Origin of the sequence: Aequitasia blattaphilus (assembly GCF_024721305.1) — a bacterium.
GTDB classification, from domain to species: domain Bacteria; phylum Bacillota; class Clostridia; order Lachnospirales; family Lachnospiraceae; genus Aequitasia; species Aequitasia blattaphila.
Genome location: NZ_JAMXOD010000008.1, coordinates 1 through 115,343 on the forward strand (window position 1 = coordinate 1; position 115,343 = coordinate 115,343).

Below are 115,343 nucleotides of genomic sequence, written 5' to 3' on the forward strand. Positions count from 1 at the left end.
TTTTTCGGTTTGGAAGTAATGCTGACGAATGTTGTAGATGGCTTGATTGGTGAGATTTTTCGCTACGTGAGCCAATTCCCGAAGAGTTTTATAATCTTTTTTGGACAAATGCTTTACTTGTTGCTTAATGGTTAAATATACGGTATCTTCACCTCTTTTCTGTTCTAGATTTCTAAAAGAGTTGATGTGTTTCATGCCTATATTTTATCATAGTTATCATTATCTTACAATACTTTTCGAATGTATGTTCTCGCGAATAATAGGGGGCACTTAGATAGAAAAAATCGCCATTTCATTTTTAAGCGTCTCCATATATTTAGTTTTATGTCATTCATCTCGCCGCCTTAGAGGCGGAAGTATTCTGACACGTTTTTTATAAAAAAAGCTTCGAAACTCAGTATTTAATGGGTCGAAGCATCTTAAGTTTATGAATTTCAACTCTTTGCAGCAAATACAAAAAAAGAATCGATATCTCTTATTCCTAAAAGTATCGACTCTCCTTGTAAATAGGGACTGCGGAGAAAGGGACTTGAACCCTCACACCGTTGCCGGCACTAGAACCTGAATCTAGCGCGTCTGCCATTCCGCCACCTCCGCGTACAAGTGGTATTTTATCACATACCACTTGTAGTTTCAATAAGAAATTACAGAAAATCCTCCTCTTTTCTTGACAAAATAAAAATCCATGCTATGCTAGTTTTATACAATTTAATTGCGCACAACTAATGTGGGGGCGTTTTTATGAATAATATTTATAATTTTAATTACGTATCAATCGAAAATAAACCTGTGGAAATGTCCGAATACAAGGGAAAGGTTTTACTAATTGTTAACACTGCAAGCAAGTGTGGATTTACCCCACAGTATGAAGGTCTGGAGGCTCTTTATGAGAAATACAAAGATCAAGGCCTGGAAATAATCGGTTTTCCAAGCAATCAATTTATGGAGCAAGAGCCCGGTACAAATGAGGAAATATCTGAATTCTGCTCTCTTCGCTACGGTGTAACTTTCCCGCTCTCCCAAAAGGTAGAGGTACGAGATGAAAATGCTGTTCCCCTTTACCAATATCTTACTTCTCAAAAAGACTTTGAAGGAATGGGCAAAGGTATCAAAGCCAAAGCAATGACAGCTATGTTAAAGAAACGGTACAAAGATGGGTACTCAGACAACCAGGTTAAATGGAATTTCACAAAGTTTTTAATTGACCGTAAAGGCGAAGTATATGGCCGTTACGAACCAACCTTTGTACCAGAAGATATGGTTTCCGACATTGAAAAACTATTAGGAGAGGATGCGTAAAGAAATGGCAAAATCAAAAGAGGATGCTTTAAAACTAAAAAACCAGCTTTGTTTTCCCCTCTACGCTGCTGCAAAAGAGGTAGTCAAAAAATACACGCCTTACTTGAATGAGCTTGATTTAACTTATACACAGTATATTGTCATGATGGTTCTTTGGGAACAAAAAGAGATTCAGGTAAAAGCATTGGGCGAGCTTCTCTATCTGGATTCCGGTACATTGACCCCTCTTTTAAAGCGTATGGAAGGAAAAGGGCTCATCTCCAGAAAACGTTCTGAAAAAGATGAGCGCCAGGTCTATGTGCTCCTTGCAAAAGATGGGGAAGCATTAAAGAAAAAGGCACTGGATATTCCATCAAAAATCGGAAGCTGTATTCCTCTTTCTTCAGATGAAGCCGGTACCTTGTACACTCTTTTATATAAATTATTGGATTAGAAAAAGATCTCACATTAACTCGTAAAGAAAGAGTTACTGTGGGATCTTCTTTTTATAAACAATTGATGATTCTTTTTTTATAAGCAAGGAACTCCTCTGTCAGCTCAAAGTCCGGTGCCTCTTTCTCTGTTTTATCAATCACAATTTCTTCCACAATTCTCCCAGGCACCCCGCTCATCAAATAAATACGGTCTGACAACAGTATTGCCTCGTCGATACTGTGGGTAATAAAAAGGGTGGAAAGATTGAGTTTCTTTACCATCTCCAGATACCAATCATACATTTCCTTCTTTGTAAGCTCGTCCAATGCACTAAAGGGTTCATCTAGTAAGATGATTTCTTTCACATTTCTTGAAAATATATAGGTACGAAGAAGTGCTGCTCTTTGCTTCATTCCACCTGAAAGCTGATGGGGATAAAGCTTCTGTGTATTCTCAAGCCCAAATACTGCAAAATACCCCTGGACCCTTTCCCTTGCTTCTTTCTTCTTCATCCCTTTAATCCGTAAAGGAAGAGATACATTATCCTCAATGGTACGATAAGGAAGCAGAAGATCCTTTTGAAGCATGTAGCTTAGTCTTCCCGAAGTCCCTGTAATATCCTCATCTCCTAAAATAATTTTGCCTGTATCTGGTTTTAATAACCCTGCAATTATATTAAACAGAGTTGTTTTCCCTACTCCACTTACCCCCAACAGGCTAACCACTTCATTCTCACTCACATTTATAGAAATGTCTTCTACTACGTTTTTATTTTCATAAGCAATGGTTACATTTTCTACAACAAGTTTTGCCATCTTACTCCAGCCTTCTTAATCTACAAATAGTCATTTGTAAAACCAACATTTTCTTCTAACTCAATCTCTGTTAGACCTTCTTCATTTACCCAGTTATAAAATGCATTCCATCTGTCCGGATCGATTACTCCCCATTCACTTGCATCCGCCTGATACTCTTTGCTCAAATATTCCTGGCTTTTCAAAACTAAGTCTTTATCCAGTTCAGGAGCCGCTTTTAAAAGAATTTCTCCTGCTTCTTCAGGATTTTCGATTGCAAATTCATAACCCTTTTTCAAAGCACCCACAAACCCTTTTGTACTTTCTTCATTTTCCTTCATCCAATTAGTGTTTCCAATAATAACCGGAGTATAGAAATCAAAAACCTCATTAATATCTGCAAAGGCAAAGTAATCTGTGTCGAGCCCTGCAACCTCACATGCGATGCCACCCCATCCGTAATATACCCAGATTGCATCTACCGACTTACTTTCAAGAGCAGATACCTCATCCGTCACTGTACTTGGAATAAGCTCAACTTTACTGAAATCTCCACCGTCTTTTTCCACAACATTTTTAATCGTTGCTTTTTCTAAATCCAAATCCCAGGTTGCATATTTCTTCCCTTCCATTCCCTTCGGAGTATCCATTCCTTCTCCTTTTCTGGAAATAATACCGGATGTGTTATGCTGTACCACCGCTGCAACTGCTTCAATAGGAAGGGCGTCATCCCCCACAAGACCTGGCATCATAGAATCCTGGACAGAAACCCCAAACTGAGCCTTTTCACTTCCAACTAATATTTCTGCTCCATCCTCTGGTGGCTGTACCACCTCCACCTCTAAACCTGCTTCTTCAAAATATCCCTTTTCTAAAGCAACATACAAACCCGTATGGTTGGTATTTGGTGTCCAATCTAAAACAAAAGTAATTTTTTCATTTCCTTTTTCTTCTGTGCTTTCTTTTGTATCTTCTTTTCCACATGCAGTCATTGCTATCAATAACGCTAAAATCAATACTACTGCACTTATTTTTCTCTTAATCATTTCTACTTTTCCTCCCAAGGCATACATTTTTTTTGCAAAACACCTACACACTTGATTAAAATTAGGCTGATTGCAGAAACCCAAAAAATCACTGCAAACATTTTGTCAAAAGAATAGGCCTTTCTAACTTTTGTCATATAAACTCCTAAGCCACTAAAACCGCCCAGCCATTCAGATATTACCGCTCCTACAATTGCATAGGAAATAGCAATTTTAAGGCTGGCGAAAAACTGCCCGATTGAACCGGGAAGTTTCACGAATATGAAAATTTGAATCTTGCTTGCTCCCATCGTTTTCATTAAGCGAATCATATCACTATCTGCCATTCGGAATCCTTCTAAGAGGCTAACTGCAATCGGAAAAAAAGTCACAATTACAATCAAAATTACTTTTGGGGCAATTCCATAGCCAAACCACAAAACCAATAATGGCGCTATGGCAACCGTGGGAATCGTCTGGGTGATGACCATCAGCGGATAAAGGGCATTGTAAATAAACTGAGAGCAGTCCATAAGCACTGCCATAATAAATCCTGCAGCAATTCCAAGAACTAATCCAATAAACGCCTCAAGGATGGTTACTTTTGCATTCTCCATTAATAAGGGAAAATCTCCAACTAAAACCTTTCCGATATCACTGGGCGCCGGAAGCATATATTTCGGTATCAGTCCAAAACTACTTACTCCCTGCCAGATAATTAGCAGCACTAAAATAACCACAAGGGGGATGAGCTTATTCGTGGTGTTTTGTAACTTTCTTTTCAATGGTAAGTACATCTCCTTCTGGTTTATATGTCACCTTTACATAAGCAGCAACTGACGGTGCACCTGCTCGAATCGCGATGTGTTGACACTCTTTTACGATATCCATAAGCTCATCATAATCTCCTTCTATTGCTGTTTCAAAAGGGCCAACATAACAGTTTAATCCTGTGCTTTTAATATAGTCGATTACCTCGTCTACTACACGTATCAGCTCCTCGTCTCCTTGTACATCTGGTAAAACTTGTATTGCTACGCTTGCATTCATCTTCTTCTCCTCCATTTGTTTGAAATACGTCAAAAAACCTTACCGTTACCGGCAAGGTTTCAATACTAAAGTTCTGAATCATTCACTCAAGTCTTCCCTACGTCGGCATTATCCGCATCAGGTTCCTGGGTCGAAATTCGTTCGCATTTCCTCTCAGCCGCCGCGACGGCTCCCCTCTATTCAACTAAAGTAATCCTACAATATATAACTATAATTGTCAATCTTATTCTCTTTGCTGCCATATTTAAACAAAAAACAAGGCAGATATACTTTCTACCTTGTTTTTATACATTTGACTTATTATTGAAAACTAGTGTGCAGATTATTTCAAGTCTTACGATTATACAGTACTCTGAATCAATCGTATTTTTACAATATTAAGCATAGTATCATACCCTACTATCAAACTTCCATTCAATAATAGGCTACATAAGAGTTCTTATTCACTTTCCTTCATCGTAAGAATAAACAAATCGTGAATATCTGCATCTAGTACATCTGCAATTGTTTGTGCCAGCATCAAAGAAGGATTATAACGATTCTTCTCTAACTGCATAATGGTCTGCCTGGACACTCCTGCACGGTTTGCAAGTTCTTGTTGGGTCATTCGTTTTTTCGCCCGCCACACATGTATTTGTGTATCCATATTATACCTTTTTTCTGACATTTTACACCTCGCTCATATTTAAATTCTACCTAAAACCTTCGATTTCAAAGAAACGGATGCTTAAAAGCATATTTGCCCTTTGTATCTACTCTTTTACGACTCATTCAGTATAGCATTTTTTTCTTGGCGTTACAAGAAAACATATCATTTTATTCCGAATAAAATTCAAATTTTTCGGATTACACAAAAAATTATGTCCTTTTGTCAGGGTATAAATGGGTTTTAAACTCAACTACCACACTTTAATCTTGTTCCTTCCTTCCTTTAAATTCACAACTGGTCCTATATTTGTACCTTCCATTCTTGCCTGGTCCAAATAATCACTGTCAAATACAATTGGATTTCCACAGGGGTCTTCATACGCAGCTTCTACTATACGTACCCGTCCAAGATCTTTTGTCTCTAATACTTTTGCATTTAAATCAAGCAAGCCTTTTTCTACATAGATTTCCAAATACGTTCCATCCTCTTCCACTACAATTGAAGCCTTTGGATTCTCTGCACTGATAAACTTTTCTTTTTCCTTATCATAAGACAATGCACCGTTCAAATATCCATTATTATGGATGTACACTGGATCTTTTACCAGTTCATAGACTTCATTATCTCCATTCCCTTCCGAAATGATACGCTCAATATACTCCTCCATAGAAGCTGGACTTCCATTGTAGTCTATTGTTCCACTTAAAGACTGCTCTGTATAAGTCTTGGCACCACCAATAAAAATATTTTGATACCATCTGTCATCTCCTCCGTATACAAAGGTAACACCTGCAACCTCCGTAGAATGTGGACGATGATAAGGAGTCGCGCGATTGAGCACTGGTTCTCTACGCATCGTTCCACAGCACAGATTGTTTATAAAGGCACCACCTTGTGCAATATTATCAAAATTGTAATCAGAGGCAAAAATATTGTTATCCACGATATGGGGACCATGTGTCACTTCAATCATTAAGTCCCGGTCGTTTTCATAAAAAAGATTTTTGCTGATTCTTGTTCCTTGTATCTGCCAATCCAGCCAAGTTCCCAGAGAACAGTTATGAATGTTATTATGATGAATCTGTACGTCTATTGCAGCATGCAATTTGATCCCACCAATTTCATACCCAAAATACTCATGCTTGACTGCAATATTATAAATGTGGTTGTATGCAATTTCACTAAATACACAGCCCATGTGACCAACAATTCCATTTTGTCCGCAATCATAGATCGTATTATTCCTTATTATATGAGATCCTATCTTTTCTTTGCTCCATCCAATCTGACGTGCCTTAAACACGGCTTCCATCTGATATTGATAACCAGGTTTCCTGTGGGTAAACGTACACTCATTATGTCCTGTCGAAGCCTCTTTTCCAATACTGATTCCACTGCATTTTGAGTCATGGATGATATTATTTTCAATAATCCATCCCTTGCTCCAATTTGCCCCAATAAGTCCTGGTTGATCTGCCGTTGGCGGAGTCCATGGCGTAGCTGCCTGAGCCATCTCAAATCCTCTTACTGTGATATAGTCTCGTCCTGTCTCCTCTGGATAGAAACAACTCCTGCGTACATTAATTTCCACGCACTCTTCGTTGGGGTTCGCTCCTTGGAAATTTGCATATATATGAGTATTCTCTTCATCCACTATTGCATGCCACTGATAAATAGAATCTTCGGGATGCAGAAGAGCCTCCTCTCTTTTCATCCACGGTGCTGCAAATCCAGTTTCCCGCTTTTGAGGATTGTCTAATTCTTCTAGTGTTCGAGACTCATAGAATGCCTTTCCATTCATATATACTTCACCTAAATGAAGATGCCACTCATATGGATCAGGAGAAACCATCCAGTCCCCTTCCAGTTTCTCTTTGTATGGGTTGAACTCTCCAAAGAATGTATTTGCAATTGTCGCTTTCCATACATTTCCCTTTGTGTTCTCCCAAGTATCAACAATCTCTGATCCCTTGATAATAACTTTTTCCCCTTCTGCCGCCTCATATATAATACGGTCTGTATTACTTTTTCCACCTTTTTTCGGTCTTACCCATTCCCGGTATGTCCCCTCATGAACCACAATTCTGTCTCCTGCCTCTGCAACGGATGCTGCTTCCTGAATTGTGTGAAATCCCTCTGATTTTTCCTTATTTTGTGATACGTGTAATTCTCTTCCCATTATTCTTTCTCCTTCTTTTTTAGCCTTTTACTGCTCCGGCTGTCATACCTTTAACAAGCTTGTCCTGAGCAAAGATGAAAAGTATGATCATCGGAATCACAGTTAATGTCAGTACCGCCATTACCATAGGTGTATTCATAGAATACTGCCCTTGAAACTCCCATACAGCTAATGGTAAGGTTCGGTTTGCCGAGGACTGGGTTAAAGTGTACGCAAAACTGAATTCGTTCCACATATTCACCCCATTATAAATCGCAAGCGTAGCCAGTCCTGGTTTTGCAAGAGGCAGCATAATTCTAAAAAACATTTGATATCTGCCACATCCATCTATTTGCGCTGCTTCTTCAATTTCAACAGGTATTTCCTTCATAAAACTGGTCAAAATAAATACTGATATAGGTATTGCCGTTGCCACATATGGTCCAATCAAAGCCCAAATAGAATCATAGACCCCCATATTCTTTGACATCTTAAATACCGGTATCAAAGTAATATGAATTGGTATAGACATACACGCTACAATAATTGCATAGATTGGCTTTGCCAGCTTAAACTGAAACCTGGACAAAGGATAAGATGCACATGCTGATATCAGCAATAAGATTGTCAGTGAAACGAATAACACTATTACACTATTAAAGAAAAAACGAAAGAAATTCCCACTAAGAACTGCTTTATAATTATCCAGATAAAAGCTCTTCGGTATAGAAAAAACTCCTTCCGTTAAAAGTTCAAACTTTTCTTTAAATGAGTTCAATACCATAAACACAAAGGGAAGTAAAGCCACAATACTCCATATAATTCCAAGTATCCATGCAACACTCCAGCTTACTTTACTTTTTACTTTGTTCATAATTTAAGCAGCCTCCTTCTTCTTTCCATTTAGGATTCTCATTGTTATCAACGATACAAGGGAAATCAGAATAAACATGCCACCCGCTACCGCTGAGCCATATCCCATGTTAAATTTCACAAAGGATTGCTTGTACATATAGGTTGCCATTAATTCTGTTGATGTACCCGGTCCTCCTCCCGTCATTACGTAAACAAGATCGAAGTATTTTAGCGAGCCAACCATAGAAAGTATTGCTGCACTTTTTATAGACGGTGCCAGCAATGGAAGCGCTACCTGCCAAAAGTACTGTCCTTTTGAGGCTCCATCTATAATTGCCGCCTCATACACTTCCGTTGAAAGGTTGGTATATGCTGCCATGCAGTAAACCATATAAAAGGGTGTGAACTGCCAGGCAATAACTCCTATCACGGTGAATAATGCCGTTTTGGGATTTCCTAGTAAATCTATATTTCCGCCACCAAATAATCCTGAGATGGCACTAAAGATTCCACCATTTGTTGCCAGTGCATAAGAAAACAAGAAACCAATTGCAACCGATGACATCAATAAAGGGATAAACCATAACACCTTAAATACAGTCATTTTCTTCCCGCCAAAATCTATGAAAGTAGCCAAAGCAAGTCCAATCGGTATTTGTATACATATCGATAAAACCATTACAATCAGATTATTCTTAAAAGCAGTCCAAAAGCTGGTATCTTGCGCCAATTTCACCCAATTTTTAAGACCAATCATTGTTTTATCAGCCGATATACCATTCCACTTATAAAGGCTGGTATGAAAGGTATCTATGATGGGATAGAAAATGTACACAATCATAAGAATAGCTATTGGAAGCAAGAAAACAAACGCTGCCATCCTTGTATCTTTTTTTCTTTTCGCTGTCAAAGAGAGTTCCTTTTTACCCATATATTTCTGTCCTCCTTTGATAAAATCTCCCAGGACTATGAATTCCCGGGAGCTTCACTTTATGCTACTCTTTTGACTCGCTTAGATACTCTTCCATTGCTTTCTGGAATTGCTCTGCTGCCTCTTTTGAAGTAATGGTGCCTCCAAACAATTCCTGGCTGCTGTCAAGATGAGCTTGAGCTACAGCAGGTGGAAGATACTGGTCATACCATAATTGTGTTGAAGATGCATTGTTTGCTGATTCCATAATTGACTTGGTAATTGGGTCAGTAAGCTTATCCTCTACACCTTTAACTGGTGGTACTTTCCCACTCTCTACCATAAAATCAACCATTTCATCTTCTGAGAATTTCGTTGCGCATTCAAATGCTGCTGCCAATTTATCATCTTCACAATTGAAGGAAATAAAGTTATCTCCAATTGTTCCTATCATAATGGATGAGTCCACGTCTGAGCCCTCTAATCCTGGGAACGGGAACCAACCAATCTTTTCATAAAACTCTGGGCTGTCCTGCTGAATCAATCCGGTATACCATGAGCCAATCAAATCCATTGCCGCAGTTTCCTGATACAGCATTTGTCTTGCCTGACCATCATCTTCACTAAGAGAGTTTACACCCTCTGGAAAATAACCTTTCTCGGTCCATTCTAATATCTTATCTCCTGCATAAATAAAGCATTCATCTTCAAAGCTTCCACTGCCATCTACTGCTGCTGCAAATGGTTCTAATCCGCCCTTTCTTGCAGCCAGATTCATAAAGTACATAGACCCCGTCCACTTAGGTGCATTTGCAAGAGCAAAAGGTGTGATTCCATTTTCTACAAAGGTGTCACTTACCTTTTCAAGCTCTTCAATTGTTGTTGGCACTTCAAGATTATATTGCTTAAACATGTCCTTATTATAGAAGATTCCGGATAAAGAAACATTCATAAATGGAACTGCATAAATGTCCTCCTTGTAAGTTGCCTGAGCTACCGATGCTTCAAGAAGTCTGTCTGGCAATTCACTGTTGTTAAATAGTTCTGTTATTGGCTGTGCAAATCCAGATTCAATATACTCATTCATAGGACCACCTGACCAGTTAATATACATATCCGGACACTCCCCTGAACTCATTGCAATAACAAGTTTTTCCTTGTAGGTATCATTTTGTACCGGCACACTTGTTACGGTATATTCTGTGTCTGTAGACTCGTGATACATCTCAATTGCCTTATCATAAATTGCTTTGTCTACTTCCTCCGTACCAATATTCCAAAATACAATTTCATTGTCTCCACCTGCAGTCTTATCAGTTGTTTCTTCTTTGCTCTCTCCATTGCTGCTGCATCCAACCACCATAACTGCACTCATTACCGTTACTAAAAGCAAGGCTATCAGACTCTTTGTCTTCTTCTTCATATTGATTCCTCCTCCTGAAATTTAATTGTTAATTTATGTTATCAAACAAAGTTTCATAATTAAACTTAAAAAATTGACCTGTTTCTTTATTTTTTTTACTTTTACCCTTTATTTGAATAAAAAGAAGGGCAGGATACGTTCTCTTCTACATATCCTACCCTCATTCTTCCATCTATCTGCTCTCTATGATTTGAATCAGCTTTTCTACATCCTCTTTTTTTACGAGAAAATGCTCTTCTCCATTTACTTTTACACTGGCGTATTGATCATCATAATCATAATACGTAATCGTTAGATCCTCTGCCTCTTCTACGTTTCTTAAAAAAGTTAACTGCAGCAGCTCTTTTCCATTATCCTTTTTCACTTCCATTTCTTTGACAATAAGAACATCAAATAAATCCGTGTATATCTCTTGGTATTCTTCCTTTTTTAGCTCCTGTTCTTTTCCATCAACAGTAACCATCACTTTATCTACTGTATCTACAGGACATACCCCACTGATTTTTAAAATCAAATCGAAGGGCTTTACATTTAAAATACTTTCAATCACGTCTTTCTTCATTAAATAAATCCTGTCGAAGTCTGTTTCCAAAGCAGTATAATAATCTCCATTCTCATCTGTTTCTCCGATGTGTAAAATCAATTTTCTGTCCGCACTTGCTTGATAAGATGCCCGTTCATTCTCTGGATCAGCTTGGCAAAACTCCAGTGTAAAGCTGGTTTGGGAATTTTCTACACTGTTCTTCTGTGCCGCGGTAGCTTTTTGTCCATTGGAAAAGTCAAGCTCTGCAAAGTTCTGATAAAAAGACAGTGCTGCTTCTGTATCTAATACCGCTTGACTGCCGTAAGGAATCCTTACCTTCCAGTATTCATATGAACTCTCATACTCTTTGGGTTCATATGAAATTTCCAAAATATCTTCTCCCTCACGAACCACCTTTGTCCGCCGAATGCCTTCCGGAATAAAATCCGGATTTTCCTCTTGGATAAGCTCATTTTCCACAGCCTCCTCTTTTTCAGTCTCTTGTTTCAGCTCTGGTACCTCCTCCTTCTGGCATCCTGCAACGATAACCATGGTCATTAGAATAATCCCTATTAGTCCTGTTCTTTTCATGCCTTATCTCCTTTTGTACGAATACTTTCTCTATATTGTCCCGGTGTCTGCCCCATATGTTTTTTAAAGGCCAAAGAAAAGTAATTTGTATCTCTATATCCCACTTCCTGGGCAATTTTCCCAATCTTCATATTGGTTGTAGCAATTAAATACCGCGCACTTTCGATTCGTTTTCTTACAATATATTCATTACATCCTTCATTCGTAATTCGTTTAAACAATCGTGAAAAATAACTGGGACTCACAAAAAACTCTGCCGCAATCCCCGCCACCGATATATCCTCTGTTAAATGCTCATTGATATATCGTTTCACCTTGGTAATCAGCTCACCTGCTTCATCACCTTCTACTCTTAATAGATTTTCTAAAAAAGCTTTTGTAATCTCATAATTTTCTTCTCGCCCTGCATTCAGCAGGGTAACCAGCAGACTATTCAGTTTACTATCTCCATTGTCCCCTGACTCTACAATATAGTTAAAATAAACCATGGAGGCAATTTCAAAGCAACATTTTCTGACGTACTGATCCGAAATATTATAAGAGTTTGTTGCTTTACAAAAAGCATCATAGATTCGCAAAATCGTGTCTGTATTTCCTATGTTTTCATTAATGCCATTAATCAACTCACGATAAACCTCTCGAAACATGTCCAGCTGGCCTTTCCCCTCTGGATGTTTGATAAACATCTTATAATTATCCTGTTCCTTTTCCAATAAGTACATGGCATCATTATAAGAAAGGTAGAAATGTTCAAACCCTTCTACTGTCTCTCCCATTACAACGCGCAATCGGACTTGGCACTCCTCCTGAATAAGCTTCGTAAAGGAATGAACTGTATTTTCCAACTCATCACTTTTTTCTCCTTCAAATAAAACTGCTGCAATTCTCCCCTTCGGATCTTCAAAAGTAATTCCTTGTTGATTTGCATCCAGAAAACCAATCAAGATATTCTTAATTGACAGCACAGACAATGCTTCCACTCGGTTTGCATACGTTGTAGGAATCAGAATTACCCCTCGCATTTTTAAGTTTGAGGCGAAATGATACTCTTGATACATTTCTTTTGCTGCTTCCTTTGCGTCTGCTTTGGATATCAGCCTATGCATCTTATTTTCCAGATCCACTTGATCTTTTGTTCCTGCAATTCTGCGCATATACTGCCTTTCATTCATTGCACTAATTTGATCTTGAATCGTCTGAATCAGAACATCCTCATCCACAGGCTTTAAAAGAAATTCCTGTACTTGCATTCTTAAGCACTGTCTTGCATAATCAAAATCATCATATCCCGTCAAGACAATAATACGTATATCCTTTCGTATCTCTCTGATTTTTTCAATTAAAGTTAATCCATTCATCTCTGCCATTTGTATATCGGTAATCATTATTTCCGGCTTTTCCCGTTCTAAAATTTCCAGTGCTTCTATTCCAGATGCCGCCATAAACACTTCTCCGATTCCCAATTCATCCCAGGGAACAACAGCATGAATCCCTACACGTATAATCTTTTCATCATCAACTATCAGTGCTTTCATCATAAAATTTGCGTTTTCCTTTCCGGTCATACCAATTTGGCAGAAGCACCCTTACCCGAACACCTCTATCCATATTTTTATAATAAGTAAGGCCATATTCTTTCCCATAATACAACTGAATCCTTCTATTTACATTTCGAACGCCGTATCCAAACTCTTGATCAAAGGTATTCACCGCTTCATTAATTTCAATAATCTCCTGCTCTGTCATACCTCTTCCATCATCAAACACATCAATGTAAACCTCTTGATCATTTCCTCCCACCTTAATGATAATCTTCCCTCGCTTGCCATTCATCATTTTAATGCCATGATAAATACCATTTTCCACAAGGGGCTGTAACGTAAGCTTGGGAATAATCGCCTTCTCCACATTCTTGTCCTCTATAATTTCATAGTCCAATATTTCGTCATACCGCATCTTCTGTATATAAAGATAGTTTCGCGTATATTCGATTTCTTCCCCAATGGTAATAATATCTTTTCCCTTGCTTAAACAGATACGATAATAGTTCGCTAAAGCCTTTACTAACTCCGAGATATCCTTATTTCCACTTATCACGGCCTGCCAATGAATACAATCCAGAGTATTGTATAAAAAATGAGGTTGTATCTGAGATTGCAGTGCCTCCATTTGAATCTGATCCATTTGGTACTGCTCTTCCTTAATTTGATCCATCAACTGAATCAACTGATTCATCATGGCGTTGAATCCCTGAGATACCACCCGCATATCCGGATCTGTTTCCAAAACCTCCAGCCTGGTATCTAAGTTCCCACTGGAAACCTCTCCCATGGCTACTACCACATTTCCCCACGGCTCGTAAGCCTTTGTAACCATGGTTTTCGCGATACGTACGCTGAAAATAATAATCAGGCACAGAACTGCCAAAAGCAGAACTACTGTCCAAAGACTATCCTTTAATAGCTCCCACCATTCAATCCGGGTAACGTAATAAAAATCCCACCCCGATAGCTTCTGGTTGATAATCAGTCCTTTTCCAGTTATCGAAGTCTGTCCTTCATCTTTAAACTGGGTTCCAGTCAACTTTGTATTCAGTTCCTCTTCTTTTGTACTGGATATAATGTTTCCATCCTGGTGAACAAATGCGGTATCTACGATGAAATTTTTGCTGCTTCCTGTATTTGCAATCAACTGCGTTAGGTTTGCATCATTAACATTAATGCAAAGTGTACCTAAGCGTTTCCCGATTCTAAGATTCGAAAAAAGGGGGTAATAGATACTTAACGTATACTCCCCCTTCATACTAAATTGCTTTGTAAAAGACATCTGCATGGCGCTATTGCCCATGGGAATAGCGTTCTCCTGATCCTTTTTCATGGCCTCTCTATAATTGACTATCCAATTCGGAATGGCATTGCCCTTAATTAAATGTCCCTTTTCATCCTGCCGCAGTATGCTGATAAAGTTAATATTTCCCCACATATTACACACATTATCCAGCACACTCGTGGCATCATTGTTATATTTATAAATGTCCTCTTCTTCACTTAAATAGTCCTGAACGTGGCGATCTAGAATCACCGACCAAATCAAATTGTTATACTGGTTGAAATTATCCTCTGTATTTACAGCCATTGCTTCCACCTCATTTTTGGCAATCTGAGTGGATTTGTTTGTAATGGACATCACCGTGGAAATTGCCGATACCACCAGAATAATAACGGTTGAAAACAACATTGCCCAAGTGATGAAGCGAATCATTTTTCGGTCAAAAGTCAGCTCTTTCATCCCACGTCCCTTCTTTCTATACGATTTGGTTGAAAATTTCTATCATTCCCGGATAGATTGTTTTAAACTTCTCGTATCTCTCATCATATTTCTTGCTTAACTCTTCATCGGGCTCAATCGTATCAACTACCTTAATCATCTTTTCTGCTGCTTCTTCTACATTTTTATATTCTCCACAGCCTACAGCTGCAAGAATTGCTCCTCCCAGAGCAGGACCTTCTTCGCTTTCCAGCAAATCAATTTTAACATTTAACACATTTGCAATAATCTTCTTCCAGAGAGGACTTTTGGCACCTCCACCTGTGATTTTACTTCTTTCAATTTTAATCCCAAGCTTCTTTGCCACCTCAAAAGAATCCCGCAGCCCAAAAGCCACCCCCTCTAAAACAGCTTGATACATGTCTTCCCGTTTTGTGTCCATAGTCATTCCCGTAAAAGTTCCTCTCGCCTTGGGATTATTATGAGGAGAACGCTCACCCATGAGATACGGTAAGAAAAACACAGAGTTTTCTCCTAAATTTTCAATTTTTTCTTGCTCTCCTTTAAAGTCCTTAGACTGGAGAATTTCTTCCATCCACCACTTATTGCAGGAAGCTGCACTAAGCATACATCCCATTAGGTGATATTTTCCATCTGCATGAGCGAAAGAATGCAGTGCATTATGCTCATCTACCCGAAATTCATCACTGGTAATAAAGATTGTACCAGAGGTTCCAAGGGATAGGTTACACATATTATTTCCAACGGTTCCTGTTCCTACTGCGGATGCCGCATTATCTCCTGCTCCGGCAATAATCTTGACCGCCTCGGTCATTCCTAATTCTTCTGCCACCTCAGGCTTCAATGTTCCAACTACATCATAGCTTTCAAAAAGCGTTGGCAGCTGCTCCTTCGTGATTCCACAAATCGAAATCATTTCCTCAGACCAGCATTTATTTTTCACATCCATCAAAAGCATACCTGATGCATCCGAGTAATCACTGCAAAAGGTTCCAGATAAACGGTATGCAAGGTAATCCTTTGGAAGCATAATCTTCTTAATTCGTGCAAAATTCTCCGGTTCATTTTCCTTAACCCATAGTATTTTCGGTGCAGTAAAACCAGCAAATGCTATGTTGGCTGTATATTCAGATAGTTTTTCTTTGCCTACAACGGTATTTAAGTAATCTGTTTCTTTCCCTGTTCTTCCATCATTCCATAAAATTGCAGGTCGGATTACCTCATCCTTTTCGTCCAGAATGACTAATCCATGCATCTGGCCACCGAAGCTAATTCCACCAATTTGGCTTTTATCAATTCCCTCCGTTAGCTCCTTTAAGCCTTCCATGGATTTTTCATACCAATCCAATGGGTTTTGCTCCGACCATCCCGGATGTGGGAAATTCAGAGGGTATTCCTTTGATACAATCTTCTCGATTTTTCCTTTTGAGTCCATTAATAATAGCTTTACTGCTGATGTTCCTAAATCCACTCCAATGTAATACATGTGTCTTTCCTCCACTTTCTTTATTGATATAATGCTTCATCTTGAAAAAATTTACGTTGTAAAAAGTTAAGAGCCCCTGATAAATCCAGCTCCTCCAGAGACATTTCATTGTATTCAATTTCAAATGCACCGCCCTTTGGATAGTATTTAAACTCAGACAAGCGATTCTTTAACGTATTTTTAAAATAATCGTCTGCATGAGAGTAGTCCCCTTGAAACACTACAACATTCGGATTAAATACAAGAGAAATATTACGTACCAGATACGCAAATGTATTGGCCAGATATTTCACGATTTCTCTTGCCCATTCTTCCCCTTTTTGGGATGCAATAAACAGCTCTTCAAAGGTAATGTCCTCGTTTTTTGACAGCCTTTTTACTTTTTCAATACTCAGCATACGTTCTGCACACCCATAGCTTCCGCATCCACACAGCACTTCATCATGGGGATCAATGACCATATGACCCACCTCTCCAATCAGAGAATCATCGCCACTTAGTACATGGCCTCTTTCAATGAGGCAAGCCGACAATCCCCATGTGGAAAATAGAACCAGAATACGGTTTTGCTCCTCTTCACTTCGAACAAGTTCATACCGTCCTGTCATCTTTCCCGCATTTTCAATTAGAATTTCAACCTTCTCTCCAAATATTTCCCTCATGTGTTTTTTTATCGGGACATTGGTTCCCCATAAAGGTGTTCTGGAACTATATTTTAAATTTCCAGTTTCATAATCAATTGTTCCGGCGGTAGATAAGGATACGCCATACAAATCCGAAAGCTGATATCCCTGCTGTGTAATCAAGCTCAAACTTTTCTCACGAATCAAATCAAAAGCTTCCTGGGGATTGTTCTTTATTGGTGCCTCAATTTTCACCGAGGCTATTTTCTTCAAATTCATAGTACACAAATTGAGGGCAAGAAAATCCGGCCACATTGTAATAGTAAGAAGAAGCTTCTTATATATAAATCCGTATAATTCTGGTTTTTTTCCACCAATCTCTGTTGACTCTCCTTTTCCTTGAGAGACAATCAAATTACGATCAATAAAATACTGAATGGATTTTACCACTGTAGGGCGACTAATTCCTGTTTCCTTTGCAATGTCTGCTGCTGAATAGAGATTCCCATCTTTGATGGCATTTAAAATCAGCATTCGGTTACGTACTTTTAAATCCACTGGAAGTGCCCCTATTCCTTTACTCTTTCTTTTCATCCGATAACCTCTTTCATTTTCGTTATGAAACTTTCTTATATAACTTATATCATATCTCAAAATTATTTTCAATATTTCTTTCAGATTCCTATTGCATTTATTTGATTTTGTGATATAATCCGAGTTATGAAACATACTTTTATAACCATGTAAAAAGAAAGGACGGTCAAAAAATGAAAGAATATTTCAATACTATCCCCCATGTGAAATATGAAGGACCAAAAAGTAAAAACCCTATGGCTTTTAAGTACTATGATGCTGAAAAAGTGATCTTAGGTAAACCAATGAAGGAGCACCTCCCATTTGCTATGGCATGGTGGCATAATCTTTGTGCCGAGGGCACCGATATGTTCGGTTCAGGTACTACAGATAAATCCTTTGATGCTGAAAAAGGAACTATGGAGCATGCAAAAGCTAAGGTGGATGCAGGTTTCGAATTTATGGTTAAGCTTGGTATCTCTTACTTCTGTTTCCACGATGTGGATCTCATCCCTGAAGGTGATACGATTGCAGAAAGCAACAAACGCCTCGATGAAATTGGCGATTATATTAAAGAAAAAATGGATGCTACAGGCATCAAATGCCTGTGGGGTACTGCAAACATGTTTAGCAATCCCCGCTTTATGAATGGAGCAGGAAGCACAAACTCGGCAGATGTATACTGCTACGCTGCTGCTCAAATCAAAAAGGCTTTAGACCTTACCGTAAAGCTTGGCGGAAGAGGCTACGTATTCTGGGGCGGAAGAGAAGGCTACGAAACCCTGTTAAATACTGATGTAAAATTCGAACAGGAAAATATTGCTAACCTTATGCATATGGCTGTTGAATATGGAAGAAGTATTGGATTTGAAGGTGACTTCTTAATCGAGCCAAAACCGAAAGAACCAATGAAGCACCAGTATGATTTCGATGCATCAACTGCTATTGGATTCCTTCGTCAATACGGCTTGGATAAAGACTTTAAAATGAATATCGAAGCAAACCATGCAACACTTGCAGGACATACTTTCCAGCATGAGCTTCGCATCAGCGCTATCAACGGAATGCTTGGAAGCATTGATGCCAACCAGGGTGATATGCTTCTTGGCTGGGATACAGATGAATTCCCATTCGATGTATACGAAGCAACTCTTTGTATGTACGAAGTATTAAAGGCTGGTGGTATCACTGGCGGATTCAACTTTGACTCTAAGACAAGAAGACCAAGTAATTCATATGAGGATATGTTTAACGGATATATTCTTGGAATGGATACATTTGCTCTCGGACTCATTAAGGCTGCTGCTTTAATCGAGGATGGACGCCTGGATGAATTTGTCTCAGATAAATACAAGAGTTTTAACGAAGGCATTGGTAAGAAAATCCGCGAAAAGAAAACTTCTCTTGCAGAGCTAGCTGCATATGCGGAAGAAATGGGTGCACCTGAAAGTCCAGGAAGCGGAAAGCAAGAATACCTGGAAGGCGTTGTAAATAACGTACTGTTTTCCTAAATAATGTTTCAGAAAGAAGTCGGGATAAACCCGGCTTTTTCTGTTCTCCATGCCATCATTATGTTATACTAGACAATAAATGAGAGGGGGAACTGTAGATGGAAATATCGAAACATTTAGCCAATCAGATTGTGGAAGCAACCCACAAGGTTGTTGGAAATCGTATTAATTTAATAAACCATGAAGGGCTGATTATTGCCAGTACTGATACGAAAAGAGTTAGCACTTTTCACGAAGCAGGCTTTCAAGCTATTGAAACCAAAAAATCCGTAATTGTTAACCGTAATTCCTCTTTTAAAGGTACAAAGGAGGGGATAAACTACCCCATATTGTTAAACAAGGAAGCAGTTGGCGCAATTGGTATCTCAGGAAATCCAGATGAGGTCAAGAAATACGGCGTTTTGGTAACAAAGATTACCGAGGTTTTTCTAAAGGAACAGCTCCTGGAGCTTGAAATGAATTCAAAGGAGCGTTTGTATTCTTATGTCATCACCTCCTTAATCCATAATAACATTCGAGAAGGCAAACATTTCTATTCTCTTTTGGAAAAACTATCTTTAGATGTCCAAGCTTCTTACTGTGTTCTTTCCATACAAATATTAGAGGGCAGTTATCTTTCCTCTGTTGAGCATTTTTTTCACCTTCAAGGTATTACCTTATTTACCTATACCTATCCAAATGAACTCATTGTTCTCTTAAGTCAGGAACAGATGAATCATTTTAATCGAAGTTACTTTGATGACTCTTACCGTGGTTATGTTTACTGTGGAGAAGGTACTGCCCAGCCCCTTTTGCAAGCTTCCCGCTCCTATCACCAGGCTCTGGTTGCGCAAAAATATGCAAAGCACAGAGGACTTACTCTTTGTTCCAGCAAAGATATTACGGCTCATTTAATCTATGAGAGTATTCCCCAGGATCTCAAAGAAACTTATATCCACAATATTCTAGGCCACCTGGAAGACCGTGAGTTGGAATTATTAAAAGCATACTTTAGCAACAATCTTTCTCTGGTCGATACAGCGAAAGAATTGAACATCCATAAAAATACACTTCAATACCGTCTGGACAAAATCCGTGAAAAGGCAGGCTTCAATCCAAGGCTTTTTCAAGATGCATACCTTCTGAATTTAGCACTCTCACTGATATAACAACGGGTTGCCTATTTGGCAACCCGTTCCTCTTATTTATGAATTTTTTTCCTTTTCCTGTGAATAATAACACCACACACTAGTATACTGCTGACTAATAGGACACTCCATAATACAATTCTGTTGTGATCTCCTGTGCCTGTTCTGCTCTTTACCGTTTCTGTAGGTGTCGTAGTTGGTTTGCTGGGCTCTTTTGGTGTGTTTGGAGTTTGTGGTTTTTGTGGTTCAGATGGTTTGACTGGATCCTCTGGATCTTTTGGATCTTTTGGATCTTTTGGATCTTTTGGTTCTTCCGGATCTTTTGGTTCTTCCGGATCTTTCGGTTTATAGGTATTTGTAATGGTACCATCTAAGCCTTCTTCTACTTCGTAATGATCTGGTACCACAACCTCCTTAACCGTATATACGCTAGGCGTATGGGTTCCATCCTGGTACATTGGCAAATCGATCCAGGTATACATCCAGTTATTTTCTTCATTTAATTCTTGAAGCCCCTTTGTTGTGATGGTATCCGTGAAAATCTGTCCATCTCGATATAACTGTACTTCTATCTTTGTTGGACGCACACCTGCTGCATTGTTATTGTCCACCCAGTTCTTTGTAACCTTATAAGAAGTGTTGTATAAGCGGCTTCCTGAACCGTGAATATAATGAATTGTCTGGTCTGCATCCGTATTATCGGTATGTCTTACAACCTCTTTACCTTGCTTATTCTCTTTGCTTTCATCATATTCGTAAATCACTTCATAGGCCACAAGGTATGACCCATGGACAGGGGTTAGCCCTAAATTTTTACCATTAAAGCTATAAACAACTTGGATCATACCGGTTCCTGTTTCGTCTGTTACAAATTCATAGGTTGGATTCCCATTTTGATCCTTTAGAACGCCTTTAACTACTGCTCCACTTCCTGTATCATTACCATTTCCATCGTCTTCATATTCATAATAGATAAATCCGGCATCTGGATCGGAAGAACGAGTATAGTGCCACAAGCTTCCATCTATTACGTATTTTGTATTTGCCCTTAAGCCTTTATAGCAAAGGGAATCTACAATAATTTCTTCTTCACTTGGTGATCCTTTTTGAATCACTCCTGGAGTTCTTACGCCGTTTTCTTCTTCTCCTGTATCTGGATTTATCACCTTTGTATCCAAGGCTACCGTATCAATCTCAAGAATCTTGTTCAGAAAAGATATTTCGGTAATTAAATCAGAAAGTAACCCTGTTTCTTCGTCATAACCTCTATAGTATTCGGTAGAAGCCACAAGTACTCCAGCATTATTTGTATCAACTTTTATCAATGCAAAATACGCTATATTGTCATAGGTAATATCTGCTTCTCCTTTATCGACTTCGGAAATTCGATAAATGTAATCACCTGCTGCATTGTATTTCATATCTGGAAAAACAATCTTACCCTCTCCATCATTTGAGGCTATTATTTGATTGCTATCCGGAAAATCGATAATATTAGCAGATGTACCACTGATTAATTCCGCTACAAATTCAAACTCCTTATCTTTTAGACTGCGTCCTTCCAATTCCTTCTTTGCTTCAAAGCCAACCTCTACAAACTCTGGAATTTTAGCATTTTCTACATTCCCCAAATTGACAATAGCGTCACCTTCAAGCTCATCTTTAAGTTCAAACTCATATTTCTCATCCGATAATTGATAGCCAGAAATTGGTGCTGATTCCTGTAAATAGTACTTACCCGCCGGAAGCTGTACAATTTTCAACTTCCCTCCTGTTAACGTTAGAAGTTCGTCACCTCCGCTTCCATCATAAACATAATGATTTATTTCGTTCATGTCTATCAATGTAAAACCTGTAACCTCAGTGGCATCCTCCATATCATCTGTATAGGTATAAAGTTTAAACGCTACTCCTGCCAGCTTTTCCTCGGAATTTCCTTCTTCTGTCTTAACCAGTTCAACCCCTCGGGCACTATTGTTGACCAGCTTATACTCTACTCGGTCACCCGCCACTGTAAATGGAACTCTTTCATTTTGACCACTGTAATATCCACTTGGTGCTTGAATCTCTTTTAAGTAATAGTTGCCATATGGAAGCCCACTAATAATTACACTTCCATCCGCATCATTCGTTGTCACAGCTCCTAAGGTGCCGTTTTCATTGTATACATATTTCCCTGCGTCAAAATCAAATTGCAGAGGTCCATCTCCATTTTCCTTATATACTTCAAAGCTCACATTGGGGATAAATCCCTCTACCGGGCTGTCATCTGTCTTATCCCCAGCCAGGTTTCCATACAATGAGTCGGCTTTGAATATCTGTGCATCACCATTTGCGGCTGTAGCCATAATTGTTCCAGCCCAAAAATTATCCTGCACTGCACTATAAGTCTTCTCGTCCCAGCCACCACTAACCTTATAGCTGTTTTTTACTTTTCCAACGGTTCCCGCTGCTTCCCGATCTACTTTCGTTTTCACAACTGCATTCATGCTATAGATATAGGGTCCAACTAACACTTCATTCTCATATACCTCGTAATAATCGAAAGCATTTCCATATACTGAAACAGCTCTTTCCCACTGTGCCCGAGTGTAGCCCTTCCCATACGCATCCTTCAAAAATTCTTTTGGATTATCTCCAGGATTCCTCTCCAATACATCTTGGGCATTCTCTTTTTCTCGCAGCAGATTTTCCAAAATACTCTTGATTTTTTTCCCTCCGTCAATATCTCCATAACGAAGACCATCCTCTTCCGGTGCACCAAAATTTACAATCAAGCGCTCTCTCTGTTTCGGTTTGTTATCTGGATCCTCTTCCGTTATAATGGTCCAGGTTTTTCCATTTCCTTTTACATAATTCTCTGCATCTGGATCGCTTGGATCAATCCACCTCATGCCATTGTCTTGCTTATCTTCTTTCGTTCCCAACGTAAACACAATCACCCCTGCGGTGTACTGTATATTATCATCCGAACCTCCTTCGTTAAGATAGACCGGTATCGTTATTTGAACGTTGAGTCCTTGTATCGTATAAGATGTCGTATTAAAGGTTTGATATGCATCTAACATTTCTTCAAAAATCAAATCCTTATATTCAACCCCTTCGTTATTAAACTGCTGTTCAGCATAATCCGTTAATTGAACTGTCCAATCTATTATCGCATCTTCTTCGTCAGTATACCCAGTGACCGCCTTTCCTGGTTCTGGTATGGTAATGCCTGAGGGTGGACCTGCGGGATCTCCTGCTCCTTCTGGTGTTTTCAGCTTTTCGAAGGTAGCAACATTCTCTCCTTCTCTGTCAATCCAGACAACATCCCCTACCTCTAAGCCAGCAATTGTTGCTCTGCCCTCTAATGTACCACTAATTTTATTTTTCCCTTCTATCGCATTGTTAAAAACAACCTTGTAGTATAAAGTAACCTCTCCTGTGGTTCCATCTTTCTCTGCTTCCAAGCTTCCATCTGCCATATATACTTTGTCGTGATATAATTTTTTTGGCTTAGAAATATTATCTATTTGAAGATTTGTTCCACCACTTATTGTACATAAAGGAAAGCGAAAATAATCTCCCTCTTTAAACCCTGTCTGCTCCGGATTTCTTTGTGAAAAATTCATCTCTAACGTGATACGCGGGTTTATGTGGTTTGATAACTTCAATGGATCCGACACATCTGCTTCCACATCATTTATCTTGATGACAAGACCGTCTATTTGGAACGACTCCCCACAGTCCTTCGCTTCAAGAACCTCCATACTTGTTTCCTCCTGTGCTTTAACACCATCATAAAATGGTACCGAGCTCAGGAGCATAACCAAACACAAAGAAAGTGTTAGAATTCCTTTTCTCATTTTATTTTTCACCTTTTTCAGCCTCCTCTTTATCTTTATCTTTATCCCTTTAGCTGCCACTCTTCGACTAAAGTTAGGTTTATATTATATATTTCGACCTTTTTCTTCAATCACTTTAGACCAAGATGCATATCTATGGAGTAAGATGCACTATCAGAAACTAAAATGCACAAAACACCTTTTCCTCATTTGTCATATATACCAATAACCATTTACATCTTTGGTACCTATTACATTGCAAAATCCCTCTTGTCTCCTTTATAATAAGGATAAATATACTCAGGAGGAAACAATTATGAAGGTAACAATTGCTATTGATTCTTTAAAAGGAAGCCTCTCTTCTATTGAAGCCGGAAATGCGATAAAAGAAGGAATTCTTCGTTCAAAACCTGAAGCATCTGTTGTGGTAAAACCTTTAGCTGATGGCGGAGAAGGAACGGTGGACGCCATTATTGAAGGACTTGGTGCCACAAAAGTAGAGTTGGAAGTAACCGGACCACTAGGAGCACCTTTAACTGCCTATTATGGCTTCTTAGAAGAAAGTCAGACTGCCATACTGGAGATGGCTTCTGCTGCCGGAATTACTCTTCTGAAAAAGGAAGAACTAAATCCATTTCAAACCACCACATATGGAGTTGGGGAAATCATTTTAGATGGGCTGAAAAGAGGAGCAAAAAAATTTATTATCGGAATTGGGGGAAGCGCCACAAACGATGGCGGAACCGGCATGCTGAGAGCTTTAGGATTCCAATTCCTTGATTCAGACAACAATCCTATAAGTGACGGTGCCAAGGACTTAGGAAGAATCGAAAAAATCCTCCCTCCCTCTGACACTTCCTTTCTCCATAATGTGGAATTTAAGATTGCATGCGATGTAAATAACCCCCTATGTGGCAAGAATGGAGCCACCTATGTATTCGGACCACAAAAGGGTTTGGAAGAAGCAGACTTAAATTCTGTGGATCAGGATATGAATCACTACGCCCAGATTGCTGCGAAAACAATCGGGCAAGATTATGCAAGAGATGCCGGTAGTGGTGCAGCAGGCGGTTTAGGGTTCGCGTTCCGCAGTTTTTTATATGGAAACTTAACACCTGGAATTGATTTGATTTTAAATCTGGTAGACTTGGAAAAAGAGATAATAGACTCGGATATTGTAGTAACAGGAGAAGGACGCTTAGATTTCCAGACCTCAATGGGCAAGGCTCCAATTGGGGTTGCAAAGCTTGGAAAACAACACGGAGCAACCGTCCTTGCCTTTGCCGGAAGTGTTACGGCAGATGCAAAAGAATGTAATAAGAAAGGTATCGATGCTTTCTTTCCCATTTTGAGAGGTGTATCAACCTTGGAAGAAGCAATGGATTCTGAAAATGCGCGGAACAATATGGCAGATACAGTGGAACAGGTTTTTCGCTTACTGTAAAAACGACTATAATAATTAACAAATGGTATAACCTCTCTGCTTGGCGAGCTTCCTAATTGAAACGCCTCAAGGCAAGTGGTTATACCATCTTTCTAATGGACTTATAAATCTATTTTCTTATAAATATTGGTCGCTACAAGAATTGATGTATACAGAATCGCAAATGCCACAACAAAAAGAGCTATCTGTATTCCAAATGCAAATCCACTGCTCAACAAACTCGTCCTATATATTATCCATGATGAAAGATACGGAATTGCAATTGTTAAAAGTGCTGGAATAAACCGCGTTTTCTCATAGCCAAACTTCATCATTGCAGGTATATACAAACCATATATCACAGTCATAAAGAAAAAAACAACAATCAAATCACCTATGTTTAAGGGAGCCAAAAACTTCCTAAACACAAAGGATAACATGAGATATACTATCACACAGAACATTTCAACAAGAAAAATGAACAGATACTTGGATAAAACCAGCTCTTTCCTCGAATACGCAGTGGTACACAGAAGTATATTCCCTTTGTACTTATACTCCACCATTTCAAGTTGGTTATGTGAAATGTATACTGCAAAACTCATTTGGCAGAGCAACGGTATCAGCACAGGGCTTATTAAGCCTATTGCATGAAATGTATATAGTGGGATTCCTGCTGCTATTATTGTCAGAATCAGGACGTATTTTTTAACAAGTAACCAATTCTTTTGTTGTAGTTTTAGATGATTCATAATCCCACATCTCCCTGTATACAGTTGAGCATAAGTGTTTCTAAACTCAAGTTCTTTTCCTTAATAACGTCTGTTTTTTCCTGAAAAATGAGTTCTCCATTATGAATCATAATGATATTATCTGCCGCCTTTTCCAAGTCTGAAATAATATGTGTCGAAAACATAACGCTTCCCCCAGTCGTTTTTACCCATTCACTCAGCAAATCTACAAATTGCTTTCGAATTAATGGATCAAGACCACTTGTTGGTTCGTCCATAATTAACAGCTGTGCTTTGTGTGACAAAGCCAATACCAAAGAGAATTTCATCTTCATGCCCTTTGACAATTGGTGAATTTTCCGATTGGCAGGGATTCCAAACTGGGTTATCAAATTTTTATAGGTATCATTATCCCATTCTTTATAGGAGGATGCATAAATCTTTTTCATGTCATTTACACTTACATTTTCATAAAAGTATCCACCATCTAATACGATTCCTATCTGCTCTCTGCTTGTATGTTGAAGCATCGGATCATAGGATTCCCCTTTAAATTCCATCGTTCCACTATTCCGATTCACCAAACCGGAAATAATCTTTATCAGGGTGGTCTTCCCTGAACCATTTATCCCAATCAATCCGGTTATACTGCCTTCTGGAATCGTAAAGTTTATATCATTAAGATGAAATTCAGGATATTCTTTAGATAAATTTTGAACCTTTAATATATGCATACAAATCTCCTATTTCTTCAAATAGTTTACAGATATTTATTCCACTTTGTATCCTTCTAATTGAAAATGTCTTTTTACTTCTATTGGAACTATAGTCCGCTTTAGTGCCCTGACTTATAAGACCATTATACTTTCCATATGATTAATATAGCTCCTATACGTTCCTAATATGAAACATGCCAATACAACGATAAGTATTACAATAAATTGAAGTGTACTCTTTAACATTTCAACTTTTATCCAAGGTAAAATAGCGTTAGAAATAAAAAGAATTAGAAAGCCCATAACTAAAATCAATACTCCCACTACTATCGGAAGAATATAATTTTGTATAGTAACAATTAATAAATTTTTCTTCATTTCCGCTTTACTGACACCTATATTTCTTAGGACTATTAAACTCTTATTATTATTTGTTATTTCTGTCATCTGCCTTATTCCCGTAAGAGCAACTAAAACAACCAAAAATAATATCGAGAAATATATTTGTGTTATTCCCATTAGGTGATCTAATTCCTTATCCAATAATACAGACTGAGAATTTACAAAAACCCCTCCTATGTTATAGCACACAGCTGAAAGAATAAAGACCCCTGATAAAACAGATGAAAGCCTCACAAAAGATCGCTGCTTAGATAGCAAAATTCCTGCTCTGTATAGCTGAAATGCTTTATCATAAACGCTTTTCCCTTTTCTCTTGATATTATATTTATTTACCAAACACAAATATCCAACATAAATAAGCATTACTAAAACAATAAATATTGTGCCCGATGTAGCTACCCTATTAATTGTCAATAATTGTATTGCAAAAACTCCTACTAATACCACAAGTGCTATGTTCAACCATTTATAACGTTTATATTCCTTCTCATTTTCAGTTTTATGATACATTAGCTTTCTAAGATTTAGTCTATTAATTACAAATATAGAATAGACAATATTAAAGAGACAAATAATCATAACCTGAAACGTTGTTGTTAGAAATATACGTATAATCTGAGCAGGGTCTTGAATACGAAGTAGCGTGTCATTAGTGATTAAAGACACTATATAAGTAAATATATAACCACAAATCGAACCAATAACAAGTCCCACTATTTCTATAGCAAATGATTCCATACCATAAAGCACAATTATATCTTTTTTCGACAATCCGGATAACATATAGGTGGCAAACTCACGGCTTCGCTGGCTAATCATAAATTTGTTAATAAACATCAGAAAACAGATTATAGTAATCGCAATAAGAAGAGGCAATGAATTAGACATAACTCCTGCCTCTGTTTTATATTCTATAAAACTTATTACATTTGAAGCGAATAAAAGACCACATAAAAATATCAAACTGATACTAAAAATCGTATAATCCTTCTGGGATTTCTTAATATTTTTCCATAATAAATTATAAAATTTCATCTAAGCCTCCACTAAAGGTAATATTCATCTTTAGAATGTCATTGAACAGTTGCTTCTTAGATTTCTCGCCTCGTAATATCTCAGCACAAATTTTACCATCATTTAATACAAGTATTCGGCTACAGTAGCTGGCCGCTACTGGATCATGGGTTACCATTAATATCGTCGAATTATACTTCTTATTAAGTGTTTCCAATGTTCCTAATAATGCATGAGAAGAATTCGTATCTAATGCCCCTGTCGGTTCATCGGCCAAGATAATCTCCGGTTTTTTAATAATTGCCCTTGCACACGCACACCTCTGCCTTTGCCCACCGGAGACTTCATACGGATAATGATTCAAGACCTCTCTAATCCCCAATTCCTCAGCAATTTCAATTATTTTCTTCCTTATATCATTGTCATTTACATCTAGATTTACAACAGCTAATAATATATTTTCATACAGTGTGAGCGTATCAAGCAGATTATAATCTTGGAATATCAATCCTATTTTTTCATTCCTTAATTTTGACAATTGTTCATCTGATAACTTCGTAATGTCTATTCCATTGAAGTTAACAACACCTTCGCTGGCTTCATCGATTGTTGCAATGATATTTAGCAACGTTGTTTTTCCCGATCCAGAAGCCCCCATTATACCTACAAACTCACCGCTTTCAATTTCCATACTTACCCGGTTAATGGCTTTCACTTTATTACTACTCGTACCACTTTCATAATATTTATACAGTGATTTTATATTCAGTATCTTTTTCACCTTGCTCTCCATTCCGACTTTTCTCAACATCATAATAAATTACACATTACTAATGTAGAATAAGCTATAAAAAAGTCCCTTCTTGCTAATTAATTCATCAAATGCTCCCATTTCATTTCTCAAAAGCAATTGTTATTTTTATCTTCATGCTTTGTTTTTGTTCTAAATCATATTAATTATATCACTTTTTCATTTATTTGTATATAAAAAACAATTATTTTTTAACTTATGCAACGAACATTTAAGCAACTCGATATTTTGGGACCACCTTCTCACATACATTAGCAAAGCACCAGACAATCAAATTATCCGGTGCTCCACTATTTATCACTTTATTAACTTCATATCCTGTAACACATGCTTTAGTTTCTCTTTCTCTTCCTCACTCAACTCTCCAATTGGTTCCAGGCATTTTCCAACCGGTATCCCTTGCATACACAACCCTTCTTTAATCACTGCCGGGAAAGTACCCATGCCACACGCAATACGAAGAGGCACCAGGGTAAATTGAGCATCCAGCGAACCAGCCACATCACCCTCCTTATACTTATCATATATATCCGCCGCGATTCTTGGTGCCACATTTGCACAAGAAGCAATCGCACCAGATGCACCATAGCAAAGTCCGGCATGAATCAATGTATCCCTTCCCATAAGAACATGAAAATTTTCATTGTCCCGGGTGAGTCTGATATATTCTGCCGCATTTGTCATATCTCCGGTACTGTCTTTCACACCAACGATATTCTCAATCTTAGAAAGGCGCTCTACTGTTTTCGGCGTAATTGTCACGTTTGTTTTTGGTGCATTGTTATAAAGAATAATCGGAAGCTTAGTGCTTTCTGCAATCTTGCGATAAAACTCATACAGCTCATCCTGGGTTTGGGAAACAAACATTGGTGTGAGAACCGATACTGCATCTACTCCAACCTCTTCACAGATCTTCACCAGCTCAATTGCTCCTCTTGTAGTAATATGGTTTGCTCCTCCATATACCGGCACTCTTCCTGCTGTTTCTTCAATAGTCACCTCTAATATCTTACGAAATGTATCATTGTCAAAGGCGTAGAATTCTCCTGTCGTTCCCATAGGGAAAAGTCCATGAACACCCTCATCAATCAAATGATTAATCATTTGTCTAAGAACGGGATAGTTTACCTCACCCTCTTTAGTAAGAGGAGTAATAATTGGCGGAATAACTCCTTGGGGCTTAAAATTCATCTCTGATCTCCTTCTTAGTCTACTAAGGAAATATCTGAAACTTTTTCATAGTATTTCAAGAGAGCACTATGATCATCTTTCTCATTTCCATCTGCCTTTAGTGACTGCATCATTTCCATTACCTGAGCAGTAAGAGGAATGGATGCATTGACTGCGTGAGAAGCATTTAACGCATTTGTTAAATCCTTAATATGCAGCTCGATGCGGAATCCCGGTTTAAAATCATGGTTTAACATCATTGGTGCTTTTGCATCCAGCACTGTTGATCCTGCTAACCCTCCGCGTATTGCCTGAAATACCAGTTCTGGATCTGTACCGGCTTTTTTTGCCAAAGTCAGTGCTTCTGAAACAGCCGCAATATTTAAAGCAACAATAATCTGATTTGCAAGCTTTGCTGTATTTCCTGATCCCAATTCTCCTACGTAAGTCACACTTCCTGCCATTGTCATTAAAAGATCATAATACTGATCGAAAGTTTCTTTCTTTCCACCAACCATAACAGATAGAGTTCCATCAATCGCTTTTGGTTCTCCACCAGAGACTGGCGCATCCATAAGTTCAATTCCTTTCTCAGCTAAAGCTGCACCAATTGACTTCGATTCTACCGGATCAATAGAGCTCATATCGATGATAACGGTTCCCGGTTTTGCTTTATCTGAAATGCCCTCTTCTCCAAGACACACTTCTCTAACTTGAGGAGAGTTTGGTACCATGGTAATGATAACATCACATAATTCTCCTACCTGTGCATTGTTTTGTGCTACAACTGCTCCCGCTGCCACCACTTCATCAATTGCTTCCTGTCCCTTATTGTAAACCACAACTTCATACCCTGCTTTTAATAAATTTTGAAAGGGTTCATGATAGCAATCTGTATTTTCGACAATTCTATGGTTTCAGCAAAAAAATCACCGCAAAACAGATTCTGCTTTGCAGTGATTCTTTTTAGAATAAGTTATTATCGAAACCGTACATTCTGCAGACCTAAATGATCCACAACCATATGTATAATCGGCAAAAATTTGTCGTTAAAGTCTTTCTTAGGGATGATTAGAGCGTTATCTTCTTCATAATACAATCCAATTGTCTGAGGTGTGGTTACCATCCTCTTCATGTCTTCCCATGGATAAAACTTCGAATTTTCATCATATGAGATTCGTATTCCCGAATCATCAAATTCATAATTCCATTCTTGGTGATAAATTTTGTTTTTTTCAATTTCCTTCTTAGCTTTATGTTTTAACGTAATGGGGGTATAGCCAAGAAAGAGAACCGCTGCCGCTATATATAGGGCAAACTGAATCACACTAATTTTACCTGTCAAAAGCATAATGCATCCCGAAAAGACAACTGCCATGCCAAGGACATTTACAAACAATCCCATTGGCTTTGAATACGTATGATACAAGAGGAAATCAAACAACTCTTTTTTTGATAACTTTACTGAAATTTTCTCTACCATAATAACTCCTTTAAATCTTTCGTTCCTATTGAGCTGCTTTCGCTGACTCAACCTTGAAATGTGCCCATCCTTCTGGTGAGTATATACCTTGTTGTTTCTTCTGCATTCTTCGATCAAAGAAAGCAACGATGAAAGGACAAAGGAATAGGGTTATAATTGATGCTGTTGCACACTGCGCTGTAGCCATTTCTGTATACTGTGCCATGGTTGGATCTGCTTCTGCCACTGCCGCTGGTGTCATTGCTGAGTTTAGAGCAGTTGTACCAACCGCTGCACCCATTGCATTTCTTTCCTTCTTCGGTACTAGCAATTGGAACACATAGAAGAAAATCACTGCTGTTGCTGCAGATGCCAATCCCAGTATCACACCGGCTGCCCCTGCTGTTACGATTGTCTTAACATCTGTTTTTGCTCCAATTGAAATGGTCATGAAGAATGTAACAATTGGTTGTGCTGTCCCACATGCTTTACGGAAACCTTCATCTAAGTTTCCCCAAATAAATCCAATTAAAATCGGTACCAAGGTTGCAATCAATGAATTTAACGGAATATTTGCAAGTCCTGTCGCACCTAATGCAATCAGCGTAAAGAATGGCCCGTCATTTAATGATAAAATTGAAATCGCACCAGTGTCTGTGGCATTACCAAACTGAGAGGATAACGAAATGTATAATGATCCATTTGAGTTTGTTAGTGCTGCAATCCATACGAATGGAGCCAAACCTAGGAACCCTTCAGGTCCACAGATTTTACCTACCGCAAGACCTACAATAACACCCAATATAAATTTCATGGCCGTTAGCGTTACCCCTTTATAGAGCGGCATACCCACCTGTTTTACATTGATTGTAGACCCGCAGACAATCAGGAAAAATCCCATCATAGCTGCATTTCCATCATAGAACAAAGCCGTTACATATCCACCAATCTGAAATGCCTGGGGTACAAATGTAGCAATTAATACTGCAATCACCAAAGGAATAATAACCAATCCTCCCGGTAATGCTTTCATGCGATTTAGGAGATCTAAATCTTTTTTCTGTTCTTGTTTCACATTTTCTTCACTCATAATTTTCCTCCATATCCTTTATCTCGTCGCTTCTCTTCGCAAACGTTGAACTATATCACAGGCTGTATTTTCATTTCCGGTAAGACCACCTTTCCCAACAATTGGCAGCCCTTCGTAGCTTCCAATCAAACGGCATACGTCCGTTTGCGGGATTACATAGTCTATTACTTCGATTGATTCTACACCCAATTGATAACATACATTTACCATAGTGTCTCCACCAGTGGTATAAAGTCCTGCAATTTTATCCCTGCCCTTTTGCTCCAGGATATGTGAAATCACCATTCCGAGTCCTGCATTAATACGGTTTGAGCTCATTCCATCTGCATAATGACGTTTCGCATCTTCTTCGCTCAAGTTTAAAAGTTCTCCATGAAGTGCCGTCTCAAAAAGTATCGCTTTATAAACCTTCTCTTCATCGAAAAGCACCAATGCTTTCTCTACTGCTTTTGCCACTTCCTCTTCCGCTGCCTCTCCACCTGCAATAAGCTTAAGAGGATCAATGGAAATCCTTTTAACATCTGGATTTTCGCACAGAACTTCCATTTGTCTTTTTGTTACTGGCGTAGCACTGCCCGCAGCAATTAATACTGTTTTGTCGGCTTCCTCTTCCGGTGGCATATTGCACTCTTCATCTTGAATCAGCTCTCTGGCATAGGCCAGTTTTGATGTAAATGGTCCCGGGTCAACTGCCAGTATATTCCAACGTAAGTCAATACAGGCTTTTGCTACATTTTCAACATCCTCCAGGGTGATTCCGTCTACAACAATCACTTTGCACCCTTCTTCTTGCCTTTTCTTTAGCTCCTCTTTAATAGCACTCTCACCCTTTAAAATTACCTCAAGAGTAACTTGTCCTATTTTCCTTTTGGTCTGCCCTGATAATAACTTCGGAACAAAATTTTCTTTCACCGGTGTTTTAACATCCTGTGCCACCGGGGTATTAATCAGCGCCACTCCATCAATAATCGAATAGCCGCCAACTAAAATTCTTCTGGATTGCGGCATTGCTGGTACTACAACAGCGATTGCATCTTCACCCATCTGATCCATCATGGCATCAATTTCCACACCAATTCCGCCACGAAGAGTCGTATCAATACGTTTGGTAAAGTACTTCACTCCCATCTGCTTTAGAGCTTTCATGGAGTCTCCAACTTTTTGATACGCCTCATCTGCAGATAACGCCCGGCTATTACTGCTGATGAGAACCGCTTCAAGTTTTTCACTATCACCGCATTTAAGCGCTGCTTCTTCATTGAAAAAGACCGCTGTTTTCGCTTTGGATCTCGCCAAAAGTACACCTGTTGTGGTAGCTCCTGTCAAATCATCTGCTACTCCTCCAATTACTGGCATATATATCCACCTCCTTTTTTTACTTTTCTTTATTCAACCTGTGCATTGCATACTCTGAAACAACCTTTGTAGATTCAATAAGACTAATCGGATTTGCAATTCCCTTTCCTGCAATGTCAAAAGCAGTGCCGTGGTCTACTGAGCTTCGGATAAAAGGAAGACCAAACGTCAACGTTACCGACTTCTCAAAATCCAGTGTCTTACACGCGATGTGCCCCTGGTCATGATAAAGGGATAGAATCGCATCAAATTTCCCGCTCTTTCCAATATGGAAAACCGAGTCTGCCGGACAAGGTCCCATAGCATTTATTCCTTGTTTCTTTGCCTCCTCAACTGCAGGCCCTATGTCTGTTAGTTCCTCTGTCCCAAACAAACCATTGTCACCATTATGGGGATTCAAGCCTGCAACAGCTATCAACGGGTTTTCAATTCCTGTTTCTCGTAATTCTTTATCGATATAAATGACATTTTCTAAGATTCTTTCTTTATTAGCATATTTACAAGCGTCCACTAAAGACATATGACGGCTGACAAAAAAGACTCTCAATTTATGACAAGAGAACATTGTAAGGGCATACGGAGATTTTGTAACATTTTGATAAATCTCAGTGTGACCTGGCTCTTTCACGCCAACTTGCTTGATTGCTCCTTTATGGATCGGAGAGGTTGAAACCGCATCAATTTCTTTGCTCTCACCCAGCTCAATGGATTTCATAATCCAATCTATGGCCATTTGCCCGGCAAGCTTTTGTTCCTTCCCCCATACCAAACTGTCTACATCATATTCCCCTGTTTCCAATACATCAATTGTACCATATTCAAACTTTGCTTCTGACGGACTTTCGATTTTGTTATATACAAACTTTTTGTCCAAAACCTTTTCCGCTCTTTGTAAGATTTTAATGCTTCCAATCACAAAGGGTTTGCAAACCTCATATAAAGATTTCTCTTCCATAGTTCCAAGTACAATTTCAGGTCCAATACCTACAGGGTCTCCCAATGTAATTGCTGTAATAGGAATTTTATTCATATTTTCACTTCACTTTCTTTTTCTTTCGTTTTTATTTTCATTACCTATCGGTTGAGTTAATATTATACACTTTTTAATTTCATTGCAAGCTGTTTTTACTTTTTTGTAAGCTTGCACCACTTTTATTATTCCTTATTGTGCATAATGACTTTTTCTTTTTTCGTTTTCTTTCGTTTCTCTTTCGATATTGATTTTTCTTTAACAATCCTCTATAATAAACACAACTATTTAATGGACTAGAAAGGTGGATATTTATGAAAAAGAAATTGTATTTCGGAAGCAACCTGAAGATGTATAAGAACTCAAAGGATACCCTGAATTATCTAAACGAACTCGTTGGATACACCAAGGATATTTCTCGAGAAGATATTGAATTATTCATTATTCCTTCTTATACTTCTCTGGAAAACGCTTCCGGTAATATTTCACATGAAGCAGTTAAAATCGGCGCACAAAATATGAACTGGGAAGAAGAAGGACAATTTACAGGAGAAATCTCTCCCCTTATGCTTAAGGAGCTAGGCGTTGACCTTGTAATGATTGGACACTCCGAGCGAAGACATGTTTTCGGAGAAACAGATGTAGATGAGAACAAGAAAGTATTAACCTCCTTAAAACATGGCTTCACTACTCTTCTATGCGTTGGAGAAACTGGAGAACAAAAAGATTTTGGAATCAGCAAAGAGACCATCCGTACACAATTAAAAATTGGATTATTTAATGTTCAAAAAGAAGACATCGGAAAGCTCTGGGTGGCCTACGAGCCAGTATGGTCAATCGGAGTAAATGGAACCCCTGCAACCAGTGACTATGCCGAGGAAATCCACCAGACGATTAAAGAAACCTTAGTGGAGCTATTCGGTGAAGACAGCAAAAAGATTCCAGTTCTCTATGGCGGAAGTGTAAATAACGAGAACTCTGTTGAGATGATTAAACAACCTTCTGTTGATGGGCTCTTCATCGGACGAAGTGCTTGGGTTGCTTCAAATTTCAATACCATTATCCGTGAGTCTATGAAATCTTATAAGGAAGCAAATTCATAATTTCCGCAAAATAAAAGCATGGGCTTCCAGCAGCCATGCTTTTATTTTTCTCTATTCTGCAACAATCATTGGTATCCCAAGCTCTTCTGCCTGCCTCCTATTTTCTTCCGATATCAGGTTATCTGTAACAATCTTATAGACTTGGTCAATCGGACAAATAACAGATACATACCCACCACCAAACTTACTGCTGTCAACCAAGACAAATACTCTTTGTGCAACACGCAAGATTGCCCGTTTCACTTGCATCTGAGGTGTTGCTATGGAGGTCAGTCCCACCTCAAAGTTAATGCCTCTTACACCCATAAAAGCCTTATCTACTTTAAATCCATTGAAGTTCTCGATTGTATCATCTCCCATAGTTGCTGCAAGATGTCCCCCCACGTGGCCTCCCACCATGTATAGCTCTACGTGGCTCAATCCAGCCACTTCATTTCCAACCAGAAGAGAGTTTGTTACAATTGCCACTGTTTTTTCCGGATGCTCTTTTATATGCAGCGCCAGGTAAAAGCTGCTGGAGGCATCATCTATAATAATTGTATCCCCTGAATTGATATATTCATATGCACATTTGGCAATTGCTTTTTTTTGTTCTACATTTTTATAAATACTTTCGGCTGTATATTTTCGATAAGGCACATCTTCAATCTTTATCGCCCCTCCATGCACTCTTTTAAGCAGCCCCTTCGCATGAAGTGCTTTGATATCATTTCGTATGGTCACCTCCGAGCATTTATAGTGCTGACTTAAATCAGCCACTCGAACCTCTCCTTTTTTTTCTACTTCTTTTAATATTTCTTCTCTTCTTTTTTCCATCTGTTTTTGCTCCTATTGTAAAGTAAAATTACTCTTATGAAATTCAACAATTCCTTCTTCTTCCATTTTTCCCAGCTCTCTTGAAAGAGCACTTCGATCCACGCAAAGATAATCTGCAAGTTCTTGCCTGTTAAAGGGAATCTCAATCTGATGACTCTTTTTTTGTCTGGCTTCTTCTGATAGAAAAGATAGTATCTTTTCCCGTATACTCCTTTGGGACAGATGTTCCATCTTCTTTGTTAAAACAATATTTTTCTTTGCAACGATTTCCAACAAATTTAATAGTATTTTACTTCCTATAAGATTTTGATACCGAATAAAAACAATCTCCGCCTCTTCTGTAGCCAAAACACTGATTGGTAAACTTTCAACACCTGCAACAGCAAAAGCCTCTCCAAATAAATCTCCTGGTAGTAAATGAGTCAAAATATTTCTCTCTCCCCAATAATTCTCATGCACAACGTAAGCACTTCCCTTTGTAACAATTCCAATATCCAAAGCCTCGTCACCTTCTAACAGGATAAACTCTCCCTTTTGGTATTTCTTTGTCTTTACCCCAATCTTTTCCAGCTCATCCGCAAGTTCTTTTTCATCTATCCCAACAAAGAGCGGATTTTTCGTCAGTATATCCTTCATGGTGTTTTTCTCCTTTTTTGCAATGCCTCCATGTATTCTAGTCTCTCTCTATTTACAGAATCTGCCAGTCTTGAAATTTCATCATTACTTAGCACGACTGGGACTGAAATAATAAAATCACACTTCTCTCTTTATAAGAGCTGAACTCCTTCTTCTACTGATAATTTGGAAATCTCTATTCTCCATAGCCTTTCCTTTCGTTGCACTTGCAACATATCCTTTGCTGTAAGTATATTCTGTTTCGATAGCAAAGTCAACAAACCGAAAGCAAATCGAAAGCAAATGAAAAATCATCTGTGTCGAATTTCCTTGTTCGACACAGATGATTTTCCCTGCTGTTCTTTTCTATATTTTTTAATGGTGTCCACTGCAGGTGTGGCCTTCTCCATGATGGTCGCATTTCACATTTGGGTTATAATTCAACTGATCTCCCAAAAGGTCTTCCACTGCTTTGTCACTCTCTCCTGTAACTCCGCCAAAGAAATCAATTCCCGCATCCGTTAATGCGCTTTGAGCTCCTGCACCAATTCCACCGCATATCAGAGTAGTAACTCCATGATTTTTCAGCACTTCTGCCAACGCTCCATGTCCATTATCCTCTGGATCAATCATAAAACTACGAACCACTTTTCCTTCTTCAACATCATATGCTTTAAACATTTTCGTATGTCCAAAGTGTTGAAAAACTTTTCCATCTTCATAAGTAACTGCAACTCTCATCTATTTATCCTCCATTCCCTTTAACATTGTAATGATATTATTCAAACTGTTATCATCGAAATATTCTACGCTTCCATTGTCAGTGGCTGCTGCCAGACTCGGGTTAATTGGCATCTTTGAGACCGTCTCAATTTGATGCTTCTTTGCAACCTCATCCACATGACTTTCCCCAAAGACCGAAAACTTCTTTCCACAATCCGGACATTCAAAGTAACTTAGATTTTCAACCAGTCCAAGAACCGGAACATTCATCATTTTTGCCATGTTAACAGCTTTTTCCACAATCATGCTTACCAACTCCTGAGGAGAAGTAACAATCACAATTCCATCCACTGGAATGGATTGAAATACAGTAAGAGGAACATCACCTGTTCCCGGTGGCATATCCACAAACATATAATCTACATCACTCCAAATTACGTCTGTCCAAAACTGCTTTACTGTTCCTGCAATTACAGGTCCTCTCCATATCACAGGATCTGTTTCATTTTCCAGCAGCAGATTCGTTGACATTATTTCTATTCCAGTCACGCTTTTCGCTGGAAATACTCCGAGCTCATTTCCCTGGGCTTTTTCTTTTATGCCAAATGCCTTTGGAATAGATGGCCCTGTAACATCTGCATCTAAGATTGCCGTCTTATATCCCAAGCGTCTCATGGACACTGCCAAGAGGGAGGTTACAAGTGTTTTACCCACTCCCCCTTTTCCACTTACCACACCAATCACTTTTTTTACCTTGGAGAGTTCATGGGGTTTTTCTAACATACTATCTGGTTTACGCTCTGAACATGAGTCTACATTACATCCAGAACAACTTTCACTATTACATTGTTCGCTCATTGTCTTTCCTTTCTACAACATTTTTTTCTGCAAGCTTGTCGCTGTCCGTCACAAACCAGAACATCTCCTCCATCTATATGGAGTCGTTTTCCTTCTACAATACATTGTGCCATTTTCTTCCTTGCCAGAGAGTAAATCGCCTGAATTGTCGTTCTTGCAACTTCCATTTGTTCGCCGCATTGCTCCTGAGTCAGCCCTTCATAGTCAATCAACCGAATCGTTTCAAACTCATCAATCGACATAACGATTGTCTGTTCACATCCAACCTCTGGACCAAAGCTTGTGCAGCTTGGACGAAAACACACCCTTCTTTGTTTCCTGGGTCTTGTCATATCAGCCTCCTTTTTACGACATATGTCAAGAATGATTATATACCTTTTTCGGCATATGTCAATATATACTCTTACTATTTATCTAGTAAAAATGCCCAAAAATGAGTCTCTTTATTCAATATATTCACTTTTTTTTCTTCTATTTTTGACTCTATCCTTTCTGTCCATTTCAAGTTATAATTAGTTTCAAAAAAGGAGAAAGGAGTCCCATTTATGGATAAAAGATATGACATGGACACACAAATACATGTGTGGCGTGCGAAAAAGCGATTAACACAGCAAGAACTCGCAAACCTGGTTGGTGTGACCAGACAAACTATTATGCAGATAGAGAGAAACCGATATAACCCCTCTTTAATGTTGGCACATACAATCGCAGATGTCCTTGATGCTAATATAAATGATTTATTTATTTTAACTCCAAAGAAAGAGGAATTTGCTACGAAGTAGCCCTGTGAACCCGCCACCTACAAAGTGGCGGGCTATTATCTGCCCCTCTATTGACAAGCCTAGGTTGGAAGCTATAGAATTAGAAGGATGTTTGATAAATCAGGGGGAAAGATTAATGACAGATAAGCGGTATTCAAAAATCAGAAAAAGAAGACAACAGAGAAATAAGAGAAAAGAGAACGTATTTGATGTAAAGAATACCATCATATGGCTTGTCGTTGTTCTTTTATCTATTGCTTTGATAATCATCGGAAATCGCACTGCAATGAAGGGTTTAACACTCTTCGGTGAATCTGGAACAGAAACCGTCAAAGGAAAGGTTCTGGAAGTTCTGGATCGTTCCACCAATGACTTGGCCTTAGATGCAACCAACCCCAATCCTTACACCAGCACCGTGATTACTTTTACCTGTGCTATTAAAAGCGGTACCTTCAAAGGAGAAACAATCAATGCACAGCAGTCTATCGACAGCATGGTTGCCGGCAGCGAGGCAATCAAAGAGGTGGAAGCTGGTGATAACGTAATGCTTTTTCAAATTGATACCTTTGAATCCGAAGATATGGTTTGGCAGTTTGGTGACTATTATCGCTTTGATAAAATTGTTATTTTAGGACTTGTATTTATGGCTCTCGTCTTATTCATGGGACGCTGGAAAGGCTTTAACACCTTACTTTCTCTCTCCTTCACATTTTTATTTGTATTCCTTGTATTTGTGCCATCGATTATGAATGGCTATAATCCTTATATAAGCACTGGCATCACCTGTGTATACTCTATTATTTCTACTTTAGTTTTGATTAATGGAATCAGCAAAAAAACGCTGGCTACCATCACTGGTTGTATATCAGGAACTGTGATTGCCGCCCTTGCAGCAGGTATCATGAATCGTATCCTTCTCCTAACAGGATTTGTGGACGATCATTCCTATTATTTGACACTCCTTAATCCTGACAACCCGATTGATCTTACTTCCATTATTTTTGCAGCAATTGTAATCGGTGCAATGGGAGCCATTATGGACGTTGCAATGGATATTTCGTCCTCGCTTTTTGAGTTGTCAGAAAACGTTCCAGATATGACCTTCAAAAAGCTTTTCCAAAGTGGTATGCATATCGGCCGGGATATCATGGGAACCATGGCTAATACCTTGGTTTTGGCTTATATTGGTGGGTCTTTGTCCAGCATTATGCTGTTACTCACCTACTCAAATTCTATTATGCATTTACTAAATCGTGAAGTCATTATTGTGGACCTGCTTCAGGCACTTATTGGCAGCTCTGCCATATTACTAACCATTCCTTTTACGGTAATTGTGTGTGGAATTTTATACATCGGTTTTGGGAAAAAAGTCTCGAAAGAAAAACTCTGATTTATACTTGACTTTGAATTAGGATTTTGATAATATATAGAAGTTCTGTAAGAACGTATGCGGATGTGGCGGAACTGGCAGACGCGCTAGACTTAGGATCTAGTGTCCATGACGTGCAGGTTCAATTCCTGTCATCCGCATTAAAGGTCTTAATTTCTTGTTTTACAAGGGGTTAGGACTTTTTTGTATTCTGTAAATCAATCCTATGCTGACTGAAAAACTCTCTTATCTCTTTTGTTTTCTCCGGACTTTCCCCACCTGTATTAATCCCAATTACCACTTCATCTTCAATCACAACTCCCGGGAAATAGAAATCACACAGACTTCTGTTGTCTGCTACGTTTACCAAGATTTGAGACGCCTTGCACCTCATTCCGATTTCATGGTTCAGCTCCTTGTCATTTGTTGCCGCAAAAACAATTTCACTCTCCTTCAAATCCTCTTCTTTAAAGCAGACCTCCCGCCACTCCAAAGAATCATTTTTACTCAAAGCCCGAATCTCCTCACTGGCCTCTGGAGCAATCACAACAATGCGATTACAGAATTCCAAAAGAACTTTCACTCTCCTGGTTGCAATCTTTCCACCTCCAACTACAAGAACCTTTTTATCTGATATGTCAAAAAACATCGGAAAATATCTTTTTCTCATATTCCCTCCTTAATCCATCATATAAAGCAATGCATTGCATATGCATGCCGCAATATTACTTCCACCCTTCCGTCCCTTTGCGACGATATATGGTGTGTTCTCAAGGGATAAAATCATCTCCTTTGATTGAACCACATTTACAAACCCTACTGGTACCGCAATAATCAATTCTGGATTTATGTCGCCTTTTTGGATTAGCTTATGGAGTTGTATCAATGCCGTAGGCGCATTTCCAATAGCAAAAATCAGCTTTTCCCCTCTTTTAGCGGCCTTATTCATACTAGCTGTTGCTCTCGTCGTTCCATTTTTTATTGCTTCTGCGGCAACGTCTTCGTCTGACATAAAGCAGTAAACCTCTCCACCGTACTGGGCAAGTTTCTTTTTATTGATTCCCGCCTTTCCCATTTGGGTATCCGTCACAATAGATGCCCCCTTGCGAATTGCTTCCATCCCTTTTGAAACAACATCCTCCGAAAAAACGAGGTTCTTTCCATAGTCGAAATCTGCACTGGTATGAATGCATCTCTTTACAATCGGCTCCGTACCTGGAATCAATTCCATATCTCCCAGTTCTTCCGAAATCATCTCAAAGCTTCTTTCCTCAATATCTCCTGGCTTAACCTCTTCAATCTCCATCTTTGCTTCCCTTCTGTTTTTTAAAAGAATCGGTATGCCACATAAGATTCTTTCCACGCAACTGCTGACCGAGGCAATACGGGTACAGATGCGTCCCATTTCTTCCCGGTAACGTCGTTCAAAAGAATCCACCGGAACCAAACCATACCCAATCTCCTGACTAATAATTACAATAGCTGGGTTTTCCTGGATTAAGCGTTCCACCAATGTTAGGATTTGCTTCTCATCTTCTTCCAATACCCTTTTTACGTAATTATGGAATCCAATGATTCCTTCTGCCTGATAGATTTCTTCCAACTTACATTTCCCACCATCAATCCAATGAATATGGGGATACTTACTTCTTGCATAAGCACTTTTTCCTTGATATGCCCCTCCAATAATCAGCTTCATCTTTTTACCTCCATAGGGATTCCATATACCACCTCTGTCACGTAATCTGCCTGCTCAGCCAAACGAACGTTGATCCTTCCAAGAACCTGCTTATAGTGCTCCATTTCCTTTGAAATCATCCTTCCATCACTGTGTACTTCATTTGTCACAATCACTAGGTTCTTACATACCTTTCTCAGACCTTCTATCCCTTTTAAAATTTCTTCAACAGCCTGTTCACCAGCACCTTCTTCCATATACAGCTCATTTGCTACCAGATTAGACATGCACTCTAAAAGAAGGGTATATGTATTGCCTGTTGACTGTAGTTTTTCTGCCAGTTTTTCTACTCCTGTATAACACTCAATGGTCTCAAATCCTTTCCCTTGGCGCAGCCTTTGATGACGTTGTATTTTTCTCTGGGTTTCCTTCCCTCCTGGAACCATCGTTGCAACATAAATCATCTGCTCTCCCGGATTCTTCTCCTGATATTTTACACTTTCCTCTTCTGCATAGGCCGACTTGCCACTTCCACTTCCACCTGTTATTACATGAATCATTTATTCACGTCCTTTCTATCAGCGTAACGGTAATCAAAAAAACCACTGGCTGGAATCACCTTTATGTTGGTAATGCCTGGACGTACCAGGTTACAACTTTTCATAGTAAACAAAGGTATAATATAGGCTTCTTCTCCTACTGCCAGAGAATCCGCCTCTTTCATTTTCTGGTCTGCTACCAGCTGGTCATACTTTGGGTCATTAATTCCACTGGTATTATAGGTTCCGTTGGACAAAAGCATACTCAGGTATGTGTGGGGATTTGCAAAATCTGCGGTCCAATTCATGCGGCATAAATCAAACTCTCCTGCCCGTCTTTGGGAATAGTTCACCTGAAGCTCCTGGGGATTTAGCTCAATCTCTATTCCCAGATTCTTCTTCCACTGAGCCTGAAGCACCTGTGCCGTGTCACCGTCTAACTCTAAAGCAGGATAACTATAACTCAGTTTTGGAAACCCCTTACCCTCCGGATATCCTGCCTCTGCAAGTAACCTTTGCGCCTCCTTAATATCTTCATTCAATGCTGGTCCCCATTCTTTTGTATAAGCTTCCCCTGTATTTTTATCCAGCATATATTTTGCAACAAAGTTATAGGTTGGTTCCGTGTCTCCACCTACAATCTCGCATAGCTCTTCTCGGTCTAAAGCAAGGGAAAGAGCCTTTCTTACCCGGACATCATCAAATGGTTTAACATTGAGATTTGGATAAATATACCTTGTTACAATGGTATTGCCTAAGACTAAGTCTTCCTTATCCTTATATCGTTCCAGTACCGCCGCCTGTAGATTAGTTGCAACATCTACCTCACCGTCTTCATAGGCTGCCATCATTGTAAGCTGGCTGTCAAAAAAGCGATAGGTAATCTGATCCAATTGAATCTCTTCCTTGTTCCAGTAGTAGGGATTTTTTTTCAAAACAAAATACTGCTCTGGTACATACTCCGAAAGATAAAATGGGCCATTTCCCAGGCTTGTATCAGGATTCTTATCCCAGCCACTTCTGCTGCTATCTGCAAACTCTTTGCAAGAAGGCATATAAACTGGTAATCGTAGTAAATCCAGAAAATAGGTACAAGGGCTTTCTAAAATAAACTCAAGAGTAAAGTTATCTGGCGCTTTTACTCCCAGCTCAGACATTGGCTTTTCCCCATGGTAGATTGCCTCTGCATTTTTTATCGGAAATAAATAATTCCCATAGCCACTTCCACTCTTGGGATCCAGGGCTCTTTGGATTGTATGAATAAAATCTTCTGCCTGTACACTGTCTCCATTAGACCATTTCCCATCCTTCCGCAGATGAAAGGTCCAGTGTGTCATTTCTTCATTCACCTCATAGGAAGAGGCTGCCCTGTATTCAATTTCTCCATTTTCATCAAAAGCCAGAAGCTCATCTAATGCAGATACGGAATAAGCCAAATAAGTTAGGGCAATTCCCCCTGCCGGATCCAAAGAACCAGTATCACTATTAAGGGTTACAACAATCTCTTTTGTATCCTCTTGAGAAAACTCCTTTTGCTTGCTGCACCCTGCTGCCAGCATGGCAACAATTATCATCATTGCAAGTATTGATTTTTTCATTGCCAATACAAGTCCTTCCTTCTTTATATTTGTGATGTTATCCGCCGTTCCCCGCCGCTGATTTCTCCCTGTTTTGGTTCATACAGGAAGCATGCCACCTCTCTTTCTTTATTCTTAAAGTGAGGAGGAATTCCTTCATAACACTTTTTCATAGCATAACTGCATTGGTAAACGTAAGGGCAGCCCTTATGCTCCTCTTTCGGCTCCGGTTTTATCAGTATCCGCTTCCATTTTCTTGCTCTTTTAAAATCCTCCGGTATGGTCGCATCCAGCAAATCCTTGGTGTAAGGATGCCAAGGTTCCTCCAGGATCCTTTCTCCGTCTCCCATTTCAACAATACACCCCCTATACATAACAGCCATCTTATGACTAATCTGACTCACCAAAGGAATATTATGAGAAATAAACAAATATGCCACCTGTCTCTTTTCCTGAATTTCTTTTAACAACTGTATGATTTGCCTCTGAGTTGGTACATCCAATGAGGAAACGGCTTCATCACAAATAATCAATTTTGGATTTGAAATCAGAGCTCTTGCAATTGCAATACGTTGTTGCTGGCCTCCTGAGAATTGGTTTGGATATTTTTCCATATCCTCTTCACTTAAGCTCACCAGTTCTAGCATTTCTCTGACTCTTTTTCGGATTTCTTCTTTGTCAATCCTCTGAATCTGCAAAGGTTCTGCAATAATTTTCTCTACTGTCAAATAAGGATTCATAGAGGATTGCGGATGCTGAAATACCATTTGAGTACTTCCTTTAGAAGAATCCCTGTATTGAATAGATCCCTTTGTAGGATTAATAATTCCTGCCACCATCCTAGAAAGAGTCGTCTTTCCACTCCCACTTTCTCCAACAATTCCCAAAGTCTCCCCTTTACAGATTTCTAAGGACACATCCCTCACTGCATGAAGAGGTGTCGTCCCACCTTCTCCCCATCTCTTTTTATAGCAATAGGATATATGATCAATCTGGACGAATTGATCTTTCTCTTTATGCAATGAATGCTTTAATTTCTTTGTACTTTTTATAAGCTCTCTTGGACTCCCCTGCTCAAGTATTGTCCCTTTCTCCATTACAATCAATCGGCTACATAAAGCAGCGGCCACTCCTAAATCATGGGTGACAAGAAGGATGGCCATTCCCAGTTCCTGGGAGATGCGCTTTAACAGGCTCAGCACTTGACTTTGTATCCTCGGATCCAAGGCAGTAGTCGGCTCATCTGCAATTAAAAGCTTCGGTTTCGCTGCAATTGCCATCGCAATGGCGACACGCTGCTGCATTCCTCCTGAGAGTTGAAAGGGGTATTGCTTTCGACAAATTTGAGGCTCTCGGATTCCCACTAAATCCAATAGCTTCTCTGTCTCTGTTCTCGCCTCTTTTTTTGTAATCTTTCGATGAATACGAATACTTTCCTCTATTTGATACCCTATCTTTAACACGGGATTAAGATAATTCGATGGATTTTGAAAAATGATTCCCATTTCACTTCTGTGTAAAACCTGCCACCTTTCATGGGAAACTTTCGTTCCTTGTGGTAATAAATTTAGCAGGCATTTCATCAAGCTGCTTTTCCCTGCACCGGACTGCCCAACAACGCCTACAACCTCTCCTTCTTCGACTGAAAAGCTAATGTCCTTTAAAATCTTTTCTTCTTCTTTTCTATCACAAAACCAAACATTCAGTCCCCGCACTTCTAACACCTTCATAATTCATACCTCTTGCATTTCAATGACCCTCCCCATTCCCTGCTCATTAACTGTACAAAAAGGACAAGAAGGCACAATATTAACACTGGAAAAAACATCTGCCAAGGATACAAAAAGAATCCTCTTACCGATTCTTTAATGAGTGTACCAAGGCTTGCTTTCGGTGGTACAATACCGATTCCCATAAAACTCAAAAAAGCTTCTGTCAGGACGCCTTGGAGAAATAAATTGGTAAAACTGACCCGTAAAGTTCCTATCATTCCCGGCATCAAATGGCGAAAAAAAACATAGATGTGTCCTCCACCTGCTAACCGCGCTGCCAAGACAAACTCCTTATATCTTTGTTTTCTTACCTCTCCGCGAACGATTCGAGCCGTTTCAACCCAGCCAGAAATAGATATCCCAATCAGAATTGTCCACACACTTCCTCCCCAAACCAACACAATTAAAATGATGTATAGGAGGGATGGGATAGATATTATAATATCAGCAATACTCATTAAAAAAGTATCAACACGTCCTCCAATATATCCCGCTATGCCACCATAAATAAGACCAAAAATCCCACTTATTACTATATTTCCAAAACCAACAAAAAGGGTTATTTGAGTTCCCATACAAACTCGTATAAAAAGGTCTCTGCCGAATTTATCCGTCCCAAAAATATAGCTTCCAGACGGCGGCAAATTTCCCGCTGCTCCATTTTGCTCAAAATAGGTATACTTAGAGAAAAATGGGCCTAAAAAAGCTATGAGCACAAAAAGAAGTAGCAACAGACACAGGATTGTCCGAGCCTTGTGCTTTTTCACCCACTGAATCATTCCTCTCCCTCCCCTCGAATACGCAAACGAGGATTTAATAGAACCGCCAGCAAATCAGCCAAAAGATTGATGCCAATTACAATTACACCCATAAATATTGTAAGTCCCAAAATCATCGTATAATCCCGGTTTTCTATTGCAAAAACGAATTCCCTTCCAAGACCGGAAATATTAAAAATCTGTTCCACCACAAAACTTCCTGTTAACAGTAAAGCAGAAGCGCTGGCTAAGTAATGAAGTGCTGGCAAAAATGCATTTTTTAAAATATGAATAAAAATAACACGCCATTTGGGCACTCCTTTTGCCTGTGCCATTCGTACATATTCCTGATTCATTTCTTCATAAAATCCATTTTCTACCAATCTTGACACCACTGCCATGGGGTATGCTGCCAGAGCCATTGCCGGCAGAATCTTCCACTTGATTCCAAAGAAAAATAGTAGAAGCAAAGCAATCACAAAGCTTGGAATGGCCGTCAGTAACGTCGAAAACAGAAACATCCCATCTTTGATTATGCGCCTTTTACTGACAGCAGCCAAAATTCCCATCAGAGTTCCCCCTGCAATTGTAATCACTAAAGCAAGTCCTCCTACACGAACCGTTCCAGGCCATGCTCTTGCAATCACCTCTCCCACCTTCACTCCAGGTTTTTGATAAGAAACACCAAGATTTCCTCTGACCAGGTTCTCCAGATAGGTAAGGTACTGCTGCATAGGAGGTTTGCTTAATCCATATGCCTGCTCCATTTCCTGTAAAACATCTTCTGATACATTCCCTGTCTGTAATGGACTTCCAGGCATCATTCTTGTTAGGAAAAATGCAATTGTCACAAGTAAAAAAATTGATACTACGCCAATAGCAATTCGACTACCGATGTATTTTTTCATACCTTCTCCCTATATTCCTCAATCAGTTTCTCTGTCATGCTTTCGATAGTCGCTTCTTTTGAGACAACTACTTTCATTCCGTATTTTTCTGCTTCAGCTCTTGTTTGCTCTCCAATGCAGACTCCTTGAACCTTTGAATAATCCAGGCAATCCATAGTTTTCACAAAACCTTGTACACAAGATGCACTGGTAAAAGTCACCCCGTCAATTTCTCCTCTTTCAATTCCGTTTTGTATCTGTACTTTTAACTCTGTATGAATACTGTGACAAGTATCATAGACCGCCAGGTCATCCACCTTAAATCCTGCTTCCAACAAAGGGGGAAGCAGCTCTTCTGACCCTTTTCTTGCCCGAGGAATTAAAATATGGCTCCCTTTTCGAGCCGTCCTTGCCAACTCTTCTCCCAATTCTCTGGCACAGTACTTTGCAGGTACTAAGTCCGCCTGTAACCCCCATTCCTTTAGTTCTTTGGCAGTAGCGGAACCAATTGCACCTATTTTCATTTTCTCCAAACCAAATACTAAATCTCTTAAATCCCATTTTGACTCCAAGAGCTGACGCATAAACACTTGAACTCCTACTGGACTGGTAAACACAAGCCATCCCTCCGTCTTGCGTTGGATAAAACTGGAAATACTCTCTTTAAACTCTTTATTTGGTGGAATTTCTACTGTTTCAATTGCCGGGAGTTCTACGACTTGAGCACCAAGTTCTCTAAGCTTATCCCCAAATCCCTTTCCGGGCTTCCTTGGCCTTGTAACCAAAAACTGCCGCCCCCCCAAGGGTCGGTTTTCTGCCCACTGAAACTCCTTGGATAAGCTACAGACCTTGCCAATTACAATCAGTGCCGGAGCACTTATTTGCATCTCTTCTGCATCTATAACCAAGTTCTTCAAACTGGAAACCACCCTTCGCTGCTTCGCTGTTGTCCCTTTTTCCAAAACTGCTGCCGGTGTGTTTTCAGACATTCCAGCTAAAAGAAGTCCATCACAAATCTCTTTCATTGCCGTAACACCCATATAAAAGACAAGAGTTCCATCTAACTTTACAAGGGCAGGATAATCAATTGTGCTTTCACCGTCTTTTCGATGATGTCCCGTTATAAAATGCACCGAGGAGGTATAATCCCTATGAGTCAATGGAATTCCACCATAGGCAGGTACTGCTACACCAGCTGTTACCCCTGAAACTACTTCAAAGGGAACCCCTTCTTGAATCAGTGTTTCAACTTCCTCTCCTCCTCTGCCAAAGACAAAGGGATCTCCTCCTTTTAACCGCACCACTTTTTTTCTCTTTCTTGCTTCATTCAATAATATTTCATTAATTTGATTTTGGGGTATTGGATGATGTCCCGAATTTTTTCCCACATAAATCATCTCTTTTTCCTTGGGAATTTGGCTTAAAATTTCAAGACTGACCAAAGCATCATATACAATAACATCCGAAAGCTCAATTGCTGCTTTTCCTTTTATCGTTAGAAGCCCCCCATCTCCTGGGCCTGCTCCAACAAACCATACTTTTCCACTATTCATATTTTTTCTGCATCTCCTTTGCAAGCTGCTCCCCCATTTGCTGCGCCTTCTCTATACTTCCTACCTTATGCTCAATATAAAAGCTTTCATCCGACTCCCGAAAGTAAAGCCCAGTTAATTTTAGCTCATTCCCTAAAACTTTCCCATATGCTGCTATTGGCGAGGAGCAGCCACCATCCAATACCCGTATAAACGCTCTCTCCCCCAGCGCTGCAATTTCACTTTCCGGGCAGTGAATACACTCCTTCCAAAAACCATCCTCTCCCTTGCGTCCCTGTACCGCCAAAATCCCCTGTCCTGCTGCCGGCACTACTTCCTCTGTTGAAAAAACTCGTCCAGCTACTTCTGTCATGTGCAGCCTTGCAAGTCCTGCCATTGCTAACACGGTACCCTCAAAATTCTGCTCCCTCAATTTTTTTAATCTCGTCTCTACATTTCCTCGAATTCCTTTGAACACACACTTAGGATACAGCCTTCTTAACTGAATCATTCTTCTTCTGCTTGATGTACCTACTACTCCACCTTCCGAAATCCCATTTTTTCCTGGTTTGAATATCAATGCATCTCTTGGATCTTCACGTTTCGTAAAAGCAAGGATTGGCAATTCTTCTGAAATATCCATAGGCATATCTTTTAAACTGTGAACCGATAAATCAATCCGTTTTTCCATCAAAGCCTGATCCAGCTCCTTCACAAATAATCCCTTTCCACCAATTTTATCCAAACTTTGATTCAAAATGATATCTCCCGTGGTTTTCATCGTAATAATTTCTACTTTTGTATCATGATGTACTGCTTCAATTGCTGTCTTCACAATATTAGCCTGTCTTACTGCCAGTTTACTGTCCCGACTGCCAATACGAAGTGTTCTCATATCCCTTTTCCTCCTTCAATAATGTCATAGATTGCCTCCATATCCAGACTTGACCTTATAATTTGTGCAAGTTGATCATACTGCTGCTCCTTGTAAGTATGATGGTCAATGGTATGAAGAAACTCCGGGTCACATCCCTTTTGAAGAGCCAAAGCTCTGACAAAGCTCTGACTCACTTCACTTTTGTCAAAAATCCCATGAATATAACAGCCATATGCAAAACTCTCCCCTACTCCATCATGTCTTTTCCCCTCCAACTCAATAAGGGATTTCTGAGAACCTTCCAGCTCTGAAGCTCCCATATGAATCTCATATCCTTCCAAATCAATATGGCTTAAGGATTCTAAAAGACCTTCCACCTTCCCAAATCGTCCCTTCACACGTCTTCTGGTCTTTTCTGGCGCAAAAACAGTATGCATTTTCAAAAGACCCATACCCTGGATTTTTCCCTTCTGTTCTACTCCCTCCGGATCATAGATGTCTAATCCCATCATCTGATAACCTCCGCAGATTCCAAAGACAAGCTTATTCTCATTGTGGTGACGAATTACTTTCGTTTCCAGTCCACTTTGCCGCATCCACAAAAGGTCTTGAATTGTATTTTTGCTTCCTGGAATAATGACCCCATCAGGATTTCCAAATTTCCCTGGCTTGTCCACATATCGCAGGGACACCCCTTCCAAAGATTCCAAGGGAGCAAAATCTGTGAAATTGGAGATTCGAGGCAGACGAATTACCACAATGTCAATAAGACCTGGAGCTGTGTTTTTATCAAATCGCTCTGTCAAGCTATCTTCATCATCTATGTCTAAGTGAAAATATGGAATTACACCTTGTACCGGAATTCCCACTTTTTCCCAAAGCATCTCAAGGCCTGGCTTTAAAATTTCCACATCACCCCGGAATTTATTAATAATCGTCCCCTTTACTCTCTGTCTTTCTTTTTCTTCCAACAACATAAGAGTCCCAACTAATTGAGCAAACACACCGCCTCGATCAATGTCACCCACCAGTAGAACAGGAGCATCTACCATCTCAGCCAGTCCCATATTTACAATATCATCTTTTTTCAAATTGATTTCAGCTGGACTTCCTGCGCCTTCTATTACAATAATGTCATTCTCTTTTGATAAACGCTGGTATGCCTCTAAAATGCTGGGAACATAATCTTTTTTCCGTTTGAAATAATCTGCCGCTGACAGAACTCCAACCACTTCCCCATTTACAATCACTTGAGACCCTGTGTCATTTGTCGGCTTTAACAGTATCGGATTCATATCCACCGAAGGCTCTATTTTAGCTGCTTCAGCCTGCATCACCTGGGCTCTTCCCATCTCCAAACCCTCTCTTGTAATATAGGAATTCAATGCCATATTTTGTGATTTAAAAGGAGCAACTTTATAGCCGTCTTGTACCAGCACCCTGCATAATCCACCAACTAATATACTTTTTCCAGCATTAGACATTGTACCTTGAATCATTATTGATTTTGCCATCACTTATTTTTCCTTTCCACAGAGCCCGAATGAGAGCCTTATTTTCTTCATGTGTACGAACTGCAATACGATAATATCCTTCCTGTAATCCCTTGTAATTACCGCAATTTCGTATTAAGATTCTTTCCTTCTTTAGACACTCCTCCAAATTCCTTTTACTATAGAGAAGAATATAATTCGCTTGAGAAGGATAGTGTTTGATTTGCAAATAATCCAGTTCTGTTTCCAGCCACCGCCTCTCTCTTTCAATCAATTCCTTTGTTTCCTGAATTCTTTCCCTTTCTTTTAGTGCCGTTACACCTGCTGCCTCTGCAACCACCGATACAGACCAAGGCTGGCGAACATTTTCCATTCTTTCAATAAGGCTGGCATCACTGCTCATTCCATAGCCCAGCCGAAGTCCTGGAATACCATACATCTTCGTAAATGCCCGAAGGATTAGGAGATTTGTAAACTTTTCGATTTCCGGAATGAAAGAACACTCTTTTCCATTCCTGACAAAATCTAAAAAGCATTCATCTACAACCATCCGAATCTTAAGCTCACTGCATCTTTTTAAAATCTTTATAAGCAACTCTTTCCTTATTATTTGTCCCGTGGGATTGTTCGGCGTACACAAAAAAATAATATCTAAATTTGGATGAATAGATTCCAGGTAATCTTCCTGAATCTCAAATTGGTGTTCTTCTTTCAAACCATAGTATTCCACTTCACAATCCATTACTTTGAGACCTTGTTCATATTCTGCAAATGTTGGTGCACAAAGCAATGCCCTTTTCGGCTTTTCAGCCAGAGAAACACCGTAAATCAAGTCTGCCGCCCCATTTCCAAGGATCAGTTGATTTTCTCGAATCCCATATTCCAAGGCTAAAGCCTTTCGCAGTCTCCGATTCTGAATGTCTGGATATTGACCAATTAAGTTCACTGCTTCTCTTGCAGCATCCAAAGTATTTTTACTTGGACCTAAAGGATTTATATTCGTAGAAAAATCTAACATCCCCTTATAGGTATATACGTCTCCACCATGTATTTGCTTCATTCGTCTCTCCTATCCTAGCCCCAGAATCAAAACTAACCTTAGCATACTTCCAACAATCAGCATTAGCCACGCTGTTACTTTCATCAGCAGACAAGCCTTTTTGATATCTTCCACCTGACTCTCTCGTAAACCATCTCCAATCGTTGGCTTCTTATAAAGCTTCCCAAAGTAATATCCGTCTCCTGCCAATTGAATTCCCAGAGCACCAGCACAGGCAGACTCTGTCTGAGCAGCATTCGGACTTCCATGATTTTTTCTGTCTCTAAGATAGATCTTCCATGCATTTTTTCCATTCATTCCAGTCAAAAATGCTGCTGCTACCATTAAACACCCTGAGATTCTTGCCGGAATATAATTAAATATATCGTCCATTTTTGCTGCTATTTTTCCAAAATATAGATACCTCTCATTCTTATAACCAATCATAGAATCCATTGTATTGACTCCTTTGTATAAAAAGGTCAAGGGAGCTCCCCCTAACAACATGTAAAAAAGTGGAGCAATCACACCGTCTGAAGTATTCTCAGCAACCGTTTCTATAGTGGCCTTTGTCACACCACTTTGGGTTAGATTCTCGGTATCACGGCCAACGATCATAGAAACCGCCTGTCTTGCTCCAGCTAAATCCCCTTTATACAATTCATTATAAACTTTCAGGCTTTCCTTTTCCAAAGAACGTGCAGCCAACAGCTGATAACACCAAAATACCTCTAGGATAAAAGCCAATGCTGGATGAATGAATGCCGCAAGTTTTAAGAGCCCAAAGCTAATTACAAAGCTTCCTCCTGCAACGAAGATCCACAATACACCACCTGCAGCCAAAAGTCTTCTATTATTATTCCCTGCAATCTTACGCAATCGCTTTTCCAATATTATAATCGTACTCCCAATGAATCGTACTGGATGATAGAGAAACCAAGGATCCCCAAACATCAAATCCAGTAAAAACCCAAGGATACATACTGTCAAAATTCTCATATTTTTTCAATCCTCGTTATGATAAAATCTTTTCCCATATGGATATGATATCCATTTCCATTTTTCACTTGCCAATCATAAAAATCTCCTCCTGCAAAATCACACATGATTGCCATGATATTTCCACCATGTATCACCAGAGCAATTCTTGCATCCTCTGGAAATTTGTTGATTGTATCTCGAAATCCATGGATGGTTCTTGTACAAAAGTCTTCTGTTGGCTCCCCTGCCGGAAAAGGAGCTTTTCCATTCAAATCCAGCCACCTTTGATACTCGAAATCATCTCTTAAATCCAAATAAGTTTTTCCTTCAAATCTACCAAAATCACGTTCTCTTAAATCTTTGCATTGAATCAGTTTCTTCTTAGGATAGATGATTTTCGCCGTTTCAATGCAACGTTTCATCGGACTGGTAATCAAAAAATCCACCTCTGGATACTCCTTTCCGTGGTCTGATACAGGAAGTATCGATTCATCTGTGCTCCCAATGTACTGCCCCTTTTTATTTCCCGGTGTTTGAAAATGACGAATCAGATTTATTTCCATAATGCACCTGCTAATACTGAAATCTCGCATACTTGTAAAAAATATCCTGCCAAATCTCCTGTAATCCCTCCAAACTGACGATAGGACATAATACGATAGTAGAGAAACGAAATACTAGCTAACGCAAGTATAATAATTCCTCGGATAGGTGAAATAATGATTATACCCAAAGCCGCCAGAACTCCAAATATACACATCGAAATTCCAACCGCCTTTTTCTGGGCATTATCCTGGAAGGTTTTTGCCAATCCATTCTCTCTTGCCGCTTTAAAGAAAACCACTGATAAACCACTCAAAGATCTTGATAGCACATAGCCTAGAGCAATCATTGGTAAGGCGGTGATGCTCACTTCACTCCAAAGTGCCACACTTAACAATAAATATGCACAAAGAGCAATTACAGAAAACGCTCCGCAATTGGGATCTTTTAGTATTTTGAGCTTCGTCTCCTGATCTTGATGAGATGCAAGCGCATCACTGGTATCCATAAATCCATCCATATGTATTCCACCATTTATAATAAGTGGTATCAACGTCATCAACACTCCAAAAAGCAATTTCCCACAAGATAATCTCATTAAAATCTCCCCTGCGCCCCAAATACACAAACCAGTAATCATACCAACCACCGGAAAAAAGCATAGAGCATACCTCATATTTTCTTTTGTCCAGGAAACTCTGGGCAGGGGGATTTTTGAATACATGGATAACCCAATTACAAAAGCCTGTAATAATTTCATTCTCTTGATCCTCACTTTAATTCTTCATATCGATTAACGTTGATTTCTTCAAAAGTGCTCATTTTACGATATACCTGCAGCCCCATATCCAATAATGGTATTACACCAACTGCTCCACTGCCTTCTCCCAAGGACATATCGCAGGTGAGAAGAGGCGAAAAACCAAGTGCATCCAGTAAATGCTGCCCTCCTGGTTCTTTCGATACATGAGAAGGAACCATATAGTCTCTGCATCTTGGTACTAGTTGTAAAGCACACAGAGCTGCTACCGATGAAATAAACCCGTCAATAATAATTGGTATACGATAGACTCCCCCTCCTAGAAAGACTCCTACCAACCCAGCAACGTCAAGGCCGCCTACTTTGCTTAGTACATCCAAAATATCTTCTTTCTTAGGCTGGTGTTTTTTGATGCCTGCTTCTATTACTTCTATTTTTCGCTTGAGTCCTGCCTGATCTAACCCCGCTCCTTTTCCCGTCATCCTTTCAACTGGTTCATCTAATAAAACACTGGCAATCGCACTACTGGTTGTTGTGTTTCCTATTCCCATTTCTCCCGTTGCAAGAATTTCATACCCTTCTTCCTTGCGCTTTCTCACCACTTCTATGCCTACACTTATAGCTCTTTCTACTTCCTCTCTTGTTATAGCCGGTTCTACTAAGAAATTCCGGGTTCCGTAAGCAACCTTATACTCCTTTTGGGTCAGAGACGGTACGTCCACATTCATTCCAATATCAATCGGAAAAATATCCACTCCTGCAAGTTTTCCCATAATACAAACGCTGGCTGTCCCCTTCGTGAAATTATTGGCAACAATTGCTGTCACTTCACTTCCTGTTTGAGTAACCCCTTCTTGAACAATACCATTATCCCCACACATGATAATTAATCCCCGTCGATCTAATGTAAAGTTGGCGCACTTTTTCATCCCTGCAATCCGTATGACCGCCTCTTCCAATTTTCCCAAACTATCCAACGGTTTTGCAACAGTTTTCCATCTGTGACCCGCCGCCTCCATACTCTCTTGGTCTGCTTCTGAAATTTTTTTCTCTATTTCATCAATTTTCATAATATGCCTTTCCCTTTTCTAAATATCTTTCAATCATTTTCTTGTTTGAGGGATAGTATAGGTGGGGAAATCCCGCAAAAACACCTCTCTCAGACCACACACACGACCACGACCGATTGCTGTTTGGTTTCTTAGCAAGACAGGTAGAACCATTTTCCGTGGTATCCCAGTAATGAAACTCATGTCCTTTTATTTGTTCTCCCATTGGAAGATATGGGTTTTCCTTTTCTCCTATTACATGAATATAGCCGAAATGGCCTAAAGCATTCGTTCGAAAAGCTCTGCCAGGAATAACACCTACCATCGGGTAAATTTCACCATCACTTCCCTCCAATTCTTGATGGAGATAAAGAAAACCGCCACATTCTCCAAGACAGGGCAGCCCCTCCTGAATTTTTTCCAAAATTTCTTTTCTAAGCTTCCAGTTTCCAGACAATTCTTTTCCATACTCTTCCGGATAACCTCCACCTAAAATAAGTCCGCCTATAGAATGGGGAAGGCTTTGGTCTGAAAGGGGGCTAAACTCCACTAACTCAGCTCCCATACTTTCTAACAATTCAAGATTCTCTGGATAATAAAAGTTAAAGGCCTCATCTCTTGCCACAGCAATCCGAATAGTATTTGAGCTTTTTTCTTTTTCCTTTTTCTTAACACCTTTTAATTTCGGTGCCCCATAGGCAATTTCCAGCAAAGCCTTTATATCAATTGTTTCTTTTAAAATCTCTCCAATTTTTTTCATCTGCTCTGTCATATCTTGCCTTTGATCCGGGGTGACCAAGCCTAGATGACGGCTTTCTACTTGAAAAACAGAATCTTCCGGCACATAACCCACCACAGAAATCCCACTATTTTCCTCTATCATTTCTTTCAATCTGGGATAAAGGGACTTTGACACACGATTTAAAATAATCCCCTGTATATTACTGTCCTGGCGAAAGTCTAGAAACCCCTTCAACAAGGCAAGGGAAGAACATGCCATCCCTTTACACGGCAAAACCATAACTACCGGAGTACCTCCAAGATTCTTGGCAACCTCATAGGTACTGCCTTTGGTTCCATCGATAGTCATCCCATCGTAATACCCCATGACACCTTCTATCACCGTAATATCCACCTCACTACTATGCCGTAAGAAGGAAGCATAAAGTTTAGCAGGAGGAGAAAAGAAAGCATCGAAATTGCGTGACACCGTTCCAATCACCTCTCTGTGAAACATTGGGTCGATATAATCTGGACCACATTTTCCAGCAGCAACCTTATATCCTGCATCTTTTAATAGCTGTAAAATTCCACAAGTAATAACTGTCTTTCCACTCCCACTTCCCGGTGCAGTTATTACGATTCTTCCTTCTCCCATCCTACTCTCCTTCTGAAATAATGAAAATCGGATTTTCTCCTTGCATCATATGGTATGCACCACGTGTCTTCACAGAAGAAACATTTACTTGCGTAATACATAATTCCTCCAGTATACCTGCTTTTTCAGCTTCCAATGCCATATTTAGACTTTCCAAGGTAATGGCAGTTAAAACAATTCGCACCTTAGGATTTTTTGTTTTTACTCCTTCCAAAATTTCCTTCATATTTCCAGAACTGCCCCCAATAAATACATGGGTAGGCTTTTCTAAATCCCCGTATGCCTCCGGTGCATAACCAGCAATTACCTTCACATTATCGACACGAAATTGGCGGCAATTCTCTCGAATCAACTTACAGGCTTCTTCCTTTTTCTCAATCGCAAATACCTTCACATCCATTCCTTGCAGTGCTGCTTCTATGGAAATGCTTCCCGTTCCTGCACCAATGTCATATAGTATGCTATCCTTTTTTAATTGCAATTTATCCATTATCAGGCTTCGGATTTCTCCCTTTGTCATGGGTACACTTCCACGTATAAATTCTTCATCTGATATATGAGGGCGAATCCTTTTGTCCGGGTTTGGATTTCGTATCATCAATACCGTTAATCCTTTCAGCTCTTCCGGAGCGAGACTCTTGCTGTCCCTTTTAAAGATTTTCTCTTGTTCTGAAGACAAATTCTGTCCGACCCATATTTCCAAATTTGTCAGATTGTAATACTTGAGTTTTTCACAAAACTCTTTTGTCTTTTTCTGATCTCCTAATAATAGGAATGTCTTTGCACTGTGGCAAATGCTGTATATGTAATTGGTCTCTCGTCCGTGCAGACTGACGAACTCGGCATCCTCCCAGCTGGTTTTTAGCTTCCCTGCAAAATAGACGAAGGAAGAAATTCCCGGAATAATAATTACCTCATACTGATCTTCTAAAACTTCCACCAGCCTTTTTGCACCACTATAAAATCCACTATCCCCCGAAAAGAGAATTGCGAACTTTTCCTGCTCCTTTTTCTCTTGTAAAAACTCAAGTATTTCTTCTGGTTTATGGGAAAGAAAAACTGGCTTTTTAAAAGATTTAACACTTTGGACAATACGCTTGGAGCCAATAATCCAGTCACATTCTTCCAGACACTGATTCGCTTCTTTTGTGACGGTATCTTGCGTTCCCATTCCCATTCCAATCAGATAGACTTTCTGCTCTTTCTTATACATTTTTATATCCTCTTGGGGTTACCATACTCCCATTTATGTCTTGTGTCTGATTATTTCCAATGTATACAGTTGTGAACATATCCACCTCTGTGTCCGCTAATTCCTTTAGGGTTAATAGCTTTTTTGCTTCTCCCCTTCTTCCAATATTTCGAACAAATCCACAGATTATATCAGGACTTTTATATTCTAAAATGTATTCACACGCACGTTTTAAATAATCATGGCGTTTTCTACTGGAGGGGTTGTAAAGGCAAATCACAAAATCTCCTTTTGCAGCCGCCTTAATTCGTCTTTCAATTGTTTCCCAGGGTGTCAAAAGATCACTTAAGCTTATCACAGCAAAATCATGATTTAAGGGCGCCCCTAAAACGGCTCCGCCTGAGATAGCTGCTGTAATTCCAGGAATAACAATAATCTCTACCTGTGAGTGGTTTTTGCCAATTTCATAAAGGAGACTGGCCATACCATAAACTCCTGCATCCCCACTACAAACCATGGCAACCTCTCCATGCTTTTGTGCCTCTTCAATGGCTATTTCACAACGCGCCACCTCTTGCTTCATGGGAGTAGAAATAAACTTTTTGTCCGGAAAAATAGTCCGTATTAAATCCGTATATACTGTATATCCAATGACGACAGAACAACGGCCTAACACCTCTTTTGCCTCGATTGTAAGCTGCCTTTCCTCTCCTGGTCCGATTCCAACTGCGTATATTCTATTCATCCCTTCCCTCCTCTGTTCCTTGCCGGAATTCTGTGGTAAAAGCTGGGTGATATAATAAGGAACGATCATAAGTACCATTTAATATATCTCCAACTACAATCAGAGCCGTCTTGGTTATATTTTCACGTTTGGCTGTTTGAAATAGTCGGTCTATTGTACAGTGAAAAACCTTCTCTTCTGGCCAGGTTGCCTTGTATACAATTGCAGCTGGAGTATTCGGTGCATAACCTCCTGCAATTAGTTCTTTTTCCAGTTCTTCTAATAAGGAAGTGCTTAAGAACAGAACCATAGTGGCTTGATGGGCAGCAAAAGCACGTATAGATTCTTTTTCCGGAACTGGAGTACGTCCCTCCATTCTTGTAATAATTACCGATTGTGAGATTCCTGGAAGAGTGTATTCTGCCTTAAGAGCTGCAGCTGCTCCGCAAAAAGAACTGACTCCTGGACAAATTTCATAGGGAATACCCTTTTGTTCAAGGATGTCCATTTGTTCTTTAATTGCACCATAGATACTAGGATCTCCCGTATGCAGTCGAACAACCCGTTCTCCTTTTCCCTCCGCTTCTGTCATAACATCTATTACTTCTTCTAAAGTCATATGTGCACTGTTGTAAACATTGCAGCTCTCCTTTTTTTCCTTTAATAATTCAGGATTTACTAAAGAGCCTGCGTAAATAATTACATCAGCATCTCTCAAAAGACGCTGTCCTCTTACGGTAATCAGGTCAACTGCGCCACTTCCAGCTCCTACAAAATCAATCATTTTGTATCCCCCTTAACAATGAGTAAAGAATAATAGCCTGCATCTTTGGGCATCTCCTCAATACTTTTATAAATTCGTTCATTTTCCATTCCACAATTTTCCACCATGTAAATTTCCAGACCTCTTTTGCGAATTTCTTCTTTCACCCTTGGCATATTTCTACCGGATTTCATCAGTATTCGCGTTCCCGGCAAATCCAGACCTTCTTCCAGAGAATAGGAACCAGGAATAATATGCATTTGTTCTCTATTCTCTACCAACCCGATATCCATTCTGGCAGCTGCACTACAAAAAGAAGGTACTCCTGGAACTAGAGCCGTTGCATATCCTTGACTCTTCAACCGTTTATGAATATAAAGACAGGTAGAATATACTGTAGGGTCTCCCAGGGTAATAAATGCAATATTTTTCCCACTATTTAACAAAGCAGCAGCGTCTTTGGCTCCTTCATCATGAATTTTCTTTAGCCTCTCCTTATCCTTAATCATTGGCATAGACAAAAGGAGTTTCTCCTTTTGTGCTGCTTCCGGTAATGCACCAAGTACAATCTGATAGGCCACACATTTTTCCACATCTCCATCCAGATCTGATATGGGCAACGCTAATATTTCACATTGTCGAATTGTCTGAACCGCTTTCAGAGTTAATAATTCCGGGTCTCCAGGACCTACTCCAACTCCATAAAAAGTACCTTTCATTTTCTTTCCTCCGTAATTCTTTCTTGTATTTTCATTGCATTTTTTGTCATGCCAACAATTCCCTGTTCCATGGTAAACATTATGAGACCAATTTCCAACTCCTTTGTCACACGTCCCTTTAGATGACTGGTTATTTTCTCCATAATGCTCTCCATAACATCCTCTAACAGACCTGCCCCCTTCAATTGTTCAATGGCCGCCTCAGTTGCAACACTGCCCATGATCTTTTTGATTAGACGCTGATTCCCCCCTGCCATTCCTGCGTGAGCCGCTAAAATTTCCATTCTGCCATCGGCCTGTCGTGAATGTGTATTCATAATACCTGCTGCAAGCTTAATTAATTTTCCGGCATGACCGACAAAGAGGAGTCCTTTCATTTTCAACTCCAATGCAATATCAATTGTTTCTCCAATGTAGTTACTCGATTTTACCGCCAGTCCATCTTCGTATCCCAGTGTTTCTTTTAAAAAAGTGCTGCCGTAATTTCCTGGTACAACATAACAATAATGATGTCCATTTGCCTTTAACACCTTCATCTCTAATTGGATTGTATCAAGTAGTGCCTTTACACTCATGGGCTCTACAATTCCTGTAGTTCCCAGCACGGATATTCCCCCCATAATACCGAGCCTTGGATTAAAGGTTTTCTTTGCCAAGGCTTCTCCACCGGGAATCGAAATCAGAACAGAAAATCCTCCTGAATAACCTTGTATCTTTCCCTCTGCTTCCACTGCTTCACGAATCATACGTCTTGGAACCCTATTGATTGCAGCTTCTCCGATTTTTTGCTCCAATCCCTTCTTTGTGACAATTCCAACGCCTTCTCCTGCTTTTATATCAATCCTGGATTCTTTTATTTTTTCCACCTTGGCAAAGACACAAATTCCGTTCGTAACATCAGGATCGTCCCCACTGTCCTTTCGAATACCACAGCTTACCCATCCATCTTGAAACCGAATACATTCCACATCCAAATGCAGCGTAATTCCCTTCGGTGTGGTTAAGGAAACCGTCTCAATGGTTTCTCCTGTAAATATCATTCTGGCTGCCGCCTTTGCCGCTGCTGCCGCACAACTTCCAGTCGTGTATCCTTTTCTCATTCTTTACATTACCTCTTCAATGTGCTCTACAAATATATTTTGAATTCCCTTCATCTCTCCTAAGCCTCTCAAAATGGTCCGCACCTGATAACCCTCGTCTTCTAATTGGCTTTTCCAGGAATCTTCATCTCCTGCCATATCATTTCTGGCGTGATCTCCAGCCACAACCATAAAAGGTATCAGTGTAACCTTTTTGATTCTTTGCTCTTCTAACTTACTCATTGCATTTCTCAAATCAGGAAACCCTTCTACTGTCCCAACAAATACTTGTTTGTATCCCAATAAATGGGCAGTGTACTCTAAGGTTGGATAAGCAGCATTTGCATGATGGTCCGTTCCATGCCCCATAAGTACCAGTGCTTCATCATGATCTAAATCTACCTCTGCCATTAAAGCATGAATTGCTTTCTTATAATCATCTGTATCACTTAGAAGAGGCTTACCCATTGAAATCTTTTGAAACCTTTCTTCATAAGCTTTGATATCCTCTATCATTTTGTCGTTTTCTATTCCATTAAGAATGTGTGTTGGCTGTACCACAATTCTCTCAATTTTATCTTCCATCATCTTTTCTAACGCTTCCGTAACATTGTTGAAATGAAGATTGTCACGTTTCTTTAATTTATTCAATATCATTTGACTGGTAAATGCTCGATATACTTTATATTCTGGAAAATGTGTCTGGATATTATCTTCTATAACCGCAATCGTCTTTTCAAGGGTTTCCATATAGCTCGTTCCAAAACTGACCACTAAAATTCCTTTTGTTTTCTCCATTAACGCCTTCTCTCCTTTATTAATTCTTCCAAATCCTCGATGCTTCTTGGTACGGTACTCTCTTTCTCTAAAATATCTGCTTCCTGTAAATATTGAGTGACACGAATTACCATTGGAATCTCCAAATTTGCTTTTTTTAGTAACTCTCTTGAAGTGAATATCTTCTGGGGTACATCCTGAGCAAGGACTCTTCCTTTTTCCATCACAATAATTTCATCGGCCCATTGACACGCATAATCTACATCGTGGGTTGCCACAATAACCGTAATTCCATTTTCACTCAACTCCTCAATCACCTGATATACCAGCTTCGTATGCTTCGGATCTAGAGCAGCTGTGGGCTCATCCATTAATACTACCTCCGGCTCCATTACCAATATATCCGCAATGGATACTTGCTTCTTCTCTCCACCGCTTAATGCGTGTGTGGGACGATTTCTAAATGGAGTAATGGAAAATTCCTCCATCACCTGTTCCACTCGTTCTTTCGCCTCCTCCTTTGAAAATCCTAAATTCAGTACTCCAAAAGAGATTTCTTGGTACACACTTGCAGATAGCAATTGGTTGTCTGGATTTTGAAAAACAATACCCACCTTACTCCGTAATCTTTGCAATCCCTTTTTACTATAATCTACTGGCTGTCCGTGAAAAAAAAGAACTCCCTTTTCTGGTTTTAATATTCCGTTGCAGCACAGAAAAAACGTTGACTTACCGGAACCATTTGCTCCCATTACTGCAATTTTTTGTCCTTTCCGTATTGTTAAACTCACATTTTCCAGAGATGGAGTATCAGACATCTCATAAGTACAAGAAAGTCCTTTCGCCTCCAGAACAATTTCTTTGTCCACCCCTATATTCCTCCTTTTGCGATTAGGATTAAAATACTTTCATATATAATAATTGCCCCGACTTCTTTAAGCCGTATCGATTTTTCTTCGTAAAGGACACGAATTTCCCCGTGATATCCTCTGGCCTCCATTGCAGCATAAATATGTCTGGATTTTTTTAATGATTGGATAAATAATGCACTCCCCATCTGCCCAAAAGAGCTAATCCCTCTTTTCAGGTTACGATAGCCCAAACGGGAATTCTGGGAAATATAGATGGCAGAAGCAATTTCTATTAATAGAAAAATAAAGCGGTAAATTAAAAGCATCAGCTCTGTGAGAAGCCTTGGACAATAAATTTTTTCTAAGATATAAATCATATCGGTCATCGGCGTACTAAGAGAAAGAAAATATAGGCATGAAACCGAAGCCAGAGATGTAACAATTAATTGTACTGCCAAAAACAGAGACTCCTTACTCCCTGTCAAATAGAAGCTTCCCAAAGTGATAGCATATCCGTCAAGGGGTTGTCTCGACACATTAACGAGAAGTGCTGCTGTACTTAGCAAAAGGAAAACCACAGGTGCCATCATCATCTTCAAATAGCGGGCACCTCCAATTCTTCCAATCACAACGGTCAATATATAGTTTGATCCCAAAACAAACAACGCCCCTAAAATCGACCGGCTAATGATACATATACTCAATGTCACTACGGTATAAAGCATCTTCTCTCCAGGATGGATATTTCGAAGCCGGGACTGATAACAAAGCGCATCAATTGCAATCATGATTTTCTTCTTTCATATGCTTTTTTCGTTCTACAAACCGCCCCATAAAAAATGCAATTATACCTACTCCAATTCCAGTTTGAATACAGAATACAAGGCTCTCTACTTCTCCTGGTATCTCTCCTCCAAGAGCTGTTTCTAACACTGGTGTGAACCAAGGCTCATATTTTCCATTAATTTCTTCTACCATTACACTTCCTGCGTCATCAGAACCACCAAACTCCGCTCCTTTGGCAATTGCTAATGGTATCACTGCCATGAGTATTACAATGATGAGTAATATTATTACCACTTTTTTATCTTTACTCATTCTACCTTGCCTCCTTTAAATAGCCCACTGCTTTGAGCTCTGGTCTTGCATATGTTTCTAGTGCGATTACAATAATTACAGTTATAATCCCCTCCATAATGGCAAGTGGCAGCTGTGTAGGTGCAAAAACACCCAGAAATTTAATGATTGAAGCCACACTCCCGCCTACCTCTGCCGGATAAGCCAATCCTAATTGTATACTTGTTACACAATAGGTCGTCAAATCTCCCAGAAATGCTGCTAAAAAAACTGCAGCACGACGATTCACTTTTATTCTTTGACATAGTTTAAAGATTCCATAGCTTACCAAAGGTCCTGCGATTGCCATAGAAAATGTATTTGCTCCTAACGTTGTTAAACCTCCATGGGCTAAAAGAACCGCTTGGAACACCAGAACGATTAATCCCAAAACACTTACCGCCCCAGGTCCAAATAAAATTGCCCCTAATCCTGTACCTGTCATATGAGAGCAGCTCCCTGTAACAGAAGGAATCTTTAATGACGAGATTACAAATATGAAAGCCCCAGCCATAGCCAGCAAAGTGATTGATTTTGAATTTTCTTTAAATGTTTTTTGAATGGAAATAAAGCCTGCGATTAGAAATGGCAAGCAGACAGCCCCCCACGCAATACAAAAGCCTACCGAAAGATAGCCCTCCATAATATGCATTGCATTGACAGGCAGCGTGATGGCAAATATCATCCCGATTGATATACTTGCCCTTATTAGATTTTTCGTTTTGGTCATGTCCTTTTTCTCCTTTTATGACAACTTAATAACTTAAAATACTCCAAGCTGCCATAAAATCAAAAGACTTTTAGCAAACACTTGGTTATATTCCCGTAACCATTTGAATCTTTTTAAAGGTGGGTGTTCTGACTTAGGCATTAATCATAGTATCTCGCCTTCCCATGGTTTTCCACAGTGACATAATGAAATACTACTCCTCCAATACAGCAACGGGTATTGTGCAGGATTCGAACCTGCTTCCCCTTTTTTAAATATAATAGGATTCAAATATTTATATGATATTCAGGCAAAGCCTGTATATTTCGTTTATAGAATATCCTTCTTCCTGAGGACGGCGTATTACAACCGTTTTGCAATTTCCTTCGGATGCGGCGGTTACTTTCTCTTCGTAGCCTCCATTCACTCCTGATTCTTTCGTCACCATATATCTCGCATCTGTATGACGAATCATTTCCTGATTCAATGCTTGAGAAAATGGTCCTTGCATAGCAATCAGATGTTTTCCCTGAAAGCCTAAAGCTATTGCTTTCTCAACGGACTCCTTAACTGACAGAACTCTGGCATAACAACGGGTTTGATAGTTCGGTATCTTTGTATAAAGTCCTAATTCTTTGCTGCCAGTGGTAATCAGCACATTTCCTTCAGTCTGACTAATATAAGCGACAGCTTCTTGAACAGATTGGACAACTATCATATTCTCGTTTCCTTGCAAAGAAGATTCCCTCTGCTCCGGTTCACGTAAACACCGAAGATAGGTTACCCCCTGCTTTTTGCAAGCCTTCTTGATGTTTGCAGTGACGAGTTGTGCAAAAGGATGAGTTCCATCAATCACAATGTGAATTTTTTTATCCAGAAGAAATTGAGCCATCTCTTCCTCATCCATTCTTCCCCAGATGATTTCTCCCGAAATATCATGGCAGATACTTTCTCGTCCGTATTCTGTTGCAACACTTACATAGAGCCGTTCAACCTTAGATGCTAATCTATTCGCTATATGCCTTCCTTCTGTTGTTCCAGCAAAAATCAATACATTCTTTCCCATATCAGCCTCTTTTACGAAAACTTCATAATTGGAATTTCCTTTACAATTGCATATGTAACTCCATCAATTATCGTTTTAGGACATATCAGTTGTCCTTTTTCAAAGTAGGTTCGAGCGGCTCGCTCACATACATTATCAACTCCGGTAATCTCTTTGACAAAGGGAGAGCTTTTTGAGACATTTTGCACTTTGTCCAAAGCCTCAGACGAATACGTTTTAAAAGGAATACTATATTCCTGCGCCAAAGCAATAATCCCCTGTTCTTTTTCCTTCAAGTCAATACTGACAATTCCTTTTACTGCATCTCTTGGTATGCTGTACTGCGCCAGAACGGTTCCGAATCCATCTTCTAATACTTCCTTTGACGCTCCTTTTCGACAACCAATTCCTACCACATAGTTATCCTGCTGAGGTGTAAGATAAAGAATCTTAGGATTCATCGTTTGAGACGCTTCCATTTTCCCGACAATTATATCATAAAACACTTCGTCCGTCTCCTGTATTTTATTGCAAATTACAATTTCACTGGGTATATTTCCCTGAATCGGATACTCACAATACATGCGAAGGCTTTTGCCCTCTAAAAGAGCTGCTGATATTTCTTTTGCAAGTTGCCGATTACTTATTTTTAATCGATTTTGGGATGCAAATACATCCACTGCAAATTTATTCTGTAAATCTGTTGCCGTTGTGATTACAACCTCCCCGCCAATGGATTTTCCAATTTCTTTTGCCAAAGCAATTCCACCACCCACATGGCCCGATAATATCGGAATAACATATTGACCTAATTCATCCATGACAATAACAGCTGAATCCTTATACTTATCATCAACAAAAGGAGCAATTACTCTAAGAGCAATACCAATTGCCCCAATAAAGAGAAAGTCGGTTTCTCCCCATTCTTTTTTTATCATCTCTTTCCAACCTGGTTCAAGGGGTTTAAGATGATTGTCTTTTGCATGTCGTTCGATTGTATAGCCTTCGCAGTTCCATTTTTGTTTTTTTAATTTCTTTTTCAGAAGAACTGTCTGCCTGGCTCCTGATTCTGTAAAACTGATAATCTTTAGTTTCATTTTTTTCCCTCGAGACTTTTTAATCTATCTATCATTCTATATTGTTCGAAGGAATTTTCCAACAAAAAATTTTAGTTCTATACCAAATGATTCCACTTTTTGCACTCCTCTTTTAACAAGAATGCAAAATTTGATTTTTAACAATTAACTTTTATCCCTCGTTAAATATCGCGTTAAATACCAAAATATACTTATTACATAGTTATTTTTTTGCTTTTAACTGTATTTTAATCAGTTATTAATAGTTAAATGTTTAAGCCTCTTGGAGGTACGCCCTTTTTACGGTCTGTTTAAAAAATATGACCGGTTGCATATTGTTCCGAAGTAATTAGAAATGCACAAGTATATATTTTTTTCTCTAGACGTATTCTATTTCATTAAGCTTCTTTTTATGGTCAAAAGCAAAATAATCTCTATGAACTGTAATAACCACAAATCAAAACAATTACAACCATACATCTTCAAATACTACATTCTCTGCAACACATTTAGTTACAGTCTTCGATATAAAAAATAGGACAAGGTTCTCCGAACAAAAAAAGACTGCATTGTTAAAATGCAGTCCCTACTCTCATCATCTCCGACATCATGCAAAAACCTGTAGCTCCTGCACTTAGCACATCCTTATAATTCTCTTCCGAAATTCCTCCAATTCCATACACCGGGATTTTAACATTATCACAGATCTCCTTCAGAAATCCTATCCCTCTTGATGGTACGCCCTTTTTACAATCCGTTTGAAAAACATGACCCGCAATCAAATAGGAGGCTCCACGGCTTTGCGCTGCCAAAGCATCCTCTAAAGAATGTACCGATACTCCAAAAGACTCCGAGGTACTGGCTTCTAAACCACTAAATGGAAGGTGGACAAAAGGACTTTTCAGCTCTTTTGCCACCTCCTCCCATTTATGAATAATAAGCGGAACCTTTTGGATCTCACAAATGTTTTTTACTGCAAGGGCAAGCTCTCGGTATTCTTGCTCATCCAAATCCTTTTCCCGTAATACAATTCCTTTCGGTTGTAACTTTACAACCCGTTCTATCTGCTCAAGAAATGGTCTTTGACAAAGTTTTCGATTGGTAATCACAAGCATTTTCTGATAATCCATTAGCTTTCCTTCCTATTATAAAAGAACATGGTCGTTCATGACCGGTTGCATATTGTTCTGAAGCAATTCGTGATATACCTGGTCCACACTTCTACCGTCTGCAATTTCAAATTGCTCATCACCTTTTTCCTCTTCTGTGTTTTCACCAACCCCAGTATCCACACCAGCAGATATCTTGGTTGCACCCAGACCAACCACATGGTTTCTAAAATTTCGATTTTCTCGTGTAGATACTGTGATTCCTGCATAAGGCATAAAGATTCGGTATGCAAGTATTACCTGCAGCAATTGCTTTTCATCGATTTCTTCATAGACTTGAAAATCCGTTCCTGATGCAGGCCGTATTCTGGGACAGGAAAAAGATATTTCGATATGAGGATACTTTCGCTGAATGTAATAAGCATGCATACCAGTTGCAAAAGCATCCTTTCGATGATCTGAAAGACCTAATAGGGCTCCAAAGGCCACTCCCCGCATTCCTCCCATAATAGCACGTTCCTGCGCTTCCAATCGATAAGGATAAACACGCTTATGTCCTCCAAGGTGAACCTTTTCGTATTGCTCTACATTATATGTTTCTTGAAAAACCGTCACATAATCAGCGCCGCATTTCCTGAGATATGCGTATTCTTCACTATTCATAGGATAAACTTCAAGACCCACCGTTTTAAAGTACTTTGCCCCTATTTTACACGCTTCTCCCAAGTATTGAAGTGTCGATTTATTCCGGCTTTCTCCAACAAGAATCAAAATCTCTTCTAATCCAGTTTCTTTAATCGCCATCATTTCTTTTTCAATCTGGTTTGTATCCAGATGAGCACGCTGAATTTTATTACGGCAGTTAAAGCCACAGTATACACATTGATTTTCGCAATAATTTGATATATAAATCGGTGTGAATAAATAAACAGAATTCCCGAAATGTTTCAAGGTTTCTTTTTGTCCTCTCTTTGCCATTTCCTCCAAAAACGGAATCGCTGCTGAGGATAAAAGCGCCGCAAAATCACTTGGTGATAAAATTTCTTTTGCCAAAGCATCCTGCACATCTTTGGCCGAATACTTCGTGTCCTCAAAAGACTCATAGCATTCCATTACTCTTTCTTTAATGTTGGAATCAATTTGTTCCATATCCTTTTGATAGCTCATACAATCATGCTTCATTTCTTATTTCGCCTCCTCTAAAAAACCAGTCAACGGCGAAGATGCTTCTCCTTGCATATTTAGCACTCTGCCCGGTCCTGCCAAATAGGCTGCTCGTCCTGCCTCAACAGAGAGACGAAAAGCATGAGCCATCTCTATAATATTTCCTGCTGTTGCAATTGCTGTATTTGCCATAATTGCAGCAGCTCCCATTTCCATGGCAGCACAGGCTTCTGATGGCTTCCCTATTCCTGCATCCACAATAATAGGAAGCTCAATTTCATCAATTAGTATTTGAATAAATTCTTTCGTACACAGTCCCTTGTTGCTTCCTATCGGGGCTCCCAAGGGCATAACACAAGCTGCACCCGCATTCCACAAATCTCTTGCCACATTCAGATCCGGATACATATAAGGCATTACAACAAAGCCCTCTTTTGCAAGTATTTCTGTTGCTTTGATTGTTTCATAATTGTCTGGAAGAAGATATTTTGAATCCCTGATTACTTCTATTTTTATGAAATTGCCGCATCCGATTTCCCTTGCCAGCCTTGCAATACGAACTGCTTCTTCGGCATTTCTGGCACCTGAGGTATTTGGAAGTAGTGTAACCCCCTTTGGAATGTGATTCAGAATATTATCGTTCTTCTCAGTATTTGCACGGCGTAGTGCAAGTGTAATAATTTCCGCTTTCGCATGTTCAATAGCTGCTTCTATTAGGTCCATATTAAATTTACCTGAACCAAGAATGAAGCGTGACGAAAAAGTATGTCCTCCTATTACCAATGGATCTTTTGTTATTGTTTTCATTTGTCTTCCTTTCCTAATAGTAAACGAAGCATCATATGGGCTTGATGTCCGGCACAGATTGCCACTCTTGTAGCAAAGAAGGAGCCACATTCTTCTACGCCATTCACTTCATCACCACAGAGATAAAGACGCTTCAATTTTTGTGTTGTGACAATTTGATTCCCACTGGATATTCCTGCCATGCCTGACCCTGCTACAATCACGCTATCCGATCTCAAAGTAAGAAGTTCTTCAATTAACATCGCCTTTGCCTCTGCACGGTCAAAAGCTTCACAAATATGAGTCTCTTCTTTGAATACCTCTCCTATGTTTTCCCGCGTTATCTTTTGGTTTGTAGTAATGACGGCAGCATAAGGATTAATCCTCAGGATTTCTTCTTTCAATGCTTCGGTCTTGTTTTTCCCTATATCTTCCAAGCCATAATTTTGGCGGTGTATGTTGGTTCCTTCTACCTGATCAAAATCAATGAGATGAAAGGTGCCAACACCTACTCTTGCAAGAAAAATTCCGATATGAGATCCTAATCCTCCAAGACCGGCAATTGCCACTCTTGCTGTTTTGAGTTTATCCATAACCTCTTTCCCATGGCGTTCTGTCAGCATGTTATCCAGTTCTTGTTCCGTAAATAAGCTCTTCATTTAGCCTCCTCCAACAAAGGTTACAACTTCATACACATCCCCATCCTGAACAATCTCAGAAGAAAATTGAGCCTTCGGAAGAATCTGTCCATTTTTCTCCACTGCCAATTTTGTAACATCGTACTGGTTTGACAGAAGCATGTCTAAAACAGTGATGTTCCCGGAAACTATACAGTGATTTCCATTTATAGATACTGCTACTTTATTCATCCCGTTCTCCTATTCATCAAAAATACTTACAATTTCCCCATCTAATATTCGGTTCATATTTTTAACAGCACAGAAATTCCCACACATACTACAGGTATCTTCCTTCTCTGGTTGTGCCATTTCCCTATAACGACGTGCTTTATCGGAGTCAATTCCCAGTTCAAACATAGTCTCCCAGTCCAAATTTTTTCTCGCCTGGCTCATTTGAAAGTCCCATTCCTTCGCCCCTGGAATTCCTTTCCCAATATCCGCTGCATGTGCTGCAATTCTGGATGCAATAATGCCTTCCTTTACATCTTCCAGGGTGGGCAGTCTTAAATGCTCTGCCGGAGTTACATAACACAAGAACGAAGCGCCGTGGGTTGCAGCAATTGCTCCCCCAATTGCCGCGGTGATATGATCATAACCAGGGGCAATATCTGTGACAAGTGGTCCTAACACATAAAAAGGAGCTCCTTTGCAAAGTTCTTTTTGAATACACATATTGGCTTCAATTTGGTTAATTGGCATATGCCCAGGTCCTTCCACCATAACCTGAACATCTTTTTCCCAGGCTCTCTTTGTCAGCTCTGCCAACGTAATTAATTCTTCCAGTTGAGAAACATCCGAAGCATCCTCCAAACAGCCCGGTCTACACGCATCACCCAGACTCATTGTAATGTCGTATTTCTGACAGATGTCCAGTATTTCGTCATAGCGCTCATAAAATGGATTTTCATTCCCTGTCATTTCCATCCATGCGAAAATAATCGAACCTCCTCTGGAAACAATATTGGTAAGCCTTTTATTTCTTTTAAAGCGATGGGCTGTCTCCTTATTGATTCCACAGTGAATCGTCATAAAGTCTACACCATCTTCCCCGTGCATTCGAACAATATCTATCCACTCCTCCGAGGTGATTTCTTTCAGTGGCTTGTGGTAATAAACTACTGCATCATAGATTGGTACTGTCCCAATAATTGCCTCACACTCTGTCGTAAGTTTTTTGCGAAATTTACGGGTATCACCATAGGAGCTTAAATCCATAATGGATTCTGCCCCCATGGCAACCGCTTCATTTACTTTTTTCAGTTCTACATCCATATCCTTACAATCTCTGGATACCCCAAGATTTACATTGATTTTGGTACGCAGCTTATCACCAATCCCATTTGGATTAATGGATGTGTGCAGCTTATTGCAGGGAATAATTACTTGCCCCTTAGCTACCAGCTCTTGTAATTCCTTCACATCAAAATTTTCTTTTTGTGCTACAATTTTCAGTTCTTTTGTTACAATTCCCTTCCTTGCAGCATCCATTTGTGTTGTGTACATAACTCCTCCTTTTTTGATCTGCGGCACGAGAATAGAATCAGCGAAGCGTTTTTCTAAAAAGAAAAAAAGAGTGCTGTCCCAAATGACAGCACTCAAATAAAAGTGTCTATAATAGTATATAATAGAAACATTTCCTACGCCGGCATTATCCGTATCAGGTTCCATGGGTCAAAATCGTTCGTATTTAATCTCAGCCGACGCGTCAGCCCCCCAGTTCAATATTTTGTTTTCATGATTTATCATAGCTATGTTAGAAAAGATTGTCAAGATATTTTTATTCTAAAAAAATAAACGTCCCTTCTTTGATTTTAAGAAGAAACGTCGATTTCAATAATGAGCGTGCGGAGGTTCGAACTCCGGACAACTTGATTAAAAGTCAAGTGCTCTACCAACTGAGCTACACACCCGTATAGTCTTTATAAGACGATAATCCGTGCGCCTAGGCTCGAAAATACCTCGCCAACGCTTGGGATCCACCTTCTCACTAAACTCACGCTCTACACGCTCGCTAAGTGTTCAGTGCGAACTGGGCTAGCTGGATTCGAACCAGCGAGTGCAGGAGTCAAAGTCCTGTGCCTTACCGCTTGGCGATAGCCCAATAAGATAACCAACCGGTAAACCGATTGGTTAAGGGTGGATAGTGGGATTCGAACCCACGACATCCAGAACCACAATCTGGCGCGCTAACCAACTGCACCATACCCACCATAGTATCAAATATGAAAGAATAAAAACGAGCCTAGCAGGATTCGAACCTGCGACCTACGGCTTAGAAGGCCGTTGCTCTATCCAGCTGAGCTATAGACTCATGTCTGCGTTACAAAAAACCCTGTATCAGGGCTTTAAGAAAGCGGGTGATGGGAATCGAACCCACGTATCTAGCTTGGAAGGCTAGTGTTCTACCATTGAACTACACCCGCAAAAAGTCGGGGTGACAGGATTTGAACCTGCGACCTCCTGGTCCCAAACCAGGCGCTCTAGCCAAGCTGAGCCACACCCCGATATTCAGTTTTTGTCGCTTTTCTTTTGTGTCTTCTTCGCTGCGACAAGTGTTATTATATAGCATGCACCAAGCCATGTCAATAACATTTTTTATTTTTTTTTAGTTTTCTAAATATTTAATTTCAACGCTCACTTCTCCCTCCGGATTTATTGTCATAATTGCATAACTTGGACGCCTATCTTGCTGTCTTGGATAGGCAATACTACCAGGATTTATCACCAAAATATCTTTGTCTTTTTTTATAACTGGTCGGTGTATATGACCATACATTACAATATCTGCTCCCCGGCCTTTTGCCTCCTGTACCAAACGCTCTTCATTTCTAGACACAAAATAACTATGTCCATGGGTAATAAAAAAATGATGTCCTTCTATAAAAAATTCTTTTTCTGCAGGGAGATGGGAGAAAAAATCATTGTTACCTCCAACAATATGCATTGGAGCTTCTACAATGGCCTCAATTTCATCTTCTCGCCCTTCTGCATCCCCTAAATGAATTACCATGTCAAATGGCTTCTCAAGAGCCACAGCATCCATTAGGCTTCCATGGGATTTATGTGTGTCACTTATAATTAATATTTTCATGCAACTTTCTCTCCAATTAGTTTTCTCATTTCTCGAAGTGCTTTCCCTCTGTGGCTAAGTTCATTCTTCTTTTCTGGCGAAAGCTGGGCACTGGTCATTTGATACTCTGGAAGATAAAATATCGGATCATATCCAAAACCATTTTCCCCTTCTATGTGGTAACCAATTTCCCCTTCCATGGTGCCTCTTATTATTTCATGACTTCCATCTGGAAAAACGCCTGCAATCGCACATACAAACCGGGCACTTCTCTCTTCTCCCACTGCATCCTTAACACGCTCAATAAGATTTTGATTTTTGATATCATAGGACGTATCTTCTCCCATATATCTGGCAGAATAAATTCCCGGTTCTTTATTAATATAGTCAATCTCTAACCCTGAATCATCTGCTAAAACAACCGCCTCTTCCAGACCATCCATTTGCTTTGCTAGCTTGGCAATTGCCTCTGCCTTAATGAATGCATTTTCTTCAAATGTACTTCCATCCTCTATCACATCCACCGTAATTCCTGCGTCTTTCAACGACAAAATTTCCATATTCAAATCAGAAAGAATCATACGAATCTCTTCCATTTTGTGTTCATTTCCTGTTGCAAATAATATTTTCTTCATTTTCACCCTCCTTTATCTTGGCTTTTTAGGTGGTTTTGGTCCTAAGAAAGAATAGAAATAAGTCTTAATCATTCCATTATAAATTTTACGGTTTTTATCAGCCTTTCTGCCCATATACTGTTCCGTTTCTTCAAAAGAAGTAATCACATAAGCCGACCAACTATCCAGTCGTTTAAATGCCTCCCCTAAGTCCTTATAAATTCCTCCTAAACTTTCCTTTTCTTCCAGTCTTTCACCGTAAGGGGGATTCGTAATAATAAAACCATATTTTTTCGGATGACTCAGTGCCGCTGCCGGGCGCTCCTGAAAATGAATCATCTCATCTACCCCTGCTTCTCCGGCATTTTTTCTCGCTATTTTTAAAACCGACCCATCAATATCAAATCCCTGAATGTCTGTATCCACTATTTTGATCAGGTCATTTGCTTCATCAATTCCTTCATACCAGCTTTTCTTTTCAATAATATTGTTCCAATTTTCGGATAAAAAAGAGCGATTCATACCCGGTGCAATATTGGCTGCAATCATTGCCGCCTCAATGGGTATCGTCCCACTTCCCGCAAAAGGATCCACTAAAATCCGATCTTTATTCCACGGGGTAAGCATAATAAGAGCAGCAGCCAAGGTTTCTGCAATCGGTGCAGCGCCAGCTTCTTCACGATAACCTCGCTTATGTAAGGACACCCCTGTGGTATCCAAACCGATTGTAACAATATCCTTTTTCAAAAATACGCGTAAAGGATAGGAAGCCCCTTCTTCTGTAAACCATTGTATTTTATACTTTTCTCTTAAACGTTCCACCATTGCCTTTTTCATAATGGACTGGATATCGGAAGGGCTAAAGAGTTTACTTTTAATAGACGCTGCTTTTGCAACCCAGAACTTTCCGTCTTTTGGAATATACTCTTCCCATGGCAGACTCTTTGTTTTTTCAAAAAGCTCATCAAAGGTAGTTGCCTTAAACTCTCCTACCTTAATTAATACCCTCTCTGTTGTCCGAAGAAAAATGTTTGCTCTCGCAATTGCATTTTCGTCTCCCGCAAAGGTAATTCTTCCGTCCTCTACCTGTCTGATTTCATAACCTAAATCCTGTATTTCTCGTTTCAAAACAGCCTCTAAACCAAAATGGCAGGGCACAATATATTCATACTTTTTCATCCGCTTCTCCAATCCTTAATATGTTAATAATCTTACTCGCAATTCTTTATGTTTGTCAATAGCCAGCAAAGGCAATATTCACAAAAAGCATTCTTAAAATCTGTGAATTAATCTCTGTTTTTGTATCTTGCATTTAAATAAGCTTTATACTATACTTAAACATGTAGAAGCGGTTGTTTCTACAACCCCTTATTAATTATTTATACTCCCCTCGAAACACCGGATAGCTCCCCTATCCGGTGTTTCTCTTTAAGAGATAAGTAGGGAAGTGTCACCAAATTTTCTCGTAGATAAAGAAAAGGAGCTTATTATGGAGCAAAATATTATGAATCCTGTTGAACTCTACCTTTCATATAATAAGGTTCAAACAGACTTAGTACTGGAAACACTGGAAAGAAATAATATCCCCGCTTACAAAGCCTCTGCTGGTGCAGGTCAGCTTATGACAATCTATATGGGAAATTCAATCGCAGGCGAGACCATCTACGTAGATACGCAGGATCAGGAGAAGGCTTTAGAAATATTAAATCTTCTTGGCTTAACAAAAGAAACTTCTCAACCCTCCCTTGTATCTTCAAAACCACCCTATTCAAAAACTGCCATGTGGGCAGCAAGAATTGCTCTGGTTTTGGTTATTGGTATTATACTATTTTCTTTTTTTAATAGCATTGGATAAAAAGAAAATTCCGGAGATATCACAATACCTCCGGAATTTTCATATTTGAATCACCATTCTATAACCCCTATGATTAGCAATGGATCTTAATGCCTGTTTCATATATTTTATCATCTACCAGCACTTTTACATCGTACTCACCCCACAAGCCACACTTCGTAACTGTAAAAGCTGTGTTTCTTAAATGCGGATGAATAAAGTCACCTGCACAGGTAGCTTTTAACGCACCTTCTGAAGTCGGCATCTGATATTGAATTTTCTGTCCATCCTTTTCCAGAATCAGCAGCGCCAACTGCCCTTCTTTTAAATTGGCTTCAAATAGAATTCGATCTTCCTGTTCCAGTAAAGTCGCATCGTAATCCTCGGGCAATAATTCGTGTGTTTCCACCCCGTTAACCTGTGTATCATAGGTCTTTGTCACACCTAAGGTTCCCAACTCCTTACTCCGGCCAATTACCAACTTTTCATTTGTATCGTAAATTTTCATTTTCTCTGCTCGATAATAGTTACGATTTAATTCCAGCTCAAGCATAACTTTATCGTTTAATACTTCTACCGTAATACTCCGCTCTTCGCACTTCGGATTTCCCTCATCAAAAACCACCATCATCTCTGCGGTTTCACCATCATAATAACCGATTCCACCAGAATGAACCATATAATGGCCTTCATTATAATATTCTACGTTACAGATATACTGAGAAAAGAACTCTGGACCACGCTCTTTTCCATACTGCCAGACTTGCTCAATTGTCATATCTTCTGTATTAATTTTATACCTTACACCCCGAGAAAAGTTGTCCCTGTTTAACGTAAAATTCTCTGGATCTTTACTTCTCCAATGCCCATTGTCAAAACACATCACATCACCATTAGGAGTAATCAAACAAGCATGCTGCTCATATTGCCAATCAAATTCTCCTTCCCCTACCGGCGTAAAGAAATATTTTTCCATGGATTCTTCCCAATTTTTCGGATCACCAATAATCCAATTAAGTGCTCCTGTTTCAAAATCAATATTAATCACTGCATCGCAATGGCGTCCTGACAAGGTAAGAGAGTGTGTTTTTTCATCATACCATACCCCATTACAATGGAACCAATCGTGAGCATCTCCTGTTTTTGAGATGGGAGCTTTCGACGCATCAATCACATCATTTACATCCCATTCTTTTAATATTTCTCCTGTCTCTCTGTCCATCAATACGATAATATCCTCTACCGTATTCGTATTAAAATCATCCGAAACTACTACAATATTCCCATCTGGCATCTCAAACTGGTCGTGATGATATCCCCCCGGGAGCTTATATTCCTTATAAATTTTCCCCGTCATACTCAATTCATACAGACCTGTAGAAAAGTAAATATCTTTCAATCGACGTTCAGACCCCATCATAACATTTCCATTTTCCAGCCGTCTTAAATCAAAAATTGTTGGTACATCCAAACGCCAGCGAATGTCACCTTTGTAATCGTATGCTGTTGCCAAGCCCGATACAACGGGTGATACAAAAATCAAATCATCCTGGAGATATTCATATGTTGTATCCATTTTTATTAACTCATCTGCACAGGCACGAAGCTTCTCTGTTTTTATTGTCATAAAATTACTTTTACCATTATAAATCTGTATCTCCACTTTATTTTCATAGTCCTGATACAAACCATACACTGGCAAAATATGAATTCTTTCCTTCGGATAAGTATGACTTATATTCCCATTTTCTTCTTTTCCATGTACGATTACCGTAATCGCTGTTGCTTCTTCTGTTTCAAACAGTACAACTGCCGAAAGAGGTGCAATCAAATAAGGATTCAACTTAATGAGCGGATTTTCAAAGGTATAATTCCCACATTCAAACTCTTTCATCATTGCTGCTTCTGCTTGTTCCTGTTGTAGTCTAATTGTTTCTTGATATTCATATGCTAACTGTTTGCCATTCATTTCAATTTCCTCCTGTTTAAGTACACTTTATTTAATCATGAGCTGTGCTAACGGAATTCCTATCACCAACATGATAATAGTCTCAATAATTACAAAAGAAAGTGTATATTTATAGATATCCTTTGATTGCAGCCATTCCTTATTTCCATGCATCATCGCTGCAAATGGTGATGCTGCCGGCGTCGTACAGGCAGAACCCAAAACAAAGATAATCATGCAGGATACAATTGGTGCTGCATTTGCTCCAGATGCTGTACAATACGTATAGATAACCGGAAGCAGAACCATTCCAATAACCAAACTATTACAGATATTTGTAAGTACGACTGCTACAAGCAAGATAAAAATCATAAATTGCACAGTACCCATTCCATCAAACAGTGGATTCAATATATACTGTAAAAACGCCTTAATTCCTGTAACATCTGCCGTTAATACCCCTCCAATTAAAATAGCCGTTGCACACAATAAAAGTGTATTCCAGTTGATTCCGCTCATTACTGTTTTAATTTCCATAACCGGCTTATTCGCTATTCGAATTCCAACTAAAATAGCTGTCGCACCTAATGCTAAGCCTGTAGAATTCTCTTTTAAAAACTGCATTCCTGGTACTGCCGTGGTAATACTTAAAACAATACTCGGCACCAGCATCAATAAAATCAATACCACAAATACAGCTGTCGTAATTTTCTGTGATAAATCCATAGGCGGAAGAGGATCTTTTTTCAGACTCTCCACATCAAAGGATTTCAGCTTTTCTACATCTGGCCTTAAAACAAACTTCGTAAACAGTATGATTACAAAAATCATGATTAAACCAATCACCAAACCAAAGAACAAGTAGGCCGGATCACTAATAAATCCCGGTTCTTCTGCAATTGCTCTGTAGTTACTCAACAGCGCCAAACCATTATTCATAAATGGAGGGATTGGGAATCCGATAATCGCAACGACAGCCACCAAAATAATCATGATTTTGGGATATTTATCTTGCTTTGTAAAACCAACATCCTCAAATATACCGTAAAGTACTGGCCACATTAAGATAATAGGTGCAAAGGCAATAATAAAAGCCGACATAAGCAAAACACCTATCAGTACCACAGTAGTGAAGACCCACGGTCTGCCACTGTTCATTTTTCTAGTCAGGAAGAAACGTCCCATATACGCCGTTATCTTCTTATCCACCAGACACTGAATAACCATCATTAAGAAAAAAAGCTGCACAAATACAGTGCTCCCGAAATATTCATTTAGAACCTGGGGCATTGGCGCATAGCTGGAAATCCCAACAAAAAACGCCGAAATCAAGCTCCCCCATAGTACATCTGCCGTCGTCCACATATATAGGGTTCCAATGAAAATTCCGAGGATTTCCTGCCCTGTAGGTGTAACTGTTCCTTCCGGAAAAGGAATGGGAAGAAATCGGAAAAATATCATAATTCCAACACCTATGAGCGAATGAACAATGTGACTTCTTGCTGTTTTTTCCTTACCTTTCGTGTTTTCTTTCATTTTAACTCTCTCCTTCTTTCATTCGTTTGATTGTATACTAACACCGGTCATTTCAAATTGGAAATTCCGTTTTTGTATCGCCCCTATTCATTTTATGAATAATGTTGTTTTTTTGCCAAAAAAAAGATATAATTTTATTTAATTCTAATGTTTGTTTTCTTTTAAAGGGGGATATTTATATGCATTTCGAACAAATAAACTGTTTTCTTACACTGGGAAAATATCTAAACTTCACCAAGACAGCCAAAGTACTTTACACCACGCAGCCTACCGTAAGCCGCCAGATTCGTTTGCTCGAAAAAACGCTGGGATTCGACCTGATTCAGCGGGATACCACGCCATTACGCCTTACTCCTGCAGGTGAGTATTTGTATCCCCGCTTCAAAGATGCCTATGAAATGATTGATACAAGCATTCGAGAAGTGAATGATATGATTTTCGGTCAGAGTGGATGTTTGCGTATCTCATGTCTAACTTCTCTGGATTTGGATAATATCTTGACCGATATTTTCACTCAATTCCAGACTCGTTATCCCAAAGTAGTGTTTTCTTTTGAAAAACATGGTTTTGAACAATTATCCTCTCAACTTCTGAAGCAAGAAACTGATTTGGTAATCACTTTAGAACCAAAAACTTATATGCTCCACGATAATACAGAGCAAAAATTTTTATTTGATTGCACCGGTGTCTGTCTTTATTCAAAAGACCATCCTATCGCCGCCACAAAACCTCGTACGTTATCAGATTTTAGAAATGAAACCTTCATCTGCTTGACCGAAAGTGCATCCCATCGCAGACTAAGCGGCATATACAAAATCTGCAGCGACTATGGGTTTTCATGCAAAAATATTATACGGGTACCTAATATTGAATCCGTTTTCTTTTATGTGAAATCCTGTCAAGGCGTAGCTATTTTAGACAAAAGTGTACATAAAATCCACGATGACAGCTTTAAATTTATTGACACACCTGTCTCATCTGCCACACTTTCTGCAATTGCAGTTTGGAACAAAGAAAATAATAGCCCTGTTCTTCATGCATTCCTCTCTATGTTAGTAACGCATATAGAAAAGTACCAAGAAATGTTCCGTTAATAGTAATTATTTGTATCTAAAAAAGGCTCTATGTTATCACCAGAGCAGATGGGTTAGCATCTTTTCATGATTAACATAGAGCCTTTTCTATCTTATTATTCTATTTTCACCTTCGCCCACCAGAAAACAGTCGAAATATAAGGCTAATTACCAATACAATAACTATAATTGGTCCAAACACCGAAAATATTCCACCTATTATACTAATGGCTGCAAACAAAATCAAAATTCCAATTACTATTACCAAAAAATTCCCCAAAGAAAATCCACTACTTGGCTGAGTCCTCTTACTTGAATTGGAATCAGAGTATGTATTACTCGTATTTGGTTGTTTATAAGTATTTGACTGTTTCTTCTTTACTTCCTCCGAATCAATAACCGTTCGAGCCAAAGCCCATGGGTCGCCAAGCTCCTCTGTGATTTCTTCCTGACTTCTCCCTTTTCTCATCTCATCATCTATATACTGACTATAAAAATTAATATTTTCCTGTATAATGGGACCATCCAAATCATTTGCAAGAGCTTCCTGCAATTTGGATAAAAACTCCACCTTTGTCATCCAGCACCTCCTAATAAAATAAACCTTACGCTAAGGATACCACAAAGTATCCTTTAATTAAAGCGTAAGGTTCTAAACTTTCTCTAAATATTCAATTTTACACTTCGAAAAGCAAATCTCCATAAGACGGCATCGGCCATGCTTCTTTATCTACTTTCATTTCCAACTTATCGATTGGGGCACGAAGAGCTTCCATAGCCGGTATCACACTGTCGTGATAATAATTTGCCTGCTCTTGTCCTTCCTCCATTGCGGAAGCCTTTTCTGTAACATTCCATAGGATATTCAGCGCTTTCTCTGCTTCCTCAAGGAGCTGTGATACTTCTTCTAAGTGAGCCAGCTGAACCTGAGCACTTACGCCGACCTCTTTTACGGCAATAACAGTTTCCGCCAGAGTCTTCGTGTATTTCATGATAGCAGGAATCAGTTGTTTACTTGCCATATCAATCATGGTTCTCGCTTCAATATTAATTGCTTTTGCATAATTTTCATATTTGATTTCCGCACGAGATTCAAGCTCCGCTCTTGTAAATACCTTGAATCTTTCAAATAAATTAACGGTTTCATCCGTTACCAGGGCTGGAATTGCTCCAACCATTGATCTGATGTTTGGTAAGCCTCTTCTCTCAGCTTCTTCTACCCACTCATCAGAATATCCGTTTCCATTAAAAATTATTCTTTGGTGTTCTGTCATATAATCTTTTATAAGATCATGTACTGCTTTTTCAAAATCTTCTGATTTTTCCAGCAAATCACAAGCATCGCAGAATGTCTCTGCTACAATCGTGTTGATTACAGTATTTGGTGACGCAATAGAATCTCTTGATCCAACCATACGGAACTCAAACTTATTTCCCGTAAATGCAAAGGGAGATGTTCTATTACGGTCTGTTGCATCTTTCGCAAGATTAGGCAAGGTTTTTACACCTGTTTCAAGTTTTCCGCCTTTTTTACAAGTCGTTGCCTCTCCTGTATCCACTAACTGGCATACAACATCTTCTAACTGTTCTCCTAAAAATACTGAAATAATTGCCGGTGGTGCTTCGTTCGCTCCAAGACGGTGATCATTTCCCGGATCTGCCGCTGACTCACGAAGAAGTGCCGCATGTTTATCAACTGCTCTTAGGATACAAGCAAGCACCAACAAGAATTGAATATTCTCATGAGGTGTTTTTCCTGGCTCTAAAAGATTTTTTCCATCATCCGTTGTAAGAGACCAGTTATTATGCTTTCCAGATCCATTCACTCCTGCAAATGGTTTTTCATGAAGAAGGCACTTTAAGTTATGCTGTCCTGCCACACGCTTTAAAGTCTGCATAATAATCTGATTGTGATCTACTGCAACATTTACCTTTGCATAAATTGGCGCAAGTTCATGCTGAGCTGGTGCAACTTCATTATGCTGCGTTTTTGCACTGACACCTAACTTCCAGAGCTCTACGTTCAAATCCTTCATAAAGGCAGCAACTCTTCTCTTAATGGTACCAAAGTAATGATCATCTAATTCCTGACCTTTCGGTGGCATTGCTCCAAACAATGTACGGCCTGTATAGATTAAATCTTTTCTTTGGCGGAATTTATCAGCATCCACCAAAAAATATTCCTGCTCTGGACCTACAGAAGGTGTCACTTTCTTTGCCGTCATATTACCAAAAAGCCGAACCAGTCTCAAAGCCTGTGTATTGATAGCTTCCATAGAACGAAGCAACGGTGTCTTTTGATCTAAAGCTTCTCCTGTGTAAGAACAGAAAGCAGTTGGAATACAGAGTGTTGCTCCTGCTGAATCATGTCTTACAAACGCTGGAGAGGTAGCGTCCCATGCCGTATACCCTCTCGCTTCAAAGGTTGCTCTTAATCCACCTGATGGAAAAGAAGATGCATCAGGCTCTCCCTTTATAAGTTCCTTTCCAGAAAAGCTCATCAACACTTTCCCGCTGTCTAATGGCGCTGATATAAAAGAATCATGTTTTTCTGCCGTTACACCTGTAAGAGGTTGAAACCAGTGAGTATAATGAGTTGCCCCTTTATCAATCGCCCACTCCTTCATCTCATGAGCAATAACATCTGCGATTTCAAGGTCTAACTCTTTTCCTTCTTCTACCGTTTTCTTTAATTCTTTATAAATTTTCTTCGGCAAACGTTCCTGCATGACTGTTTCATTAAAAACATCCTGTCCAAAAATTTCAGCTACATTGATTGCTTCGCTCATTATTTTCATTTCCTTTCTTGTTAAAATAGAGTTTGTCTCTTGCAAAAAAAAGGCACTCCAATCTTCATTGGAACGCCTTTGTCCTTGCTACTCTGACAGTATACTGCAAATCATCCCAAAAGGCAAGCATAATTTTTCCAAATTTAACTACGCCTTGTTTACGGAACCAAATAACTCCATTTTTTCTTTCACTGTCTCAACAATTGCTTTTGTACCTGGAAGAAGAAGTTTTCTTGGGTCATAACCTTTACCCTCTAAGTCTTTTCCTTCTTCAATATACTTACGTGTTGCTGCTGCAAAAGTAAGCTGGCACTCTGTATTTACATTGATTTTTGCAACTCCTAAATCGATTGCTTTTTTAATCATTTCATCTGGAATTCCTGTTCCACCATGAAGTACAAGAGGCATATTTCCAGTTAGTTGTTGAATTGCATCTAACGTCTCAAAGCTCAGTCCTTCCCAGTTTGAAGGATACTTTCCGTGAATATTTCCAATTCCAGCTGCAAGCATTGTAATGCCTAAATCTGCAATTCTTTTGCACTCTTGAGGATCAGCAACTTCACCTTTTCCTACTACACCGTCTTCTTCTCCACCAATCGAACCAACTTCCGCCTCGATAGAAAGACCTTTTTCATTACAAAGAGCAACCAATTCTTTCGTCTTCTCTACATTTTCATCAATAGGATAGTGAGATCCATCAAACATAATTGAAGAAAATCCAGCTTCAATACACTTCAAGCTTCCTTCATAACTACCGTGATCTAAATGAAGAGCAACCGGAACTGTAATCTCCATTGCTTCGATCATTGCTTTTACCATTTCAGTTACAGTCTTGTAACCGCACATATATTTTCCCGCACCCTCAGATACTCCAAGAATAATCGGGGAATTACACTCTTGCGCTGCTTGCAGTGATGCCTTCGTCCACTCAAGGTTGTTGATGTTAAACTGACCTACTGCGTAATGACCCGCTACTGCCTTTTCTAACATTTCTTTTGCTGATACTAACATAGTGACACCTCCATAATAATCATTGTGATTTCGTGTACCATTATAGCGTAATTGCACGCAAAACACAACTTAAAAAAAGAGCAGATTCTCTGCCCTTAAGGATACATGCACAATATTCCTTCTGCTTCAAAGAAGCTTTTCCATCTTTCTTCCGGTTGTTTATCCGTTACCACATACTCAATATCTGATAACTCACCAATTGTAGTAAATCCTATTTGATCAAATTTTGTACCATCAATGGCCAACACTTTTTTCTTCGCAGAGTTTAGCATCGTCCTCTTGTTGTTTGAATGCAGTTCGTCCGTATCGGTCACTCCTGCCTTCATATCAATTCCCTTACAAGAAATTACCGCAATGTCTACATGGTAGGATTGAAGCATCTTATCAGTCTGAGGTCCCACAAGCGCATACGTCCCCTCTTTTGACAATCCTCCTGTTGACAGAACCGACCAGTCTTTCTTGTCCAAGAGTTCTATAATAATCTCAATGGAATTTGTAATAATCGTAAGATTACTCTTTTCCTTTAATGCTTTCGCCACATACAATGCAGTGGAGGAAGCATCCAGCATAACCGTATCACCATCTTGAATTAATTGACACACTTCTTTCGCAATCAGCTGCTTCTCAATCACATTACGGTTTTTTCTTATATTCAACGGGAGATCTAAATTAGCATGTTCATTAAAAACAGCTCCACCATAACTTTTTGTAGCGTAACCATCTTTTTCCAGCTTTTCCAAATCTCTTCTTATTGTTTCCTCTGAAACATCATAAATCTGACTCAGCTCGCTTACCACCACCCGCTTCTGTGATTGCAGTTTTTCCAGTATTTCTTTTCGTCTCTCAATTGCTAACATGAAGCTTGCCTCCAAACATTTATTTAAAGAATTGCATCCTTCACCTGCTTATCTGGGGATGCAATAACGGATGAATCCACATACATTCCATCTTTTCCAATCACTCCAGCAGCTCGTTCAATTGCCGCTTCAACTGCTGCTACTTCTCCCGTTAAAAGCATATAGGATTTTCCACACATACCCCTTGCAATACGCAGTTCAATCAAATCTACAATTGCCGTTTTGGCAGCTTCGTCTGCTGCAACAATAATCGAGGATGCATCATAGGTCTCCAGTATACCAAGGGCTGCTACATTTTCAATCTCTGTAGCTGCATAAATTGCCGGGAAAATAGACTCATGAGGATTTCCCAATACAAAGCTATTAATCAGATGCTTTACATGCTGTGTCTTTGCCGCTTCAACTGCCGCCTTTACTGCACTTAAATCACCGGATACAATTGCAATATATTTTCCTGGACATACGGTCTGCGCTTCCACAATGCTGATATCAGAGGTTTTCACCATGGTATCCACAGCCGTAATTCCAGCCGCTACCGTTCTGTATTCTATCATTCCAATTGCTTTACTCATTTTTATATGTCCTTTCTTACGCTTCTATCATAACATATTTATCGTTTACTTCACAAATAGTTCCGTCAATGCTTGCATGTATATTTACACTTAAACCTTTTCCCATCGCTCCAACAACATCACCCTTTTTCACTTTATCTCCCTTGGTAACCCTGGGAATTGCAGGTGCTCCAATGTGTTGGCTCATTAATATTTTTACTCTTTTTGTATCGGGAACTTCCTCTTTCAAAGGCGCTTCTTTATCATATTTTGTCAAATCTAGTCTTGCCATTAAACGTTCCATAGGAACTTTTCTGAATTCTCGCTCCGGCCCTACGCCCTTCGCTTCCACTTTAGGCATGGGAACACCACGTCCTCTTAGTTTTCCTTTGTACTCTGTCATCAATGTACGAGGAGAAAGTCCCTGAAAACAAGAAAACATTTCGCACAATCCACAAGAAGAACAGAAGTATGTATTGACAAATATATCTGGATTTTGAACGTCCTTGCAGGTTGCCGCCTGCATAAACTTATGAGGCTCAATCGGATGACCCAAGCGATTTCTCGGGCATAAGTCTGTACACATCGAACAATTACAGCAACAGGCTGCTGCTCTTTTTAAATCAATAGAAGAATTGCTGTTTTTTTTCTGAACCAACAGATGATCCTGTGGCAAAACTAAAATCCCATTCGTAGTCTTTGTAACCGGCTGGAACTTACTTCCAATAGATCCCATCATCGGACCACCCACGAAGTAAACCGGATTATTCACGGTGGTTTTCCCAGCCATTTTCACCACTTCTTCCAGTGAAGTTCCAATCGGAACCTTAACAGTAATTGGATTTTCAACTTCTGCAACAACAGAAACCAATTTTTCTATTACTGGCTCATTATGCAATGCTCTATAGATGTTATAAACAGTTTCAACATTAAATACTGCAATTCCACTCTCAATTGGAAGTACTCCGGGACGAATGACCTTTCCAGTCACCTCATAAATCAGTACCACTTCATCTCCTGCAGGATATACCTCCTCCAAAAGTCCCAGGCGGACATTTTTATAATCTGCAACCACTTGGTTTAACGCCTCTATTGTTTCTTTATAGGCTTCCTTAATCCCTATGACCACATCTTTTGCCCCTAAGGTTTCTCCAATCATATGGAATGTTTCAACGATTTCTCCTGCGTGCTTTTCCAAAAGCTGTCTGTGGAGACGCAAAAGCGGCTCACATTCTGCACAGTTTAAAATTATGGTCTCTGCACGTTCATCCAGCTTCCCATAAGTGGGAAATCCTGCTCCTCCAGCTCCTACGATCCCATTTTGCTGTAAAATGTCACTTAGTTCTTGTCGTTCCATTTCAATTACTCCAGTCCTTTTAATCGTCAATAATACCTACAATAGCAGCATCAACAGGCACATTTTCCATACCACTCCCTACTCTTGCCGCACTTCCTTGTGCAACCAGTACGCATTCCCCGATACCTGCACCTATTTTATCAATGGCTATCAGTCTTTGACCTTCTGATTTCATGCTTTCACAGACTTCTACAATCATAAACTTATTACCCACTAATGCATCGCTTTTTCTTGTAGATATCACACTTCCAACTACTTTGCCCATCAACATATTCTTCTTCCTTCCTAAGGACGCCTTTACTTTATAATTCGCACAGTATCCCCTGTTCGGATATTGGCTGCGTTTCCTTCATCTGTATCAATATGCATTTCCAAAGTAAAACTGTCATCTACGCGAATTTGTACATGGTTAAAGGTTGTACCCCTTTCATTATCCGCAATAACAGATACTTCCTGTCCATCTACAACTCCTGCAAGAGAAGCATCCTTTGGTGGCATATGAATATGACGCTTTGCAATAATACATCCTTCTTTTAAATAGATAACTCCTTTTGGTCCTACAATTGATATCGGTGCAGAACCCTTAATATCTCCTGATTCTCGAATCGGTGCTGGAACTCCTAGCTTAATTGCATCTGTCTTTGATATTTCCACTTGGGAGCCTTTACGAACCGGTCCTAAAATTCTTACATTCTCTATCGCTCTTAGCTTCAGTCCAACAATTGTTACCACTTCATTTGAAGCAAATTGTCCACCCATCAGCTCTTTTTTTTGTGTTAATTGATACCCTTTTCCAAATAATTCTTCAACATGCTCCTGGGTAAGGTGTACATGTCTGCCAGATACCCCAATCGGTACCATATATCCATTTTCACTATTTTTAGAAGCTTCTTGCTTTTCCATTGCTTCTATTACCATACGAGTAATGACTGCTACATTATTATTCATAGTTTAGCTCCTCAAAGTATAGATACAAAAGAGGCAGTTATTCTTTGCCCCTTTTGTTTCTGTTGTTTCTTACTATTATAAAGATGGAAGAATTTTTTCTACATCATTGTGTGGTCTTGGGATTACGTGTGTTGCTACTAATTCTCCCAGTCTTCCTGCAGATTCTGCTCCAGATTCAACTGCTGACTTTACAGCTCCTACGTCACCGCGAACCATAACACTTACAAGTCCTGAACCGATTTTTTCTGTTCCAACTAAGGATACGTTTGCTGCCTTTAACATTGTATCTGCTGCTTCAATCGCTGCTACCAAACCTCTTGTTTCTACCATTCCTAATGCTTCTTGTGCCATTTTCTTTTCCTCCTTTTTTTCTGTGGATTTTGCTTCCTGAACACGTTTTATTGTTTTAGCCGGCGCTTTAGCCGTGGTTGCTTTTCTTTCTGCCATAGGGTTTTTTCCCTCCTAGTCTACCAAGTTACTGCTAGAACGTATTTGCTTGATTACTTCTTCATGGGGGCTTGGGATTACGCAATACGCTGCTGGTTTCTTTAACGAGTTACTTGCTGCGCTTTCGATTGCCTGAGCTACTGCAGATACGCTCCCCTTGATTATAACGGTCACAAGTCTTCCGCCTAATTTCTTTTCCCATGTTACCAGTGATACATCCGCTGTTTTACACATTACATCTATCGCATGAATCGCTGCTGTTGTACTGGGGATTTCGAAAAATCCATATGAATCTCCCATGAGACTACTCCTTTTTCTCTTCTATTATAAAGAAGGTAAAATCTTTTCTACATCATTATGTGGTCTTGGGATTACATGTGTTGCTACCAGCTCTCCAAGTCTTCCTGCTGCATCTGCTCCTGTTTCAACAGCCGCTTTTACTGCACCTACATCTCCACGAACCATAACACTTACAAGTCCTGAACCGATTTTTTCTGTTCCGATTAATGATACCTCTGCTGCCTTTGTCATTGCATCTGCTGCTTCAATTGCTGCTGTAAGTCCTCTTGTTTCTACCATTCCTAATGCTTCTTGTGCCATTTTCTTTTCCTCCTAAACTTCTTTTACGTGTTTTTTATTTTTACCATTGGGTTTATCTAAACCACTGAGTTTCAACATCTTTTCTGTACCTTCTACCGGTCTCGCTATTACATGAGCCGTGATGACTCCCGCCATTTCTTCTGCTTTCATCCTTGCTGCTTCTACAGCCGCTTCTACGTCCGAAATACTGCCTCTAAACTTCACCATAACAATCAAAGGAACCGGTAAATCATCTGCATTCGCAGGTTTATTCTTATCAAAGGTCTCCAGTCGGACGTTCCCCGCCTTACAGCCTGCATCCGCTGCTGCATAAGCCGTTGCCAGCCCAAAAACTTCTATCATACCTACTGCTTCTTGCATCCTACTCTCCTTTAAAAGTTACTATTTGTTAATAATAGCAATCTTTAAACCTTCCATCTTCAAGTTCGTTTGATGGGCTTCATTTATTTTATCTAATGGATATTCATGTGTAATGAGTTCATCCATTGGAAGTCCGATTCCTTTTGCTCTTTTCAAGAAATCAAAGGTAGTTGCATAATCTCTTAGTGTGTATACCCAAGAACCTACCAATGTAATCTCTTTTGAACAAAGATCGAAGTGTGGATTGATTGTGGCATCTCCTCCATTGATAAAGAAACCAAGTTCACATAACCCCCCGCCATTACGGATGAATTTATAAATGTTTGAATGTGCAACCGGTGAACCTGTACACTGGAATGCAAAATCTGCCGGATGTCCATCAAATGCATCTTCAACTGCTTTTGCAAGATTCTCAATGCCTTTATGATCCTTAAAGTTTACACTCTTATCTGCTCCCATTCTCTTTGCAAAATCAAGTCTCTTTTGCTCTCCATCCACTGCAACAATGTTCTCAATTCCCATTGTCCGAAGGATTGCAATACAAATCAAACCGATTGGTCCACATCCCTGTACAACAACTCTTGAGTTGAATCTTAAGATTCCAGTTGTCTTTGCTCGTTCCACTGCATGAATCAGTACTGCGCAAGGTTCGATTAAAATTCTGGATTTCAAATCCAAGTCGCTTACATTAAATACCGTTGAGCCTTCCCGTATTAAAATATAGTCTGCAAACCAGCCATTTAGATGAACTTCATCATCTGGAAGAAGCCCGTATACATCTGCTCCTCCTACATTTTGCTTGTTCAAATCAAACATCGTAATATCTGGATTGTCTTTAAAGATCATACAAGTTACAACCTTATCACCCAGCTTTAATGCTTTTCCTGCGCTGTCGATCTTTACATTTTTTCCCATTTTTACGATTTCACCAGTTCCTTCATGTCCAAGAACCACTGGAATCAAACTGAATGGATCGTTTTTAAACTCATGAGCATCGGTTCCACAAATTCCACAACCTTCAATTTTTACGAGAATGTCTCCATCTCCAACCTCTGGCATAGGAAATTCTTTAATGTCATAGTTCTGTAATTCTGTTAACATTGCAACGTGGGCAGTTTTAGGGATGCTTGTATTTCCAGCTGGTGCTGAAGTACCTTTTCCATCCATCATACTTTCTAATACTTGCTTCACGACTGCTTCTACATTTGCAGAATTCATTTCCATCTTTTACTTCCTCCTACTATTCTATCTGATACACAAACTGTCTGTCATAACACAACGTCTTCTCTTTGTGAAACTCTTTGCGCTAGTAAGTCCTTCTCCCGTTCTTGATGCAATGGTAAAAGTACAATATCCTTCTCCGCCAAATCCAAGCGCTGCATAGGATGGACCATTCTTAACTAATATTGCAGTATCAAGAGCTCTCGCATATTCCGTAATACGATCTACGTTTTTAGAATGTATGTGTGCAGAATGTCGATTTCCATGTTCTAACCAAACTGCTTTTTCCACACCATCTTCAAAGTTTGAAGCCCTTACAATTCCAAGAATCGGCATCATCAACTCTTCCGCAATCAATGGGTGTTCTTTTTCCCCTTCAAATATGATACATCTTATATTATCCGGTACTGTAACTCCAATCATTCCTAATAGAGTCTTCGCATCTCTTCCTACACATTTTCTATTGAGTCTTCCATTCTGCAATACTGTGGCTGTCAGCTTTTCCTGTTCTTCAGCAGATGCCATATAGCATCCTTGCTCTGCAACCATATAATGCATAAGCTCATCAGCAATTTCATCCAGAGCAACTACTTCTTTTTCAGCAATACAGGGCAGGTTATTATCAAAGGTACAGCCATTTACAATATCCTCAGCAGCCTTTTTTAAATCTGCTGTTTCATCCACAAGAGCCGGAGGATTACCAGCTCCTGCTCCAATCCCACGTTTTCCCGAAGAAAGTACTGCTGTTACGACTCCCGGTCCACCCGTTGCTGCAATAAGAGGAATATCTTTGTGCTTCATCATGACTCCACTGGAATCAAGGGTTGGCTTTTCAACGGTTGTTGCAATATTATCAGGTCCACCTGCCTCAACAGATGCTTCATTAATCATGTTAATTGCATAGAGAGAGGTTTTAATCGCTGCCGGATGTGGATTAAATACTACTGTATTACCTCCGGCTAGCATACCAATTGTATTACATATAATGGTTTCACTTGGATTGGTTGTTGGGGTGATTGCTCCAATCACTCCAAAGGGTCCCATTTCCACAAGGGTAAGTCCTCTGTCTCCAGACCACGCTGTGGTTTTGATATCTTCTGTACCCGGTGTTTTCTCCGCGACCAGCTGATGCTTCAAAATTTTATGTCCCACATTTCCCATACCCGTTTCCTCTACTGCCATACGAGCCAGGATTTCAGCGCTTTCTATTGTTTTATTACGAATGCCTGTGATAATCTTCTCTCGTTGATCCATAGACATTTTTGCTACATATTTCTGAGCCACTTTTGCTGCTTCAATCGCTTCATTCATATCTTTGAATACGCCCTTCGCATTTGAAGCATCTGCTGCAATCTGCATTTTGGCCATTACTTCTTGCACGATGGTCGATACCATCTGTTCATTTACAGACACTGGATTACCTCCTCAAAAACTTTTTTTCCAAAAGCGGCTAATCTTGTATCCTCATCTGCACTTCCTCCACTCACACCAAGTCCGCCTACAATTCTTCCTTTTGTCTTAAGGGGTTCTCCACCACCAAATATGATGATTTTTCCTTGGTTTGTATATTGAATTCCATAAAGGGAGTCTCCCGGTTTACAAAGCTTAGATAATTCTTTTGTAGACATCTTCAGACTCACTGAGGTAAAAGCTTTATTAACAGCCACATCATAGCTTGCAATGTACGCATCATCCATACACTGAACAGAAATCGGATGTCCGCTTCTGTCCGACACAGCAATCACTACGTTCAATCCCATTGCAGTGGCCTCTTCTTTTACTTTTTCGATAAGGATATTTGCCTTTTTCAGGCTGATACCGCTTTCCATTTCGTGAAGCACTCTTTTAATTGCTCCATCAATCTCACGATTATCCATTCTTATTTCCCTAATTGTTCCAGAACTTTCTTTGTAATTGAGGCAACTAAGTCTGCGTCTGTTCCTGCTTCTTGAGAGGTACTTCCACAACTGCTTCCACAGCTATGACAGCTTGGCTTTCCTGCTTTTGCATTTGGGCAAACGTTTGCAGGATGCTTTCCTGGTAAACCAAATTGTCTTCTGATTTCATAAAGCTTTTCTACTTGTTCTTTGTTTAACTCCTGAGGCCCACCGATTTGCATTGTCTGCCATAGAAGTTGAGCGTAGAATTCTACTGATTCCATCTTATGATACGCATTTAACAGTGAATCAGAAAATGTAAGCGCACCATGATTTTCTAAAAGTACTGCGTCAAAATATGGTAAATGCTCAGATACTGCATCTGGGATTTCATATGTTGAAGGAGTACCGTATTTCGCAATAGGAACACATCCAAGAGCAATTACTGCTTCCGGCATAATTGGTTGTGTTAAAGGAATTCCTGCAATCGCAAAAGTTGTAGCATAAAGAGGATGAGCATGTACTACTGAATTTACATCTGGTCTCTCCTTATACACGCGCATGTGCATTTTAATTTCTGAAGAAGGCTTAAACCCTTTATTTGCTTGAAGAACATTTCCTTCTGCATCAACTTTACAAATATATTCTGGTGTCATGAAACCTTTGCTTACTCCTGTCGGCGTGCAAAGAAACTCGTTGTCATTTAATTTCACAGAAAAATTACCGTCATTAGCAGCAACCATTCCTCTGTTGTATACTCTTCTTCCAATCTCACACATCTCTTTTTTGATTTCGTACTCGTTAACCATCTTTAAATTTCCTCCTTGGATTTATAACCTATGTGTTTGTTTCGTGTTGTTTTCTCTTGAAGTTTACCACACAATCCCACATTAGTCAATAATATTATATGTTGTTTTTGTTGTTTTCTTCCCAGGGAAGTACATCCCCTTCCTCTTTTAAATACTCCAATATCTCAGGAACACCTTCCCCAGTTTTTGAGTCCACAAGAAAAATTTTCCTACATCCTGCTAAGTGCAGCCATTTCCTGGCTCTTTCCACATTTCCCTTGGGGTCGTTAATCTTTGTAACAATCCCTATCACCTCCCGGTTTGCTACCGGTGTCACACAAGGCGGATAAAGAGAGTAGCTTTCCGTCGAGGAAAGAAGAAGTCCCACCACATCCGCTTCATAAGTATAAAGGGCTAATGCATGTCCTAATCCGTGAGTTTGAACATATTCTCCCGGCGTATCAATAATCACATCAAAATTGTTCACATATTGCGTTTTGTGATATTGTATCTTTTCACCTTTTAAAGCTTGGGTTAATGTGGTTTTCCCCGTTTCGCTTCTACCTGCTAATACGATTTTCTTCATCTTTTATGTCCTTGTAATTTCACATACAGAAAAGTTCATTTTTTCCTTCACATAATTTAATACCGCCGATAAGGAAGCTTCTGCTTCTGATATTGTTCCGGTTACAATCAGTGTGCCGCTAAAGCGGTCTACGAATCCAATCTCTACTCCCGCCGCTTTCATTGCCACATCTGCTGCAATAATCGCCGTTTCCGCCGGCGAAATCGTCAATACACCAATCGCTGATTTGCTATGATCCACACTTGGGTCTAACCCAAGTTTTTGATAGAGGACCTCATCCGGACTGGCAATTAAGTGAGCAATCGTAATTTCTTTTCCTGGTACGAGCTCCTGGACGATTCTTTGTGGTCTGTTCATTTCTTCCATTTTATCCTCCTATCTGACACTCAATACCGGACTCTTCTTTCGCTACCAAGAGCAGCCCGTTCATCTGTTCATTTGAAGGTGGTGCTACATCACCCATTTGGTACTCTCGTCCCAGTCCTTCATATTTATCCTGTCCCAATCTGTGATAAGGCAGCAGATGAAGTCTTTTTACATTGGGAAGCGTTTTTGTGAACCGGGCAATGGCTCGAATTTCTTCCTTCGTATCATTGAATCCAGGTATAACCGGAACCCGGATACTTAATTCTGTCAATCCCGACTCGCTGACCCTTCGTACATTTTCAAGCATCAGCTCATTTCCCTGTCCGGTGTGCTCTTTGTGCTTGCGGCTATCCATATGTTTAATATCATAAAGATATTGATCTAAATAAGGAAGGAGACCTTCAATAATTTCCCACTTTGCTCTTCCTGTGCTTTCAATTGCTGTGGTAATTCCTCGTTCCTTCGCCCCCTTTAAAAGAGCTGTAGCAAACTCCGGTTGAGTAAGAATTTCCCCACCAGAAAGAGTGAGTCCTCCCCCTGTTCTTCTATAATAATTACGATCCTTTTCCACAATATCCAGAACTTCTTTTACCGTTACATCTTCACCAATTACCTTTGGTTTTCCCTGTACCATCATTGTCTGGATTTTATACTCCTGGGATTCAGGGTTACTGCACCAGCGGCACCTAAGAGAACATCCCTTTAAGAACACAATTGTCCTTATTCCATCTCCATCATGGATGGAATAACGCTGTATATCAAATATTCGCCCTTTTGTCTCTAAAGTATTAGTTTGCGTCATAGCTTCCCTGCTCCGTTCTTTTTATAATGTCATCCTGCAGTGATTTGGACAATGTTGTAAAGAGAGCACTGTATCCTGCCACGCGTACCACCAGGTGCTTATATTGATCCGGATTTTTTTGTGCGTCTAGAAGAGTGTTTCGGTCTACTACATTGAACTGCATATGGCTTCCCTTTTGATCAAAGAAGGAACGAATCAATCCAACAAAGTTATCCAAACCTCTTTCTCCACTTAATGCCGACGGATGGAACTTCTGGTTAAATAGGGTTCCATTTGATGCAATATAGTGATCCAGCTTCGCAACAGAGTTTGCTGCTGCGGTTGGTCCATTCTCATCAGCTCCCGCTCTCGGTGATACTCCGTCCGCAACTGGTGTATGGGCCAGCCGGCCGTCTGGTGTAGCTCCTGTCTGTGCTCCTAATGGAACATTTGCCGATACGGGGTATAATCCCGCCTGGAAAATACCACCTCTTGGATTTTTGTACTTTTCAAGTGGTCTGGTGTAAGTGTAAGCTACATCTCTGGCAAATAAATCCACTTCCTCAATATCGTTTCCAAACTTCGGTACTTCCTCAATCAAAGCAAGAATTTTCTCTCCTTTTTCCTTTACCTCAGCGGATTCGAAGGTTTCAACAATTCCTTTAATGATTGCTGCAATTTCCGTTTCATTTAAATTTTTCTTGTCCGTAACCATTTCACCTGCCACTTGACTGGCAATATCTGCAATGTCTTCCGGAGCAAGACCTTTTCCAAAATTGGTAATCAAAGCTTCTTTTAAGTCTTTCATAGAAATTTTCTTTTCTTCAAATACAAGCTTTTTAATGACAAAGAGGGAATCTGCCATATTTGCAATCCCAAATCCCTGTGGCCCGGTAAAGTTATAAATTGCTCCGCCTTCCTGAAGAGCTTTTCCTCTTTTGATACAATCATCTACCATTGATGATTCGAAGGGAAGAGGACATCTTGCAGCGTGAGCAACATCTATTGCATTATCCGCATTGACTAACAGCTCAATCATATAATTCATTTGAGTTTTATATGCATCGTAAAATTCCTCAAAACTTCCCATCTCTTCTACTGCTTTTGTCTTCGGTCCAATTTGAACCCCTTTATCCACTCCTCTTGAGAAAACCAGCTCCAAGGGTCTACACATGTTAAAGAATGCCGCATCATGCCATCCTTCTGTTTTTCCCATGATCTGAGGCTCTACACATCCGATAATACAGTAGTTTCTCGCTTCTTGAAGCGTTAACCCTCTGCTCTCTAATGATGGAATAATCACTTCATCATTGTAGTATGCCGGAAGTCCAATTCCTGTTCTGGTCAGCTCTGCCGCCTTTACTAAGAATTCGTGAGGGGATCCATTCCATACACGAACAGACAGTGATGGCTGTGGAAGAAATACGTGTCTGGAGGCTTGAATTGACATAAAGGATAAATCGTTCGTCACGTCAATACCATCCTCATTTTGTCCGCCTGCAATCAGATTTTGGAAAAGACTGTATCCTGCAAATCCTTCTGCACTTCCTGCGTCTCGAACCTTATTTAAATCATTTAACTTCACCCAAATACAGTCCATAAGCTCTTGGGCGAATTCTCTTGTAATCTTTCCTGCCTTTAAGTCCTTTTCATAGTATGGATACATATATTGATCAAACCGTCCCGGTGAAATGGAGTGTCCACTGGACTCTAACTGTAACAGCTGTTGAACGAACCAAACCGACTGACATGCCTCATAAAAACTTCTTGCACCATTTTCCGGTACATTACTGCAATTTTCTGCAATGTGCAAAAGCTCCATCTTGCGGGTTGAATCATTTTCCTTTTCACTCATAGAAAGAGCCAACTCAGCATACCGTCTTCCATAAGCAATCGTTGCATCACAGCTCATCATTACGGCTTCTAAAAATCTGGATTTTGTTTGGAAATCACCATCTCCAGGACTTAATGTTTCCAACTCTTTTTTTGCTCTTTCCTTGATTCCCGAAAAACCAATTGCTAAAACTTCATCATACTTCACACATATATGTCCAACTCCGTTATAGTAATAGTTTCCGGTTGTAAAAATGTTATGTTCTATGGCAAGCAAGGTCTCCGGTTCCATGTAAGATGTGGCCAGATCACTTGTAGTCTTCCCTTTCCAATAAGGGTGTATCTCCCGCAAATCTTTTTTTGTCTTTTCTCCAATATAAAAAGGATCTGCACTTCTTGTTTCTACTGTATCTAATTCTGCTTCCAGCCATTCATAAGAGAATTCTGGATAAGTTTGACATCCCCTTGGAGCTAACGTACTGCTTCCCACAATCAATTCTAAATCTCTGATTGTAATTGGAATGTTTTCTACAATATGTTTGTAAGCCTTTGCTCTTCTTATAATAATCGGTTCATTTTCCGTTTCCTTATAAGACTCTGTTATCAAAAGGGCTCTTGCCGACTCGATTTCCGGCATTTTTGCATATAAGTTTTCTACAAGCTGTGTTATACGATCCGTCTTTTTAATATCCTCACTGTTATAGGTATATAGTCCCATATGATCAAAAACTCCTTTCTTACCTAATTACTGTTGATTATAAAGCAACACCTTCGCAAAGTCAACACAATCCCACTATTTATTATTGGTTTTTATGTTGTTTTATTTTGTTTTTCTCTCATTTCCATTGACAAATCGCAATAAATCCCTCATAATTCAATTATTATGTATGGTAACGCACAGGAAAGAAGGTATCATATGGACAATTACTTATTTGATATACACACTCATACCATCGCAAGCGGACATGGCTCTTCAGCTACAATTACGGACATGGTAAAGGCTGCAAAGGACAAGAATCTGTCCTTGCTTGGGATTTCTGACCATGGTCCTAAAACTTTAGGCGGCGGACGGCCTTCTTATTTTAGAAGCCTTCCTTTTTCTATTCGAAAGCGGATGGGAATTGAAATGCTCTATGGAGCAGAGGTAAATATCTTAGATGAGGATGGTTCTTTAGACTTAGAGGATGAGCTTTTGAAGAACTTAGATTTCGTTATCGCCAGCCTTCACCGACCTGTTTTCAAGCCTGGATCTATTACTGAAAACACAAGTGCATATGTCAACGCAATGAAAAATCCCTATGTGAATTTTATCGGGCACCCTGATGATACCCATTTTCCTGTTGATTATCATGTATTAGTTGTAGAAGCTATGAAAAACAAGGTAATCCTTGAGATCAATAACTCTTCCCTTAGTCCAGAAGGTTATCGGGGAGATACACGATTTAATGATTTAATGATTCTAAATTTACTGAAGCACTACCATTATCCCGTGCTGCTTTCCAGTGATTCTCACGGATCGGCTCATGTGGGAGATTTTTCTTATGTAAATGAGTTGCTTGAAAAAGCTGATTTTCCTAATGAATTGATTTTGAATAATTCTGTTGGGGAGTTGAAACGATGTATTAGTCGGTGAAAAACGACCTCCTAAAAGTTTAGATGCTTTGGTCTAACTTTTAGGAGGTCGTTTTACATTTTTGAAGGACATTTTAATTACTATCGATAAATCATCTGGCATTTGTATCACCACCTTTCATATATATATATTATAACTGGTCTTTATAATATATCCAATAGTAAATTCAAGACGTATATCTCCATTCTCCTATATGCCAAAAGGGACTGCAAAAACAGTCCCTTAAATTACACTCTATTATCTTTGTGAAAGTACATCCTTCTCATACTTCTGAACTTCCTTAAACCATTCAGCTTTTTCCGGCACTTCGTTCACTTCACAGAAGTAATCCCATACATCGCCGAAAGGATAGCATTTTAATTCTTCCTGCATAACCATTAATTCACTGAATTCCTGATTATCCTGCATTTCTTTCAGCTTCTTATTCGGACTAAGCATAGCCATCATCAAAGCTTTTTGCATATTTCTCATCCCAACAACCCATGCAGAAATACGATTAATACTTGCATCAAAGAAATCAAGACCAATAATGACACGGTTCAGTGCATCATTTCTCACAATTTCCTTTGCAATCTCTTTCGTTTCATCATCCAATAACACAACATGATCACTATCCCAGCGAACTGGTCTTGTAACATGAAGAGCAATCTTTTCGCTGAATAACAAAAGTGAAGAAATCTTATCCGATACCATTTCCATTGGGTGATAATGTCCATTATCCATCAACGGTGTGATTCCTTTATTCATTACGTAGTTCATAGTAAATTCTGCTGAACCTGCTGTATAAGACTCTAAACCAATACCAAACACCTTAGACTCAAGACAAACCAATACTTTTTCTTTATCATAATCAATGCCTAAAATTTGATCCAAAGAATCTTTGTATCTTGCTCTTGGTCCCATGCGGTCTGCTGGTACATCTTTAAATCCGTCTGGAATCCAGATATTCATAAGGCAAGGACTTCCCAATTCTTCTGCAAAGTACTGAGAAATACGGATACAAGCTTTTCCATGGTCAATCCAAAATTTACGTACTTCTTCCTTCGGATGAGTCAATGTATATTCATTCGCTTTATCATGAGAGAAAAATGTCGGATTAAAATCCAGTCCAAGTCCTCTTTCTTTTGCAAAATCAACCCATTTCTTAAAGTGCTTTGGCTCAAGCTTATCACGATCAGCCCATTCACCCTCTTCAAAAATCGCATAGCTTGCATGAAGATTAATTCTATGCTTTCCTGGAATCAAGCTTAATGCTTTGTCGATATCTTTCATTAATTCTTCTGGAGTTGTTGCCTTTCCTGGATAGTTTCCAGTTGCCTGGATTCCACCGGTAAGCTCTCCCTTTGTATCAAAGCCTGCTACATCATCTCCCTGCCAGCAATGCATAGAAATCGGCACTGACTTTAGTAAATCCAACACCTCATCTGTGTTTACACCAATTGCTGCATACGCTTCTTTTGCACTTTCGTATCTTTCTCTTGTTGTCATTTCTTATTTCCTCCTAATATTTTTTAATATCAAATGAATTTCCGATTGCTGTTCTCGCCTCTGCTAAATCCTTAAATACTCCATCTGCCAGCATCTGTACTGTAATATTTCCGATTGCTGTTGCTTCTGTTGGACCTGCGGACACTTTTCTACCTGTGTATTTCGCCGTTAGTTCATTTAAATACCCTGCATTCGCGCCGCCTCCTACAACATATACCGTATCATATTCTATTCCGGTAATATCTTCAATCTCTTTGATTGTGTCACTGTAACATTTCGCCAGGCTGTTATAAATAACCGCAGCAATTTCCCCTACACTTTCCGGGACAGGCTGATTTGTATTTCGGCAAAAATCCTGCACTGCCGCAATCATACTGTCTGGTGCCAGAAAAGCATCATCATTACAATCTACAATAGAGGTAATACTCTCCTTGGATGCCATTTCACAAATAGTGGCAAAGGACAAATCATCCTTGAACTCTTTTTTCACAGATTGAATCATCCAGAGACCCATAATGTTTTTCAAATAGCGGTAACGGTGATCGTATCCACCCTCATTTGTAAAATTCGCCTTCATACTCTTTTCAGAGCAATCTGCTTCCTTTCTTTCCACGCCCATTAAAGACCATGTGCCCGAGCTGATGTATAAGGCATGATCCTTATTTGTTGGTACTGCTAAAACTGCCGAAGCTGTATCATGAGTTCCCGGAAGAACCACCTTCGCATTAAATCCTACTTCCTTTTGTATCTCTGGTGTAAATTCTCCTACAACTTCTCCTGGCATAGAAACAGGAACAAATAATTCCTTTTTATACCCCAGCATATCAATCAATTCATAATCCCAATCATTGGTTTTGGGATTAATCAGCTGCCCTGTTGTTGCATTGGTGTACTCCATCTTTTTGACTCCGGTCAGTAAAAAATGGAAATAATCCGGCATCATTAACAGACTTGTTGCCTTCTCCATATATTCTGGATGCTGCTTCTTCACAGCCATCAGTTGATAAACTGTGTTAAAGATCATTTTTTGAATACCGGTCCTTTTATAAAGCTCTTCCTGAGAAACAACTTTATAAACCTCATCATCCATGCCCTCTGTTCTTTTGTCCCGGTATCCTACCACATCCCCTAAAATATTGTTCTGATCGTCTAAAAGGACATAGTCTACCCCCCATGTGTCTATGGCTACCGACACAGGGATTTTTCCCAACTCAGTACATTTTTTCAATCCACTTACAATTTCCTTAAAAAGCCGTTCCACATTCCAGCAGAGCACACCGTCCTTATTGTCCATCCCATTGGAGAAACGATACACCTCTTCTAATGTCATTTTTCCATCTTCAATGGAGGAGAGCATGTGTCGTCCACTTGATGCACCGATATCAACGGCAAGATAATATTTCTTCATCTTATTTTTCCTCCTTAAGCACCTACTTTATACTTCATATTATAGGAACTTTTAAAAGAAAAAAAGGACGGTATTTAGATAAAAACACCGTCCTTTTTTGTCTCTTTTTCACTTTAAAACACAGAGTAAGAAATATCCATTATATCCGCCACTTTTTTAAACAGCTCCTTGTTATGTCCAACGGATAGCGCCAAATGGTGTGTTGGTGCTTCTGCAAACCATTTATCCATATATTCTGCTGGTTTATCTGCAAACTTAATATGAGTAGATGTATTGCCATTCATTAGAATTGGTGCGTCAATTGCCTCTCCTTCACTAATATTCATATGCAATTTCTCATTCACCTTCTGTGTGATTCCAATTGTGGTAACAGGTCCTTGTTTTACCTTTGCTTCTACAGAGACACCACTTCCACGTTTTCCATGATACACCCCCATCCCTCTTAAGATAGGCTTGCCTTTTGAAATCTTAAAGTGGAATGGTCCATCATGTCCTAAAATCATGGTGTCCCGATTAAAATCAGCTGCAACAATCTCACAAAAGCTTCCTCCCGTTCCAAGTAAGTCTGCAATCTTCATGGCTAATGCGGTTTTAATGTCCCCTTCTCCTGAGCAGGCTACCCCCTTTGCAGTCAGCAGAGAATGTCCCACAATAAATCCACTTTGAATCTCTTCGTAGTAATTGTCCTGTCCATGATAGTAATAGGAAATGCTGTCCAAATTTTTATCTTCTACCATTTTCTCTTGTGCCACAGCCACCTTAGCAGACCAGGTCAGCTGCTCCTCTGTGGGTTTCTTTGCAATTGGATCCGATGGAGAATCTCCAGAAATCTGGAAAAACTCATGGATTTCTTTTAATTTTTCTTGTATCTCTTCTTCCCTTACCTGACGAAGATAAAGCTCCAAATCACACATCTCCAGTACTTCTATATGCATTCCCGTCTGCGCCTGAAGCATGGTAAAGTCTGAATACATGTCCAGCATACCGCTATAATACCCCCCAAGAAATCCAAACCTTGCATGGGAAAGAGAACGCTTCACCATTGCTGCCTTACACCATTCTCCAATCTCCTTCCAAGCCTTTATTGCCTCTGGTCTGTCCTTCGTATTTTCCTCTGCAAAAGAAAAGTCTGGTGTATAATCCAAACCAAGTAAGCCATTGATTGCCCGGTATTTAATGCCAGCTCGGTTAAAAGCATTTGCAATTTCTGGAATTGGACAAGCCACACACTGGGCTAACCAACGATCCGTTCCCGTCTTCTCATAATTCATCTCTGGTGCAGGCTGTAAGTTTAACACGATAACCGGTGCCTGATTCAATTGATGAATGGGTAGAACTGTTGCACTTGTATAGTAGGTAGCAGAATGACTGAAAACAATATCTACATTATTTCGGTTAAAAAACTCACCTGCTTCCCGTCCATTTTCCTCTGTATCCACCATTCCAAAATTGAACACTTCCCCGTATGCCTCTAACTCCCGTTGAATAAACTTATTGTATCCCATCAGACAATCATAAAGTCCGTCAAACTGCCCCCAATATGTGTTTAATCCAGCACTGTATAATCCTATTCTTACCTTCATTGCACTTTCTCCTTTCGAATCAAAATTACTTGTTTCCTTTATTATATCAGCACTTTTGAAATATACATCTAAGTATCTTGTCGAAAAATCGCAGTATATTGCCTTGTGCTTTGTGAATGGATAATGTACACTAAGACAAAGGAAAGGATGTGATAGATACATGAGTGCCAAAAAACTTTTGGAGCATTATAAGCCCGTCTGGTCTGAGGATTCCATGCGGATTTTTGCCACCCCCTCCAGTACTGCCAAATCTCTGTACTTCTATGTCCAAGAGGTGGGCTACTTTAAAACACTTCCTCCCTACTATACGGAACGGGAAAATCTCGTCAGCTTTCTGGTTCTGTACACGATTGAAGGGGAGGGCACTCTGGATTACGAAGGCAAAACCTATACTCTGGAAAAAGGAGATGCATTTTTTCTCAATTGCCACAATCATCATCGTTATCAATGCATCAAGAAAAAAGGATGGGAATTTATCTGGCTTCATTTTAACGGTCTGCAAGCTTTAGGATATTACCAGGAATTTATACGAAATAGCTCCCCTGTCCTAAGACCTTCCTTCAATAACCCTCTGGAAAAGAACCTCCTGGAAATATTAGAAGAGACAAAAAAGAAGAGCGTTCATACTGAGGTAAAATCCTCCAACCTCATCAACACTCTTCTCACGGATTTGATTATGGATACTACTGCCGGAGAATCAACTCTTGTAAATATCCCCGACTTCATCCAGAAAGCATTCACTTTTATGGACAAGCATTTCGAAGAATCACTCACCTTAAACGATCTTTCAAAGGAAGTCGGCGTTAGTAAATATTATTTAAGCCGTGAATTCAAAAAACACATGGGGCAAACCCTTATGGAATACTTGATTTCCCTTCGTATCAACTATGCCAAAGAGCTGCTTCGGTATACCTCTTTAAACATTGCCCAGATAGCAGAGCGCTGCGGCATCCCTCATGAGACACATTTTATCAATCTTTTCAAACGGAAGGAAGAGGTTACTCCTCATAAATACCGAATGCTTTGGAAGGAATCCTCCGATAGTCCTTTGGAGTCATTCCATAACGCTCCTTAAATTTCCGATAAAAATAGCTGGAGTTATCATACCCGATCGCCTCCATAATATTTATAACAGGCAGTTTACTATGCAGCAAAAGATAGGCTGCCTGTGACATCTTTTTCGTCTGCATCATTTCATTGAAGCTTTTTCCTGTTCTTCTTTTTACCTCTTTACTCAGCCAGTAAATATCTCGCTGCATGATTTTTGCCAGCTCACCTAAGCTTCCATCCCGGTAGTTATTCTCAATGTAATTTAAGATGGAAATGGTCATTTCTTTTTCGTAAGGATCTTCTCCTGTCTCCATCTTATCCATATGATTTAAAAGCTGGAGAAATAAAAGTCCCATTGTCGTCTGATTAATACTTCTTTTATTTGGTTCGTTATAAAGCAATGTCCAAACCATATTTTCAATTAGATTCTGTACGGGCAGCACCTCAGAAACATGAAAATAGAGATACGGAGCACTACGGCTTCCCTTCCCTAAGCTATCCACTAAAAAATCCCGTAGGAGATTTTCTTCTTCTTTCATCATATCAAAAGCACGATTAAAAAATTCCGGCAGAACAATAAAGTTTACCGCAATATCCTCTTCTCTGGCAGCCTCAATTTCTTGACTTGCATTTTGATTTAGGAACAACAAATCCCCCGTTTCCAAAACCACCTTATTCCCATTAATCATATGGGTTGTACTGCCCTGGCACATATAAATCACTTCCACATAGTTATGTCTATGCTCTGGGAAATGAATAAACCGGGTATGGGGTCGGATTTGAATCAGTTTTCCTCTTTCCAATAGCTTGCTTGCACTCATCACAAGCTCTGATTCTTCCGTATAGATTTTTCGGTCAATGTTCTCTTCCCCGCCTAAAATTGCTTTTTCTTCTTCGGTAATTACGGAGAGCTTTTCAATGATTTTTTTATTCATATCATCGCCTCTTTAGTATTTCATCCGTCAGCTCCAAATATTCATTGCCGCTTCGACTGCTTTTTTTATAGGCCAAAACAGGCATATTATTATCTTGAGACCACTCCACTGCACTGTCTACCCGGATAACCGTCTGGAATACCGGAATATTTTCAATGTTTCTTAAGTCTTCAATTGTCTGCTTGAAGTAGCTTTTCCTTGTGTCTACCTTTGTAATTAATATTCCTGCAATTTTAAGATTCGAATTAATTTCCTTAACCTGTTCAATAAATTCAAACATATTGCCGATACCAAAAAGTCCCCAGGGTGTTGCTTCTACCGGTATAATGACTTCATCAGAAGCACACAGGATATTCATAACCCATCCTCCTAGTGTGGGAGGAGCATCAATTAAGATGTAATCATATTTCTTATCTTCCACAATCTTCTTCAATCCTTTTTTCAGGATAAATTCTCTTTGCCACTTCGAAAACAGCTCATACTCAATAGAGCTCATTAGTGTAGAAGAGGGGATAATATCCAGGTTTTCATATTTTGTAGACAAAATATAGCTTTGTAAATCCTCTCCTTTTCTGATCGCCTCATAGAGATTCTTTTCTCCCTTTGCCAGACTAAGTACCTGATCTTCATCAAATAGGGAAAGAGATAGATTTAATTGCATATCACCATCAATGAGAAGAACCTTTTTTCCTCGAAGAGTCAAGCCATAACCTACATTTCCACAGGTTGTTGACTTCCCACTTCCTCCTTTATTATTTGCAAAACAGATAATTTTCGTTTTTTTCATCGTCTTTTTCTCCCTTTGATTGCTGCAATCATTATACTATCTTTCATTTGAAAAAGCATCTGAAATTAGAATATATCTAATTCCAGATGCCTTATTTTTAATCTAAATGAAATACCAGGTCTAAATCCTCTGATACAGGGCTGTTATCTGGATTGGTTTCCATAATATCTGCCATATACTCCCACCATTTTTTACAAATCTCTGTATCGGCGCTTTTCGCCCAAAGTTCTTCATCACGAAGTTCTATATAGCCATACAATATGTTCGTCTTTTCATCTAAGAAAATAGAATAGTTGGAACCACCGAAATCGTGAATCATCTCTTTCATTTCTGGCCAAAGTTCATTGTGACGTTTTTCATATTCTTTTGCCATACCATCGTAAAGCTTCATTTTAAAGGATTTTCTCTTCATTTTAGTATACGTCTTTCCATTCAGCAATGTTTGAAGGATCGAATTTGAAAGGAGGTCCAAGGATAACTTCTGTTCCGCCATCACTTGCCTTTACTACTTCGTAATCTCCCATGTCGCCAGCTGTAAATGTATCACCTTCTGCTCCTGTGATATCTTCGTTCACTAGTGCGATTGAAGCGTATGCTCCAAGACGTCCTACATCAATTGGATTCCATAGATACATATATGGGCAAGAGAAATCATCTCCTTCACCAATGTATTCTGCCATTTCAGATGGTAAACCAAGTCCTGTTAATTTAACAGAAGATTTTTCATCCTGAAGTACTTTAGCTGCTGCATTGATACCTACTGTCGTTGGTGCACAGATTACTTTTAAGTCAGGATACTTAGACAGTAAAGCCTGGGTTTGATCTGTAGATTTCTGTGGTTCGTCATCACCGTAAGCAACTTCTACTAACTCTAACTTAGAGTATTTAGAATCATCTGCCATAACCTCTTTCATCGCTTCAATCCATGCATTCTGATTTGCAGCCTGAGATGTTGCAGAAAGAATTGCCCATTGGCCTTCTCCACCTGTGATGTCATAGATTGCTTCCATAAGTGATTGTCCAATTTCTGTTGTACCTGCTTGATTCACAAAAGTCATTCTGCTGTCCGCATTTACTTTTGAATCCAAACAAGATACTTTAATTCCAGCATCCATTGCTTCCTCTAATGAAGCCTGTAATGCATTTTCATCATTTGCAGCAATACAGATAGAGTCAACACCTTGAGAAATCAGTGACCATGCTTTTCTCTCCGTTTCTTATATGTGTACTTATTTTAAAAACTTAACGGGAAAAACCATCAATCAGTTTTTAACAGATTACCGCATGGAAAAAGCGATGCAGCTTTTAAAGGATAAGCGAAATCCGATTACGGATATCTCCGCAAAGGTTGGCTATAGTAACAGCAATTACTTCAGCAAAAGTTTTAAGAAATACACCGGTGTCACTCCGTCAAAATACAGGGAGGAGCTGACAAATGAAAAAACTGCTAAACAAACTGACTCAGACCTATAAAAATTTCAAAATACAAAAGAAACTTACCATAAGCTACTTAATTATCATCACCTTGCCTATGGCTGTTATTATTGTCTTTTTCTTTTTCAAACTCTATGGAATGATTGTTGCTGATACCATACGAAACGAACAAAATTCGGCCAGTCAAACAGCGCCTCGTATCGAAAAAGAGGTTGATGAAATCATTGGTATTCATGATGAGATTATTAGTGAAAATTACTATAAAAAATTGGTGAATCCTAACCGCACAATTAGTCTGGAGGATATTGCCCTTTCTTCCGATGCCTTGGATTTCCATAATGCCTTGGAAGCCTTAGAAGAAACCCGGGAAATTGAAGAGGTTCGTCTTTACCTTGATCTTCCTTCTTCAGAAAGTGTATTCAAGGATGGTATGGCAGCTAAGGATATCTCTTCTATCGAACACGCGAAAGGAACCTATTGGTACGGTATTTTTCGCGGGGATCCTATGATTAGTTCCATGTTTTGTCCCTCCTTTTATCTCAGTTCAAAGGAGATTAATTCTTATGGGAATATGGCATATATTACAAAATTCTCCGTGATGCATGAAAACACTTATAAGTTTTGTTATCTAGCCATTTATTTTAATCAGGATTCCATTGAGGATATCCTAAAATCGAGCCTTACCTCTTCTTCCAACGTTGCATACATTATCAATGACCGAAACAGTATTGTTGCTGCCAGCGATATGGCCAATGCCGGAACGTATCATTTCAGTTATGAAAATGTAGAGGATCAGTTTATGTCCTCCAACAACTTTATTACGAAAGAGGTGGTTGGTGAGGAGGTGTACGCTGGGTTCTATCATATCAAGGCTGCAAAGTGGTACCTTGTTATTGCCATGCCCTCTACTCCTATGGTAACCAAAAGTAATAGCATAGTGGCCTTGCTTCTATTCGCCTATGTCCTTTGTATTCTGCTGGCTTTGTGGCTTGCTTATAAGCTTTCTCACTCTTTAACCCGAAGGCTCTCTATGGTGTCCAGTCAGATGACTAAGGCAAAGTCTGCACTGCCAGAAGCCCTTCCCCCATCGGATACCAATGATGAAATCGGTATTGTAATCGATTCCTATAGCTATATGACCAATACCATACATAAACTGATTGACGATCTTCGTATTGCCGAGTTTAACTCTCTCCAGGCTCAGATTAATCCTCACTTCCTTTACAATACAATGGATATGATTAACTGGCTGGCCAATCAGGGGAAATCCGAAGAGGTTACAAATGCCATCCAAAAGCTATCCAAGTACTATAAGCTAACCTTAAGCAAGCGTAAGTCTGTATCTACCATTGCAAATGAAACCGAGCATGCTTGTATCTATGTGGAGCTGCAAAATATGCGTTTTAACGATCAGATTGACCTGGTTGTTGACTTTCCTGACGTTCTTATGGATTATACTTTACCGAAACTAACCTTTCAGCCAGTGATTGAGAATTCCATTCTTCACGGTATTTTGGAAAAGGATAGTAAGTCTGGTACCATTGTTTTAACGGGCTGGGTTGAGGCAGATGCCTTGGTCATTTTGATATCCGATGATGGAGTAGGCATGGATGAAGATACTCTGGACAACCTCCTTAATGACAATACTGTTTCTCCCAAAAACGGAGGCACAAATATTGCCATATACAATACCCATAAGCGTATTCAGGTAATGTATGGGGAGGATTATGGTCTTTCTTATCACAGCACGAAGGGTGAAGGCACGGAAGTAACCATACGCCTTCCAGCTCTTCTGGAAGCACCAAATCGTGATGAGATGAATTGACTGATTTGATATAGAATGGATCTAAGCAGTTATTTTGATTTCAAATCACACCTGACACACATATGAAAAATCCCCATAAGATTTCGACCAATGGCATTAAGTTAATAAAATCTCACACTTATGAGGATGCAGTCATTTTCAAACGCAAAGAAGCTGGTGAAAATAAAGCACTAACTGAAATGGTAGACAGATCAGCTTTGCAGGGAAATGTAATTGTGATTGCAGATAGAGGATATGAGGCATACAACAACATGGCTTATATCCAAGAAAAAGGATGGTTTTATCTAATACGAGTGAAAGATTTTAACAGGTATTCATCTGGTATTCTACATGGTTTGGAGTTGCCAGATACTGAGGAATTCGATGAGTATATAGATTTAAAAATAACTCGGAAACAGACTAATGAAATGAAAAAACTTTTTGAGCAAAGAAATCACTATAGACGAATCGCTCATAATAAACCATTTGACTATCTACCTGTTAAAAGCAAAAAATCTGATCCTACCATACTTTATAATTTGCCATTTCGTATTGTACGCTTTCCAATATCACAGAATTCTTACGAAGTTGTAGTCACCAATCTGGATACAGATGAATTTCCTGCGGATACCCTGAAACAACTGTATGGTATGCGATGGGGAATTGAAACTTCATTCAGAGATTTGAAATATACGGTAGGATTACTTCATTTTCACTCAAAAAAGGTGGAATACATACTTCAAGAAATCTTTGCACGGTTAATCATGTATAACTTTTCAGAATTGATTACCTCACATGTAGTCATTGAAAAGAAAGATAGAAAATATGAATATAAAGTCAATTTTTCTGTCGCAGTACATATATGTCGTGAATTTCTAATTAGTATAAATATCCCACCTGATATTGAATCACTTATTGCAAGATATATAACGCCCATTCGACCTGGACGTTCAAGGCCTCGTGAAATGAAATCCAAACAAGCAATAAGTTTCATGTATAGAATAGCATAGATTTTTGAATAGATATATCACTTTTTTGACAAGGGAACGCTCTTGTCTATTTGTCACGTCCTTAAATCCACAAAAAATTCATCAGCTTAAATCAAAGGGAAAAGAAAAGAGAAATTAATATCACAAACAATACTAACTTCTCTTTAAACCTCTTAACTTAATGCCATTGAGATTTCGACTATGGGGATTTTGTATAGGCAAAAAAGTTGAGGATTAATTAATTTGAACATTTTCCTCTCTAACAAGTTCACGTTTAAAGGTTTCAAAATATTCATTCCAATCATCAGAGGATGCATTGGGGTTTTCTTGATAATACAAATCCATTAGGGAGGATACATATTTTTCGATTGGCAAATTTTTCTCATAAACTTTTTTTTGGTAATCCCAATAAGCTTCTTCGTTATCGAAATGTTTGATGATTTCTTCCGCCTGTTGTTTGGATTCGGTACTCGCATTTTCACCAATTAATATATCTTTCAGTTCTTGAATCTTTTCCAGCACTTCACCGTCTGAACATAAGTACCCATTCTGAAGTGCTTGATAATACAGCGATTCACGTTGAGTCACATGTTCATATGCCGCTTCAGTCGCTATTTCATCAGTCATTCCCGCTATAGAAAAGAATATCTTTGCTTGTGCAATGTCCTCTGATGTTACTATTATATGATTTCCTTTTGCGTATGATTTCTTTTTCGTTGAACGGCTTCGGAATTTTGGGTTTGTATTCTGAGTTGCTAAATATTCCCCCCATGAATCCAGCTCTTTATTGCTTTTTGTCTCATCAGCTACTGAATTTAAGTACATTGCTGAGAATAATAGGAATATAGCTGCAAACGATAGTAATCTCTTTTTGAATTTCATATTTTCCTCCTATTTTGTATTTAGACTTTGACTTGTTGACATACCTTTAGATGGTACAAGTGCACTACTACAGAATATTACCGCACGTAGCACTCCCGTTATTCCTGCGTTATTTGCATATATTACTCTTTCGGTATTTTTTAGTCCATAACCGCTTAACCATTGTGATGAATCAAATATTATACTAAGATCACTATACTTACTGAAATTTCTCCCGTTTGAGTGATTGATAGTACCCATATGAACAGATGGTGTTGATGTCGCACCTGATACGTTGTATAAGACCGAAGCATCTCTTTCAAGAAAATGAGAGCTTGAACCTGCTTTTATATAATTTTCTTGGTATATCAATTCTGCTGTAGCCGTTGACCATCCTCCCTCAGGAACGGCGAATGTGAATGTTTGTCTCTTTCTTGAGACTTTCATTTTCCGTTCAACCATAGAACCACTAGAATTAAAATAGTATAAAACACCTGAGATAGTGTGCCACCCTGTCAGCATAGAACCACTAGAGTTAAAATAGTACCAGGCCGCACCTTGCTGTAACCATCCTATGCGCATGGCACCACTTGCAGAAAGGTAATACCAAGTCGTCCCTTGCTGTAGCCAGCCAATGTGCATAGAGCCACTGGAATTAAAGTAGTACCATGTAACTCCTATTTGTCTCCAGCCTGTGTGCATTGCTCCGCTCGCATCTAAATAGTACCATGCACCAGAGACATAACGCCACCCTACACACATATACCCTAAATTATCAAAATAGTACCATTTTCCAGCAATGAACTCCCAACCATTAATCGTATAATTTCCATTGCTATGTCTATACCACCAACGCCCAACATTACTATCAAATATCCACTGATTTTTAATAGTAATGTTTCTTATAGACTTAACATTTGATTCATCTGTCTCTGAATCTGTGTTTGATATAATTGTGTTTTTTTCTTCTAAATTGCTATTTGACATATTTTCCTCTTCAGTTAAACCATACTCATCTTCACCCGTTCTTTTGTCTTCCTTAAGCTCCTCATCTGTATCAGTGGTTTTTGTGGATACAGGTGGTACAGTTTCTTCCGCAAATACATATCTAGCATTTTCGCATAATAGTGAAATACATAAAATAAGTAAATAAAACCTTTTCTTTTTTTGAACCATTTTTTACTCCTTTCATAATATTATTCATTTATTATAGCAAATAATACTTCCAACTCGTACTATAGTCAAGTGTTTTCAGATATTTGAAATTAATCAGTAGTTTTTTTGGGAAATAATATATAAGCCCAAATATTATCGTTCAATTTAAGCAGTTTCCTCTCTAACAAGTCCACATCAGAGTGGTTGACTCTTAGTGAGATTTTGTTTACTCCTCTTTATACCTACGGTCGATGTATGACAGCAAAGCAAAAAGGAACCGAATTTCTTATTTTATAAGAATTTCAATTCCTTTTTCACTCTAGCACAGTATATTTTATTTTCTGTCAACCCTTCATCGCAGTTATGCAGTCAGAATTTCGATAAGTCCTCCTTCCAGAGCCTTCGGGAGATTTAGTGTAAGAATCGAGGCCACTGCTCCTCGTTCTAACCGTTTAATAGTATTTAAAATATCTACTTTTGAAAACTGTTTCTCTTATCCTTTAGTTCTTCTTTTTACGTATAAGAAAACCACAACCAACAAAAAGTATTATCCCTAGCCCTCCTAAAAGAATCCACTTCCTTTCAACTCCAATAGAAACTGAATTTAGCGCTTCTGAAATATGTACAACCAACGAACCACGTTCAAATGCATTAGATAGCTCCATTGCTTGACTAAAATCAAATACTCCTGCTTCCAAATCATTCTTTTCAAAGAATCTCTTACTCTTCCTTATTTTTTCCACATTTTCTTTCTCCATGAGTGGATATGGTTCATTAAGACTAAGTACATTTTCAGCTTTTTGATTATGAAACGTAATTCCTACTCCATAGTGAAATCCTGGTATTGATTCTACAATAACTGCCTCTTCACATTCAACCTGTTGACCAACCTCCTCTAAAGTTTCTGACAAATAGTGTCTAACACCTATGCTGACACCTTGACACACCCACTTTCCCATGTTACTTTCATATTCAGCAATCTGTTCTTCTGACAATACTAGTTTTTCCTTATTCGTTAAAGGCTCTCTATGTTTCCCATAAGTAAGTTCCAACTTATTTCCATTGACTTCAACTGGAAGACTCCAAAAGTAATCACTTTTCTCAATATATTCCTTAATGATTTCTGCATCATTGGTTCCCGCATTTTCTATACCTGTATCTACATATACTTTATACATTCTTGAATAATCCAGCTGAACATCACTTTCACTTATCTCATCAAAGTATTCCATGCCATAACCGCTTTGCAACATATCCATAGCGTCCTCTTCTATATCCAAAATATTTTGATACTCTTCACATTCCTGAACCTTCTCCAGATAGACGCCATCATTCGTTGCTTCACTTTGAAAAGCATATAAAAGCCAAAGCAAAACAATTGGAATTATTTTTTTCATGTTCTCCTCCTACCTCCTATTCCCACGAAACAGGAAACTATTAACTTTCACCTTTTACACTTCTTTATACGCAAACGACTACTCTATGGCATCATCCGAAACAAATCTTTTTCTATCATCAATTACCTGCACATCAACACTTCTTTTTATTTCATCTTCTATGTTGTTGGCTTGCTCACTCGATATGAAGCTTCTCGTTGTCG

The 115,343-nt window shown here is 39.3% G+C and carries 115 protein-coding genes, 8 tRNA genes, 3 pseudogenes and 3 riboswitches (1 of these 129 running past the window's edge); of the genes and pseudogenes, 16 read left to right on the top strand and 110 right to left on the bottom strand.

Annotated elements, in window-relative coordinates; all coding sequences use genetic code 11:
* Positions 1-195: pseudogene (locus tag NHH15_RS06755) on the bottom strand (hypothetical protein); the annotation flags it as partial.
* A gap of 319 nt (positions 196-514) precedes the next feature.
* A tRNA-Leu gene (locus NHH15_RS06760) sits at positions 515-597 on the bottom strand.
* A gap of 144 nt (positions 598-741) precedes the next feature.
* Between NHH15_RS06760 and NHH15_RS06765 the strand changes: the two genes are divergently transcribed.
* Positions 742-1,299 carry a glutathione peroxidase gene (locus NHH15_RS06765; RefSeq protein ID WP_262065903.1) on the top strand — a complete coding sequence of 186 codons (558 nt, stop codon included), beginning with the start codon at positions 742-744 and terminating at the stop codon, positions 1,297-1,299.
* A gap of 4 nt (positions 1,300-1,303) precedes the next feature.
* A complete protein-coding gene (locus tag NHH15_RS06770) occupies positions 1,304-1,732 on the top strand; it encodes a MarR family winged helix-turn-helix transcriptional regulator (RefSeq protein WP_262065904.1) in 429 nt (142 codons plus the stop codon).
* A gap of 52 nt (positions 1,733-1,784) precedes the next feature.
* Here NHH15_RS06770 and NHH15_RS06775 read toward each other — a convergent pair whose 3' ends face one another.
* The 14 genes from NHH15_RS06775 to NHH15_RS06840 all read right to left on the bottom strand — a co-directional run bounded on the left by NHH15_RS06775 (position 1,785) and on the right by NHH15_RS06840 (position 17,682).
* Positions 1,785-2,528 carry an ABC transporter ATP-binding protein gene (locus tag NHH15_RS06775; protein ID WP_262065905.1) on the bottom strand — a complete coding sequence of 248 codons (744 nt, stop codon included), beginning with the start codon at positions 2,526-2,528 and terminating at the stop codon, positions 1,785-1,787.
* 20 nt (positions 2,529-2,548) lie between these two features.
* A complete protein-coding gene (locus NHH15_RS06780) occupies positions 2,549-3,550 on the bottom strand; it encodes an ABC transporter substrate-binding protein (protein WP_262066022.1) in 1,002 nt (333 codons plus the stop codon).
* A gap of 5 nt (positions 3,551-3,555) precedes the next feature.
* Positions 3,556-4,317, bottom strand: coding sequence for an ABC transporter permease (locus NHH15_RS06785; protein WP_262065906.1), 762 nt, complete (start codon positions 4,315-4,317; stop codon positions 3,556-3,558).
* On the bottom strand, positions 4,286-4,582 hold the full coding sequence (locus NHH15_RS06790; protein WP_262065907.1) for a thiamine-binding protein: 297 nt from the start codon (positions 4,580-4,582) through the stop codon (positions 4,286-4,288). Before NHH15_RS06790 ends, NHH15_RS06785 begins: the two co-directional genes overlap by 32 nt.
* A 77-nt stretch (positions 4,583-4,659) precedes the next feature.
* Positions 4,660-4,768, bottom strand: a riboswitch (TPP riboswitch).
* A gap of 253 nt (positions 4,769-5,021) precedes the next feature.
* Positions 5,022-5,249 carry a helix-turn-helix transcriptional regulator gene (locus NHH15_RS06795; protein WP_262065908.1) on the bottom strand — a complete coding sequence of 76 codons (228 nt, stop codon included), beginning with the start codon at positions 5,247-5,249 and terminating at the stop codon, positions 5,022-5,024.
* 232 nt (positions 5,250-5,481) lie between these two features.
* Positions 5,482-7,410 (bottom strand): right-handed parallel beta-helix repeat-containing protein, encoded by a 1,929-nt coding sequence (locus NHH15_RS06800; protein ID WP_262065909.1) that lies wholly within the window; start codon positions 7,408-7,410, stop codon positions 5,482-5,484.
* 19 nt (positions 7,411-7,429) lie between these two features.
* A complete protein-coding gene (locus tag NHH15_RS06805; protein ID WP_262065910.1) occupies positions 7,430-8,263 on the bottom strand; it encodes a carbohydrate ABC transporter permease in 834 nt (277 codons plus the stop codon).
* A gap of 3 nt (positions 8,264-8,266) precedes the next feature.
* Positions 8,267-9,175, bottom strand: a complete 909-nt coding sequence (locus tag NHH15_RS06810; RefSeq protein ID WP_262065911.1) for a carbohydrate ABC transporter permease — start codon at positions 9,173-9,175, stop codon at positions 8,267-8,269.
* 64 nt (positions 9,176-9,239) lie between these two features.
* A complete protein-coding gene (locus NHH15_RS06815; protein ID WP_262065912.1) occupies positions 9,240-10,577 on the bottom strand; it encodes an extracellular solute-binding protein in 1,338 nt (445 codons plus the stop codon).
* A 172-nt stretch (positions 10,578-10,749) separates the two neighbouring features.
* Positions 10,750-11,691: a hypothetical protein gene (locus tag NHH15_RS06820; protein WP_262065913.1), complete on the bottom strand. Its 942-nt coding sequence runs from the start codon at positions 11,689-11,691 to the stop codon at positions 10,750-10,752.
* Positions 11,688-13,229 carry a response regulator gene (locus tag NHH15_RS06825; protein ID WP_262065914.1) on the bottom strand — a complete coding sequence of 514 codons (1,542 nt, stop codon included), beginning with the start codon at positions 13,227-13,229 and terminating at the stop codon, positions 11,688-11,690. The genes NHH15_RS06820 and NHH15_RS06825 overlap by 4 nt, the downstream gene beginning before the upstream one ends.
* Positions 13,207-14,979 carry a sensor histidine kinase gene (locus NHH15_RS06830; protein ID WP_262065915.1) on the bottom strand — a complete coding sequence of 591 codons (1,773 nt, stop codon included), beginning with the start codon at positions 14,977-14,979 and terminating at the stop codon, positions 13,207-13,209. The genes NHH15_RS06825 and NHH15_RS06830 overlap by 23 nt, the downstream gene beginning before the upstream one ends.
* 16 nt (positions 14,980-14,995) lie before the next feature.
* Complete coding sequence (gene xylB, locus NHH15_RS06835) at positions 14,996-16,465, bottom strand: xylulokinase (protein ID WP_262065916.1); 1,470 nt, start codon at positions 16,463-16,465, stop codon at positions 14,996-14,998.
* Positions 16,466-16,485: 20 nt separating this feature from the next.
* The gene (locus NHH15_RS06840; RefSeq protein WP_262065917.1) at positions 16,486-17,682 is read right to left on the bottom strand and encodes an ROK family transcriptional regulator; all 1,197 of its coding nucleotides are present in this window, start codon (positions 17,680-17,682) and stop codon (positions 16,486-16,488) included.
* Between the two features lie 173 nt (positions 17,683-17,855).
* On the opposite strand from NHH15_RS06840, the gene xylA reads away from it, so the two are divergent.
* Positions 17,856-19,172, top strand: a complete 1,317-nt coding sequence (xylA, locus tag NHH15_RS06845; RefSeq protein ID WP_262065918.1) for a xylose isomerase — start codon at positions 17,856-17,858, stop codon at positions 19,170-19,172.
* A gap of 98 nt (positions 19,173-19,270) precedes the next feature.
* A complete protein-coding gene (locus tag NHH15_RS06850; protein WP_262065919.1) occupies positions 19,271-20,320 on the top strand; it encodes a CdaR family transcriptional regulator in 1,050 nt (349 codons plus the stop codon).
* A 32-nt stretch (positions 20,321-20,352) separates the two neighbouring features.
* On the opposite strand, the gene NHH15_RS15610 is transcribed toward NHH15_RS06850, so the two are convergent.
* Entirely contained in the window at positions 20,353-24,159 is a 3,807-nt protein-coding gene (locus NHH15_RS15610; RefSeq protein ID WP_262065920.1) for a SpaA isopeptide-forming pilin-related protein, read from the bottom strand.
* Between the two features lie 283 nt (positions 24,160-24,442).
* Between NHH15_RS15610 and NHH15_RS06860 the strand changes: the two genes are divergently transcribed.
* Complete coding sequence (locus NHH15_RS06860; protein ID WP_262065921.1) at positions 24,443-25,570, top strand: glycerate kinase family protein; 1,128 nt, start codon at positions 24,443-24,445, stop codon at positions 25,568-25,570.
* Positions 25,571-25,671: 101 nt separating this feature from the next.
* Here NHH15_RS06860 and NHH15_RS06865 read toward each other — a convergent pair whose 3' ends face one another.
* From NHH15_RS06865 to pdxA, 10 genes are all read right to left on the bottom strand, one after another.
* Positions 25,672-26,301, bottom strand: coding sequence for an ABC-2 transporter permease (locus NHH15_RS06865; RefSeq protein WP_262065922.1), 630 nt, complete (start codon positions 26,299-26,301; stop codon positions 25,672-25,674).
* Positions 26,298-27,014, bottom strand: a complete 717-nt coding sequence (locus NHH15_RS06870; protein ID WP_262065923.1) for an ABC transporter ATP-binding protein — start codon at positions 27,012-27,014, stop codon at positions 26,298-26,300. The genes NHH15_RS06865 and NHH15_RS06870 overlap by 4 nt, the downstream gene beginning before the upstream one ends.
* 114 nt (positions 27,015-27,128) lie before the next feature.
* A complete protein-coding gene (locus NHH15_RS06875) occupies positions 27,129-28,433 on the bottom strand; it encodes an FtsX-like permease family protein (RefSeq protein ID WP_262065924.1) in 1,305 nt (434 codons plus the stop codon).
* On the bottom strand, positions 28,420-29,193 hold the full coding sequence (locus tag NHH15_RS06880; protein ID WP_262065925.1) for an ABC transporter ATP-binding protein: 774 nt from the start codon (positions 29,191-29,193) through the stop codon (positions 28,420-28,422). The genes NHH15_RS06875 and NHH15_RS06880 overlap by 14 nt, the downstream gene beginning before the upstream one ends.
* Before the next feature lie 327 nt (positions 29,194-29,520).
* Positions 29,521-30,414, bottom strand: coding sequence for a 4-hydroxy-tetrahydrodipicolinate synthase (gene dapA / locus NHH15_RS06885; RefSeq protein WP_262065926.1), 894 nt, complete (start codon positions 30,412-30,414; stop codon positions 29,521-29,523).
* Positions 30,415-30,428: 14 nt separating this feature from the next.
* Entirely contained in the window at positions 30,429-31,301 is an 873-nt protein-coding gene (gene garR / locus NHH15_RS06890; protein ID WP_262066023.1) for a 2-hydroxy-3-oxopropionate reductase, read from the bottom strand.
* A gap of 71 nt (positions 31,302-31,372) precedes the next feature.
* Positions 31,373-31,876: a YcxB family protein gene (locus NHH15_RS06895; protein ID WP_262065927.1), complete on the bottom strand. Its 504-nt coding sequence runs from the start codon at positions 31,874-31,876 to the stop codon at positions 31,373-31,375.
* A gap of 25 nt (positions 31,877-31,901) precedes the next feature.
* Positions 31,902-32,945 carry a 2-keto-3-deoxygluconate permease gene (locus NHH15_RS06900; protein ID WP_262065928.1) on the bottom strand — a complete coding sequence of 348 codons (1,044 nt, stop codon included), beginning with the start codon at positions 32,943-32,945 and terminating at the stop codon, positions 31,902-31,904.
* Between the two features lie 18 nt (positions 32,946-32,963).
* On the bottom strand, positions 32,964-34,301 hold the full coding sequence (locus tag NHH15_RS06905) for a four-carbon acid sugar kinase family protein (RefSeq protein WP_262065929.1): 1,338 nt from the start codon (positions 34,299-34,301) through the stop codon (positions 32,964-32,966).
* Positions 34,302-34,320: 19 nt separating this feature from the next.
* On the bottom strand, positions 34,321-35,331 hold the full coding sequence (gene pdxA, locus NHH15_RS06910; RefSeq protein WP_262065930.1) for a 4-hydroxythreonine-4-phosphate dehydrogenase PdxA: 1,011 nt from the start codon (positions 35,329-35,331) through the stop codon (positions 34,321-34,323).
* Positions 35,332-35,585: 254 nt separating this feature from the next.
* Between pdxA and tpiA the strand changes: the two genes are divergently transcribed.
* Positions 35,586-36,374, top strand: a complete 789-nt coding sequence (gene tpiA, locus NHH15_RS06915) for a triose-phosphate isomerase (protein WP_262065931.1) — start codon at positions 35,586-35,588, stop codon at positions 36,372-36,374.
* A gap of 51 nt (positions 36,375-36,425) precedes the next feature.
* Here tpiA and NHH15_RS06920 read toward each other — a convergent pair whose 3' ends face one another.
* From NHH15_RS06920 to NHH15_RS06945, 6 genes are all read right to left on the bottom strand, one after another.
* Positions 36,426-37,190: a DeoR/GlpR family DNA-binding transcription regulator gene (locus NHH15_RS06920; RefSeq protein ID WP_262065932.1), complete on the bottom strand. Its 765-nt coding sequence runs from the start codon at positions 37,188-37,190 to the stop codon at positions 36,426-36,428.
* A gap of 12 nt (positions 37,191-37,202) precedes the next feature.
* Entirely contained in the window at positions 37,203-37,826 is a 624-nt protein-coding gene (locus NHH15_RS06925) for a Crp/Fnr family transcriptional regulator (protein ID WP_262065933.1), read from the bottom strand.
* Positions 37,827-37,943: 117 nt separating this feature from the next.
* The gene (locus NHH15_RS06930; RefSeq protein ID WP_262065934.1) at positions 37,944-38,120 is read right to left on the bottom strand and encodes a hypothetical protein; all 177 of its coding nucleotides are present in this window, start codon (positions 38,118-38,120) and stop codon (positions 37,944-37,946) included.
* 60 nt (positions 38,121-38,180) lie between these two features.
* On the bottom strand, positions 38,181-38,546 hold the full coding sequence (locus NHH15_RS06935) for a NifB/NifX family molybdenum-iron cluster-binding protein (RefSeq protein WP_262065935.1): 366 nt from the start codon (positions 38,544-38,546) through the stop codon (positions 38,181-38,183).
* On the bottom strand, positions 38,547-39,386 hold the full coding sequence (locus NHH15_RS06940; protein ID WP_262065936.1) for an Mrp/NBP35 family ATP-binding protein: 840 nt from the start codon (positions 39,384-39,386) through the stop codon (positions 38,547-38,549).
* Positions 39,383-39,718 carry a DUF134 domain-containing protein gene (locus NHH15_RS06945; protein ID WP_262065937.1) on the bottom strand — a complete coding sequence of 112 codons (336 nt, stop codon included), beginning with the start codon at positions 39,716-39,718 and terminating at the stop codon, positions 39,383-39,385. Before NHH15_RS06945 ends, NHH15_RS06940 begins: the two co-directional genes overlap by 4 nt.
* Positions 39,719-39,931: 213 nt before the next feature.
* Here NHH15_RS06945 and NHH15_RS06950 point away from each other — a divergent pair, with 213 nt between their 5' ends.
* The 3 genes from NHH15_RS06950 to NHH15_RS06960 all read left to right on the top strand — a co-directional run bounded on the left by NHH15_RS06950 (position 39,932) and on the right by NHH15_RS06960 (position 41,677).
* Complete coding sequence (locus tag NHH15_RS06950) at positions 39,932-40,168, top strand: helix-turn-helix transcriptional regulator (protein WP_262065938.1); 237 nt, start codon at positions 39,932-39,934, stop codon at positions 40,166-40,168.
* 115 nt (positions 40,169-40,283) lie between these two features.
* Positions 40,284-41,537 (top strand): YibE/F family protein, encoded by a 1,254-nt coding sequence (locus NHH15_RS06955; protein WP_262065939.1) that lies wholly within the window; start codon positions 40,284-40,286, stop codon positions 41,535-41,537.
* A gap of 59 nt (positions 41,538-41,596) precedes the next feature.
* Positions 41,597-41,677 (top strand) — tRNA-Leu (locus tag NHH15_RS06960).
* Between the two features lie 32 nt (positions 41,678-41,709).
* Here the strand turns inward: NHH15_RS06960 and NHH15_RS06965 are convergent.
* The 44 genes and pseudogenes from NHH15_RS06965 to NHH15_RS07180 all read right to left on the bottom strand — a co-directional run bounded on the left by NHH15_RS06965 (position 41,710) and on the right by NHH15_RS07180 (position 77,032).
* Positions 41,710-42,186 carry a precorrin-2 dehydrogenase/sirohydrochlorin ferrochelatase family protein gene (locus NHH15_RS06965; protein ID WP_262065940.1) on the bottom strand — a complete coding sequence of 159 codons (477 nt, stop codon included), beginning with the start codon at positions 42,184-42,186 and terminating at the stop codon, positions 41,710-41,712.
* Between the two features lie 9 nt (positions 42,187-42,195).
* The gene (locus NHH15_RS15755) at positions 42,196-42,822 is read right to left on the bottom strand and encodes a precorrin-8X methylmutase (protein WP_262066024.1); all 627 of its coding nucleotides are present in this window, start codon (positions 42,820-42,822) and stop codon (positions 42,196-42,198) included.
* Positions 42,823-42,909: 87 nt separating this feature from the next.
* Positions 42,910-43,215 (bottom strand): annotated as a pseudogene (locus NHH15_RS15760) (bifunctional adenosylcobinamide kinase/adenosylcobinamide-phosphate guanylyltransferase); the annotation flags it as partial.
* The gene (locus NHH15_RS06980) at positions 43,212-43,754 is read right to left on the bottom strand and encodes a bifunctional adenosylcobinamide kinase/adenosylcobinamide-phosphate guanylyltransferase (protein ID WP_262065941.1); all 543 of its coding nucleotides are present in this window, start codon (positions 43,752-43,754) and stop codon (positions 43,212-43,214) included. The gene NHH15_RS06980 and the pseudogene NHH15_RS15760, both read right to left, overlap by 4 nt.
* Positions 43,751-45,331 carry a peptide ABC transporter substrate-binding protein gene (locus tag NHH15_RS06985; protein WP_262065942.1) on the bottom strand — a complete coding sequence of 527 codons (1,581 nt, stop codon included), beginning with the start codon at positions 45,329-45,331 and terminating at the stop codon, positions 43,751-43,753. Before NHH15_RS06985 ends, NHH15_RS06980 begins: the two co-directional genes overlap by 4 nt.
* 23 nt (positions 45,332-45,354) lie before the next feature.
* Complete coding sequence (locus NHH15_RS06990; protein ID WP_262065943.1) at positions 45,355-47,040, bottom strand: ABC transporter ATP-binding protein; 1,686 nt, start codon at positions 47,038-47,040, stop codon at positions 45,355-45,357.
* A complete protein-coding gene (locus NHH15_RS06995) occupies positions 47,037-47,861 on the bottom strand; it encodes an ABC transporter permease (RefSeq protein ID WP_262065944.1) in 825 nt (274 codons plus the stop codon). Before NHH15_RS06995 ends, NHH15_RS06990 begins: the two co-directional genes overlap by 4 nt.
* The gene (locus NHH15_RS07000) at positions 47,858-48,748 is read right to left on the bottom strand and encodes an ABC transporter permease (protein ID WP_262065945.1); all 891 of its coding nucleotides are present in this window, start codon (positions 48,746-48,748) and stop codon (positions 47,858-47,860) included. The genes NHH15_RS06995 and NHH15_RS07000 overlap by 4 nt, the downstream gene beginning before the upstream one ends.
* Complete coding sequence (cobA, locus tag NHH15_RS07005) at positions 48,745-50,280, bottom strand: uroporphyrinogen-III C-methyltransferase (RefSeq protein ID WP_262065946.1); 1,536 nt, start codon at positions 50,278-50,280, stop codon at positions 48,745-48,747. Before cobA ends, NHH15_RS07000 begins: the two co-directional genes overlap by 4 nt.
* Positions 50,273-51,154, bottom strand: a complete 882-nt coding sequence (gene hemC / locus NHH15_RS07010) for a hydroxymethylbilane synthase (RefSeq protein WP_262065947.1) — start codon at positions 51,152-51,154, stop codon at positions 50,273-50,275. Before hemC ends, cobA begins: the two co-directional genes overlap by 8 nt.
* Positions 51,151-52,650: a cobyric acid synthase gene (locus tag NHH15_RS07015; protein ID WP_262065948.1), complete on the bottom strand. Its 1,500-nt coding sequence runs from the start codon at positions 52,648-52,650 to the stop codon at positions 51,151-51,153. Before NHH15_RS07015 ends, hemC begins: the two co-directional genes overlap by 4 nt.
* Positions 52,613-53,689, bottom strand: a complete 1,077-nt coding sequence (locus tag NHH15_RS07020) for a pyridoxal phosphate-dependent aminotransferase (protein ID WP_262065949.1) — start codon at positions 53,687-53,689, stop codon at positions 52,613-52,615. The genes NHH15_RS07015 and NHH15_RS07020 overlap by 38 nt, the downstream gene beginning before the upstream one ends.
* 9 nt (positions 53,690-53,698) lie before the next feature.
* The gene (cbiB, locus tag NHH15_RS07025) at positions 53,699-54,667 is read right to left on the bottom strand and encodes an adenosylcobinamide-phosphate synthase CbiB (RefSeq protein ID WP_262065950.1); all 969 of its coding nucleotides are present in this window, start codon (positions 54,665-54,667) and stop codon (positions 53,699-53,701) included.
* Positions 54,664-55,212, bottom strand: a complete 549-nt coding sequence (locus NHH15_RS07030; protein ID WP_262065951.1) for a histidine phosphatase family protein — start codon at positions 55,210-55,212, stop codon at positions 54,664-54,666. The genes cbiB and NHH15_RS07030 overlap by 4 nt, the downstream gene beginning before the upstream one ends.
* A complete protein-coding gene (cobS, locus tag NHH15_RS07035; protein ID WP_262065952.1) occupies positions 55,203-55,952 on the bottom strand; it encodes an adenosylcobinamide-GDP ribazoletransferase in 750 nt (249 codons plus the stop codon). The genes NHH15_RS07030 and cobS overlap by 10 nt, the downstream gene beginning before the upstream one ends.
* An 11-nt stretch (positions 55,953-55,963) precedes the next feature.
* Positions 55,964-57,022, bottom strand: a complete 1,059-nt coding sequence (gene cobT / locus NHH15_RS07040) for a nicotinate-nucleotide--dimethylbenzimidazole phosphoribosyltransferase (RefSeq protein WP_262065953.1) — start codon at positions 57,020-57,022, stop codon at positions 55,964-55,966.
* Complete coding sequence (locus NHH15_RS07045) at positions 57,012-58,379, bottom strand: cobyrinate a,c-diamide synthase (protein WP_262065954.1); 1,368 nt, start codon at positions 58,377-58,379, stop codon at positions 57,012-57,014. Before NHH15_RS07045 ends, cobT begins: the two co-directional genes overlap by 11 nt.
* Position 58,380: 1 nt before the next feature.
* Positions 58,381-59,592 (bottom strand): precorrin-6y C5,15-methyltransferase (decarboxylating) subunit CbiE, encoded by a 1,212-nt coding sequence (cbiE, locus tag NHH15_RS07050; protein ID WP_262065955.1) that lies wholly within the window; start codon positions 59,590-59,592, stop codon positions 58,381-58,383.
* Entirely contained in the window at positions 59,585-60,316 is a 732-nt protein-coding gene (gene cobJ / locus NHH15_RS07055) for a precorrin-3B C(17)-methyltransferase (RefSeq protein ID WP_262065956.1), read from the bottom strand. Before cobJ ends, cbiE begins: the two co-directional genes overlap by 8 nt.
* Positions 60,309-61,079, bottom strand: coding sequence for a precorrin-4 C(11)-methyltransferase (gene cobM / locus NHH15_RS07060; RefSeq protein ID WP_262065957.1), 771 nt, complete (start codon positions 61,077-61,079; stop codon positions 60,309-60,311). The genes cobJ and cobM overlap by 8 nt, the downstream gene beginning before the upstream one ends.
* Positions 61,076-61,777, bottom strand: coding sequence for a precorrin-2 C(20)-methyltransferase (gene cobI / locus NHH15_RS07065; RefSeq protein ID WP_262065958.1), 702 nt, complete (start codon positions 61,775-61,777; stop codon positions 61,076-61,078). Before cobI ends, cobM begins: the two co-directional genes overlap by 4 nt.
* Positions 61,774-62,877 (bottom strand): cobalt-precorrin-5B (C(1))-methyltransferase CbiD, encoded by a 1,104-nt coding sequence (gene cbiD / locus NHH15_RS07070; RefSeq protein WP_262065959.1) that lies wholly within the window; start codon positions 62,875-62,877, stop codon positions 61,774-61,776. The genes cobI and cbiD overlap by 4 nt, the downstream gene beginning before the upstream one ends.
* A 3-nt stretch (positions 62,878-62,880) precedes the next feature.
* On the bottom strand, positions 62,881-63,654 hold the full coding sequence (locus NHH15_RS07075) for a sirohydrochlorin cobaltochelatase (protein WP_262065960.1): 774 nt from the start codon (positions 63,652-63,654) through the stop codon (positions 62,881-62,883).
* The gene (locus tag NHH15_RS07080; protein ID WP_262065961.1) at positions 63,654-64,502 is read right to left on the bottom strand and encodes an energy-coupling factor ABC transporter ATP-binding protein; all 849 of its coding nucleotides are present in this window, start codon (positions 64,500-64,502) and stop codon (positions 63,654-63,656) included. The genes NHH15_RS07075 and NHH15_RS07080 overlap by 1 nt, the downstream gene beginning before the upstream one ends.
* A 2-nt stretch (positions 64,503-64,504) precedes the next feature.
* Positions 64,505-65,272, bottom strand: a complete 768-nt coding sequence (gene cbiQ, locus NHH15_RS07085; protein ID WP_262065962.1) for a cobalt ECF transporter T component CbiQ — start codon at positions 65,270-65,272, stop codon at positions 64,505-64,507.
* Complete coding sequence (locus NHH15_RS07090; RefSeq protein WP_262065963.1) at positions 65,259-65,582, bottom strand: energy-coupling factor ABC transporter substrate-binding protein; 324 nt, start codon at positions 65,580-65,582, stop codon at positions 65,259-65,261. The genes cbiQ and NHH15_RS07090 overlap by 14 nt, the downstream gene beginning before the upstream one ends.
* 1 nt (position 65,583) lies before the next feature.
* Entirely contained in the window at positions 65,584-66,330 is a 747-nt protein-coding gene (locus NHH15_RS07095) for an energy-coupling factor ABC transporter permease (RefSeq protein WP_262065964.1), read from the bottom strand.
* A gap of 101 nt (positions 66,331-66,431) precedes the next feature.
* Positions 66,432-66,620: riboswitch (cobalamin riboswitch) on the bottom strand.
* Positions 66,605-67,375: a precorrin-6A reductase gene (cobK, locus tag NHH15_RS07100; protein ID WP_262065965.1), complete on the bottom strand. Its 771-nt coding sequence runs from the start codon at positions 67,373-67,375 to the stop codon at positions 66,605-66,607. (Overlaps the previous riboswitch by 16 nt.)
* Before the next feature lie 11 nt (positions 67,376-67,386).
* Positions 67,387-68,451, bottom strand: a complete 1,065-nt coding sequence (locus tag NHH15_RS07105) for a cobalt-precorrin 5A hydrolase (protein WP_262065966.1) — start codon at positions 68,449-68,451, stop codon at positions 67,387-67,389.
* 551 nt (positions 68,452-69,002) lie between these two features.
* On the bottom strand, positions 69,003-69,560 hold the full coding sequence (locus NHH15_RS07110) for a thiamine phosphate synthase (protein ID WP_262065967.1): 558 nt from the start codon (positions 69,558-69,560) through the stop codon (positions 69,003-69,005).
* A 15-nt stretch (positions 69,561-69,575) separates the two neighbouring features.
* Positions 69,576-70,721, bottom strand: coding sequence for a 2-iminoacetate synthase ThiH (thiH, locus tag NHH15_RS07115; protein ID WP_262065968.1), 1,146 nt, complete (start codon positions 70,719-70,721; stop codon positions 69,576-69,578).
* 3 nt (positions 70,722-70,724) lie between these two features.
* Complete coding sequence (locus NHH15_RS07120) at positions 70,725-71,510, bottom strand: thiazole synthase (RefSeq protein WP_262065969.1); 786 nt, start codon at positions 71,508-71,510, stop codon at positions 70,725-70,727.
* Positions 71,507-72,148 carry a sulfur carrier protein ThiS adenylyltransferase ThiF gene (gene thiF / locus NHH15_RS07125; RefSeq protein WP_262065970.1) on the bottom strand — a complete coding sequence of 214 codons (642 nt, stop codon included), beginning with the start codon at positions 72,146-72,148 and terminating at the stop codon, positions 71,507-71,509. Before thiF ends, NHH15_RS07120 begins: the two co-directional genes overlap by 4 nt.
* Positions 72,149-72,358, bottom strand: coding sequence for a sulfur carrier protein ThiS (gene thiS / locus NHH15_RS07130; RefSeq protein WP_262065971.1), 210 nt, complete (start codon positions 72,356-72,358; stop codon positions 72,149-72,151). It abuts the gene before it with no gap.
* 9 nt (positions 72,359-72,367) lie between these two features.
* Entirely contained in the window at positions 72,368-73,672 is a 1,305-nt protein-coding gene (thiC, locus tag NHH15_RS07135; protein WP_262065972.1) for a phosphomethylpyrimidine synthase ThiC, read from the bottom strand.
* A gap of 112 nt (positions 73,673-73,784) precedes the next feature.
* A riboswitch (TPP riboswitch) is annotated at positions 73,785-73,895 on the bottom strand.
* Between the two features lie 111 nt (positions 73,896-74,006).
* A tRNA-Lys gene (locus tag NHH15_RS07140) sits at positions 74,007-74,079 on the bottom strand.
* 119 nt (positions 74,080-74,198) lie between these two features.
* Positions 74,199-74,270, bottom strand: a tRNA-Gln gene (locus tag NHH15_RS07145).
* A 34-nt stretch (positions 74,271-74,304) separates the two neighbouring features.
* A tRNA-His gene (locus tag NHH15_RS07150) sits at positions 74,305-74,378 on the bottom strand.
* A 28-nt stretch (positions 74,379-74,406) separates the two neighbouring features.
* Positions 74,407-74,480: transfer RNA gene (locus NHH15_RS07155), tRNA-Arg, on the bottom strand.
* A 41-nt stretch (positions 74,481-74,521) separates the two neighbouring features.
* Positions 74,522-74,592, bottom strand: a tRNA-Gly gene (locus NHH15_RS07160).
* Positions 74,593-74,598: 6 nt separating this feature from the next.
* A tRNA-Pro gene (locus NHH15_RS07165) sits at positions 74,599-74,673 on the bottom strand.
* 101 nt (positions 74,674-74,774) lie between these two features.
* Positions 74,775-75,260 (bottom strand): metallophosphoesterase family protein, encoded by a 486-nt coding sequence (locus NHH15_RS07170; protein WP_262065973.1) that lies wholly within the window; start codon positions 75,258-75,260, stop codon positions 74,775-74,777.
* Entirely contained in the window at positions 75,257-75,874 is a 618-nt protein-coding gene (gene rdgB, locus NHH15_RS07175; protein WP_262065974.1) for an RdgB/HAM1 family non-canonical purine NTP pyrophosphatase, read from the bottom strand. The genes NHH15_RS07170 and rdgB overlap by 4 nt, the downstream gene beginning before the upstream one ends.
* Before the next feature lie 12 nt (positions 75,875-75,886).
* Positions 75,887-77,032 (bottom strand): THUMP domain-containing class I SAM-dependent RNA methyltransferase, encoded by a 1,146-nt coding sequence (locus NHH15_RS07180; RefSeq protein WP_262065975.1) that lies wholly within the window; start codon positions 77,030-77,032, stop codon positions 75,887-75,889.
* A 310-nt stretch (positions 77,033-77,342) separates the two neighbouring features.
* Between NHH15_RS07180 and NHH15_RS07185 the strand changes: the two genes are divergently transcribed.
* Positions 77,343-77,708 (top strand): hypothetical protein, encoded by a 366-nt coding sequence (locus NHH15_RS07185; protein WP_262065976.1) that lies wholly within the window; start codon positions 77,343-77,345, stop codon positions 77,706-77,708.
* A gap of 73 nt (positions 77,709-77,781) precedes the next feature.
* Here NHH15_RS07185 and NHH15_RS07190 read toward each other — a convergent pair whose 3' ends face one another.
* Together NHH15_RS07190 and NHH15_RS07195 are read right to left on the bottom strand one after the other, a co-directional pair.
* Positions 77,782-79,656, bottom strand: a complete 1,875-nt coding sequence (locus tag NHH15_RS07190) for an aryl-sulfate sulfotransferase (RefSeq protein WP_262065977.1) — start codon at positions 79,654-79,656, stop codon at positions 77,782-77,784.
* A 27-nt stretch (positions 79,657-79,683) separates the two neighbouring features.
* Positions 79,684-81,171 (bottom strand): SLC13 family permease, encoded by a 1,488-nt coding sequence (locus NHH15_RS07195; protein ID WP_262065978.1) that lies wholly within the window; start codon positions 81,169-81,171, stop codon positions 79,684-79,686.
* 179 nt (positions 81,172-81,350) lie between these two features.
* Between NHH15_RS07195 and NHH15_RS07200 the strand changes: the two genes are divergently transcribed.
* On the top strand, positions 81,351-82,265 hold the full coding sequence (locus tag NHH15_RS07200; protein ID WP_262065979.1) for a LysR family transcriptional regulator: 915 nt from the start codon (positions 81,351-81,353) through the stop codon (positions 82,263-82,265).
* 106 nt (positions 82,266-82,371) lie between these two features.
* Here NHH15_RS07200 and NHH15_RS07205 read toward each other — a convergent pair whose 3' ends face one another.
* From NHH15_RS07205 to NHH15_RS07300, 20 genes are all read right to left on the bottom strand, one after another.
* Complete coding sequence (locus NHH15_RS07205; RefSeq protein WP_262065980.1) at positions 82,372-82,824, bottom strand: DUF1700 domain-containing protein; 453 nt, start codon at positions 82,822-82,824, stop codon at positions 82,372-82,374.
* Positions 82,825-82,921: 97 nt separating this feature from the next.
* Positions 82,922-85,033, bottom strand: a complete 2,112-nt coding sequence (locus NHH15_RS07210; RefSeq protein ID WP_262065981.1) for a glutamine synthetase III family protein — start codon at positions 85,031-85,033, stop codon at positions 82,922-82,924.
* A 147-nt stretch (positions 85,034-85,180) separates the two neighbouring features.
* Positions 85,181-86,044: a class II fructose-1,6-bisphosphate aldolase gene (gene fba / locus NHH15_RS07215; RefSeq protein ID WP_262065982.1), complete on the bottom strand. Its 864-nt coding sequence runs from the start codon at positions 86,042-86,044 to the stop codon at positions 85,181-85,183.
* 95 nt (positions 86,045-86,139) lie between these two features.
* A complete protein-coding gene (locus tag NHH15_RS07220) occupies positions 86,140-86,901 on the bottom strand; it encodes a DeoR/GlpR family DNA-binding transcription regulator (RefSeq protein WP_262065983.1) in 762 nt (253 codons plus the stop codon).
* Between the two features lie 23 nt (positions 86,902-86,924).
* The gene (locus NHH15_RS07225) at positions 86,925-87,473 is read right to left on the bottom strand and encodes a BMC domain-containing protein (protein WP_262065984.1); all 549 of its coding nucleotides are present in this window, start codon (positions 87,471-87,473) and stop codon (positions 86,925-86,927) included.
* Between the two features lie 16 nt (positions 87,474-87,489).
* Positions 87,490-88,809, bottom strand: coding sequence for a 4Fe-4S dicluster domain-containing protein (locus tag NHH15_RS07230; RefSeq protein ID WP_262065985.1), 1,320 nt, complete (start codon positions 88,807-88,809; stop codon positions 87,490-87,492).
* A gap of 19 nt (positions 88,810-88,828) precedes the next feature.
* Positions 88,829-89,080, bottom strand: a complete 252-nt coding sequence (locus NHH15_RS07235; RefSeq protein ID WP_262065986.1) for a EutN/CcmL family microcompartment protein — start codon at positions 89,078-89,080, stop codon at positions 88,829-88,831.
* Between the two features lie 26 nt (positions 89,081-89,106).
* A complete protein-coding gene (pduL, locus tag NHH15_RS07240) occupies positions 89,107-89,757 on the bottom strand; it encodes a phosphate propanoyltransferase (RefSeq protein WP_262065987.1) in 651 nt (216 codons plus the stop codon).
* A 75-nt stretch (positions 89,758-89,832) separates the two neighbouring features.
* Entirely contained in the window at positions 89,833-90,108 is a 276-nt protein-coding gene (locus NHH15_RS07245; protein ID WP_262066025.1) for a BMC domain-containing protein, read from the bottom strand.
* 111 nt (positions 90,109-90,219) lie between these two features.
* Positions 90,220-90,504: a BMC domain-containing protein gene (locus NHH15_RS07250; RefSeq protein ID WP_262065988.1), complete on the bottom strand. Its 285-nt coding sequence runs from the start codon at positions 90,502-90,504 to the stop codon at positions 90,220-90,222.
* A gap of 24 nt (positions 90,505-90,528) precedes the next feature.
* On the bottom strand, positions 90,529-90,804 hold the full coding sequence (locus NHH15_RS07255) for a BMC domain-containing protein (RefSeq protein ID WP_262065989.1): 276 nt from the start codon (positions 90,802-90,804) through the stop codon (positions 90,529-90,531).
* Positions 90,805-90,816: 12 nt separating this feature from the next.
* Positions 90,817-91,164: a BMC domain-containing protein gene (locus tag NHH15_RS07260; RefSeq protein ID WP_262065990.1), complete on the bottom strand. Its 348-nt coding sequence runs from the start codon at positions 91,162-91,164 to the stop codon at positions 90,817-90,819.
* A gap of 21 nt (positions 91,165-91,185) precedes the next feature.
* On the bottom strand, positions 91,186-92,388 hold the full coding sequence (locus NHH15_RS07265; protein ID WP_262065991.1) for a zinc-dependent alcohol dehydrogenase: 1,203 nt from the start codon (positions 92,386-92,388) through the stop codon (positions 91,186-91,188).
* Positions 92,389-92,409: 21 nt separating this feature from the next.
* A complete protein-coding gene (locus tag NHH15_RS07270) occupies positions 92,410-93,798 on the bottom strand; it encodes an aldehyde dehydrogenase family protein (protein WP_262065992.1) in 1,389 nt (462 codons plus the stop codon).
* On the bottom strand, positions 93,789-94,262 hold the full coding sequence (locus NHH15_RS07275) for a GlcG/HbpS family heme-binding protein (protein WP_262065993.1): 474 nt from the start codon (positions 94,260-94,262) through the stop codon (positions 93,789-93,791). The genes NHH15_RS07270 and NHH15_RS07275 overlap by 10 nt, the downstream gene beginning before the upstream one ends.
* Positions 94,263-94,264: 2 nt before the next feature.
* Positions 94,265-95,071, bottom strand: coding sequence for a class II aldolase/adducin family protein (locus tag NHH15_RS07280; protein ID WP_262065994.1), 807 nt, complete (start codon positions 95,069-95,071; stop codon positions 94,265-94,267).
* Positions 95,072-95,165: 94 nt separating this feature from the next.
* Positions 95,166-95,636 carry a EutP/PduV family microcompartment system protein gene (locus NHH15_RS07285; RefSeq protein WP_262065995.1) on the bottom strand — a complete coding sequence of 157 codons (471 nt, stop codon included), beginning with the start codon at positions 95,634-95,636 and terminating at the stop codon, positions 95,166-95,168.
* Positions 95,637-95,639: 3 nt separating this feature from the next.
* On the bottom strand, positions 95,640-96,002 hold the full coding sequence (locus NHH15_RS07290; protein ID WP_262065996.1) for a BMC domain-containing protein: 363 nt from the start codon (positions 96,000-96,002) through the stop codon (positions 95,640-95,642).
* Between the two features lies 1 nt (position 96,003).
* Complete coding sequence (locus NHH15_RS07295; RefSeq protein ID WP_262065997.1) at positions 96,004-96,804, bottom strand: glycyl-radical enzyme activating protein; 801 nt, start codon at positions 96,802-96,804, stop codon at positions 96,004-96,006.
* Positions 96,791-99,334: a glycyl radical protein gene (locus NHH15_RS07300; protein WP_262065998.1), complete on the bottom strand. Its 2,544-nt coding sequence runs from the start codon at positions 99,332-99,334 to the stop codon at positions 96,791-96,793. Before NHH15_RS07300 ends, NHH15_RS07295 begins: the two co-directional genes overlap by 14 nt.
* Positions 99,335-99,532: 198 nt before the next feature.
* On the opposite strand from NHH15_RS07300, the gene NHH15_RS07305 reads away from it, so the two are divergent.
* Positions 99,533-100,249 carry a phosphatase gene (locus NHH15_RS07305; protein ID WP_262065999.1) on the top strand — a complete coding sequence of 239 codons (717 nt, stop codon included), beginning with the start codon at positions 99,533-99,535 and terminating at the stop codon, positions 100,247-100,249.
* Positions 100,250-100,486: 237 nt separating this feature from the next.
* Here the strand turns inward: NHH15_RS07305 and NHH15_RS07310 are convergent, their stop codons facing one another.
* The 3 genes from NHH15_RS07310 to NHH15_RS07320 all read right to left on the bottom strand — a co-directional run bounded on the left by NHH15_RS07310 (position 100,487) and on the right by NHH15_RS07320 (position 104,728).
* A complete protein-coding gene (locus tag NHH15_RS07310; protein WP_262066000.1) occupies positions 100,487-101,737 on the bottom strand; it encodes an L-rhamnose isomerase in 1,251 nt (416 codons plus the stop codon).
* A gap of 13 nt (positions 101,738-101,750) precedes the next feature.
* On the bottom strand, positions 101,751-103,145 hold the full coding sequence (rhaB, locus tag NHH15_RS07315) for a rhamnulokinase (RefSeq protein WP_262066001.1): 1,395 nt from the start codon (positions 103,143-103,145) through the stop codon (positions 101,751-101,753).
* 113 nt (positions 103,146-103,258) lie between these two features.
* Positions 103,259-104,728, bottom strand: coding sequence for an L-fucose/L-arabinose isomerase family protein (locus NHH15_RS07320; RefSeq protein WP_262066002.1), 1,470 nt, complete (start codon positions 104,726-104,728; stop codon positions 103,259-103,261).
* 160 nt (positions 104,729-104,888) lie between these two features.
* Between NHH15_RS07320 and NHH15_RS07325 the strand changes: the two genes are divergently transcribed.
* Positions 104,889-105,803 carry an AraC family transcriptional regulator gene (locus tag NHH15_RS07325; protein WP_262066003.1) on the top strand — a complete coding sequence of 305 codons (915 nt, stop codon included), beginning with the start codon at positions 104,889-104,891 and terminating at the stop codon, positions 105,801-105,803.
* On the opposite strand, the gene NHH15_RS07330 is transcribed toward NHH15_RS07325, so the two are convergent.
* From NHH15_RS07330 to NHH15_RS07345, 4 genes and pseudogenes are all read right to left on the bottom strand, one after another.
* Positions 105,727-106,713, bottom strand: coding sequence for an AraC family transcriptional regulator (locus tag NHH15_RS07330; protein ID WP_262066004.1), 987 nt, complete (start codon positions 106,711-106,713; stop codon positions 105,727-105,729). The genes NHH15_RS07325 and NHH15_RS07330 overlap by 77 nt on opposite strands.
* Before the next feature lies 1 nt (position 106,714).
* The gene (locus NHH15_RS07335) at positions 106,715-107,500 is read right to left on the bottom strand and encodes a ParA family protein (RefSeq protein WP_262066005.1); all 786 of its coding nucleotides are present in this window, start codon (positions 107,498-107,500) and stop codon (positions 106,715-106,717) included.
* A 97-nt stretch (positions 107,501-107,597) separates the two neighbouring features.
* Positions 107,598-107,912, bottom strand: coding sequence for an L-rhamnose mutarotase (gene rhaM, locus NHH15_RS07340; RefSeq protein WP_262066006.1), 315 nt, complete (start codon positions 107,910-107,912; stop codon positions 107,598-107,600).
* A gap of 1 nt (position 107,913) precedes the next feature.
* A pseudogene (locus NHH15_RS07345) lies at positions 107,914-108,696 on the bottom strand (substrate-binding domain-containing protein); the annotation flags it as partial.
* A gap of 25 nt (positions 108,697-108,721) precedes the next feature.
* Between NHH15_RS07345 and NHH15_RS15765 the strand changes: the two are divergent.
* From NHH15_RS15765 to NHH15_RS07360, 3 genes are all read left to right on the top strand, one after another.
* On the top strand, positions 108,722-108,973 hold the full coding sequence (locus NHH15_RS15765) for a helix-turn-helix domain-containing protein (protein ID WP_262066007.1): 252 nt from the start codon (positions 108,722-108,724) through the stop codon (positions 108,971-108,973).
* Complete coding sequence (locus NHH15_RS07355; protein WP_262066008.1) at positions 108,936-110,759, top strand: sensor histidine kinase; 1,824 nt, start codon at positions 108,936-108,938, stop codon at positions 110,757-110,759. Before NHH15_RS15765 ends, NHH15_RS07355 begins: the two co-directional genes overlap by 38 nt.
* Before the next feature lie 62 nt (positions 110,760-110,821).
* Positions 110,822-111,748, top strand: a complete 927-nt coding sequence (locus tag NHH15_RS07360) for an IS4 family transposase (RefSeq protein WP_262066009.1) — start codon at positions 110,822-110,824, stop codon at positions 111,746-111,748.
* A gap of 213 nt (positions 111,749-111,961) precedes the next feature.
* Here NHH15_RS07360 and NHH15_RS07365 read toward each other — a convergent pair whose 3' ends face one another.
* The 4 genes from NHH15_RS07365 to NHH15_RS07380 form a co-directional block, all read right to left on the bottom strand.
* Positions 111,962-112,609: a hypothetical protein gene (locus tag NHH15_RS07365; RefSeq protein ID WP_262066010.1), complete on the bottom strand. Its 648-nt coding sequence runs from the start codon at positions 112,607-112,609 to the stop codon at positions 111,962-111,964.
* Positions 112,610-112,618: 9 nt separating this feature from the next.
* Complete coding sequence (locus tag NHH15_RS07370) at positions 112,619-113,764, bottom strand: hypothetical protein (protein WP_262066011.1); 1,146 nt, start codon at positions 113,762-113,764, stop codon at positions 112,619-112,621.
* A 479-nt stretch (positions 113,765-114,243) separates the two neighbouring features.
* Positions 114,244-115,140, bottom strand: a complete 897-nt coding sequence (locus tag NHH15_RS07375; protein ID WP_262066012.1) for a hypothetical protein — start codon at positions 115,138-115,140, stop codon at positions 114,244-114,246.
* Positions 115,141-115,218: 78 nt separating this feature from the next.
* A protein-coding gene (locus tag NHH15_RS07380; RefSeq protein WP_262066013.1) for a cell surface protein crosses the window boundary here: on the bottom strand, positions 115,219-115,343 show its final stretch. It continues 523 nt past the right edge of the window; only the last 125 of its 648 coding nucleotides appear in the window; its start codon lies off the right edge, out of view; its stop codon occupies positions 115,219-115,221.

Excerpts from the sequence above, each read along its gene's own strand:
- NHH15_RS06765 (WP_262065903.1), top strand. The coding sequence starts at position 742 with ATGAATAATATTTATAATTTTAATTACGTATCAATCGAAAATAAACCT.
- NHH15_RS06770 (WP_262065904.1), top strand. The coding sequence starts at position 1,304 with ATGGCAAAATCAAAAGAGGATGCTTTAAAACTAAAAAACCAGCTTTGT.
- NHH15_RS06775 (WP_262065905.1), bottom strand. The coding sequence starts at position 2,528 with ATGGCAAAACTTGTTGTAGAAAATGTAACCATTGCTTATGAAAATAAA.
- NHH15_RS06790 (WP_262065907.1), bottom strand. The coding sequence starts at position 4,582 with ATGAATGCAAGCGTAGCAATACAAGTTTTACCAGATGTACAAGGAGAC.
- NHH15_RS06795 (WP_262065908.1), bottom strand. The coding sequence starts at position 5,249 with ATGTCAGAAAAAAGGTATAATATGGATACACAAATACATGTGTGGCGG.
- NHH15_RS06800 (WP_262065909.1), bottom strand. The coding sequence starts at position 7,410 with ATGGGAAGAGAATTACACGTATCACAAAATAAGGAAAAATCAGAGGGA.
- NHH15_RS06805 (WP_262065910.1), bottom strand. The coding sequence starts at position 8,263 with ATGAACAAAGTAAAAAGTAAAGTAAGCTGGAGTGTTGCATGGATACTT.
- NHH15_RS06810 (WP_262065911.1), bottom strand. The coding sequence starts at position 9,175 with ATGGGTAAAAAGGAACTCTCTTTGACAGCGAAAAGAAAAAAAGATACA.
- NHH15_RS06815 (WP_262065912.1), bottom strand. The coding sequence starts at position 10,577 with ATGAAGAAGAAGACAAAGAGTCTGATAGCCTTGCTTTTAGTAACGGTA.
- NHH15_RS06820 (WP_262065913.1), bottom strand. The coding sequence starts at position 11,691 with ATGAAAAGAACAGGACTAATAGGGATTATTCTAATGACCATGGTTATC.
- NHH15_RS06825 (WP_262065914.1), bottom strand. The coding sequence starts at position 13,229 with ATGATGAAAGCACTGATAGTTGATGATGAAAAGATTATACGTGTAGGG.
- NHH15_RS06830 (WP_262065915.1), bottom strand. The coding sequence starts at position 14,979 with ATGAAAGAGCTGACTTTTGACCGAAAAATGATTCGCTTCATCACTTGG.
- xylB (WP_262065916.1), bottom strand. The coding sequence starts at position 16,465 with ATGTATTACATTGGAGTGGATTTAGGAACATCAGCAGTAAAGCTATTA.
- NHH15_RS06840 (WP_262065917.1), bottom strand. The coding sequence starts at position 17,682 with ATGAAAAGAAAGAGTAAAGGAATAGGGGCACTTCCAGTGGATTTAAAA.
- xylA (WP_262065918.1), top strand. The coding sequence starts at position 17,856 with ATGAAAGAATATTTCAATACTATCCCCCATGTGAAATATGAAGGACCA.
- NHH15_RS06850 (WP_262065919.1), top strand. The coding sequence starts at position 19,271 with ATGGAAATATCGAAACATTTAGCCAATCAGATTGTGGAAGCAACCCAC.
- NHH15_RS06860 (WP_262065921.1), top strand. The coding sequence starts at position 24,443 with ATGAAGGTAACAATTGCTATTGATTCTTTAAAAGGAAGCCTCTCTTCT.
- NHH15_RS06865 (WP_262065922.1), bottom strand. The coding sequence starts at position 26,301 with ATGAATCATCTAAAACTACAACAAAAGAATTGGTTACTTGTTAAAAAA.
- NHH15_RS06870 (WP_262065923.1), bottom strand. The coding sequence starts at position 27,014 with ATGCATATATTAAAGGTTCAAAATTTATCTAAAGAATATCCTGAATTT.
- NHH15_RS06875 (WP_262065924.1), bottom strand. The coding sequence starts at position 28,433 with ATGAAATTTTATAATTTATTATGGAAAAATATTAAGAAATCCCAGAAG.
- dapA (WP_262065926.1), bottom strand. The coding sequence starts at position 30,414 with ATGAATTTTAAGCCCCAAGGAGTTATTCCGCCAATTATTACTCCTCTT.
- NHH15_RS06895 (WP_262065927.1), bottom strand. The coding sequence starts at position 31,876 with ATGGTAGAGAAAATTTCAGTAAAGTTATCAAAAAAAGAGTTGTTTGAT.
- NHH15_RS06900 (WP_262065928.1), bottom strand. The coding sequence starts at position 32,945 with ATGAGTGAAGAAAATGTGAAACAAGAACAGAAAAAAGATTTAGATCTC.
- NHH15_RS06905 (WP_262065929.1), bottom strand. The coding sequence starts at position 34,301 with ATGCCAGTAATTGGAGGAGTAGCAGATGATTTGACAGGAGCTACCACA.
- pdxA (WP_262065930.1), bottom strand. The coding sequence starts at position 35,331 with ATGAATAAAATTCCTATTACAGCAATTACATTGGGAGACCCTGTAGGT.
- tpiA (WP_262065931.1), top strand. The coding sequence starts at position 35,586 with ATGAAAAAGAAATTGTATTTCGGAAGCAACCTGAAGATGTATAAGAAC.
- NHH15_RS06920 (WP_262065932.1), bottom strand. The coding sequence starts at position 37,190 with ATGGAAAAAAGAAGAGAAGAAATATTAAAAGAAGTAGAAAAAAAAGGA.
- NHH15_RS06925 (WP_262065933.1), bottom strand. The coding sequence starts at position 37,826 with ATGAAGGATATACTGACGAAAAATCCGCTCTTTGTTGGGATAGATGAA.
- NHH15_RS06930 (WP_262065934.1), bottom strand. The coding sequence starts at position 38,120 with ATGATTTTTCATTTGCTTTCGATTTGCTTTCGGTTTGTTGACTTTGCT.
- NHH15_RS06935 (WP_262065935.1), bottom strand. The coding sequence starts at position 38,546 with ATGAGAGTTGCAGTTACTTATGAAGATGGAAAAGTTTTTCAACACTTT.
- NHH15_RS06940 (WP_262065936.1), bottom strand. The coding sequence starts at position 39,386 with ATGAGCGAACAATGTAATAGTGAAAGTTGTTCTGGATGTAATGTAGAC.
- NHH15_RS06945 (WP_262065937.1), bottom strand. The coding sequence starts at position 39,718 with ATGACAAGACCCAGGAAACAAAGAAGGGTGTGTTTTCGTCCAAGCTGC.
- NHH15_RS06950 (WP_262065938.1), top strand. The coding sequence starts at position 39,932 with ATGGATAAAAGATATGACATGGACACACAAATACATGTGTGGCGTGCG.
- NHH15_RS06955 (WP_262065939.1), top strand. The coding sequence starts at position 40,284 with ATGACAGATAAGCGGTATTCAAAAATCAGAAAAAGAAGACAACAGAGA.
- NHH15_RS06965 (WP_262065940.1), bottom strand. The coding sequence starts at position 42,186 with ATGAGAAAAAGATATTTTCCGATGTTTTTTGACATATCAGATAAAAAG.
- NHH15_RS15755 (WP_262066024.1), bottom strand. The coding sequence starts at position 42,822 with ATGGAGATTGAAGAGGTTAAGCCAGGAGATATTGAGGAAAGAAGCTTT.
- NHH15_RS06980 (WP_262065941.1), bottom strand. The coding sequence starts at position 43,754 with ATGATTCATGTAATAACAGGTGGAAGTGGAAGTGGCAAGTCGGCCTAT.
- NHH15_RS06985 (WP_262065942.1), bottom strand. The coding sequence starts at position 45,331 with ATGAAAAAATCAATACTTGCAATGATGATAATTGTTGCCATGCTGGCA.
- NHH15_RS06990 (WP_262065943.1), bottom strand. The coding sequence starts at position 47,040 with ATGAAGGTGTTAGAAGTGCGGGGACTGAATGTTTGGTTTTGTGATAGA.
- NHH15_RS06995 (WP_262065944.1), bottom strand. The coding sequence starts at position 47,861 with ATGATTCAGTGGGTGAAAAAGCACAAGGCTCGGACAATCCTGTGTCTG.
- NHH15_RS07000 (WP_262065945.1), bottom strand. The coding sequence starts at position 48,748 with ATGAAAAAATACATCGGTAGTCGAATTGCTATTGGCGTAGTATCAATT.
- cobA (WP_262065946.1), bottom strand. The coding sequence starts at position 50,280 with ATGAATAGTGGAAAAGTATGGTTTGTTGGAGCAGGCCCAGGAGATGGG.
- hemC (WP_262065947.1), bottom strand. The coding sequence starts at position 51,154 with ATGAGAACACTTCGTATTGGCAGTCGGGACAGTAAACTGGCAGTAAGA.
- NHH15_RS07015 (WP_262065948.1), bottom strand. The coding sequence starts at position 52,650 with ATGGCAAAATCAATAATGATTCAAGGTACAATGTCTAATGCTGGAAAA.
- NHH15_RS07020 (WP_262065949.1), bottom strand. The coding sequence starts at position 53,689 with ATGAAGCAAATACATGGTGGAGACGTATATACCTATAAGGGGATGTTA.
- cbiB (WP_262065950.1), bottom strand. The coding sequence starts at position 54,667 with ATGAGAATTTTGACAGTATGTATCCTTGGGTTTTTACTGGATTTGATG.
- NHH15_RS07030 (WP_262065951.1), bottom strand. The coding sequence starts at position 55,212 with ATGGAAATAAATCTGATTCGTCATTTTCAAACACCGGGAAATAAAAAG.
- cobS (WP_262065952.1), bottom strand. The coding sequence starts at position 55,952 with ATGAAATTATTACAGGCTTTTGTAATTGGGTTATCCATGTATTCAAAA.
- cobT (WP_262065953.1), bottom strand. The coding sequence starts at position 57,022 with ATGAAAATTGATGAAATAGAGAAAAAAATTTCAGAAGCAGACCAAGAG.
- NHH15_RS07045 (WP_262065954.1), bottom strand. The coding sequence starts at position 58,379 with ATGGGAGAAGGAAGAATCGTAATAACTGCACCGGGAAGTGGGAGTGGA.
- cbiE (WP_262065955.1), bottom strand. The coding sequence starts at position 59,592 with ATGTATAAGAAAGAGCAGAAAGTCTATCTGATTGGAATGGGAATGGGA.
- cobJ (WP_262065956.1), bottom strand. The coding sequence starts at position 60,316 with ATGAATAGAATATACGCAGTTGGAATCGGACCAGGAGAGGAAAGGCAG.
- cobM (WP_262065957.1), bottom strand. The coding sequence starts at position 61,079 with ATGATTGATTTTGTAGGAGCTGGAAGTGGCGCAGTTGACCTGATTACC.
- cobI (WP_262065958.1), bottom strand. The coding sequence starts at position 61,777 with ATGAAAGGTACTTTTTATGGAGTTGGAGTAGGTCCTGGAGACCCGGAA.
- cbiD (WP_262065959.1), bottom strand. The coding sequence starts at position 62,877 with ATGAGAAAAGGATACACGACTGGAAGTTGTGCGGCAGCAGCGGCAAAG.
- NHH15_RS07075 (WP_262065960.1), bottom strand. The coding sequence starts at position 63,654 with ATGGAGAAAACAAAAGGAATTTTAGTGGTCAGTTTTGGAACGAGCTAT.
- cbiQ (WP_262065962.1), bottom strand. The coding sequence starts at position 65,272 with ATGATTGCAATTGATGCGCTTTGTTATCAGTCCCGGCTTCGAAATATC.
- NHH15_RS07090 (WP_262065963.1), bottom strand. The coding sequence starts at position 65,582 with ATGAGTAAAGATAAAAAAGTGGTAATAATATTACTCATCATTGTAATA.
- NHH15_RS07095 (WP_262065964.1), bottom strand. The coding sequence starts at position 66,330 with ATGACCAAAACGAAAAATCTAATAAGGGCAAGTATATCAATCGGGATG.
- cobK (WP_262065965.1), bottom strand. The coding sequence starts at position 67,375 with ATGGGAAAGAATGTATTGATTTTTGCTGGAACAACAGAAGGAAGGCAT.
- NHH15_RS07105 (WP_262065966.1), bottom strand. The coding sequence starts at position 68,451 with ATGAAACTAAAGATTATCAGTTTTACAGAATCAGGAGCCAGGCAGACA.
- NHH15_RS07110 (WP_262065967.1), bottom strand. The coding sequence starts at position 69,560 with ATGGATTATCAGAAAATGCTTGTGATTACCAATCGAAAACTTTGTCAA.
- thiH (WP_262065968.1), bottom strand. The coding sequence starts at position 70,721 with ATGAAGCATGATTGTATGAGCTATCAAAAGGATATGGAACAAATTGAT.
- NHH15_RS07120 (WP_262065969.1), bottom strand. The coding sequence starts at position 71,510 with ATGAAAACAATAACAAAAGATCCATTGGTAATAGGAGGACATACTTTT.
- thiF (WP_262065970.1), bottom strand. The coding sequence starts at position 72,148 with ATGAAGAGCTTATTTACGGAACAAGAACTGGATAACATGCTGACAGAA.
- thiS (WP_262065971.1), bottom strand. The coding sequence starts at position 72,358 with ATGAATAAAGTAGCAGTATCTATAAATGGAAATCACTGTATAGTTTCC.
- thiC (WP_262065972.1), bottom strand. The coding sequence starts at position 73,672 with ATGTACACAACACAAATGGATGCTGCAAGGAAGGGAATTGTAACAAAA.
- NHH15_RS07170 (WP_262065973.1), bottom strand. The coding sequence starts at position 75,260 with ATGAAAATATTAATTATAAGTGACACACATAAATCCCATGGAAGCCTA.
- rdgB (WP_262065974.1), bottom strand. The coding sequence starts at position 75,874 with ATGAAGAAAATATTATTTGCAACAGGAAATGAACACAAAATGGAAGAG.
- NHH15_RS07180 (WP_262065975.1), bottom strand. The coding sequence starts at position 77,032 with ATGAAAAAGTATGAATATATTGTGCCCTGCCATTTTGGTTTAGAGGCT.
- NHH15_RS07185 (WP_262065976.1), top strand. The coding sequence starts at position 77,343 with ATGGAGCAAAATATTATGAATCCTGTTGAACTCTACCTTTCATATAAT.
- NHH15_RS07190 (WP_262065977.1), bottom strand. The coding sequence starts at position 79,656 with ATGAATGGCAAACAGTTAGCATATGAATATCAAGAAACAATTAGACTA.
- NHH15_RS07195 (WP_262065978.1), bottom strand. The coding sequence starts at position 81,171 with ATGAAAGAAAACACGAAAGGTAAGGAAAAAACAGCAAGAAGTCACATT.
- NHH15_RS07200 (WP_262065979.1), top strand. The coding sequence starts at position 81,351 with ATGCATTTCGAACAAATAAACTGTTTTCTTACACTGGGAAAATATCTA.
- NHH15_RS07205 (WP_262065980.1), bottom strand. The coding sequence starts at position 82,824 with ATGACAAAGGTGGAGTTTTTATCCAAATTGCAGGAAGCTCTTGCAAAT.
- NHH15_RS07210 (WP_262065981.1), bottom strand. The coding sequence starts at position 85,033 with ATGAGCGAAGCAATCAATGTAGCTGAAATTTTTGGACAGGATGTTTTT.
- fba (WP_262065982.1), bottom strand. The coding sequence starts at position 86,044 with ATGTTAGTATCAGCAAAAGAAATGTTAGAAAAGGCAGTAGCGGGTCAT.
- NHH15_RS07220 (WP_262065983.1), bottom strand. The coding sequence starts at position 86,901 with ATGTTAGCAATTGAGAGACGAAAAGAAATACTGGAAAAACTGCAATCA.
- NHH15_RS07225 (WP_262065984.1), bottom strand. The coding sequence starts at position 87,473 with ATGAGTAAAGCAATTGGAATGATAGAATACAGAACGGTAGCGGCTGGA.
- NHH15_RS07230 (WP_262065985.1), bottom strand. The coding sequence starts at position 88,809 with ATGGAACGACAAGAACTAAGTGACATTTTACAGCAAAATGGGATCGTA.
- NHH15_RS07235 (WP_262065986.1), bottom strand. The coding sequence starts at position 89,080 with ATGTTGATGGGCAAAGTAGTTGGAAGTGTGATATCTACAAGAAAAAGC.
- pduL (WP_262065987.1), bottom strand. The coding sequence starts at position 89,757 with ATGAATAATAATGTAGCAGTCATTACTCGTATGGTAATAGAAGCAATG.
- NHH15_RS07245 (WP_262066025.1), bottom strand. The coding sequence starts at position 90,108 with ATGGCACAAGAAGCATTAGGAATGGTAGAAACAAGAGGTTTGGTAGCA.
- NHH15_RS07250 (WP_262065988.1), bottom strand. The coding sequence starts at position 90,504 with ATGGGAGATTCATATGGATTTTTCGAAATCCCCAGTACAACAGCAGCG.
- NHH15_RS07255 (WP_262065989.1), bottom strand. The coding sequence starts at position 90,804 with ATGGCACAAGAAGCATTAGGAATGGTAGAAACAAGAGGACTTACAGCA.
- NHH15_RS07260 (WP_262065990.1), bottom strand. The coding sequence starts at position 91,164 with ATGCAAGAAGCAGTAGGTATGATAGAAGTTTTTGGGCTGGCAACGGCT.
- NHH15_RS07265 (WP_262065991.1), bottom strand. The coding sequence starts at position 92,388 with ATGGAAATGAATTCTGCAAATGTAGAAGCAGTCGTGAAGCAAGTATTA.
- NHH15_RS07275 (WP_262065993.1), bottom strand. The coding sequence starts at position 94,262 with ATGGATAATCGTGAGATTGATGGAGCAATTAAAAGAGTGCTTCACGAA.
- NHH15_RS07280 (WP_262065994.1), bottom strand. The coding sequence starts at position 95,071 with ATGGTTAACGAGTACGAAATCAAAAAAGAGATGTGTGAGATTGGAAGA.
- NHH15_RS07285 (WP_262065995.1), bottom strand. The coding sequence starts at position 95,636 with ATGAAGAAAATCGTATTAGCAGGTAGAAGCGAAACGGGGAAAACCACA.
- NHH15_RS07290 (WP_262065996.1), bottom strand. The coding sequence starts at position 96,002 with ATGGAAGAAATGAACAGACCACAAAGAATCGTCCAGGAGCTCGTACCA.
- NHH15_RS07295 (WP_262065997.1), bottom strand. The coding sequence starts at position 96,804 with ATGACGCAAACTAATACTTTAGAGACAAAAGGGCGAATATTTGATATA.
- NHH15_RS07300 (WP_262065998.1), bottom strand. The coding sequence starts at position 99,334 with ATGGGACTATATACCTATAACAGTGAGGATATTAAAAAGACGGATCGT.
- NHH15_RS07305 (WP_262065999.1), top strand. The coding sequence starts at position 99,533 with ATGGACAATTACTTATTTGATATACACACTCATACCATCGCAAGCGGA.
- NHH15_RS07310 (WP_262066000.1), bottom strand. The coding sequence starts at position 101,737 with ATGACAACAAGAGAAAGATACGAAAGTGCAAAAGAAGCGTATGCAGCA.
- rhaB (WP_262066001.1), bottom strand. The coding sequence starts at position 103,145 with ATGAAGAAATATTATCTTGCCGTTGATATCGGTGCATCAAGTGGACGA.
- NHH15_RS07320 (WP_262066002.1), bottom strand. The coding sequence starts at position 104,728 with ATGAAGGTAAGAATAGGATTATACAGTGCTGGATTAAACACATATTGG.
- NHH15_RS07325 (WP_262066003.1), top strand. The coding sequence starts at position 104,889 with ATGAGTGCCAAAAAACTTTTGGAGCATTATAAGCCCGTCTGGTCTGAG.
- NHH15_RS07330 (WP_262066004.1), bottom strand. The coding sequence starts at position 106,713 with ATGAATAAAAAAATCATTGAAAAGCTCTCCGTAATTACCGAAGAAGAA.
- NHH15_RS07335 (WP_262066005.1), bottom strand. The coding sequence starts at position 107,500 with ATGAAAAAAACGAAAATTATCTGTTTTGCAAATAATAAAGGAGGAAGT.
- rhaM (WP_262066006.1), bottom strand. The coding sequence starts at position 107,912 with ATGAAGAGAAAATCCTTTAAAATGAAGCTTTACGATGGTATGGCAAAA.
- NHH15_RS15765 (WP_262066007.1), top strand. The coding sequence starts at position 108,722 with ATGTGTACTTATTTTAAAAACTTAACGGGAAAAACCATCAATCAGTTT.
- NHH15_RS07355 (WP_262066008.1), top strand. The coding sequence starts at position 108,936 with ATGAAAAAACTGCTAAACAAACTGACTCAGACCTATAAAAATTTCAAA.
- NHH15_RS07360 (WP_262066009.1), top strand. The coding sequence starts at position 110,822 with ATGAAAAATCCCCATAAGATTTCGACCAATGGCATTAAGTTAATAAAA.
- NHH15_RS07365 (WP_262066010.1), bottom strand. The coding sequence starts at position 112,609 with ATGAAATTCAAAAAGAGATTACTATCGTTTGCAGCTATATTCCTATTA.
- NHH15_RS07370 (WP_262066011.1), bottom strand. The coding sequence starts at position 113,764 with ATGGTTCAAAAAAAGAAAAGGTTTTATTTACTTATTTTATGTATTTCA.
- NHH15_RS07375 (WP_262066012.1), bottom strand. The coding sequence starts at position 115,140 with ATGAAAAAAATAATTCCAATTGTTTTGCTTTGGCTTTTATATGCTTTT.